Raw genomic sequence first — 107337 nt, 5'->3', positions numbered from 1 at the left:
TTTTGAAAATATGTCATTGGGTATAGTTTTAACTACTTATTTTCTCTAACTCGTGAAAAAATGGGCGAACCGGGAGTAATAAGGCAAACTGGACTTCAAAAAACGCAACAATAATTAATCCACATAGCAATGTTCTAAAGCCAATTGTGCGGCGGTGGTTATGGCGTTGCTTCTGAATGCTGCACTCAAAAAAATCCAACTCAAAAGAATTTAGCCAACTGGGATCTGATTTAACTAATTGCTTTAATAATGGTAAGCGAGGGTCATCATCCCAAAGAAAACCCATAGCTTGTTTATCTGCCTTAGAAATTGCCCATTTATGAGCATCAGGTGTAAGCTCACGTTGCAGTAACACAGATTTTAATTCTCGATCTTTCCAATTGCGCAGCCTTTGCCATCCCCGCACCAAAACATCATGAGCAGGTTCTACATAAGAATTACCCTCTGTATCTTGTCCTTGCACCAGTAAATGTGCGGAGGCAAAACTTTCAATCACCAAATTCACCCGTGTATTTTCTGGTTCTGGATACTCCAATTCCTTCAGAAATACCCGCCTGCGTGCCAACTCACCACCACCTACTGCTATCATCCGTAACATAACGTGTTTAATAGTTTGAGCATAAGCTGGGTCACGCTTAACTAACTCTTCATATTCATGGTCTGCTCTCTGGGTTAAACTACGAGTTACTCCTCCCAATTCATCATAATCTTGTTGGGTAATTGCGCGATTGTTTCTTAAACCCTGTTTTGCACTTTTAATGTATTTCAAGTACAGTTCGCTGAGGGTAAAAGATAGCATTGGCAAACCACCAGGCATGTCGATGACTTCATCAATCAATTGATCTACCAAAGCAGGTGTTTCAAAATACATTACCTTGGCACTAGCTGGTTCTACAATTACCGAGCGTAATTCTTCTCTTGTCATCTCTGGCACAAGAAATCGTGCCTTAATCCAGTATTCTTCTAAAGCAGTGTTCCGAAATTGTGGCTCAAAATCAGAACGTAAATTTACCACTATCCGTAACTGCCCCGCAAAAGCCTCAATTAGTCTTGCCAACGCTGATAAAAACTTGGACCGGTGTTCGGTATTATGGCAGAGGGTGAATAATTCTTGAAATTGATCGATGACAAGCAGCAGTTTTTGGGAGTGAAGCTGACTCCAAGTTTTAATGCTCTCTACCAGAGTCTGCAATTCTTGCTCAAAAGCCTCGCTTGGATTGGCGAAAACTGGAAAGTTCTCCTTGACTAATGTATCATTCAAAGCAGTGAAAGGAGACTCACCCGGACGTATGGGAGTTAGTATACGCCACTGCTCACCACTATTTCTCAACTTCGGAATCAACCCTGCTTTCACCAAGCTAGATTTGCCCGTACCGGAAGCACCCAGCACTACTGTAAACTCATGAGTAGTGACGAATTTTTGCAGTGAGTCAATTAACTTTGTTCTCCCAAAAAACAGCTTGGTGTGTTCTTCTTCAAATGACTCCAATCCACGATAAGGATTTTTACTTTCATCAAGTTCAGGTGCTGGTTTCAAGTTATTAGAGTCAAATTCAGGCACAGCAAAGATATACTCGCCTTTGTCGTGGTGTTTGAGTTGACAAAATTCTGGAGTTTGTTTTGTAGTTTTATCATATAATTCATCACGTAAATATACGTATAATTCAGTAGCGGTAATTATATTGTTTTTACATAAATCTGCCTCTCCTGCTAGTCCTTGGAACAGCAATTCAGCAAAGGGAGAGTGTTCGGTATTCTCGCTTCTGTGTCCAAATTTATACAAGTAATCTGCGGCGAGTTCGTCATCGGCTGTAGAAGTAATTACCTGCTGAGCGCAACCAGACATGAAGCTTTCATAGCGCTCCCGGTACATTTTTGGGCGACGCACTACTTCTCGGTGTCCTGCCCAACGAAAAGCGCCGGCAAAGCAGCAGTCTAGGATAACTAATAAATGACGGCATGGTAGTTTGAGCAGGGCATCGTGCAGTCGCGTCATCGGCATTAAGCTGTTATTATTATCTATTTGCGCGTCTTGGGGAACTAAGTAACCAGCCGGACCATCACTATTATCAAGCGCATCTACGGCAATGCCATGTCCAGCAAAGTAAAAAAGAATACGGTCATCTGGGTGAAGTTGGATAGTACTGCCATCAGAACAAGGCAAACCCTGCTTTTCCAGGCAGGTGAATAGATGAGTGAGTTTTGCGTAAGTTGCCGCATTGTCCAACCACAGAAGGACTTGGTATTCGTATTTAGTCTTTAAGATTTCAGCTAGTTTGATGGCATCGTTAACAGCAGTTTTGAGAGTTGGGATGCCATTTTCGTATTGATTGATACCAGTAATTACTGCCAGATTGCGTTGAATATCTGCCATAAATCTAATACCATATATAAAGTTAAAAACTTAGGTAAATAAGAAGATTTACTCAGAACACTGTGGGAGTGCTTTTTGTGTTCAAGCTATATCGTCTATATAGCGATCGCGCCACCCAACTTATGCAAAGGTTAACAAAAGTGGAACACTGTGACGTAGATTATAAGTGATACACCATCTCAAGGAGGATTTATTGATGGCGTCTGTGAAGGTGGAAAAAAAAGTCCTCAGCAACCAGGAAGTTGAAAAGCTGTGGGAAGCGTTCAAGGTGTTTGATTCGGACGGCAGTGGTGTCATTTCTGCCGAAGAATTGGGGCGGGTGATGCATTCATTAGGACAGAGTCCCAATGAATCAGATCTGCGTGATATGATCAAAGAAGTGGACGTTGACTTATCCGGCAGTATCGATTTTGAAGAATTTAAAGCGCTGATGGTGGCACAGCAAGGCGATCGCGACAGTCGTCTGAAGCTAGCATTCAGTCTTTTTGATGAGAATGGCAGTGGTGAGATTACCACCGATGAACTGCACGGTGTCATGAGCCAGTTTGGGTTGACAGACCAAGAGTTGGACGATATCCTCAAAGAGGTAGATCATGATGGCGATGGCTCTATTGACTTCGAGGAGTTCTGCAAACTAGTACCAGAAGAGGCAGAAATAAAAACTGGCTATAAAGACTCGCCTGTTTCTCCCATCACTTCTACTATCTCAAATCAGACATCGGCGGCGATCGCTTCTACAGCCACTGCCGTCGAAAAGGCAGCCAGCCTCTCAACAATAGAGCAAGCACCCACTGATAGCAATCCGGAAATAGCGCGGCTCAGAGAACTACTAGCCAAACATCCACAAAACGAACAGAAACGCGGTACATCACGCTTGCAGATGCAGATTGGTTTGTTTCGTCTCATCCAAGGAGCAGCTTATCGGTGCTTCCGCGAGAGTTTTTCCGCCAACCACGAAACTCATCTGCGCGTGAGAAACTTGCCGTATAGAATAACTGATTTCGTGCAATTTGTCCAGACGGCGATCGAACTATACAAACAATTGGGAGTAGTAGAACAAGCATGCAACCCCCTACTAGATGCAGTAGTTGAATCCATCTCCAACGAATATGCTCGACTAGAAGAGCGTATTCAGAATTGGAAAACAGTAGAAAAGACACCAGAAATGTTGGCAGAAGAGAAAGCCATGTTGATGGCGCGTGGAAAGTCTGCTACTGTCAAAGAGAAGTTTGCAGCGGGAGTTGAGTTTGCGATTACCGTCAAAAAGAAGAGTCTCAACTTGCGCGATATCGCTGAGGGTGTACTTGCTATCAACGAACTCAACCGACTGCGGAAGATGGAACTGAGCGAAGAGATGGCACCGCCACCAGCTCCATCAGAAGGCGATCCCAAAGAATATCTGAAGAAGTGGAACCGAGTTATTCTCTCAGATGCATCCGAGGAAGTAGATGGTGCGATGATGCCAGTGGCATATTGGTATGAAGACTTCATGCCCAAGCTACTAGCAGCATTCAGTGTCAGCACTGCATCTGATATTGAGAGCAACACGATTCCTAACGAAGCAGCTTTGAACGAGTGGTACGAAACAACCAAAGCGTCAGGGGAGTTTAGTCGCTATGGGGCTGATGTTGCCCAAGGGTTTCCCAACTGCAATCCGCAACAGAAACTGATGCTCAAACAGGCATGGCGCTTGACGCACAACTACCTCAATGGGGTACAGAAACGACGCGAACGTCTGGAGTTTGGGCGCGAGTCTGGCGAACTGTCCCAGTATGTGTCATTCATCGACGTGTATATAGGGCGCAGTGAAGTAAAGAATGCGCAAATGCGCGTCAGCTTTCCCTATTATATCGGACCTGCGGTGTGGCGCTTCTTCCATACCACTGCTGAGATTGTCTGTACTAAGACACCTGAGCAACAGAAAGTGTTAGTGGCAGTGTTTAAGGATTTCTTCAAGTTGTTTGCAACTATGTATCCCTGTCCTTACTGCCGCCACCACCTCAACGCTTACGTCGTCCAGAATAAGGAGGTGGAAATGTACCCCGTGGAGTATCTAGTGTTAGGGCGTGATCCTCGTCTCAGTAACTTTGAGGTATCACTAGATGCTAAGCTGTCTACTGTGGTAGATGGACATTCCTTGCGCTTATTCTTCTGGAAACTGCACAATACTGTTTCCTCATCGATCGCTCGTTCTGAGGAGTGGTATCATAAGGATGAGAAAGCGTTCTACACTACCCGCTATTGGCCCAGTGTTGACTCTGAATTAGCCAGAGCCAAAGCCCTCAAACATATTAGCATTGCTACCGATCGCATGTACCGCCTTTATGGAATACTCAAACCTGCGGCACGGCTGACAGGGGTGAGAACAACATTGCAAAAGCTGTTGGACAAAGGTGATGAGGAAGGTATCAAGGAAGCATGCACGGTAGCACAAGATTACATCAAGGAATTGGAAGAGGCGATAGTCTCTGGAAAATTCCTACAAGAAACATACTACTTTGACCCTAACTTTGTGGATCAAACTCCAGTCTTCACCCCTGAGGAGGAAGAGTTTGCCCGCAGCGGTATGTTTGTAGAAACCGTTTAAATATTGGCGTTGCCTACCTTTGTAATCAATTGCGTCCCTCAGCAGATTTTTAATTTTCCCAAACCCCCGTAGAGACGCTCCGCCGGAGCTTCTCTACAAAATCGTGATTTTTTAAATTAATCCGCATGATTCAGCAACGTCTTAGATTGTGGGGACTTTGTTAATGTTCTAAAGTTTCTCGAATGTGATTCAAAGAGCCATTTTTCGTATTCTTCAAGTTCAGCCGCTTCCTTAATTAATTTTTGTCGGCGTTCTTTAATTTCTGCTAATTGTTTAACTTTTTGACTTTTGACTTTTGACTTTTGACTTTTGACTTCCCGCAGGGCGGTCAGAGCTAGCAACTGCCCATCCTCTAACTCAATAAAATAAACTTAAGGTTACAATAGTTACCATAATATTTTCTCAAACGCCAACCAGAAATAACTCACCATGACCAATGATGAAGAAAAAGCTGAACAATCTGAAGTTTCTGGTTCGCGGCGCTATATCTTTCGTGGTGACGATCAATACAAAGACGGTTCTTTAGGATTTGAAATAGGCGGAAAAGAAGCTGAAAAAGCAGATATTCAAACCCCTTGGGAGCACGTGAGTGAGAAAGAAAGTTATCAGACTAGCCGATACGTATCCTTTTCAGAAAGAATAAAAATGTCAGGAAACCGTGGGGCTGCGTTTTTCACTAAAAAAAATAAGATTATCAAGGTTACTTGGGATGCGCTCAAACAGTTAGAAAGTGAAGGTATAATTAAAATATATACGCCAGAAACCGTTGAAAATCTAATGCTTCAACAAAAACGTAAGGTTAGTAAACGAGCAACTGGAATTAGAGAGGAGATGGAAAAAAATGGTGAAATTCTCATAGAAGGACAAATCCCAAAGGAGATAATATTTATAGTCAATAATTAATAATGTTAGCTTAGCCTTCTTGAAAAACTTATGTCAGAAGAGTTGTCAGCCATTGTACAGGAGTTAAAAAACTCAGATCCAGAGGTACGCGAGAATGCGCTGGACAAAATAGGTACAATCAAGCCAAGTAATGCCCTAGATATTATTCTTCCTTTTTTATCAGATGTAGATCCTGAGGTACGTGGCACTGCAGCAAGTAACTTAGGAGAAATTCGTGATAGCCGTGCTGTACCATACCTTATTAATGTAGCAAGAGTTGATTCCCAAGAAAAAGTTCGTGCAGATGCTTTATTAGCGCTGGCTGAGTATCGCAGTTCTGAAATACTTGATTGTTTAGTCGATGAAGTGTATCGCGAAAAACGTTCGAGACGACCTAGACAAGAAGTTGCAAGGCAACTGAGGTACTACAATACCGAGTCATCGGTGAATGCATTAATAGTCTTACTTCAAGATGAGGACGTTTACGTGAGAATTCCTGCGGTAGATTCGCTTAAAGAACTGAATCGTCCTAGATTGCGCGAGGTTTGGGAAAAGGCAATGGATGATGAAAGTTATTATGTGACGGAGATAGCTAGAGAGGCGCTTGCTAATTTAGATTTGTTTGTTTCAACAAAGCCTATATAAAGTATACTGTAAACGGCTAATAGCTGAACAACTTCTAGCTTCCATCTGACAGTTCTCTACGTCGGCAGGCTGCTGCCTCTTTCTAAAGAAGCAAAGGCAATAGACCTTGAATACCGTCAATTAATAACTGTACCCTAAGCAGAGCAAGCAGCTCGTGAAGCAAACAATCGTCATTTAGCGATGGAGAAATTTGCGCTAAAAACCAGCATTATTTTATCGTCTCTTCAACTACAACTTCCTCCTTAAATTCCAGACACTGTAGTGAGCGCTAACCAACCGCACAAAGCTCTTATTCAATCTCAAGCAGAGCGGTTGCTAGCAACCCAACGCTTAACCGAAAGGATCGCAATTGAGGTCAAAAGCTTCACTCGTGTTTCAGATATGAAAGACCACCGCTCTATTGGAAAACTTATGTCAAGCGCAGTGCGTTCATCTTAATCTGTTTACCACGGATTCCTTGCTTGCTCAGGAATCTAACGCCACAGCTTTCCGCAATAAAGTATCTTGTCCCCATGTTCAGCAATCAGGGAAAATGTCCGTATTCCTAGAACTGCACGAATAAGAATATTCGCATCAAGAACAATAATTTTCGCTTTTTTGGTCATTAATTGCTCTGTTTTCTCAACTCCTGAAAATCAGTTACAATATCATCCTCAGTGAGTCCTTTTTCAGCCAGCATATTGCTGAGTTTGGTGACAGCTTGCCGTAAAGACTCTATATCTTTTTTCTGAGGTTGAGGTTGAGCGGGAATATAATCACCAATCGTCTCCCCATGATTCGTCAAAGCAATGGGTTCTTGATTTTCCCTCGTGTACTTATACAGATGTTCTCTAAACTCACGGATTCCGACTGATTCAATCTCGGACATAAATTTTACGTTTTTGTGTACACATAAGTACATAATAGCAAAATGAAGTAGATGTTTGTGCATTATGTCATAGTTTCCATGATGCTCTAACCCTACGTACTATCTACTATTTCTTCTATTTTACAAATAATCAGCGAAAATATCTATGTCCGGCACTGGCGGCAATTTCCAATGCTCATCAGTGGTTTATCAAAGCCTGCCTGTGCAGGCTTTGTTTATATAGCTCTAGATTTCTAGTCTATGGCGATCGCTGACAGTATCTGATATTAATATTTTGGGGCTTCTTCCATCTCTTTCGCTGCACGGATTTCTTTGAGTTCTTGTTCAGCAAGAGCTTTCTTATCTGTATCAGTTGCAAGTTCCGACGCTTTAAGGTAATTTACTTCAGACAGGTCGTATTGTCCCTCCAGACTGTAGAAATAACCCAAAAGTAGGTAATCATCGCCAGTTGCTTGTCCTGAAGTTTTTAATGCTTCAAGTTTTTCGATTGCAACAGTACTTGTAACATTAATAAGTTCAGGACGAGTAATTTCAATGGGAGGGCGATGAGATGGTGGAGTACAGCCTTTGGGAGGGCAAGGTGGACATTTCTTTGGATTAGGGCATCGACGCTCTAAGGGTTCTGGGTTTCCTAGTTCAGATTCGTTGATTATAGATGCTGCACCAACGCCCGTTTGCGCTGCGTCAGCAACATTTATAGTAATTGCGACAAATGCAGATGCCAGTGTTAATGCAAATGCTGTGATTTGTGAGCCTTTAAGCATCGTTAATTCCACCTGGTTTCAATTTTTACAAAAGTTTATTCAATACTTAAAACTCATATTCCGGAGATTAGGTCAATAATTTGAGTATTTTCTGGGATGTCAGAGCTAAAATTGTCCAATTGTTAAAGTAAAAATTACGTATAAAGGAAGATGTCGCATCTGAAAAAATCATACTTTTTAAGTATATTTCGTGAGGTAAATGGCATCAATTAGCTACATTTGGTTGGACGCGCTTTTGTGCATCTTTAATCCAATTACGCTCATCGGGGTGTTCAGGATCTCCAAATTCAACGCATTTACGCCATTGTCCAAGGGATTCTGACTTTACAGCTTTACCTTCAAGGACTTGAGCCAACAAACAATGTGGGGAACCATACTCGTATTTTAAAGTTAAAGCGATCGCTTGACGTAGCGGAACTTCTGCTTGCTCATAGGTAGCTTTTCCCTGTCGCGCTAGCTCCAATCGCGCCCAACCCAAATTTTTCAACATGGTATACTTTTGTCGATCTGTAAGAGGTAGTTTTAAACCATCTGAAAGTATGGCAACAGCTCGGGAATATTTTTTATCAAGAATGTACAGGCGAGCTAATTCACTGTATGCTTGAGGAAACTTTTGGTCTTTGGCATTTTCGTAATTATTGTAGGCGCTATTAAAATCTTGCAGGTCTTCGTAAATTCTTCCTTGGGTATAAAGAGCTTCTGGATAGCCAGGTTTAATTAAGAGTGCTAAGTCATAAAGCTTTTCGGCAGTTTGTAAATTACCAGCATAGTAAATTTCTAAGGCAAAGTTGTTTAACAAAATTGCTAGAGATTCCGAAGTGAAAATAATTGGGATGGCACCGATCATCAAGCCTGCAATTATTGAAGCAAAGCCAAGACGTGCGCTTCGTTTGACTTTTCGTTGCGCCTTAACCAAATTCTGCTGCGCTCCTTTCTCTTGCAGCAGAGCGATTTCTGTTCTCTGCTGCGCCTGTATTAATTCCATTTCTTGGCTAGCAACTAAAAATTGATAATCTTTATCACTCAAACTTCTCCCATTCGCCCACGCCTTGGCGAAGCCTAAATCATCCCCACACAATAAATGTGCAGCATCGCGTCCCGAAGCTTCCCAAGCAGCAAACGCTTCCGCATATGGTCTCATATTTTGTAGTTCCTTTTCAACCCAATTGCGATCAAAAACTAACTGGTAAATGCTGTTGTAAACTTTAAGAGTGCCTTGCTGCTTGGTGACTAAACCCGATAACCGCAATTTCATGATTTCTAAACTGTCATCAACGGTTAATTCACCCTCAAATAAAATTTTTTCATACATCCCTAATGCCCAACACGCGAGTTGCTCGTTGTTCAAGATGTGATCGCGTATGGTTTGTAAGTGTTGTTGTTTGTCTTGTGCCAACCAATTTTCGAGAATACGCGATCGCACGATTGCTGCAACGCAGTCAGCCTCAGTTCCGGGAGCAATGGGTGATGAGGAGGATACAAGCTACAAACCCATTGGGTAAGAAACGGCTGTCCACCCGTCCACCCTAAAATAGAAGCAAGCACCGCATCAGGATTACTGGTAATACCAACTAATCCTGACGACAGTGGTGTTGCTTCCTCCAGTTGAAAACCAGTTAATTCAATCGCTTGGCTTTCAATATTAAATGGAGTATGTTCTTTGTCTGCAATTAAGTCCGCAGGGGTAGCAACTCCCAGCAGTGCAAAAGTGAGGCGGTTAAATTTTGATTTGTCGGCTCGTTTGTTATAGCACGCACGCACAAATGCAAAAAAATCGTCTTTGAATTCTAAATTTAAAACGCTATCAATTTCATCAACAAAGATAACGATATTTTGCGTAATTTGTTCAAGTAATATCTCTTCGATAAACTTAGTCAATCGTTGTACTGGATGAATCAAATTGTAGTTGTACCACCAGCCTTCAAGGTCGATATCTAAATTAAATTCGCTGACTAAATTGGTAGCAAAACCACCGTAGAATTCATCTTCCGTTACTTCGTAGAGGCATAGTTCGCGCATTTCAGATGCAACACAGGCAAATCCTTCTTTTTTCAGGCGTGCCATTGTCTGTACAGTCATATCTTGGCGTGCTACTACCTGTATAGCTGTGGCTGTAAGATAGGGGTGTCCTCCTACCATTGCCATTAGTTGTTCAAGTTGTGTATTTCCCCAGTTTAATTTATACTGAATAGCCAAATCTTGCACTTGCTCGGCACTAAAGTCTGTTAATTTAATTTCAGTGCCTGCATTAAAGGGTGACTGATTGATATTTAGCTGGGTGTAAACTTCCGTATGCAACACTAATAACCGAAGTTGTCGCCAGAGTGGTTTAGTCTTGGCGTCTTCATGCCAAGTTCGTAACATTCCCAAAAACTCTCCCGCAATTTCCCCATGCACAAAAAGTTTGTCAACCTCATCTAAAGCGCAAGCAACAGGAGTGTCTCCTGGCAAGAGATACTTTTCAAAGTAGGTTCTGCATTTGATCTTGCAGTTACCAAGACTTTTGCGCCAGTGTTCTTCCACAGGTTGCGTCAACGAGAGTGTCTCGGCAATGCTGGTAATAAACCACTGCAAGAATTTATCCAAGTTGGTGAAATCTTCTGCGATCGCGTCTCGCAAGTTCAAAACTATTGTACGGTATCCTTGTTCTGCCGCGTGGTGCATTACCCGCGACATCAACTCAGTTTTACCAAACTGCAACGGCGCTTTAACTCGCAACAACGCACCTGGTTTGCATATCTCCTCATAACAGCGAGACTCTATGGGGGGACGTTCAATATAAAGTTCCCCGGATTCTGGTGTTTTTGGCAATGGGGTATGTTCGGGAGTTACTATGCCGCTCTGTTCGTCAGGAGTCAGTTCGCTTTTCTTGCCTTGTTTGTACCATTCCCGTTGCAACGCTTGCCGAAAATTCGTCTTTTTAACTTCTTCTCCCAGCACTTCAGATAAGTTGTTCCATAATTTACCACCAACTTCGCCTACGTACTTAAGAGTCAGATGGCATTCTGCGGCGATCGCGTCATAAGTTTTACCATCCCAAGCCCCGCGCAGCACCGTTATTTCAGCATCGCCTAGATGTTTTTTAGTCACTTGAAAAACCAAAGCATCTGCCAAGTTTTGCGCCTGCATCTAGGTCAATTCTAATTCTGATTTCATAAATTTTAGTAACCCCAAAATATTTTTCTTTCTTGCTGCAACCCAATATCATAGGATATTTTCACTACTTACTCCCATCATATTCCGCTAATTATTTTTTAAATGTAATCTGCTTATTTAAATATTATTGATAAATTATCATAATTTTTTGCTTCCGTCACCACAACTGTACAAATACCCGGAAAAAACCGGATTTTTTCCGTAACTTTATTTATTGCCCAAATTTTCCGGTTTTATAAGGATGAATTGTTTATTTAATTACAAATAAACAACCCGCTTTTTTCCTGCTGACTATTAAAAAATAATCAGTGATTATAGAGACATACAAGAGGCGAACAAATCAAACGCCCAATGTTTGTTCAGTTGTACAAAAAGGAGTTTTTATGAATTACAGAATCTTTGTTGAAAGTATTAAAGTTGAGAAGGATCAACGCACAAAACTGGTAAATTTCGAGGGTTTTCTGGAGTTAAGAGGGCAGTTTACTGCTTCAGGTGTAGCATCAATATACCCTCAGAATGGTAATTCCGATCCTCGTGCGAACATAAAAGCAGAACAAGGTGACACGATACCTGTTAATCTGGGAATAACTAATGTCGCCTTTAGCGGAACGAGTACCATAGTACCAATCAAAGCTGAATTGTGGGAACTAGAATTTGGAAGTCAGGGTAATGACGATTACGGTGTTAGAGAAGACAGTATGATACTGGATGGTTCTAGTCGTGTGACAAAAACAATTCCTGTTGACATATCTGCAGACAATTCAAAAGAGAGAGGGGGTCGTGTCCTTGTTACTTTCGTAGCAGAAATGCAATAGTTAAGCAACAAAACCTCTAGATCTCTAGACATAGCAGTAGAGACGTTTCATGGAACGTCTCTACAAAGATTGCAGACAAGGCACAATTAAATTCGGTCGATGTCTAATGACAAATGACTGTTTGGACTTTTCAAGTGTGCAAGGGATAAAAGGGAGTTGTAATGTCAACTTTAAAACAGGGTTTCTTTGAATGTAATTTTACGATGGCAATGGAAGCGGAAAAACTGGCACAATCTTGGCGATCGCGATTGGCAGCAGAGTGTCCAGAACAAAGTTTTGCTAACAGGGAAAGTATAATTAACTGGCTTCTCTTAAGTAACCTAAAGCAGGATGAGATACTCAACCCAAAGGAACAAGAAATCATCCAGCAGGAGATGGAGTACCGCTACCAGATTTTACGCCAGCGTTACTTGGGGATTGCCAAAGAACGTGCTTATCGCAACCTGATAACTCGGTTGGCAATGGTGACATTACGTCATAAGATTCAGGCTTGGGTAGCCTTGAGCCAAGATCGCCAGCGGATGGTGCTGGATATGTTGCAAGAAATTATCCAAGAATTACTGCAAAGTGATAACTACATCCAACAGCAAATGGCTTGCATTACAGAATTGACAACAGATGATAAGTTAAAGAACGCCCTGCTGTTTACCAGTATAGAAGAGTATTGTTTGCGCTCAGTACACAATCAACCGCTACTCGTTTATCACCTGATCAATTATTTGAAAAAAAGCAAAAAAGATGAGCTTTCATCTGACACTTACTGGATGGCTGACAACCGCCCCGTATAAATATCCTTTTTCATTAAAGGGAACATCCAATGGCTGTGTATTTCCTCGATCGTCCGTCGCCCTAGCCCGCAAATTATAGTTGCCAGGGTGAGCTTCCCAATCTATATCCCAGCGAACCCACGCTTGTTGAAGGTTTGGCTTGCGTAACCGTGCTTGTTGCCAAGTTTCCCCACCGTCTAAACTTACCTCAACAGAGGCAATTTTTCCAAAAGCAGACCATGAGCGCCCACGCAGTAAATATTGTCCTGCGGAAAGCTCGGCATCCCACGCCAACTCGAAAGCACTCTTAACGACTTGTGTGGTAATAATTGTTCCCAAAGCCGGAGGTTCAGGTGGGTAGTCAGATCCAATTAACACATAATCTTCTGTGTTCCAGAGCGAGTAGAGAGGCTCCTCGGAAACTTCAATGCGCCCAACCCATTTGATACTAGCAGCACCAAGCCAGCCAGGAACCAAAACCCGAACAGGAAATCCGTGGTCTGGTGGTAGAATTTGACCATTCATGGCATATACCAGAAGTGTATCATCATCCAGTGCCTTGGCGATCGGCATTGGTCGGCGTCCCTTAGATGGATCTAAGCCCTCTGGCATCACATCTTGGGCAGTGGGTTTTAGCCCAGAACGCTCCAATACCTCCCGCAGCGGAACACCCGTCCACTCAGCTACACCAATTGCTCCCAGCTTCCACTGTGTTCCGGCAGCCCTTCTTCCCTGTACAGTATCGAAAAAACTCCGCCCGTTACCCGCGCACTCGATCGCTCGGATCACCGAAACTGAGGGTAGAGAAAGGAGTTCATTGTAAGTAAACTCCCTCGGATGTGAAACACCGGAACCTTCTATTTGTAATCTCCAGGTATTTTGGTCTATATGTGGGGTGCTACTATTGTTGCGAACAAAAAACAACTCGTTGGGAACCAAGTAACCACGGTTGTACATTGCTTCCCAGCGCATTTCTTTGTTAGAGCCGTAGTCATAAAATAAGTCCGGTGGAGTCGGCTTGACTACGACTTCATTTGCCATAGCAGGCTTGGTGTGAAGTAGGCGCGGCAACCCACTAATTGCTGCTCCTGCACCCACCATGAGTTGAAGGAATCGCTTGCGTGAAATCCCATTAGCTTTAGCTTGCTGCCAAACAAATTCATCTGCCCTAGCTTGTTTGTAAGCTTGCTCATTGAGTAGATCTTTTTCCCGCATATCCCTCCTAGTAGCAAATTGCCTTCACGGTAATTTCAGATAGAGATATTATTTCATCTACTGGGAAGAATGTTAATCAGTCTAATGGCTCCCCATCACATACTGAAGTAATTAAAAACAATGGCATTGTTCTAACTCCACTGTTACAAAAATCAAGTAAAAATACCTTACCTAAAGATTTCCTTTGCAGCGTTATGTTATGCGTGTTCTTGAGCATCGCTTTGTGTAAACCTCTGCAAGAAATCTTCTGGCTTCAATATGCAAACCTCACCAAAGGGGTTGAGTACAAGCAAATCTTCATCACCACTAACGATAAAATTTGCCTTTCCACTTAAAGCCAGTTCGATGAACTTATCATCTTTGCCATCTCGACACACCTGAACTTCTTCAGTTGGCTCAACTAAAATTGCCCTTTCTACCAATGCCTCTAAAAACTCTTCTTTTTCCTCACTCGTCACGTAACGATCAAACTTAGGACGACTAAGTACTTCGTTCAATTCTTCAAGCGTCTGTTTTGACAGTAAAATATCTCCTCTTTTCACAGCAAGCCGAAGAGCTTGCCCTGGCTTTGAATTCCTAAACAAGAGCGCACTGATTAGAACATTTGTATCAAAGACAAAGCGTGCTTTACTGCTCATTCAAAATTGATTCTAATATTTCTGGAGTCAAACCTCGTGCTTGCGCTTTGTCGCTGATGTCGTTCATTATTTCCTCAAGTGTTCGCCTCTGTCGAGTCACTTCTCGCAATTTGAGATTGAGGATAGCATCCAACTTCCGTTGTCGAGCAGTTGATGCCGACTCATAGGCTTGAGCCACCTCGGCATCAACGCTGATTGTAATTGTCCTAGTTTCCATGATGCTCCAACCCTAAGTACTGTCTACTATTTCTTCGATTTTACAAATAATCAGCAAAAATATCTATGTCCGGCATAAACGGCAGTTCCCAATGCTTATTAGTAGTTGATTAAAGCCTGCGCAGGCAGGCTTTGTTTGTATAGCCTTAGGCTTCTAGCCTAAGAGCCATAACCAATGCCTCCAATCCCGCCTTAGTTGTAAAATAGGTGAGGTGATCGCAGGCAGTATCTGGTAGCAATATCTTGGGTTGAGGATCTCGCCTTGCGCTCACATTTTTAATACTATCAAGAGAAACAGCAATATCGTTAGGTTGCGCAAAAAACGCCAAATCAACTACTTTGTCCACAGCTTTACCATACACCTTACTGAGTAATCGCTGAAGTGGACTAGTTTGCTGTTTATCTGGTTGAATTTCCAAAGCACCTTTAGCAATTGAGCGATCGCCTGCCACAATCGTATAAGGAACACCAGGATCTGGATTTTTAGCAAGTTCTTTCAGAATATCAGAACCTGGTTTCATTTGCTCTAGGGAGTAGTCATTTGCTTCCAAAAACTGTAGTAACAAAGCTACCACTTTCGTCGGCCAAACAATTGCCGAAAGTTGATTTAACCCAATACAAAGAAGAGTGAAAACCCAATCTTGTACTTTAGGCCAAGGTGAACCAGCATTGGGTGTACCCAGCATTACCAAGTGTTGCACAACTTGATTACCACCTTCCCGCTCGATAAACCAGCGTGAAACCAACCCACCCATTGAGTGCGCAATAATATGCAATTGTTTACCATGATTTGGTCCCAAACCTACTTCAAGCAACCTTTGCCCTAATAGCGCTGCATTTTCCTGAATCGTAGTTTTGATATTCTCATAATCAAATGCCAAAACTAAATCGTACATTTCTCTAAGAGGACGCTGTTGCCCGTTGACTTCTACTATTGCATTTTCGATACTGGGAATCATACTTTCAGTATCCCCAATAATACCATGAATGTAGAGGACAATTTTTTCAGCTTTGGCGACTAATTCTTTAACTTTCTCTTTATCTTTTTCGTAAATTACTTTGTCCTGTTCTACATTTGCTACCGCTAATATTGGGTAAGAAAAAGTTGATATCCCCAGTGTTTCACTAGCTACTTTCTCAAAGAAAATTTTGATTGAATTCTGCAAGCTGCGGCTATTAGGTGATAACGTCATTGGTTCTGTTAGCCGTTCTATAGTAATCTCAGTCTTGCCATTTTCTGTCCTCAATCCTTGTCCCAAGGGTAAGAAAAATTCTCCATCATAAGCTAAGGCTAGAAGATGTTCATTATCTGCTAGTGGTTTATCAACTAGTAATTTGAGTGGGCTTTCTTTAGTGACAACTTGATAATTGTGAACGTTACTTAACTCTAATGCACTTAATCCAGGATCGCTACCTCGGCTGTTAGTAAATTGGAAGGATTCTGTCACATAAGGTTGTTGCCGCAAAATAGCAGGTAAAATCAAGTTACCTAAATCTCTACTTGCTTGTGGTACGGTAGTTAGGTTCACTTGCGCTTGCAATTCTGGATGACTTTGCACCTCGACTACACCAGTTTGTAAAATAGTGCTACGATCGCTTTGAATTGGTTGGGCATCAGGCGAGCGCACAATAGTGATCGTAACTTCCTTAGTCATCCAATCATCAAAACTTCCTCTTGCTCTCACCGGTTCACGAGAATTAACCCCAGCCATCAATTGATCGAGCGTACCTTCGTAGTTACCAACATCTCGTCTAGTTTCAGGTGGATTTAAACCATCTTGTTCTAGTAAATCAGCATGAAATTCTGTAGTGCTGACAATTAGCTTAAATACCTCTTTATATTCAGTTATTCCCTGTTCTAAATAAGCATCGGGAATGATGAATGTAAGATCGTCATAGCTAGAAACAGTACCTGTAGGCGCAAGTCTTACGCTACTTTTCTCCTCAAAAAATGGTACCGCCACAGCATAACTTTCTGACAAATCTAGTACATTGCAGAAGAGAGTTTTGTTGCTATGATTCGTTAATTTTACTTGAAGATTTGGTGGTATCCACTCACCATTTTCATAAGTGTATTCTACACGCATTTCTGAACCAGACAAAGATTCAAGCCTTCCCGAAAGCGGGACAATCTCTATCTGTAAGTCATCCGCTTTAATCCTACTTGTTGCTGGGGTACTAAGTTCCAGAATATTATGCCAACGGGCAATATGTTCTAAGCGGAAAATTGCTTGTGTTGCAGTATCATCGCTAAAACTTGCTTGATGTACATCTTCGGGAATAGGAGCAACTACAGGACGGTTATCTTCAGGTTGTGTAATCCAATACTGTCCATTCTCGGTTAACAGGTGGTAATCAGCATCTTTCGGTTCAGTTACTTGACGCACGTACAATGAAGGTTTACCGCCAATTGTAACAGTTTGTAGTGCTTGCTGTGCCAATTCTAAACCAGCAGCATCACCTTTAAAGTAAACTTTTAGGGGTGACAAGGGTAGGCTAGTAACTACAGCGTAATAGTTGGAGTTTTGAGATATTTTGTCACTACCACTAATAATTTCTACTTTGCTTTTATTTGGCAGCACTTGCGTCACTTTCACTTCTGCTATAGCATGTGATAGTTGGCGCAACTGTTCTGCTTGACTCCCAATAGGAAAGATTGCGAACAAGATATCGCTACCATTAGCTGGTTTAGGCATCCCAGTGAGAGCGCCACCATCAATTACCCAACTATTATCTCTTGTGCTGTAGGTCAAATTGAAGTATTGTGGGCGTTCAGGAATTGCACCACCTAAAAAAGCTTTTTCTAACTCAGTGCGATCGGTTGCACCAACTTGCGGCGATTGTTCTTTAACTTTACCGCTAATCAAAGCGTTAATATTTCTGGCTAAATCTTGATAGGTGATGTTACCATTAGTGCGTTGGAGTGTTTGTAGTAAGAAGTAAGAAAATACTCCTCGCCGTTGACCATCTTCTCCTTTATATTCTTTCGCTAGTTCATAATCTCGACAAGCAGAAAATACAACATGTCTTCCTTTAGGTAGTACAATACTTGTTCTTTTCTCCTCTAAACTGCGAGTGGAATTTAAGATTTCATCTAATGCGGCTCGATCTTGAGCAAAGATGAAACTGCTTAAAGGGCGTTCCCGTGAGTCAACAGGCGATCGCCGCACCTTGATTTCCGGCGATACATCTCTAGTTCCCGAGCCAGAGTGACAGCAGTCGAGAATAATTAGTACATGAGGGTTCTTCTGTGCTATCTTAGAGATTAAGTAAGATAGTTCTTTATCTGCTAAATCGCGACTAGTTTCAGTACGGCTATCATAACAAACTAAAGTTTCATTTAAACGGTCTGACTCAATAGACCAAAACTCGTTTGGCGCATTTTCTTGCGCACCATGACCAGCATAGTAGAATAATACAACATCATCACTGCCAGCGTTGCATAAGTGTTGCTCAAAACCTTTGATGATTGCCGCACGAGTAGCTTGTTCATTTTTAAGTACCAATGGTTGCAGTGTCCATTCGCTATTATTTTGAGCAACTCGTTCTTGAAGATAAGTTTCTACTGCTGTGATATCATTTACACAACCATCTAATGGAGGTACAGCAGGAATTGATGCAGGATCGTATTTGTCAATTCCAACTAATAGTGCATATATTTTCTTACTCATGGTAGTTGTACCTTTTTGAATTGGTTCACTTTGCAGATTATCAGACATGAGGTATCTTATTCCCTGGGATTCAAATCCCAGGCTAATAGCTTAAGTCCTCTTTTAGAGGACTTAATACCAAAATCTCTGCTATTGTTACTAGATGAAAGATAAGTTGACTTATGCAGCTTACAGCTATTTCCTACAGTTGACAGTTAACCGTTGACGCTGAGCTAAAGTGCATAAGTGGATTTTACTTAAACCTATTTAGGGCTATGGCTATGAGGATTGATGTTCTCTAGCTGGAAAACCCTGACAAAGTTGAGGCAATACCATGAAATTATCTAAACAGATTGTGGCATTGAGTTTAATGGCTGTCTGTGCGTCACTAGGTGTGATTAATTTTGCTCCCAAAGCTGAAGCAGGTCTTTGCCAAAGTATTTCTATTCCTGCCTATTTTTATCCAGGAACTTATTGGACTCAGGCATCTGCTGCAGCATCTAGAGTTGGCGTGATGGTAATGAATCCTAATAGTGGTCCTGGCACAGCAATCAACTCCGACTATGTTAATGCTGTAAAGAATGCACAGGCAGCAGGTATAAAAGTTATTGGTTATGTACCTACAAACTATGGAAACCGTAATGCGATCACTGTTAAAGCAGAAATAGATCAATATAAAACTTGGTATGCAGTGGATGGTATCTTTTTGGATGAAGTAGCTACGAGTAGCAATGAGCTTACTTACTACACAGATATAACCAATTACATTCGTAGTAGAGAAGGCACCTTAGTCATGCTCAACCCTGGTACTGTTCCAGTAGAGAATTACATAAAACTGGCGGACATTACCATAATATTTGAAGATACTTATAGTAATTACCAAAACTGGCAAGCACCAGCTTGGCTATTTAATTACCCCGCCAATAAATTTGCACATCTTGTACATAGCACATCTGACACTACCCAGATGAATAATGCCATTGAATTAGCTGTTAAGCGAAATGCAGGCACTATTTATGTAACTGATGATGTTTTGCCGAATCCTTGGGATACTCTTCCTACATATTGGACTAATAAATTAACTGCTATAACAACGAAATGCAGTGCCTAAGTATATTATGGATAGTCGTACTAAGACAGCCAAGCATCTTTGTTCGTGTCAATCAAGTAGATGCCAATTATGTGCAAGTACTGCGCGAAAATAGATTGTGGGTGCGGCTTGCTGCTTCCAGCTATTTCATTCTATCCACGCTCACCCAGCAATCAATTCCTGGGCTAATAGCCGAAGTCCGTTTTAACGGACTGAAAAACATCGCTAAGGTTAAAATTGTTGTTCAAGGTTTATCGATCACTGAACTGAGTATTCCTAAGATCATATCAGCTTGCTTAATAGAGTACTCTGCTAGGTCTATTTTTACCACATTGTTTTCTAACATCATAAATATCCAAACAGTACCTGTTGTTATTGTTCCTAGTATCGGACGCAGTGGGTCACCGTTAAATATCTGTGCTGCCACCATTGTGGCTAAACACTGACCTAATCCTTCACCAAGGTCACTTTTTTTAGCTTCTACCACTACAATTACAGGCGACCTAATAGCTAAAAATTCTGGCGATTTGGTGATGAGAAAGTCACAACGCCCATTCAAACCACGACTTTGGTCTACCGTAAAATCAGACCCTGAGAAAATATTTAATTGAGTTGGTGCAGACCTAACTAGTTCAGCAAGTAACGGAAATACTAGCGCTTCCGATCTGAGCTTTTCGCTGCTAGATAAACCTACAAATTTTATGTACTCAACTAGCGTTTGTTTATATAAGGAGCTTGGCTCTTTAGGTTTGATATTACTAAAAATACCTTCGCTTTCTTCAGTGGTCAAGTTGAAAGTATCTAGAACTTCACTGAAACTAAAATCTCCGTAACTCATAATCGTAAAAATTGATTTACCTTGAGCTTATCTATTTCCAGTTTAATACTTTCTTTAGTTGCCATTATTTTTTTGCTTTGTTGCAGTTTAGGATCATCTGGATATTTTTTATTTTACATTGTGAGTATCGCACTCATTGCTTCAGGAACGATGAAAAGATAGTTTCCTAAAGGTTTGGTTGGCGATCGCATTCTTGTTTCTCTCGAGGAATGCTATTATTTACTAGCCTCAATCAAGTTCCGCTTCAAACGCCCACTCCAACCGTTGCTTTAAGTCATTCCAATGACTAGACGGTAAAACTCCATCATGCTGAAGTCTCCCAACTAAAATCCCCGGTGCAATGCCAATTTCAGTCGCAAACTGCAAAATACCTGCTTTACTCTGTTGTTGTCCTGATACCAGGAAACGCTTTAACTCAGTAGGGGGGATGAGAATATCCGCAGCGAACTTATCTGCGCCTTTCTCCTTGTCGTCTTTCTCAACACCTGGAACGCCTTTATCCTCAAGGAAAACATCACGCTTGCCATGCAACAAAATATGACCTGCCTCATGGAAAAAGGCAAACCACAAATGGTCATCAGTCTTGTAGCGAAGGCTAAGTTGAATCAGTGCTTTGTTAGGATTCAACCAACGAGTTGCTCCACAAGTTCGTGTTTTAGGAAGTTGCGGCACAAAAACTACAGCTACACCAGCTTCAGCACATAATCTTACCACTTCTGGCTGGAAAATCTCTGGTGGTTTTACTGTCAGAGTGCGAATTTGTTGCAGTGCCTCTCTAAATTTATTGGCGTCGTAAATGGCACACTTAATCTCAGCTGCTTCAATTTCTCCCCGGCGCAGCCAAGCGATGACATGACCAAAGTCACTTTGGAATACTTGAGATTTGCGAAAGTACACATGAGTGCTGCTCCATACTTCCTCCCACTGTTCAACGGAGGCGACGGCGAAAAAATTTAGCACGAACCGTAGTTGCTCAACTTTGTCTTGACAGCGTTGAATCCAGCCAAACTTAACCATAGCTTGAACAGGAATTTGTTTAAGCCACGCTAGTTGCTTTTGCAAGCGCTCTTGTTCTTCTGCCCGAACTTTTGCCTCTTGGTATCGCCGTTCACGGTTATTCCAAAAACTAGCAGGAATACTTAATACTCGCTCTAACTGCAATGCCGTTTCTGGGGTAATTGCTGCTTTAGCGTTAATAATTTCATTAATCGTTTTTTTTGGTCTACCCATCCGTTCCGCCAGTTCTGCTTGCGACATCCCACGCTCTTCAAGGACTTCTTGAAGAGTTTCCCCTGGAGGAGAAACATAATCTGGTTTGTACTGATTTTGGATCGTGTTACTCATGGGTATCCTCTATGCCGAGTATTCTAACAGCAGTTACTTTATTCCAATCAATGCCACCATCTGGTTTGGTAGGGATCGGTTCATCTGCTGGCTCAAATATAAGCCGATACGGATGATCCAAATCCAAAGATAACTGACCTGCGCGGTCATGAAGCAATTCGTGGCAACGTCCGGGAAGATTTCGCATCTCCTCAAGTACGTTGACATCTTCCAAATCATCAAGCCTTCGCCGAATACGTTTTGCTCGATCTGCACCGTGGTTTTTCTCTAGCAGCCTCTGGTTATTACACTCTTTTTCAAGTTTTTTGTTTTTAAACACTATATCCATCTTAGCAAATGTTTCACAAAAGTGATTAACCCTAAAGGTTAACAGACTTTTTGGTTAGCTTTACAAGCTAAAATTGGATACATTGCAGAAACATTGAAAAATTTTGTACGCATAAATTTAACCAAACGGTATTAAAGGCGATCGCACTCGTTGCCCCAACGATGCCGATTAACTAGTTTTCTACCGATTTGGTAGGCGATCGCACATATTGCTAATTTCAGCATCGGCATCGTTGGGGTTAGTTTTGAAATACTCACGGATGAACGCACACCCTTCCTTGCGTAAATAATCAAAATTCCATTTCCACAGTCTCACCGTGTTGTCATAACTAGCCGTTGCCAGCATTTTCCCATCCGGGCTGAAGCTGACGCCCCTAACAACTTTTGCGTGTTCTCCCAAGGTGTTCGGTGCTGCGACATTGTGAACTGTATGCAGTAATGCCAGTTCTACCTGTGTGCGTGTATCAGCATCTACCCAAGGTGTATGTTGCATTTGCACAACAGCTTTTAAACTTGATTTGAGAGATTTTCGCCCATCTAAGTTCAAAAGCGCATCTGAAGTATTAGTAAGAGAATTAATTTCACTTATGGCGGCACTCCACCACCCAAAACTAGCTACCCCAGCTAAAATTAGAGTTACCGCAGAGAAGCTACCTAGTGCGATAATTGTCAGTTGCCTTCTGTGATCGCGTTCTTGTTTCTCCCGTTCCCGTTGACTTGCGCTAGCCTGAATAAAGTCTTGCTCCTCCTGCGTCATTTCCAAAGCGCGTTTGTACAACCAATCTTATGCTACAGCCAAAGGAACACCTCGCAATAAAGCCCCAGAGTCATGGTTGCTATTTTTCCACTCCAGCATTGTCACTTTTAACCGTTCTTGCCAAACGCGAAATTGACGATTAGCATTCATCCAGTTGCGCAAAGTTATCCATTCCCGAATCAGCGCTTCATGAACAACCTCCACCGTATCTTCTCCTGACTTATCATCGCGTCCCGTGACAACTAAACGGGCTTGATATCCTGCTAGATAACTTACCAATCCCCAATTCTCTTCCCCAACTTCTTTGCGAGTAGCTAGCCGCCTGGTGTCCTCAGTTCCTTCCCCCGGACGCACTAATTGTACAAAAACTCCCTGTGCCTGCTTTTGCTCTGTTTGGCTAAGTTGATTATAAACCTGCTGGGCATGATTAGCTAATGCCTTTTTCACACCGCCAATCTCATTATATGCCTGGTGAGTTAACATCCGGTTTTGCTGCTTTGACCACAATCGGGTAAGCGCAAATTCCAACAGTGGTAAATTCCCCGGTTCAAGTCCGACATCATCCAGAATTCGCTCTTGTAGTTGTGCTTCAAATTGAACTTCTAGCTTTTGTGCTGGTAGAGTGATCGCCGCTTGTAGTTCCTCCCGACTCATAGAACTTACTAATTGGGGTGTAAACTCCTGCAAGGCATCACGAAATGGACGGTAGGAGAGAACATAGCCGTAGAAGTCAGCGCGTAAAGTGAAAACCAGTGTTATAATCTTCTGATGAATAGCTTCTAACAACATGTCAGCAAAGCGTTCTTGTTCTTCCTTTTGGCAAAGAGTGTAGAGTTCTTCAAATTGATCTACAAACAATAGAAAACGTTTATCTAGGTTACGTTCTTTAATACGAGATACCACCTGCTGCAAAGTCACTTTACCCTGCTGTATATCTGCTGCTAGTCCTGCCGCTGAGCGCAATTTTTCAGTTTCACTAATTTCTGGTTCTAATTGACGCACTAATGCAGAAGCAAGGTGATAAAATGGTTGATTACTAGGACGTATTGATTCAATTAGCCAGTTTCCGTCACTTCGCAATTGTGGAATCAGTCCGGCAAACACCACAGAAGATTTACCACTGCCAGAAGGACCAATCACAGCTACCAAAGGTTGAGAGTGAGTTGTTTGCACTAAGCCATTCACAAACGTCTCTCGTCCAAAAAAGAATGCTGCATCCTCTTCCCCAAATGCCGACAATCCTTGGTAGGGGTTGGGAGGAATGACTTCTGTTTGGGGTGCTGTGGGAATAATTAACTGTTTTTTTCTCAGTACCGGAGTTTGCTGCTCCAAAAAACCGATCATTTGAGAACAGCCAAGCTCATAGGCAAATTCTACCTCTTCCCCGGCTGCGATCGCATCGTAAAAAGCTACAGCAAAGGCAACAGCTGCTTTATCTCCTACTGTCGAATTCATGCCAATCACATAGTTGACATGTTGGCTAATTGCTTCTGCTTGCACTTGAGAGTAACAAGCGTTCAAAAATACACAATTAACTCCTTTAGTGGCAAACAGCTTAAACATACTCCCTAGTGCTTCTGCGGAGATTAATGCTGGCTGTCCTGTCTCATCATCTAAAACGATACCATCTTCTCCAGCACCGTGTCTGCAAAAGTGAACAATTTGGGGCTGATAATCTAACATAGCGCGGTAGAAGTCACGCGATCGTACTGCCCATTTTTGCTCTAACTTAAATTCCTCTCGTTTGTTGGCACGTCGTAATCCTTCATCAATTTCCCGTACCTCTTCATCGAGTCGTAGCCTTGAGGTACTTGTGGGATTTGCTGCCAGAATTAAAATAGTTTTGATATGGTTGTTATTCACAAAGAGTTTGAAATAATTTTGATAATTTACTTGACTTGTCGCAAAATATTTGATCAAATAATTTTTAACCAAAGATAAACACAGATGAACACCCAGTACAGTTCGGTTAAGCATTTTCATCGTCGGGGAGATCCCCCCCTGCCCCCCTTAAAAAGGGGGGTTTTGTGTCCCCCTTTCATCAGGGGGGGTTGGGGGGATCAAGTCTTATCAGAACCGTATTGGATGAACACTGATAATAATCTGTGTTTATCTGTGTTTATCTGTGGTTTTATCTCAAATTGTTTACTCCTTCACAACAAGTTTCAACTGTTCTGTTGTCCATTTTTCACTGGGATAAGCGGCAGCACTCACCTCTCTATTTGGAGGTTGTTCACTGGCAACGGCTGCTAATAATTCTTCGAGTGGATTATTTGCTCTAAATACTTGTGCTCCTTTCAGAGGTTTGTCTAATGCTGGTAATTCAAGACACCGGAAGTTTGTTGCTCCAACTGTGGCAAAAACTTTGAGAATGTCGGCACTTTCTGTGTATCCTTCAGGAAGGCTTGTATGGATGCGAACTAGTTTCTCTCTGTTGGGATCTAATGGTTCAAAGGCTGATGCTCCTTCTGGGTGGATCTGGGAAATACTCCAATCTGGTTGAATTGCTAGTACTGTAATATTGAGGACTTGGGTTGATTCGTTGCGGATACGCAGTATTGCGTATTCATCATCTTCAATGGTGGGGACGTTACCTGGAGCGTTGATTGGTAATAATTCACCTCTATTTTCTCCCGTTCGGCAGATGTCTACTTTTAGTTTTCCTACTAAGGATGATGTTGGGTCGTTGTTGTCTAGCTGTAAGGTGGCTTGATATTTGGATAGATGTACTAGACGTTTGACGATGTTAGCGGCAGCATTCGGTTCGCCTACTTTGAGTGGAGGGCGCAGATTAATTAATTCTCCACCTGCATCAAGAATTTCATATTCTCCTTCAGTGTTGACGGATACTTGATAGGTAACAGGTTCATCGCTTTGCTCGTCACTAGATAAGAATTCTACCCAACCGTTGCCTTCTATGTTTTCTTTCCGAGTGACTGCTGCTAATGCTTCTTGATAATCTATTCCTTTTGGTAGTTGCTGATTTTCTAAAGGCTGTAACAGGCGTACTTTCCGCACCAGTTTGATACTAGGAGATAGTAGTAGAGCAGAAGCACCATCTTCAATGGTTCCTTCACTGAGGGTTGGTGGAGTCTGAGCAGCTTGGGCAGGAGGAATATAAAGACGTAGGTTGTTGCCTGGTTTTTCTTGAAGCAGGATTTTGGTAATTTCCGCAACAGATTCTTCTGCACGCACTTTGATAACTTTAGCGAGTGCGACTCGTTTTTCGGTTTGAGAAAAGTCGGTTGTACCTAATTGATAGATGGCAAATTCTGCTCCTTTGCGCACACCTTGTGCTTCGCCTATTTGCAGGATTACCTGATTTTTGGCTACATCTACTTTCTTGACAAGAATGGCAGATTGTGGTTTTGTTGATTTACCACCAAAGATTAAGCGATCGCTCTCTCCTTGCAGCATCGGTGTTTGTTGTTGAAATTGACTGTTTACTTTTGCGAGGATGCGATCGTGTAGTACCTTTAAGCTAGAATCAGTTCCCAATTTTTCTAATGAGTCTAATAACCAGTAGGTCAAAGCACCATTGCTTTCTCTACCATTGAATGGGTACTCACGGGCTAACTCATTGTCTCGACAAGCTGCCAATAAAACATATCCTTTGGGTTCAGGCAACCAACCACTAGCCGCTGTAACATTACGAGTGTTTTGTTGCCCTTGTGTTAACTTTTGCCAGTTTTGAATTAATTCTTCAGTAGATGCTACTAAACTATCTGTTGGTCGCGGTGTTGTGTCTATAATGTTGTTGGCAAGACCACGAATATTAGAATCATTGACTCTTTCTCGCGTTGCACCTCCAGAATGGCAGCTATCCAGCACCAGTGTTACCACTAACCCTTTATCTACCATATTTTGTAGAAGTTTCGCCAATTCTAAGTCACGCAGATAGCGAGCTTCTGAATTGCCAATATCGGTAGGAACTAGTGATTCATCCACACCATAACTTCCTTTCAACTCTGGATAACTTGTTACTGAACGTCCACCATGTCCAGAGTAGTGGATGTATACTTCGTCTTGGGGTTGTGCTAAATCAGTAAGTTGCTTAAATTTAGCTACAATATTATCATAAGTTGGTAGTTGCTCTGGTGGCTCTAGTGGCATGATGCCGTCGGTATGAGAAGCTGTTAGTTTGAGGATATGTGCTTGGGGTACTTGCAGTTTCGTTCTCAAGAAAGATTCTACATGGTTAATGTCACGCACGCATCCACCAAGACTTTTGTAAGAAGAACCATCAGGTAATGTATTTGGTAAATAACAATCAATACCTATTAATAAAGCAAATAACTTAGCATTATTTGTATCAAGTTGAGTTAGCTCACGCTGCATATGATCAGACATTGCGGAATTATCTCCTAACAAGGTCAATAAAAATTACTTTACTACAACTCTTACTAGGTGAAAAATTAGTAAACTTATGCAGTACAGACGCTCCGGCGGAGCGTCTCTACGACTGACGACTGTACAGACGCTCCGGCGGAGCGTCTCTACGACTATCGGATAACCGTCAACAGAATTAGCCAATAGCAGTTTAAAATAGAACCCTGAAAGAAGATAAACTAAAATTAGAGATTTTATGACTTCTACTGCACCAGTAAAAACTGAGTACGAAGCGGTTATTGGTCTAGAAACCCATTGTCAACTCAGTACCAACACTAAGATTTTCTCTACTAGCTCAACGGCATTTGGTGGTGACCCTAATACTAACATCGATCCGGTGTGTATGGGTTTGCCTGGTGTATTGCCTGTACTTAATGAGAAAGTACTAGAATACGCTGTTAAAGCTGGTTTAGCTTTGAATTGCCAAATTGCTAAATATAGCAAATTTGACCGGAAGCAGTATTTTTACCCTGATTTACCGAAAAATTATCAAATTTCTCAGTATGACTTACCCATTGCTGAGCATGGATGGTTAGAAATTGAGTTAGTTGATGCTGACGGCAACCCAATGCGGAAAAAAATTGGCATCACTCGCTTGCACATGGAGGAAGATGCCGGAAAATTGGTACACGCAGGTAGCGATCGCCTTTCCGGTTCGACCTATTCTTTAGTAGACTACAATCGGGCAGGTGTACCCCTGGTAGAAATTGTCTCAGAACCAGATATGCGCTCTGGAGAGGAAGCTGCTGCATATGCTGAAGAACTGCGTCGAATTATGCGCTACCTTGGTGTTAGTGATGGCAACATGCAAGAAGGTTCTCTACGTTGCGATGTCAATATTTCTGTACGTCCAGTTGGACAAGCAAAATTCGGCACAAAAGTAGAAATTAAAAATATGAACTCGTTCAACGCCATTCAACGGGCGATTGAATACGAAATTGAACGACAAATTGCGGCGATAGAAGCAGGCGATCGCATTGTACAAGAAACTCGCCTCTGGGAAGAAGGCTCCCAACGTACAATTAGTATGCGCGTTAAAGAAGGTTCCAGCGATTACCGCTACTTCCCCGAACCAGATTTAGCACCAATTGAAGTATCAGAAGAACAATTACAGGAGTGGCGCAGTCAATTACCGGAGCTACCAGCACAAAAACGTCATCGTTATGAAAGCGAGTTAGAGCTTTCCGCTTACGATACACGAGTTTTGACAGAGGATCGCTCAGTTTCTGAGTATTTTGAAGCCACAATTGCCGCCGGCGCTAATGCCAAACAAGCTGCTAACTGGATTACTCAAGATATTGCCGCTTACCTAAACAAGCAAAAACTCTCCATTACAGATCTCGCGCTTACACCGATAAATCTGGCGAAGACTATTACTTTAATTGAAAAAGGCACGATCAGCAATAAGCAAGCCAAAGACAAGCTTCCAGATTTACTCAATGGTCGTTCTCCTGATGAAGTTTTCAAAGGAGAAGAGAAAATCTCTGATGCCACTATACTCGAACCAATTGTCGATCAAGTCATCGCCGCAAATCCTAAAGAACTGGAAAAATACAAGAGTGGTAAAACCAGTCTCAAAGGCTTCTTTGTTGGACAGGTTCTCAAGCAGACTGGGGGACGTGCCGATCCTAAATTGACTAACGAATTGGTGGAAACGAAGCTCAATGGCTAATTGTTCATGGCTAATGGTTAATTGTTCATTGCTATTAACCATTAGCTATTAGCCCTTAGCTCTGTGCTACGCCCCATGCTCCATTCCTTCTTAGTGTTTTCCCTGATATTCTTCACAATAACTTCACATAAAAATCTAAAAAGAGGGGTGACACCCCCCATGCCATTAGTGATATACTCTGGTATGTAGATGCACCCTGATGATCTGGAGAGCTGACCAAGTGGCTCTCCTTTTTTTTTGCCCAGTATTGATTTGCCAATGTAGAGACGTTCCGATGGAACGTCTCCACCCACCATGAAACGTCTCCACGCCAGAATTTCTAGTGGAAATATTAAAAAAACCTAAAAAGGGGTTTGACCCCTCACCCCCTCGGTGCTATACTTTGTTATGTAGATGCACCCTGATGATCTGGAGAGCTGCCCAAGTGGCTCTCTTTTTTCTATTTAGTCATTGGTCATTGGTCACAAAGGACAAGGGACAAAGGACAAAAGACTTTGAAAAAATGACACCGGACGAATGACTTGGGACAAAAGCTTGATATAATCTCTCCTCATGCAACTAGTAGTTGTGGGGGATGAATCATGACAGACTGGCAAGAAATTAGTGGTGGTGTGACAGCACCGAAAGGATATCAAGCAGCAGGAATCACGGCAGGATTGAAACCTTCAGGATTGCCAGATTTAGCTTTAATATATTCACCAAGTGAGGCAATTGCGGCTGGTGTTTTTACCACTAGTCAAGTAAAAGCAGCTTGCGTAGATTATTGTCGTCAACGGTTGCATGCTAAGCACAGTGCGCGTGCTATTCTGTGTAACGCTGGACAAGCAAACGCAGCCACTGGTAGTCAGGGGTGGTTTGATGCCCTAGAAAGTGCCATGAGCTTAGGGCAAGCGCTAAATATTCCTTCGGAATCTATACTACTAGCTTCTACAGGGGTAATTGGGCGGCGAATTCCAATGGATATATTAAAGGCAGGAATTCCCAAACTAGTAGCAGCGCTATCAGAAACAGGATCGGATGCAGCAGCGAGTGCGATTGTAACCACTGATTTAGTAACGAAATCTATTGCACTAGAGACAACTATAGGCGATCGCCCGGTACGAGTTGGCGGTATTGCCAAAGGTTCGGGGATGATTCATCCTAACATGGCAACATTGTTGGCGTTTGTAACCTGTGATGCAGCAGTATCTCCTTCTTTATGGCAGCAAATGTTGAGTCGTGCCGCGCAAAGAAGTTTTAATTCCATCACTGTTGATGGGGATACTAGTACAAATGATAGTTTGATCGCTTTGGCGAATGGACAATCTCGTACCCCAGCGATTACCGAAATGGGTGCAGAAGCAGAAAGATTAGAGGCAATGTTAACAGCAGTATGCCAGCATTTAGCAAAGGCGATCGCTCGTGATGGTGAAGGTGCAACTTGTTTGGTTGAAGTGCAAGTTAGTGGCGCACCTGATGAACAATCTGCCCGTCAAATTGCTAAAACCATTGCGGGATCTTCTTTAGTTAAGTCTGCCATTTTTGGACGCGATCCGAACTGGGGACGGATTGCGGCAGCGGCAGGGCGTGCTGGTGTGCCTTTTGAGCAAGAAAATCTCAAAATTCAGTTGGGGAATTTCTTGCTGATGGAAAATGGTCAACCTTTACCATTTGATCGTACAGCTGCAAGTGGATATTTGAAGCAGGCGGCGGCTGATTCTTCTCTACCAAAGGATGTGGTGGCGACGAATATGAGCAATGATTTGTCAGGGGAACGTCGCTTTCCTACGCAAAGGTTGGATAATCCGGTGATTATTGCGGTTAGTGTTGGTAATGGTTCTGGTTCTGGTAAGGCTTGGGGTTGTGATTTGAGTTATGATTACGTGAAGATTAATGCGGAGTATACGACTTAAGAGTATATAACCGCCAAGACGCCAAGGACGCCAAGAGAGATTAATTTCTTGTAGGGTGCGCTCTTGCGCTTTTTAGGCGCGTGTTTTTACTAATTACTCGTCTAGCGCCGTAACGCACCATTCTATGATAAGTAAATTAAGTCTCACGCAAAGGCACAAAGGCACAAAGAATAAGGAAATATGGCGAAAGCAGCAGATATCGGTGGGAAACGTTTGATTAGTCTGGCTCCTGATGCTTGGGTAAAATGGGTAACGCAATCCCCCGATGTCTTAGCACAAGAAATTCTTGCTTGTGAGTTTCAATGGATTAGTCGGGAAAGTGATGTAGTTGTAAAAGCTTACCATCCGCTTGGCATTTTTTTAGTATTGAATGAGTTGCAATTACGCTATAATACTCGTCTACCTCTAAGAATGCGTGCTTATGCAGCACTCGCACAAGAAAAGTACAACCTACCAGTTTATCCAGTATTAATTAACATTCTGCCACCGCCCGACACAGTGCAAATTGTCAGTAGCTTTGAATCGCAGGTTTTGGGATTGCAAGCACGCCAAGATTATAAAGTGATTAATCTCTGGGAAGTAAATGTAGATATAGTCTATTCGCAAGCAGATGGAACAAAGTTTGCAGGCTGCTCAAGATAATTTAGAAACTGCATTGTGTTTGGTCGCGCTCGCCTCCGAATCTATTGTTCTACCCAAGAGCGATAGGCGTGTACTGCTTCGCGTCCCAATTAATCTCATAATGAGAATTAGATTTGTAAATATTTTGTATACTTTTTGTAAAATTTATATTAAGTTGAGCCAAATCTAGTGCTATTTTACTTTTTCCTACATTATATTATGTACATAGTAAAAAAGTTATGTAAAAGTAGTTGCAAAGTAGTGAAATTGTCTAAAAGCTAGCGCTACTCTGAACTAGAGCCGCTGAGGTTACTCATATGTTCATGCTAGATTTTATTTTATCAACCTTCCAAACTCACATTAAGCAACCACTTTTAAAGGGTAAACTTTTTGTTGAATATAAACTTGTAATACAGAAAGTTGCTGCTGTAAGAATTCCAGGTGGTTTGACTCCACCTTAGATAGATGGATTTGAATTTCTTTCCTGGTAGAGCATAAAGGCATAGACCCAATGTTATCTAGCCTTTACGGAGAGAATTTCGATATAGTAGGTATTTTTGTTTATTGCTAATAAAATTCAGAAGTCTTCACTATACATTTTTATAGTGGACGCATTACCTAAGTTTTTAAATTAGCTTTAAGAACTTGGTTAATTTGTAATGACAATAACTGTAAAAATAGCCAATTTTCCTACTTTGTGAAGAGCTTAGATCTTCAAAGCTTTGCCCTGAATAGTTTTAGGTGAAATATCTGGGATTTAGCTTCCAGCTTTTTAATAAATTTAACTGAAGAGTGAACACTTCAGTCAAAATCAACGTGATGTCGTGACGTTACACAAAATTATCAGAAAGGAAATACACATGACTTCAAGAGATTTTTCTTCAAAATGGGTGCGTCTACAAGAGCTTTTAGTAATCACCTTAGTAGGAGAGTTACCAACAATTTTGTTAGGACCAAAATTGCGAAATTTATTGTATCGTAATATTTTTCACCATATAGGTAGCTCAGTTTATATTCAAGAAGGCGTTGAATTTATCGGTACTTCTTCTGTGGAAATTGGCAATGGAGTTCATATTTTCAAAGGAGTTCGTATAGATAGCAGAGGACACCAAAACAATAGAATTTGTCTAGAAGATGGAGTCGCTATTGAGCGTAATACTAATATTGGTTGTTTGAACAACTCTTATATAGAAATAGGTGAAGAAACTTTCATCGGTCCTGACGTGTGTATTGCTGGTCCTGGAGACATTAAAATTGGCAAGCGGTGTCTAATCGCAGCACATACAGGAATATTTGCCAATAATCATAATTTTTCCGACCCTAGAGAACCAATTAAATACCAAGGTATTTCTCGTCAAGGAATTGTGATTGAAGATGACTGCTGGCTGGGGCACAAGGTAACTGTACTAGATGGAGTGACTATTGGTGAGGGTAGTGTCATTGGTGCAGGAGCAGTTGTTACTAAAGATGTTCCCCCTTACTCCGTCGCAATGGGTATACCTGCAAGAGTAGTCAAAAGCCGAATTGACAAGCAACTGGTGAATAATTCCATTGACTAAGAAATAGAAGCAACTTTCAAGCAAAAGCGTAGTAGTACTTTTCGCTTTTTCAACCTGTCGAACTCATATTAAAATAGAGAAGAACCTATGACTCAATTACTTACTATTGCGATTCCGACTTACAACCGTGCAAATTTACTTGATCAACAACTGGCGTGGTTAGCTAGGTCAATCAAAGGTTTTGAATCTGTGTGTGAAATTTTGATTTCTGATAATTGTTCAACCGATGATACGCCCAAGATTGTAGAAAAATGGCAATCAGTTTTTCACCAAACAACATTTGAATACAACAGGAATCAAGAAAACATCGGCGCGGTGAGAAATATCGCTTCTTGTATTCAATCTGCTAAAAGTAAATTTGTTTGGACAATTAGTGATGATGACAAAATTTTTGATAATTCCATATCATATATAGTTAAGACTTTAACAGAAGATCCAGATCTAGGATTAATTATTTTAAACTTCTCCAAAAGTGATGCAAAAACAGGTCAAGTTTTTGAACAACGTTGCTTTAATGTAGAAAAGGATTTAATGAGTTCGGATGGTAAAGAGGTATTTGAAGTTTGTGTAGAACAAAGTACGGGAGGAGTAGGGCTAACAACAGCTTTAGTATACAAAACAGATTTGGCAAAATCTGCTATAGCAAGTTGGACTTCTGGTTTAAATAACTTGGTAGTTCAAATATATTGGACTGCTTTTTGCGCTTCCAAAGCTGGTGCTTTAGTCACTAAAGATAATTATTTAGAATGTGTTGCAGGCACTCATTATTTTATGCAAAAGCCCAAACTTCTAGTCACATTAGAATATGCAGACATACCTGAAGTGATGCTCAAACTTAGGGAAATAGGATTTTCTCATAGTTTTAGTCGGAAAATGGTTCTCATGTGCTTTGCCAAGTTTAATTGGAGAGTCTTTGTGGGAGCCTTAAGAAGATGGCCTGTTGTCGCTATTCAAGCAATGACACGTTACCTAAGTTATGTGTACTTATCTACCTTAAAATCTTCGTCAAATTCTTTATCGATTGCTCCTAGTATTCAGGTTAAGTAAGTAGGTGAAATTAAACATAAAATACATGCTTTGTTTGTAGTGAGTGCTTCAGCGCTCAAGGTAAAGGTTTTCAGCGCAAACAGCGCTCACTACAAACTTCTATGTGCAAAATCGGGCATCAAGCAGTTAGGATTAAGAGATAGATTTCTAAATCCTTAGTCTTAAACTGTAAGTTGTTGCTTAGAAGTTAAACACATGGCGACACCCTTCTCATAGTAAGCAGCTTCGTTGATAAAAATTGGATAAACTGTTGATGTGCCTTCGTAAATAATCTCTTTACCATCAAAAGTTAGGAATATAGGATCGCCTGGATTGAGGGGTTGATAATCTTTAAATTGAAGTTGAGGGTGAATCATGGCTTGAATTTCCCCAAACTCATTTCTAGGGTAATCGATCGCACCCACGTACTCAAAGAATTCTACTGTATGATTGGTATCTATAACTATACCTTGGTTGAACTTGGAGAAATAGTCTATAATTGTATAAATAAGCTGCTCAGTTTTTTGAAACAATTCTGCATCCAAAACACCCTGCGCCACAGCACCCACTTCAATCACAAAACCCAATTCGCATAGAGAACGAAGATAACCTCTATTTCCGGGTGGTGTAGAGCAGACTTTTACTAAAGGATTTATATCACTGAGATATGCAGCTAACTTAAGTAAAAAAGGATGCTTGCTCCCCAGAATTATACTCAGCCCCATCTTTGCCGTTGTACTGTGCAAATCAACAATCACATCTACTGGTGGTAAGTCTTGCGGAATAAGCATTTGGTAAATAGCTTTTGCCCGAATATCTTCATAACTAGTAAGCGTCGAATCTTGCAAATCTTGACTGATAAAACTACGATTCAAATCCTTGTCTACGTACCGCCTCCCTTCCGCAAAAGCTTTTGGATTACCCAACAATACTAAAGTTTCAAAGCTATCCCTACTTATCAACTGTGGATACTGCTCAAACTTTTTAATTAAATATACTCCGGTTAACTCATTCCCATGAATTCCACCGACAATCGCCACTCGCTTAATTGTATTCATACGTAATAATTTCACCATGCCAAGCTTGATAAAAATCTAAATAAGTCATCTTTTCAGCACAGTACCAGAGAAGTTTATAGCAGTGACAGAATTTTTCCATCTCAATTTCGCTAACTATATCAGAAAAGCAATCCTTGAGGGATTTAATCAATGCTGGCATCTGTTCATCAAGCATAACTTTTTTCAAATTATCTGCTGTACATTTGCGCACTGATTCACTTTTCGCTGACTTCACCAAATACAATAAAGTACTGAACGCCACTGGATTTCCGGGATATATTGTAGCTAACTTACAAGCCCTACGTCTTTTAGTATCCTCGTCTGAACTTAGTGCAATCCCTTCAATTAAAGCTGTGACTACTCTAGCATTGTTACCTGTATTTTTAATACTTTTTTTCCTAACTGCTTTAGGAAAATACTCTCGTTTAGGTGTCACGAACGAAAAGGCGCTCGCCAAATATGGAGCAATGGTACGTAAGTTTTCTGCTGCTTGTGCTCGCAAAGCATCATTAGTTGTTGATGAAATAATTCTTGACAGTGTAGAAATAGCAATGTCATTTCCCGGAGCAATCTTACCCAAACTATAGGCAGCCTTACGGCGTAAAGCATCCTTCTTCGTTGACTCAATAATCTCGATTAATGCAGCAATTGCTTGTGAGTTACCTCTATCAATCTTACCCAAACTATCTGCAACTTGCCAACGTAAATTTTCATGACGAATACTAGTAACTAGTTCTGCTAATTTAGAAATAGCAAGTTGATTTCCTGGGTCAAATATTTTGCCTAAGCTGTATGCTGCATTCCAGGTATCAAAGTCATTTTGGCTAGTTTTGATAAACTCTTCCAAAGCAGCAATAGCAAATTTGCGCTCAGATTTGAGCAAAGCCACCCGCGCACCCTCGACAATTGGGGGCGGAAATCTCCACCACCTTTGTTGTGCAGAATGGAAATAGCCAAAGCGCCATTTAATCAGTTGTGCTAAGATTTCACTAGTACTAGAACAATCAGCAAACTCAGGAATAGCGATCGCAGCCAGAAAATAAGCTTGATAGCGATAAAATCCACCACAGCCGTCTGAAAAATTAATTAATGCTTGAATAAACTCTTCCTTTTGCGTCTGTGGTATATCTTCCCTTCCCAACCACAACAAAATAACTTCCCGCCATGCAAAGTCAAAAATGCGATGCACCCCATACTCAGAGTTAAGAAAAAAGTGCCAATCGTTAATTGCTAATGCGGCAAAATACTCTTGAAAAGTGGAATGATAAAAAGCATAAACTTTTTCTCCCTCAGTTTCTGATATCCCTACTTGATTTAACCAACCAAGCTGGAGTGCGAGTTGAAATAAACCTTCATCAGGCGCACCTAATACTTGACAAATAAAGCGATGTTTGAGGCGGAACTTAGTTTTTTCTTGAGCAAATGCCTGCAAAGCTAATTCCCCCAGTGCCTGATTAAGCTGCTGTCTCTGGGCATAAGTTGTGGGAAAGTATTCTTGCTTCCACTGGTAAATAACTTCCACAAATTGTTCATATAGCATCGCCTTGGTTTTCGGCAATCCTCGCTCCACACCCCAAGTGCGACATAACAGTGCCAAACGTAATGGATTTCTTACCGCATCCTTAATTCGTCCCCGCCCTGGTTGCTCTAACTCAGCCCGCAAACTCACAGCCAACTCAGGATGCGCCTTAAACCAATGGCGAATGAATAACCCTACTTGATCTGGCGTTTGAGTATCTCCGTAAGTAAAATGTAGATTGCGGTAAGTCTCGAAAGCTTCCAAAGCATTTTTGCCCGCATCCCAGACATTTAGCCGACAAGTCAGCACTACTGTCGCATCTGCTATCCAACCAGTAAGAAAACTAGCAATCTTTGTCAAAGCGTGAGTTGATTCCATCGCCATTTCATCTACAGCATCAAGCAGCAACCAAACTCGTCCTTGATTAAATTGTGTACAAAAATCTTCTGCCACCTCAGGTGTCACATGTAACTTGCGTGTTGCTGCCCTCAACCAATCTTCAATTAAATACTGCTCCAAAGTCTTACCTTGTAAGTCTGCCAGAGAAATCCAAATCGGCAAATCCTGAGTATTATTCAGTAGCCATGCAGTAATTTTTTGTAACAGTGTAGTTTTGCCGGCACCTGGTTCTCCGACAATAGCAATACGTTTACAGTTCCTTTGCCGCAGCACAATTTCTAAAAACTCATCAGGAGAAATTTGAGTCACTTCGGTATCAACTGCATATAAACGCGAACCTTCAACCGGGGAAACATCATCATTCAAGCGCTCGCGCTGCTTACGCTCCACCAACCCCAAAGGCACATAAACCTCATCAAACTCAAATGCACATCCATCCACACTTGTCAAGGGATTAGTAGTTAATCGGCGCTGATTTTGCATCTCCAAAGTGGTACGACAAACTTCTCGCCAATCTAGAAGTGGAGGTAGGGGAGTAGTCGCCCCCACTCCTAGTGCAACCTGCTTAGATTTCTCTGGGCGACGACTTTCCCATTCCAAATCAAACTGTTGTAAATTAGCTTGTGTATTGTGGCGATCGCACCAAAGATGAAGCGTAAAATGCCAAGTTTCCGAACCACCGCGAGTAGGGCGATTATCCTCTAAAATAGCCAGAAAATCTGTAAACCGTTTGAGAGCTTCTTTAACTTGCTCTGCACTCAAAGGACTTTCACCAGACTGCAAACCAGTCAAAACCTGCAAAAACCTCACCTTCGTCTTCACAATCAACCGACGAGGAAATTGCCAACGAGTTTGTATCCCAGAGCGCAGACTCTCCAAAGCCGCTTCATCACAACATTCTAGCTCATCATTAGCATAAGCCAGCAGAGAAGCCAACAACCGCCCTGCTCGCCTTTTTGCTTCTGGTCCGTAACTTGGTCTTGCCATACACAATCTTAGGGGAATCCCCTAGTGAAAGCAACCTCCCCTAAGTTTATAACCTAGATTTGACAAGGTTGGACACTATGAACCATAATGCCTTGCCTGGGGGAAGTTCATCACAATACTCTGTAGACATGAAAGTTGTTCGCGGGACTATGGTGCGACTTCCGAACCACTCTGTTACAGTGCCTAACGCAGTCGCGCCGCCATTCCCCGAACAGCTTTCTCCTCAAAATTGTGGTAAATTAATATGTTAAAACTCACTTACATAGAAAACAACTTTAAACTAGAGTATCTCAATGAATCTTTAGAAACTTGGGTAAACACAAGAGTAATCTTAGCATTGCAAACTGCTCAACATATTCATCTTATATCCGGCACAGCTTCTTTTCTCATCACATCCAATCCCTACTTGATGAAGTTAGAAAAAGCCGATCATAGAATTGAAATCTGCCCATGTGATGCTGAGTTTGTAGAAGTAACTCTTAAAGGTTTATGGTTGACATCAAATGCGGGAAGTGAGACAGGAGTTTTCGTAACAGTGTTGAGTGAGTCTGTTGAGTTTTTGTTGCATGAATTGTCTCAAAGTCAGCAATTTTGTCAGGTTTGAGTGTTTGGATAGGAAAGAGATGAAAATAAACCGCGAAGGCACGAAGAACACGAAGGAAGAAAAAAGAGAGTAAATTCTTGGTTTTTCTTCGCTTCGCGCTCTTCGCGTCTTCGCGGTTCATTAAAAGGAAATTTTATGACTACTAACTTAAATAATCGTGTTGAGCAGGTGGCACGAGAAGATTTGGTAATGTTTATTAATGCTGGTCTTGCTTGCACTGGGCAGAAAGAGTTTTATGATGATGCTTATGGGCAGCGAGTATCGATTGATTTTTTACACGATTATATTCTGGGTAATTATCGGTTGTTATATGCGCGGACTTTGGCGGCTGGGATCAATCATTTTAATCAAGCACAGATTATTTTGAAGTTGTTAGCAACGGGAAAGGATTGTGTTGAACATCGTCAAGAAGAGGGGGCGTTGATTGCTGCTGCTTTGAGACAGTTACCACCACAACGTGCTTGGAAGGTTTTGGAGCAGTGTAAGAGATTGCGGATTAATAATCGTCGCAGTCGTGCCATTGCTCGTGACTATCTTGAGCAACGTCAAAATCTCAGTTTTGATGCGGTGAAGTATCGGGGGAAGGTGAGGGCAATTGCTTGTCATGCTCATCTTAAACTTCAAGGGGAACTTGGTACTTTTTTGTTTGAATCTTGGAAGCAACGGTGTTTTTCTACTCCGTTGTTTGAGCAGTTTCGTCAAGCTCACTATAGTGCTGATGCTGTTTATAGTTTACCTTTTACTATTGCCGAGGGTTTGGCGGCAAAACACAATATTCCTCGCGATGTGTTTTTGTCGCGTATTCAGGAAAAGATGACTTTGACTGAGAAGTTGCGTTTTCAAGGAGCTGCGGCTACTGAGAAGGTAGACATTGATTTGGATTTAAGTCGTCTTTCTCTGACTCGTCTAGCATTGTATATCCTTTCTTTATCTGTGGAAACCCGACAAAAAGATTGGCATGTTTTGAACCAGGCGTTGGAGAAATCATCGCGATCAGCGTTAAAAAAAGCACCTTTAAAACTGGGACGGGTAGCGGCTGTGTTGGATTGCAGTTATTCTAGTTCTGGCTCTACTGAAAAGCGTCGTCGTCCTTTAGCTGTAGCTTTTGCTACTCACTATTTGTTGAAAGCCGCAAGTAAAGATTACCGTGCTTTTTGGACGGTTCCGGTTGAGGATACTTTACTAGTACGTCCTTATGGACAAACTAACCTTGCTACACCCTTGCTTGCAGCCTTGGCATCTGATCCAGAACTGGTTGTAATTGTATCAGATGGTTGTGACAATGACCCACCCAACGGTTCAGCAGAAATCCTGCGGGTATTTCGCTCTAAGTTAGATCCCAATCGACGTACTTCTATTGTCCACTGTAATCCTGTATTCAATTCTGAGGATTTTTCCTTGCGTCCCCTCAGTCCCTATGTTCCCACTGTTGGGCTGCGCGATGCAGAAGATTTACCCACTATGCTTGGTTTTGCCCGTTTTGCTGATGGTTCTGCACCTTTGGCTGAATTAGAAGCTTATCTGGCGGAGCGTGTGCAACTAATGTTGGGGGATATGATAAATGGCACAAAAAACTAATTTATTATCTGATATATCATTGAAAGGATTGGTAATTGCTCCATCGCAAGTATGGGGTGCAGTCCGTATTGTACCGCTACTGCGTCGAAATGTGCGTGGTGACTTGCGCCTACTACGTCGTTCTTATAACGCAGATATGACTGTTGTCTCTTTATCCGGGGAGATGAATTACATTTCTTATGTTCCTCACGGGTTAGTCATGTCTTGGACTCATGATGGTAATCCAGTGGCTGCTTTTGGGGGACAAATGATGAAGTCTGATGGTAAGCATCTTGGCTGTGGTTGTGTGCAGTTATTGCATCGTATGGTAAAGCGAGAGTCAAGTAATCAATTGCGGTTTTTACCTTTGCATTTGGCGATGGAAGGTTTCCTCTCTCTGTTTTTCTCTGGTCCTACTATTGCTTGGAGTGAGTATTCTCAGTATGCTATTTCTCATGGGCTAGGTTGCCGTTATGAAACTTCTGTTAGTGGTCGTTATATTGCTGGATTAGAAGAGGCTTTGCGGGTTTTTGAGATTCATCCAACACAGGTTGGTGTGTTGGTATTTGTTGGGGAAGCACTTGCATCGGCTTTTGTGGTTCCTACTCCTGAGGATTATCGACTTTTACATACTAGTTTGATTGAAGATTTTTACGGTGAGTTATTGTATCAGTACGGGTTGCTTTACGATACTACTTTGCCTATGGATGTATCTGTGGATGAGTCAAAGGTTCATGATTTGGCTTCTTTAAGAAGAGAAGTAGGTAAAATGCGTTCTGATTGGGCTTGTTTTCAAGGTTTTATGGCGAATGGACTTTTAGGACGCTCTTTGCAATCTAAGATAGTTTACTCGGCTGAACCTTTCTATTTGCAACGGTTTATCACGAATTTGCAACTCAAAGATGAAAATCATATTGGGGAGGCGATCGCACGAGATAATGGAGAGTTGGAGTATCTCAAAACTTACCGTTTATCTGCTGCACAGACTAGGCGTGTTTACTTACTGAGTAAGTTAGCAGAACATCATTGGAATTTAGATGCTACTGCTAAGGCACTGGGTAACACTAGTGAAGAGTTTGTCTACCGAATGGAAAATGCTGGGTTCGGCTATTTACTTAATCAACGAGTACGTGACGCAGCACGGAAGAAGGCACGCAAGCGTTGAAAGGGAAAGGGAATTTATTGCATTGCTAATATTTTTTCATTTGCCTCATTCAATACAGATAAAATATATTGGTTTAGGCTAACTCCTTCCCTGTCCGCTACTTCCACTAAAGACTTGCGTAGAGATTTAGGTATTTGTAGTAGCAACTCAAAAGTGTCATCATTTTCTATACTTGGTAGAGGAATTTTGCCTCCTGTTTCATAAACAGTTTCAATCCAAAGTTCGCGTGCTTCAGCTATATTATCTATAGTCTCTTCTAAGGTTTCGCCTTAAGTCAGACATCCTGGCAAATCTTTTATCTCAGCAACGTACCCCCCTTCTTCAGTATCAGGGTAAAGAGTAATTGGATAGTTTAAATTGAGGTAATAATCTAACGTACGTTCAGCTACCATTTTCTCTGTTTTCCTGTTCCTTATATCATTGATTTGCAACTCAAAGATGAGAATCATCTTGAGGAAGCGATGTTAAGCTAAATTTATCGCACTATAAAACTTGCTGTTATGTCGGTTGCCCAAGATTTAGAAACCTCAAAAGATGTTATCTTTCCACCTAGTAATTTATACAGTAATGAACCGCCATTTGATAGCGACTTACATATGTGGCAGATGATTGTGCTGATGCAGAGCTTGGAATGGTTGTGGCATGACCGCAATGACTTTTATGCTATTGGCAATCTCACAATCTACTACAGCCTACATCAGCCTACATCAAGAGACTTTCGCGGACCAGATTTTTTTGTCGTACTGGGAACCCAGCGTAAAATTCGTAACAGTTGGGTGGTATGGCATGAAGGAGGCAAGTACCCGAATGTAATTGTGGAAATTCTCTCAGATAGTACCGCTAAAACTGATAAGGGATTAAAAAAGGAAATATATCAAGATACTTTCCGTACACCAAATTACTTCTGGTACGATCCAAAAACTTTGGAATTTGCCGGATTTATTTTAATTGGTGGTAGTTATCAACCGATAGAACCTAATCAGCAAGGTTGGTTGTGGAGTCAGCAGCTTGATTTATATCTGGGAATACATGAAACTAAGTTACGTTTTTTTACGAGCGATGGACAACTAGTTCCCACACTTCAAGAAGTTGCTCAAATAGAGACACAACGTGCTGAACAAGAAAAGCAACGTGCTGAACAAGAAAAGCAACGTGCTGAACAAGAGAAGCAACGTGCCGATCGCTTAGCTGAAAAACTGCGAGAATTAAATATTGACCTTGATACTTTTTAGAGTCACGCTTCTATATTATCCGTAGTAAGCGCTTCAGCGCTGAAGCGCTTACTACAAGCCTTTAATTTTTTCGCCGACTTACTTACGGCAGTAAATTCTGTACAGGTAAGCGATCGCTTATGCGAGCGCGAACCCCATCACTTGCACTCCAGTCACCATCAATTGGTGTGATGGTGGTAAAACCTGATACAAATTGTTCTCCTTCCGATCTTGGATTAGGAGTTCTATCGGATGGAAGACTCACAGGTAAAATCTGCAAGCCAACTCCTCCACCGGGTAATTCTCCAAAGGTGAAATCTAGTGGAGTGAATTGCTCTAGTCTAGTAAAGGCAATTCCTTTGCTCCCATTTACGGGAACGTTGATACTCAAACCTACACCGTTAGGTAAAAGCTTTGCGTTCTTTTTCTTAGTTGCTTCTAGTTGTGCAATCACTCTGACGATAAAATCAGAAGTAGGTTTGTATGCAGCGATCGTACTAGGGAAGCCAGTGGAACTTTCTGCTAAGTTAACTCCCAAACTCACAGCGATTGCCGGAACACCCCGATTGATAGCTGCCACTGCTGCACTAACTGTACCAGAAGAAACTGCCGTCCGTCCAATGTTTTCCCCTGGGTTAATCCCAGAAATTACCAAGTCAGGGGGATTGTCCCGCAGGATGTAATTCAATCCTGCTACTACTGTCACAGTTGGCGTACCATCTACGTACCATTTATTAGTATCATAGTTTACTACTTCCAATGGTTGATTAATCCGATCTGTATTGATAGAGGTTCCTCTACCACTTTGATCGGTTTTAGGCGCAACAATCGTCACATCATGTCCCGCTTCTTTGAGGGTATCAAACAAAACAGGAAGTCCGCCTCGATCATACCCATCATCATTAACCAGCATGATTTTGAGCGCAAGTGCGCTATTATGAAAGACCAGCACTAAGCAGGCTGTCACCAAAGTTCTGAAAATTTGTTTGAAATAAAAAGTATTCAGCAACGGTAGATCCTCTGAAGGTGAAGTTTGAGAGTCAAACACTATACATTCATCACTTCACCTTACAATTTATTGATTAAATGGTTTTTAAGAACCTGTTAAATCAGAAACTACCAAATCCTCTGCTTTAATTAAAGAAATTGCTAAGTCATCCATTTGCTCAAGACAATTTGCGATTCTGTTTGCCTGTTTTTCAATTGTTAATTCAAACATAGTCCGAGCAAATCGCCCATTCCCAAAATTTTTATCCCGATGAGCATAAGCATTTTCAAAAATTCTTTGCACAGCTATCCGTGCAGAAATATCCAAAGTATATCCATAGTCATAACAGAATTTTCCAAAAATTAAAACTAGTTCATTTGGTGTATAGTCATCAAAGTAAAACAATCGACTAAAGCGAGATTGTAAACCCGGATTTGAAGTCATGAAATATTCCATTTCCTCAGGATAGCCTGCGACAATCACAGCTAATTGATCGCGGTGATCCTCCATACGTTTGAGTAAAGCTTGTACTGCTTCATGACCAAAATCGCTAGAAGAGCCATCTTTTGGTACAAGGGCATAAGCTTCATCGATAAACAGTACACCCTCTAAGGATTGCTTGACTGCATCAGCTACACGCAAAGCTGTTTGTCCGATATAACCACCAACAATGCCAGCGCGATCGGTTTCCACCACATGTCCATGCTGGAGGCGACCAAGTTGTTTGTACAAGCGACCTACTAATCGCGCTATAGTAGTCTTACCTGTACCTGGTGGACCAGACAAAACGAGGTGTAGTGATGTATCTACTGTTTTGAGTCCTCGCGTCTTGCGTTCAGTTTGTACTTTCAAGAAATTTGCCAAAGAGAACAATTGCTGCTTAGTCTGTTCAAGTCCAACCAAAGATTTTAAATCAGCAAATACTTTTTCTAAGGTATCATCAACAGGCGGCTCATGTTGAACAAAAGATGATTTTGTGGCATCATCACTATTACCTAGACGGGTGCTTTCCACACTAGAACCACTAATAACCAAACTGTGTACTTTAATTTTTGTGTTGTCGTAGATAATAAAGCCAAACTTTTGACCAGATACTTGTGTCATAGTATCGGCACAAAGTTTTTCGACAAGAAAACTATTAATGTAAAACTCTATATTCTTCCCATCGCGGCGAATTTCCAGCACATTCATAGTGTTGGTGCGGCGAATTTCATAACAGCGTTTCCAGGCAATATGCTCTTTGAAACTACCATTTTCATGTTGCGCAATTTGGTAGTATCCGCTGTCAGTAATCACAAATTCAAAGAAGTTTTTGTTATCGGCTAGTCCCCAGATAAAACCATATCCATGATTTAATACACCAGTAACTTTCTCTAAGACAACATGAATATGAAATTCAGGTTTGTCATAGAAGAAATCGGCAGATTGCCACGTTAGCCACGAACCGTTACCGGGGCGTTTGTGTTCAAATATATAGTAATTAGCCTCCAGGCAGAGGCTGCATTCATTACTATCTTTTGTTAGCCAGTTGTGGCGATTGTCTTGAAAATATTCTTCAAAAATTAACATAGTTTAATAATAATAAAAAATTTGAACCACAGATGGACACAGATAAACACAGATAAAATATCGGTGTGCATCTGTGTTTATCTGTGGTTAATTACCTACCAACTTCTTGACATCTACACCAGTAGTTTGATGTAACTGCTCAAAGAATGAAGCCATTTTTGTGACGTTGTTGCCATTGGTAGCATCAATCACAGTTAAGTTTTCTACTTCAACAGTAGGTACTCCTGCTGCCATAATTTCTAAAAGTGGTTCTAGTTTCTGGAAAATGAAGATTTCTCTTGCTGAAGCACCCGCAGCTTTCCATGACTCAGCTAAGCGCTGTGTACCTGCGGCTTGTGCTTTGCCGTCTTCTACAATTTTAGCAGCATCTCCCTTGGCAAGTGCGATCGCTTTTTGGCATTCTGCTTCTGCTGGTGCTACCACATCTGCCTGTAACTGCTGTTCCACTTGCTTAATCCGCTCAGTTTGCACTGCCACCTCAGCTTGTACTCGCGCTACTTCTGCTCCCACCACTGCTTCTACTTCAGCTATCATCGCTGTTCTCTTAGTTAATGCATCTCTAACTCTGCGTTCGGCTTCTGCTTTAGCAACTTCCAAATCTCGCGCTATTCTTCTGAGTTCTGTAATCCGCTGATTTTCTGATGCCTTGATTGTCGCCTCAGCTTGGGCGTGGGCTTCTGCTGAACGGGCATCGCGCAACAATTCCGCCTGCTGTTTGCGTCCAATTGAATTTAGGTAACGAACCTCATCAGAGATATTCTTAATTTGTAAGGTATCGAGTACTAATCCCAATTTTTCCAAGTCGTCTTCAGCTTCTTCCAGCAAAGTTTTAGCGAAGGCAATTTTATCTTCGTTCACCTGTTCTGGTGTCAAACTAGCTAGTACCCCCCGCAGATTTCCCTCTAAAGTTTCTTTTGCCAATTGTTCGATGTCCTTACGACTTTTACCTAAAAGACGTTCGATCGCATTATGAATTGTCGGTTCTTCTCCTGCAATCTTAATATTAGCCACGCCTTCCACTGTCAAGGGAATCCCGCCTTTAGAGTATGCATTTGATACCCGTAATTCAATAATCATGTTAGTCAGTTCCATGCGGAAGGTACGCTCTAAAAGAGGAACCTGTATACTGCTACCACCTTTAACCAAGCGGTATCCTACAGCACGTCCATCAGCAAGTGGGGTACGATTACCGGCAAAGATTAACACCTCACTGGGTTGACATATGTAGTATAAATTACGAATAACCCAAAATGCAGCCCCAGTACCAGCACCAAAAATTCCTAATAGTAATGCAATGATTTCCATAAATTTTATCCTTTTAAAAGAGATAGGAATCGTAGAGACGCCCCGGTGGGGCGTCTTTACAGGTTATGAAGAAACCGGGTTTCGAGAACTAAGAGTCCCAGCAACATTAATACCAAGAGTGCGATTGACATTTTCCAGGAACTGAATCATTATTTCTGGATAGACGTTAACTAAACTTGCCAAAGATTGACCATCGCCGTTGTCAATCACGTTCACTTTATCAAGTTGAATTCGTTTGGGAATTTGCACAGCTTGTTGGAGTACCATTTCAATTTGCTGAATTAAGAACAATTCAGAAGCATCAGATCCTGTTTGTTGCCACACTTGAGAAAGGATGTCATTGACTAATGCAGCGGCTTTGGCTGTTTCTTCGAGTTGAGCCGCTTGCCCTCTGGCGCGAAGTTCTTGTGCTTGTTGTTGAGCCTGTGCTGGTAGTACTTCATCTGCTTCTAGGCGCAAGCGTTCTAACTCGGAGCGCAGTGTTTGTAGTAGTTGTTCAGCTTTTGCTTTCTTTTCTTTGGCGGCTGCTTTAGTAATTTCTTCTTCGGAACGCGCTTTTTGTTCTAGCTTTGCCTTGATTTTGCGCAGTTCGTTTTCTTGTTCGAGTACGATAATTCGATCTTGGGTTTTGGCAACAGAAGCTTGTTCTTCACATTGAGCTTCTATTTGTTCTGCTATGGCTAGAGCATTACTTTCGGCAATTTCTGCGTCGCGAATAATTACGGCAATTTGCTTGCGTCCTAAGGATTTGAGATAGTCTACATCGTCAGAAACACTTTGGATTTTCAGGGTGTCTAGTTGTAGTCCTAGTTTGGTAAGATCGCGGCTGACATCAGAAGCAATGCGTTCGGCAAAGCTGAGGCGATCTTCATTGAGTTCTTCAGGTGTGAGGGTGGCAACAACACCCCGGAGGTAACCTTCTAAGGTTTCGCGGGCGACACGAGCAAGTTCTGAGCGATCGCTATTCAGAAATCTTTCAATCGCATTTCCCACAACGTTTGGATCGGTAGAAATTTTGACATTGGCGATCGCCTGAATATTCAAGGGCGTTCCTCCTTTCGCATAGGCGTTGCGCACTTCCACACGTACTGGCATTGTTGTAACATCCATGCGCATGACTGTCTCAACGATGGGAATACGAATGGCTCTCCCTCCTGCTAACACTCGGTAGCCTACTTCTTGCCCATCTTGGGTGCGTCGTTTGCGCCCTGAGATAATCAGGAGTTCGTTAGGTGAGCAAACGCACAGAAAGGATTTGAGAAACCACACGAATAAGAAAACACCAAATATCGACAGGGCAATGGGAATGCTAGTAAAAAGTAGCCCTTCAATGTTGTTTTTCTCGTTAGTGTTGGGCAAAATTGGCGAGGTTTGAGCTAGTTGTACTACGACAACATCATGTTCAAAGAAAGATTTAAATTGCGGTTGAGTCATACTTGTTTGTTAGTTACACAGTAATTTAATGCCTTTCTTGTTAAGGTATTTCACAGGTTTCAGATACAACCCATACCTTATTTCCCTTCATGTCTATAATTAATACGCGATCGCCTGTCCTAAATTCTCTGTTGTCGTCGGTAAAAGCGACGAAATCAATCAAAGAACCTTTAATATGAACGCGCACCTTTCCTTGACTGCTGCGATCAAAAGGAATTTCCACAGTGCCAAAACGACCGACTACATGATTGGTGCGTACTAAACTATCTACAACTTGATTTCGCCGTTGGATGTAAATTAACCACACCACCAACACACCACAAAAAAGACCAACGGTAATGGATATACCAGCAATTATCAAGATTGAATTGTTCACCGCCTCCCCTCTTGTTACTAATACTCCTCAATCTAGGTTTACCGCAATCAAACCCCCCGGCTTACGCCGTCCCCCTTGCGAAGGGGGGACTACAGGGGGGTTTTAACAATGTGTATCTTCATAAAGAATTGGTATAGGGCTTAATTGTCTATCTATTTGTTCTTCAGTTTTTATGTAAGAATTTACCAATAACGTTACAAATCTTTACATTAAGAACGTTCCCACACCTCAAGAAGTTGCCCAAAAAGGAAAGCAAAGTGGCGATCGCTTAGCAGAGAAGCTGCGAGAATTAAATATTGACCCTGATACTTTGTAGAGTCTACGCTTACTTATCAATAGGTCTTTTTAATACCAGTGCTACTGCTCCGTAGTAAAAGCCCCTCAATCCATCAAGTTCATGTTCTATGTCCTCAAGGTTGCCCAGCTTACTAGTCCATCTGCCATTCGGTAACTGCCTAGCTACGTGAGTCTGTAACCATTTAGTTCCCCTAAAGGCTTGGTATATATTGCAACTTTTTGAAATCCCGGCTCCAATTCAACACTGTCGCAAAGCATATACCCAAGAGTTTGATATACCTGAATAAAAGCATTTAATGTTAATTCCCTCGGTACTTCAGAGGGCCAATACGTATCTGGATCTGTAGGGTCCCACCAGCTGTCGTCTGACTCTGCACTCCATGCAATGCAGTTGTAATCCGGTGTTGCAGAACTAGTGATTTGATAAGAACTAGGAGATAAGTTTGGGCAATAAGTTGCAATCCAAGAATCTATTCTCGACACTTCATTTTACCATTTATACCCGCGTTCTTTCCCCCACTGGAGCCAAGCTGCTGCCATTTGTTTGATTTTTCCACGCTGTTCTGGTAGTACAGGATTTTCACCCGTAATAGCTCTTAGTGCTGCAAACCAATGATTTGGTCTAGTCTCCAGTTCTTTCAATATCAAAGGTATGGCTGCATGTCCCATTTCTATAATCTGCTGATATGCACTATGACTTGTTTTTTCACCAACAAACGATGAACCATTCACTTCTAATTCCCACATAGCAGCTAATTCCTCAAATTTCTGAGCTATATCTGTTTTTAGCATAGTTATCTTAACGCAGTGCTTTTAAAGTCTATTTTAAAACAACTACCGCCGATGCAATCTTGTTCCAGCCAGTGAGGCGTTTTTTCAACATTTAGTTACAAAATTTTACATTTATTTACCAATAAGTAGTTTTAATACCCGTGCTACTGGTCTGTAGTAGAGCGCATTCTGATAAAATTTTATTGAGAAAGAGCGATCGCACTGCTTCTAAGCAGGTAGCATAGTAATGCAAAGGAAAATATTGGGTGGACGCTATCAGTTATGACTTCCGACAGCGTTATCAATCAGCGGATGAAGCGTTAAAAAACCTCAAGTCTAAGGCGTTAGGAACCTTTACAGCGATTAGCCAAAGCTACATCAGCAGTAGAATAGCGGTGATCGAAGGTGATATTACTGAACAAAAGGTGGATGCGATCGTCAACCCCACCGATGAATGGTTTTCGGGTGCGGGTTATGTAGATCGTGCCATTCATCGGGCGGCTGGTTCTCAGCTAACAGAAGTATGTGATAAGTTAAAAAAAGGCTGGAGCAATGGTCAAGCCCAAATTACCAATGGCTATAATCTTCCAACACGATGGGTACATATTTAATACTAAAGCCAACGACCCGCAAAGGAGTATTAGACCGAGTATATAAAGGGTTTTAGTGGTGTGCTTAGCCCGATCCCAAATTTGCTGATAGGAAAGTTGATGATTCTGGATGAGAAAGAATGCAGGAGGATGAAATATGAATGGCAGTAACCGACTCAGTACAAGTCGCATCAAAAAGTTCGCATACCACAGCAATTTGCCAAGAGAGTTTTGATTATACTGCCAGGGATAAGCAGTTTGGGCAAGGTAGACCAAGGCTTTTGTATCAGGTAACCGCAAAGATTCGTATAAAGGTAAAGCACGCCAGAACTCGTCGTTAGTTTGAGAAAGTGCCTCATTTAAAATGCATACATCCTCCAATGCTGAATTTACCCCTTGTCCGATATCTGGAGGAAAACAATGAATAGTATCTCCTAAAAGTACAATTCCAGGTGCTGAAGATAATGGTGTCTCAAGACATGTTTGTTCTTGGCTTAACAAGAAGTGCAATCCAGAACAGTACTGGGGAATGGGGAAGTAACCGCCTTCACTTTTAGCAAATCTTTCAGCTTCTTCAAACGATACTATTTGACGTACAGGCAATTGTGGGAACGCTTTCTCAAAAAAATTGTACAGTTCCTCAGTGTTTTTCAATTCCCATATCTGGTGGTCTGAGTATTTAATAATATTTGCAGAACGGGGTTCTTCTGGGTTTTTAATTGGTAATATACCAAGAGAAACAGAACGCTTGCGACCTTGCAAACTCCCACGAATTGCGTATGCCATAGTACTCAGGGCATGTTCTTTGCCACTATGATCCAAAGGAAACTTTGGTGGCAGAGTTAACACTTTATATCTTAGACACGAACTAGGCGAGGGAAAAAGCTTCATCTCAAATTTGTCTGATGTAGATTTATGCCAATCTTTTAAAGTGTTGCGGACGATGGAGTTAAGACCATCACAACCAATCAAAAGATTGGGTTCAAATGTGATAACACTTTCGTTCTCTGTACGGACAATAACTTCTAACTTTTCCTGCTTGAGATTATTTATACCTTTTTTGTTAATTTGCATACACTTTGCATTGAACAAGACGTTGATGCAGTCTTGCCAATTTTGTTCAATTTCTTGGTATAACAAAAGTACAAATGCTCTGCGTGGCAGCCAATAAGCAGTCTTCCGGTTGGGATTTACAGTAGGCAATTTAGATGTTTTGCGACTGCCAGTTGGTTTAATTTGCGTTAAGTAAAATTCCGTACTTGGAACGCTAATTTTTGATAACCGCTCCGTAAGCCCAATAAAGTCCGTAAATTTTTGACCTCGACCATCAATTTGATAACTGAAGGACTTGTCAGGTTCATAGTAATCAGCAGTGGCACGTTGTTCTAAAACTGTAATATTTGTCCAACCACGTTTAACCAACATTAATGCGGTGGCAAGTCCAGCAGGTCCCCCGCCAACAATCAATACATTTTGGCGAAAATTATTATTTTCCTTTTGTGCTAACGATTCTTGATCTACCATAATGCAATACGGATTGGCTAGAAGTGTGATGAATAATGCGAAAGTTATCTACAATCCTTGTATGAACGATGAGGGAACGTCTCTACATTGTTTATTGAATGTGTCTATCAGGTAATTGCCAAGTTATCGCGATGAACTACAGTTTCTGCACCTTCATAACCTAAAATTTGGGTAATTTCGCGGGAATGGCGTCCGCTAATTTTTTGCAGTTCGGTGCTGTTGTAGTTAACAAGTCCTCTGCCAATTTCATTACCGGTGTTGTCACATAATTGTACGGCGGTTTGGTTGTCAAATTCTCCTTCTACTTTAATAATACCTGCGGCTAACAAAGATTTACCAGCTTGAGAAATTGCTACCACGGCTCCTTCATCTAGATACAATTTCCCAGCGGGAATCAAACCGTAAGCTATCCATCGTTTACGGGCAGAAGTTGGTTCTGGGTGAGGTTCAAAGTGAGTACCAATTAGTTCACCTTGGATAATTTTTAATATATTGCCAGGATATTTTCCTTCTGTAATTACTGTACGCACTCCAGCAGCGATCGCAATCCTTGCCGCAGAGATTTTCGTAGCCATGCCCCCAGTACCCCATTGAGAACCGGACGAACCTGTTTGCACTTGTAGTTGAGTTAATTCCTTAATGCTACTAACTAAAGCAATCGGCTGGGCATTAGGAAAAGAGCGGGGATCGGCAGAGTACAACCGATCTACATCAGTAAGTAAAAACAACCAATTTGCTTGCACCAAACTAGCTACCAAAGCAGAAAGAGTATCATTGTCGCCAAACTTCAATTCTTCCACAGCGACTGTATCATTTTCATTCACTACCGGAATTACTCCTAATTCCAGTAACTCTTTAAAAGTGTTGTACACATTAAGGTAGCGACTGCGCTCCACCAAATCGGTACGAGTAAGTAAAACTTGGGCTATTGGTTGTTGTAGAGTAGTAAACAAATCGTCATAAACCCGCATTAACCTACCTTGCCCGACTGCGGCAACTGCTTGTTTAAGAGCGATCGCTTTAGGACGCTCTGTTAAACCCAAACGCGCACAACCCACACCCACAGCGCCAGAAGAAACCAAAATTACCCGATTTCCCCCTTGCCGTAAATACGACAGTGTTTCTACCAAAGTAGCAATAGTAGAAAGTGCTAACTGACCAGTTTGTGGTTGAGTCAGACTAGACGTACCAATTTTAACAACAATTGTTTGAGGCATCTTGGGATTAATTGTAAAGCGCCAGTTCTTCTATAAGTGAGGAACCGACGCTTTACTAATTTATAGTTACTTGCTATTGTTTAGGTCTTTATTTGGCTGACCCGTTATTTATACTTATATAATCTCAGATGTCGGTTTGAAACAAAGATTTTTTAATTATTTCTTTATCTTTACTTTCCTGACTATTTGTCAAGATTTGTTAATCTTTGTTTTTTTGGCGCAATAGAAGCGCCGAGTATTTCCGATACCCAGACTTCAAAATTGCGCACTGGATGGGAACGGAGTGCAGCATCGGGATGAACAATTGGTTCAACTAAGATAGTAAACATATCTAAGCGATTACCTGCCAAGACATCAGTAAACAAGCGATCGCCTACCATTGCAACTTGGTGTACTGGTAAATTCATCGCCGTTAGTGCTGCCTTAATTTTACGGCGTGAGGGTTTGGCTGCACCCAGAAAGTAAGGTACATTGAGAGAACGAGCGATCCCACCGATGCGGGTTTCGTTGAGATTGTTACTTACTAACCATAGTGCTACATGAGGGCGAATTTGTTCTACCCACTGTCGTAGTTCTGTTGAAGCTGACGCCACTTTAATTGGCACTAAAGTTTCGTCTACATCCAACACAAGCCCTTTCAACCCGTATTCAGTGATAATTTCTGGTGTAATATTCAACACCGAACCGGATATAATTAAATCAGGTTGTAAGAGCTCATTCCAACGCATAAGTTAATGTTACTCAACTTCATTAAACAGATGTTCTTCTAACAAAGGTTTAACTTTGCGAAACTCCTCAGGAGATAGCAACTCAGGCTTACCTGTGTTCGTAATTCTGGCAAAAAACAGTAGGGGATCGAGAGGAGTATAAATTGCATACTCTTGATCTTTAAAGTAAAAACTAGCTAATAGCTGTAATTGTTCTGGTTCTAAATCCGCTTCATCATCTTCAATTTCTAGAGTGAAGAGTTCTGAGTCTTCAACTGGTGGTAATTCGCCTGCCACTGTTAAAGCATATGCTGTATTGTTAAGAATCAAGTTTTGCTCAGCCAAAACAGCTTGAGCTGTGGTAAAGATTTGGTCAAGGGTAGCATCGTCTTCGACCAAAACTGCTTCTTCTTCTTCGCCATCACCTTGCCAAGCGAAAATTTCTACAGGCGAATCTACCGGCAGAAGTAAAACATACTCTTGCCCATCTACATCAAGGGAATGCTCTATGTAACATTCAAGCGCTCGCCCTTTATCGTCGGTTAATGTGAGGGAACCGACGTTTTGGTTATCATTTTCTTCGGGGAATTTGGAGGGATACATAGCCGAGATATATAACTATAATGTCAAATATGCTGATCTTAATCAAATAACAGTAAATCTGACTAATCTGTTTTAGAATATCACGATTGGGCGCTAACGCTACTGGGCAGATATGGTGTGTAATTTGAGCTTGCTCTTCTGGTGTCTAACCACTGTTGCAAGATCAATGCTGCTGCCTTACGATCTATTAAATCTTTATGCCGTGATGGCGATCGCCCTTCGGCAATGAGCATCTGCTCTGCTTGAAAAGAGGTTAACCGTTCATCCACATATTCCAATGGTAGCCCCAACGCCTTAGCTAACTTATTGGCAAACTTTTGTACCTCACGTGCTTGAAATCCCAAAGAACCATCCATTGAGTATGGTAAACCGACGACGAGAACTTGCACTTCCCGTTCTGTGACTATTTGCAGAATTTTTTCTACATCTATATTAAATGATGTACGTTCAACAGTCGTGATCCCAGTGGCGATTAAAAGAGTACGATCGCATCCGGCAACACCAATACGTTTTCTGCCCACATCTAATCCCAAAGCCGATTTTAATTGTGGTAGTTTTTCCGACTCTGACTGGGGCGAACGCTCCTGGTTTGGCACTGTTATCTACTCCTGACTTGCTTCTGTGGACTCAGTGGAAGAGGATGCTTCTGAGTGGTTATTGTAAGAAAATGTCACAGTTTCCGGTGGTGAAGTTGGTTTCTGGGTTTTTTCTTTTGACGTAGCTTGTCTTGGTTGCGCCCATGACATACCTCCTGGGATTGGTTTACGCACTCCTTGCAGCCCTTGGAGTACTTCCGGCAACTGAATACCTTCTAAAGAGACAAATTTCGACTCTCTTACCTTATGCCACACAGAGCGGGACATAATTAAAGTATGTTCTATGCGAGTTGCGCCTATTTGCTCTAGATACTCTTCGCCTTCTGGCTGATAGTCTGCTGAAGCCAATTGCAAAGTAGCTTGCGGAAAATCCACAGCTATACGAGCTAGTTGAGATAACAACTCTGGATACAGCCAAGTGTATGCTGGGTGTACCGTTAGGGTTGCTACGTGTGGTTCATTACCTTTACGTAAGAGTGTAATTTGAAAATAGCCGATCGCTGCTTTGCGTTGTGGTTCAAATACATAACCACTGACTACTTCTGTCTTGGTTACCCAAAGCTTGATTGCTTCCGTCAAAGCGCCGAACAAACTACTTTTAAAGTCTTGAGTTTGACGATCAAAAACTTGCCTTACTAATGGTGGCATTGATGCCGTGTCCAGTTGATATAGTAACTGAGCATCAGCATTACTCACTGGTAGCAAGTTAGGTAAATCTGGTTCGGCTACTGCCAACTCAGCCAGTAACTCTGGTTTAATTTCCCAGTATGTCATTTCTGCTAGGCGCTGAAATCCATTTTGGCGATACAGTGCTAGCGCCTCTGTGTTATTAATATTTACTTCTAATATCCAAGTACGCGCTTCCAAAATTGACTCAAAGCAAGAGCGTAAAAGTTGGGAGCCGATTAAGAGCTTTTCTGCACCGCGCTCTACTAAGACGCGATCAACGCGCCAAGTGCTGCGTGTGCGGTTAAATGGTGATACTTGGATCATCCCTAATAGTGTTCGCCCTTGCTCGGCGACATAAGCGCAAAAGCGATACTGTAGTGGATTGGGGAACCAACTCAAACACCTCAGCAACCCATACCAGTGGCGCAGCGATTGCATCTGCCACTTAGCAACACTAGCTCCCTTGGGAGTTTGGGCTGTTGATGACTCTTTTGTTAGACGTTCAATTCCCTCCATGTCCCGGTATTGGACTGGTCTAATTACAACGCTTTCGTTTCGCTTTAGCAATGAAGTCATTTTCATTCGAGCCTTCAATTCAGCCTTAAACTACTGGTTCAAAGGAACTGCTGCAATCATCTTAACGGCTTTCCGCTACTAGAAGATTGTTCCTCATAGTGATTTTCATCACTGACACCCACGCCATAGAAGGCGTTTCTCTACATAAAAAGCAGACTTGTTGATGATAGTTGTCTTCATTTCAACAAGGTCTGCCTCTATTTTATTTGATTTTACCTTAATATTTTGTAAAAATTACAAACCTTGACGAGATACTAGCTTTTCAAAATTTGCCTGAGTTTGATGGAGTAACTGCTCCCGACTATTTTCTCCCTGTTGGGGTTGCTTGAAGGATGGAACCAGATTACGAGCTTGTAGAGTCATGTGCAGCTGTAAGTGGGCTACGTATTCACTAAATTCTTCACGTACATCGACGCCCATGAGTAAGTTTGATTCCATTGCCACTGTGTTTCTCCTGCCGATCGCTCTATTGATTTACATTATCAAAACTTATCATATTGTTTTACTTCTGTTGTTCTTCGCAATGAAGTTTAACGTTAAGAGGCCATGAGGCATACTGCGGGGTGCAGAAGATAACTCCACGCATCAATTGTGATCTGGATCACTATTACTCAGTAATATTTATGTCAAACATATATCATTTTGCTACAAATGTTTAGATAATTAATATGCTATATTGAGCAGTTGATATATTCTAGTAATAATACTGAGGTGTATAAAGCAAAATCGCTACAATTATCAAATCCAGTCATTATTAAAACTTGGAAAAACGAGTATCCGACTTTAGAAGAAATTACTTTATTGAAACATGAATATCAAATAGCCAAAAATTTAGATATAGAAGGAATAGTCAAACCATATAGTTTAGAAAACTATCAAAACGGATTAGCTCTAGTGTTAGAAGATTTTAACGCAGAGTCACTGCAACATTTACTGACAAGGAAAAAAATAGAATTAATTGAATTTTTACAAATAGCTATTCAACTAGCACAAACTTTAACCGAATTACAGAAATATCAAATAATTCATAAAGACATTAAAAGCTCCAATATACTTATTAATATCAAAACAGGGCAAGTGAAGATCACAGACTTTGCGATCGCCTCACGCCTGAGCAAAGAAAACCAGATTACTATTAATCCTAATATATTAGATGTCACCAGAGCAAACTGGGAGAATGAATCGCTCTATTGATTACCGTACTGACTATTATTCATTAGGCGTGACATTTTATGAAATGCTGACTCGTCAGTTACCTTTCCCATCTAATGATCCGATGGAATTAGTTCATTGTCATATCGCAAAAATTCCTACCCCACCTCATTTGGTAAATCCAGAAATTCCCCAGGTAGTTTCAGAAATTGTGATGAAATTATTAGCAAAAAATGCTGAAGATCGATATCAAAGTGCTTTAGGGTTAAAATATGATTTAGAATTGTGCCTAACTCAATTACTTTCAACAGCTACTCCCAACTTTATTGTAGGAGCGCAGGATTTATCTGGTCAACTTCTCATACCCCAAAAACTCTACGGAAGGGAACAAGAAGTAGAAAGTCTGTTAGCAGCATTTGAGCGAGTAGCCACACCCCCCCTTGAGATTGTGCTAGTTTCCGGTTACTCTGGTATTGGTAAATCCTCATTGGTTAATGAAATCAATAAACCTATAGTTGAGCGACGTGGGTATTTCATTAAGGGTAAATTCATCAGTTTAAGCGCAACATTCCTTATACTGCGCTAATTCAAGCATTTCAAGAATTAATTCAGCAATTACTTACAGAAAGTAACGCGAATATTACTAAATGGAAAGAAAAAATTTTAGGAGCTATTGGTACTAATGGACAAGTTATCATTGATGTCATTCCCGAATTTGAATTGATTATTGGTACTCAGCCACCTGTACCTCAGCTAGGAGCAACTGAATCGCAAAATCGCTTTCATCGGCTGTTGAAATTTATTTATATTTTTACAAAAAAAGAACATCCTCTCGTCTTGTTCCTAGATGATTTACAATGGGCGGATTCAGCTTCTCTCAACTTAATTCAAGTTTTATGTACTGACGATGAATACCAATATTTACTATTAATAGGAGCTTATAGAGATAATGAAGTTAACGTAGGGCATCCTTTGATGCAGACGTTAGACAAAATTCAACAAGAAGGAGTAAAGGTAGCTGCGAATCAGAGCAAGATGAAAAAGTGGGCGTATCATGCCTCAATCAATTACCAGCACAAGTACAATTTAGTTGAGGCAGTACGGTGTGGGTTGTTGGGTAAATCTGTCAGAGCAATAGAATATTATGACTATGCTATAAAAGGAGCAAAAGAACAAGGATATCTTCATGAAGAAGCTCTAGCGAATGAACTTGCTGCTCAGTTTTATCTGTCTCGCGGTAAAGAGAAGATAGCTCAAACGTATATGATTGAGGCTTACTATGGCTATATTCGCTCTTTGTGCAGTAGCAAAAGTAAGAGACTTAGAAGCAAAATATCCTCAGTTTATCTCCCGAATCAATACTAAAGAAAGCGCAATTACCGTTGCTCAAAATACTAAATCAACATTAACAACAGCAAATTTAGCCGCGCTAGATTTATCAACTGTATTGAAGGTATCTCAAGCAATTTCTGAAGAAATTGTTTTGGAGAAGTTACTGGAGAAGTTGATGCAATTTGTTTTGGAAAATGCTGGGGCGCAAGCAGGTTGGCTATTTTTACACAAATCAGACAAATTAATTTTAGCTGCTCATGGTTACACTGAGCCAGAAGTAGTTGTGCAACATTTCCAGGCTGGGGAAGAAAGTCTTGATTTACCCACGTCTTTAATTAATTATGTGGCAAGAACTAAAGATGTGTTAGTATTAAATGATGCAACTCAAGAGGGATTGTTTACTAATGACCCTTATATAGTCAAGTACCAGCCAAAATCTGTCTTAGTTTTGCCAATTATTTATCAAGGTAAGCTCACAGGAATTCTCTATTTAGAAAATCGTACAACTAAAAGTGCTTTTGAAAATGCTAGCCTTTACAAAGATTTGCAAAGTTACTCGCAAGAACTAGAACAGAAAAATCAAGCTTTGCAACAATCGGAGGCGCGAGAAAGAGAAAAAGCCTCGGAGTTAGCAGCAGCATTGCACTCACTGCAAAATACCCAGCTACAACTCATTCAAAGCGAAAAATTGTCTAGTTTGGGACAAATGGTAGCAGGGATAGCTCACGAAATTAATAATCCGGTGAATTTCATTAATGTCAATCTTGCCCACGCTAGTAATTACACCCAAGACTTGCTCAACCTCGTTAACCTCTACCAACAACACTATCCTCAGCCAGTCAAAGACATTGAAGATGAGATAGAAGCGATTGACTTGGAGTTTCTTCAGGAAGATATGCCGAAAATGTTGGGCAGTTTGAAACTGGGATGCGATCGCATCATGGAAATTATACGCAGCTTGCGTAACTTCTCGCGTCAAGATGCCCAAGACTTGACATTACACGATATTCACGAAGGTATAGATACTACCTTAATGATATTACAACATCGATTGAAAGCACAACCACATAGACCTGCCATTGAGATTATTAAAGAATATGGCGACTTGCCGATGGTGTCTTGCTACGCTGGTTTACTCAACCAAGTGTTTATGAATCTCCTTGCAAATGCAATTGATGCGATTGAAGAGTCATTAGTCACTCGTTCTTTAGTAAAGGACAAAGGACTAATTCAAATTCGCACTTTCTTAAATTTAGACAAGACAAGCGTGGTGATTTTGATTCGAGATAATGGCATGGGAATGTCACCTGAAGTTCAGCAAAAAGTGTTCGATTATTTATACACAACAAAATCAGTAGGCAAAGGTACGGGAATCGGATTGTCAATCAGCCGTCAAATTGTGGTGGAGAAACATCATGGGCAATTAAGCTGTAACTCAGCACCAGGTGAAGGTGCAGAGTTTGCGATCGCACTTCCTGTTTTATAAGGGAAATGCCGAAAACCCGCAGATGTTGTGGCTCGAAGCACGGCGTAGAGATACATCCGTGCTGTCTTACAAGGGATGAAGGCTAACCGAGCCGCGACGGCTACCAGAGATGTTAACTATTCTCGCTGTTGTGCGATATACCGCTTCACTGTCTCAGTACAGATATTGCCAGCCGTAGACACAAAGTAACTAGGAGTCCAAAGAGTTGGCAGTTTCAAGAGTTCTGGAAACTCCTTTCGTAAAAAATGAGATGCCCTACCTTTAATACGGTTCATGATGGTTGATGGGCAATCCGTAGGTTTAGCATTAACGAACAGATGCACATGGTCTGGCATAATCTCCATAGCCACAATTTTCCATCTGTTCTCATTACATACATCGCAGATAACTTCTTGTAGTCTTTCAGCAATCTTGCCTACCAAAACTTTCTTTCTTCGCTTTGGAATGAAGACAAAGTGATAGTTTAGCAATGAGACAGCATTCCCCTCATGCCTGTATTCGTCAGGAGAAAATTTAGCCATATTTCTGTAATTTTAGGTTGTCATGTTGTATATTGATATTGTAGAATCAAACAGGTTAATCAACAACGGGGGTGATACAACTTGTTAACCAATTATGTGTACAAGCTACGTCCTAATGTTACGCAGTCCGACAAAATGGACAACTGGCTAGATATGTTAAGGTCTAGTTACAACTGGAGTTTAGCAGATAGAATTGCTCAGTATAATCAGCAATTCATTCAAGGCGACTACTGCGATATTAGAACTAAGGCGGAAGCTTGTCCACTAACTTGTTTTGTTAGCAAGAATGGTGCAACTGGGGAACCCTGGAAAGACTCTAAATTCGATAAGGAGGGTAAGCTTAAGAACCCAAGACGTAGTGCTGGGGATATTCAAATTACCGCTTTACCCGAATTAAAGAAAGCTAGATCATGGTTTGCTGACATTGACTCCACAGTACTACAGCAAAACATTAGACGTTTGGATATAGCTTACAAAAACTTCTTTGAGGGTAGAGGGTTTCCAACATTCAAAAATCGCTCCTTATTTACGTCTTTTACTTTTACTGTTGGCGTCAAAATTGATGGTAACAAGATATACTTACCTAAAATAGGTTGGATGCGGTTTCACAACTCCAGACCTATTCCCGACGGTTTTACTATTAAGGCTGTCACAGTTAGAAAGCGTCAAGATGGTTGGTATATATCGGTAAGAATTGAGGACAAAACCGTACCGGACTATATTTCTAGACCGTTAAGTGAAGTCCAATCAGCAATTGGTATTGACTTGGGTTTAACTAAACTTGTTCATGTTTCTAATGGACAACAAATTAGTAATCCACGTTTCAGCACTAACAAAAAGACAAAGCGTACTTTAAAAATTAGGCAGCGTAGAGTTAATCGTAAGAAAAAAGGCAGCAAGAACCGTAAAAAAGCGGCTAAGCAAGTAGGTAGATTACATAAAAAAATATCTGATAAACGTCAAGCATATCAATGGTATGTAGCCAATAAAATAGTATCTAAAAATGCAGATGCTATCGGATTGGAAGATTTAAACGTTGCTGGAATGCTAAGACGTTGTAAGGTAAAAGTTGATGAAAAAACTGGAAGATTATTAAAAAACGGACAAAGTAGAAAAAAGGCTTTAAACCGTTCTATTTCTGACGCTGCATGGTCGGAATTAACTTTAAAAATTGAGTATCTTGCTGCGAAGCAGTACAAAGTAGTAATTAAAGTTAATCCTAAATTCTCTTCTCAAGAGTGTCGAAAATGTGGTCACATAGACAAACTGAATCGTGATAAAGAACGCTTCATTTGTACAAATTGTGGACACATGGAACACGCTGATTTGGGGGCAGCAAAAACAATCAGAGATAGAGCATTAAGTATGGTACGCGAGGACTTCGCGAAACCGGAACCACGAGGTTCTAAACGCCCAAAACAATGTACGGAGATATCAGCACGCCCTATGGGCAAACGTGTTGAGCCGGGGAACCCTAGCAGTAGGGATATTAAGGCAGCGATGTCTTAAGAATCCCCTCGCATGACGGCAGGGGAGTGTCAAGACAAGAAACACCAGCATCTATGTAGAGACTTTACATGTAACGTCTCTACAGGAATTGTGGGTTTATGGTGCGAATTTAGTATTTCAAACTAATTTTCAAAACATCGTTCATAGTAGGGCAGTAATTTGGTAAACCAAAGCTGGCTGGATTGATGACATTTTTGTAAGTAAAATGTCGGTAGTTCATGCAGAATCTATCCCATTCAGCCATTTGAATGCGAAACAAAAAGATAATTAAATTGGCTAACGATAAAGATAATGGGATACGGAAGTAAATCTTTTTGCCCAAGTAAGCGCACATTTCTTCAATTACTTCGTTTGCAGTTAATTGCGCCTGCCCTAACACAAATAAACGCGGTTCGCCTTCTTTGGGACAATTATCTATTAAATATCTTACTACAGTAGCGATGTCTTGCCCGTGGATGAAGTGTAAACTACCCTCTGCCTTTAAAAAGCGAATCAAATCTACATATTTTGTAACTTCTGAAATACCAGTTGTGACATGAGAGTAGGGTTTGTGGCGATCGCCTCCCAATACTAAAGTAGGAAAGACAGTGGTAATTTTGGGAGCTATTGACAATTTTGTTAATTTATGCAAGCAATCGTACTTAGAACGGATATAATCTGTACCGATTTCTCCTGCTTCTTTGAGTGGTTGATTATTGCGCCCTAAAACACTAGCTGTCGAGAAATATATTACTTGTTCGCATTTTTGTGGATCTAATAAATTCAATAATTCTAAAGTTCTAGATACATTAATATCAAATGTTTCCTCGCCACCCCAAGCAGTCGCCGTAAGTACAGCAGTATCAATCGTTTTCAACAAATCAGCAAAACGCCCAATTTCTTGCATATCACCTTGCAAAACGGTAACATTAGGACGTGCTTGCGTATCAACTTGTAGTTTACTTGGGTTTCTGACTAGTAAATACAGCTCGTGATGAGTTTCTTGAATTAAAATTTCACTTATGTAGTGACCGATACAACCACTTGCACCAGTCACTAAAATCCGTTTCTGACTCATAGAAAAAAGTTGAGAGTTAGGAGTTATGAGTTAGGAATAAAGTTAAAAGTTCCGAAAATAAAATGTACCTTTCCTGTAGAGACGCGATATATCGCGTCTCTACGACTCCTGTACAGCCGGAAAATCTGTACAGACGTTTGCGGAGAATGTTTCTACCGACACGATTGTACAGACGTTCCGGCGGAACGTCTCTACGATACTGCTGCAACACTCAACTGCTTTGCCGTTTCAAAGAAGAAAGCCACATTTTCCTCAGGAGTTTCTGGTAAAACACCGTGCCCAAGATTAAGAATATGTCCTTTGTTACCAGCTTTGCGAACAGTATCTAGGATGCGTGAACGGATAAACTCATGAGAGCCAAATAGTACACCAGGATCGAGATTTCCTTGCACTTTGACATGATGACCTAATCTTGTGCGTGCATCTGCCATATCTACAGACCAGTCTACAGTAATGACATCTGCACCAGCTACAGCCATGCGCTCTAGCAAACCTGCACTACCGCTAACTAGTAGAATTAGGGGTGTATCTGGGTGAGTTTGTTTGACTTGTTGGAAAACTTGCTGTTGATAGGGAAGCGCAAAAGTTTCATAATCTTGAGGACTAAGTTGTCCTGCCCATGAATCAAACATTTGCACAACTTGAGCGCCACAGTCAATTTGATAGCGGACATAAGTGGCGATCGCTTCAGCAAATTTGCTTAGTAGTTGATGTAGAATGGCTGGGTCAGAGAATGCCATATTTTTAATCACGGAGTAGGTTTTAGAACCTTTTCCCTCTACTGCATAAGCAGCTAAAGTCCAAGGCGCTCCCACAAAACCCAGTACAGTGGATTTATTGCCTACTTCTTGTCGCAACGCCTGCAAAATTGTTTTAATAAATGGCAGCGACTCTTCTGGTTGTAGTGGATGCAGGTTATCAATTTGTGCTTGAGTGCGAATGGGCGAGTGAATAATTGGTCCTTTACCTTCCGCAATATCCATATCTATGCCTAAACCAGGTAAAGGAGTGACGATATCAGAAAACAGAATCACTCCGTCTGGTTGAAAAGCCCTCCACGGCTGTAAGGATACTTCAATCGCTACATCTGGAATTTCCGAGCGATCGCGAAAAGAAGGGTATTTCTCCCGTAAATCCCGATAAGCTTTCATATAACGCCCTGCTTGTCGCATCATCCAGACAGGAGGACGATCTAAAACTTCACCACGAGCTACTCTAAGCAAAAGTGGATCGTTGGAGTAAATACCCATTTAACAATTCATCCTATATTCTTTTTTTGTCATTGTTTAGCTTATCATTGCTCGGATTGCCGTTTGCCTTGATTATGCTTGCCAAAAATATTACAAAAGTTTAAGCAAAAAAATCTCCTTGTTCATTGACTTTTGAATGCGTGACTTTTGAATGCGTGACTTCCCCGAAGGGGCTGGCTGGCGTATTTACCATCAACTTTGTTACAAAGGTACGAGGTAATACGGAACTTAGGCGTGAGCAGGAGATAATTGAAACAGTGGGCCAGGAGAATGTAAGATCCAGAGTTGGAAAACCGCAAGATAGCCAATTTCAGCTTAACAATCCCAACCGATTAGGGGTTAAAACTGAAGACTCTCTTCATCATGCGCAAAGATTCCTCATCCCACGGAACCAGCGTCGGGGGTTTTTGCTCAAATTTACCTTGATGACTATTTTGGGATGGGTTGTGGGTGGAATTGTCAGTATTGCTTTGGAAAAAACTATTTTAGAGAGCTTGCCGACCGATGGGCAGCAGCAAACATGGTATAGTTTAGGAAGATATTTCAGTAGTGTTTTGTTTGCTCTAGTTTTTGCCGCAGATCAGGCACTAGTAATACGTAAATATATATCTGGTAAATTGTGGATGCTAGCTACCGCCTTCGGATGGCTAATTTCTAACAGCGTTTCCACAGCTTGGATTAATTATATTTCATATATCGCCTTATCTCTACACAAAAGTTTATCTTCTTATGAAATAATTGGTCTAGGACTTTTGTCAACCATGTCATATGTCTTGTCGGGAGTTTGGCTGGGTATTTGCCAATGGTTGGTACTGCGGCGGTATGTGGCGCGTGTGTGGTGGTGGAATTTTCTCCCCCCGATTTCATTCCTACTGATTAGTATCTTAATTTGGCTAGTTTCTCAAGTGCAGCAGTTTATTCCACTCAGCAATCGTGTTCAAATAGTATATCTGACTGGACAAGGACTTACAGCACTGATTTTAGGAGTGATTCCTGCCATAGGTTTGTGTACATTGAAAAAAAAGCTTTCGTGAATAAATCAGGTGAACTATGAATCAAGATGATATACAAACGAAAGTCACTCCACCTGTTGCAGAAAAACAGCCTTGTGTTTTGGAGTCTGGGGGCGAGTGCCGAATTGACAACTATTTTTGGATGCGCGATCGCGACAACCCGAAAGTCCGAGCGTACCTGGGAGCCGAAAACGCTTATACTCAAATAATGATGCAGCATACCGAAACGCTACAAAAGCAGCTCTACGAGGAAATGCTTGCTCGCATCAAAGAAACTGATCTTTCCGTACCATATCGTAAAGATGACTATTACTATTATTCACGCACCGAAGAAGGAAAAGCTTACCCAATTTACTGCCGTAAAAAAGGTAGTCTTGATGCTCCCGAACAAGTGCTGCTAAATCAAAATGAACTTGCTCAAGGGCATGAATTTCTCAGTAATGGTGTATTTCAAGTTAGCCCCAATCATCAAATATTAGCTTATTCAATTGATACTGTTGGCTCCGAAAAATACAAGCTTTTCTTTCTCGATCTTAACACTTTTCAGTTCTACCCCGAAAGCATAAGTGAAACTCATTACTCTTTAGCTTGGGCTAACGATAACCAAACAGTATTTTACACCAAAATTGATGCAGCAAACCGTCCATTCCAAGTATTTCGGCATACTTTAGGCACTACAGTGGATGAGGATGTTCTCATTTATCAAGAACAGGATGAAGCTTACCATTTATATGTTGGTAAAACCCGGAGTCAAGCCTACATCTTAATGAGTTCTGGTAGCAGCGTTACATCAGAAACTTACTATTTAGATGCTAACAATTCCACCGCGTCTTTTCAATTAATTCACCCACGGACTACGGGTGTACTATACGAAATAGATCATCACAGTGATTACTTTTACATCGTTACTAATGAAGAGGCAGTCAACTTTAAACTCATGAAAACCCTGGTAGCCTCGCCAGCAAAAGAGAATTGGCAGACTGTAATTCCCCATCGCGAAGATGTGTTACTTTCACGCATTAGCCTTTTTGCTAATCACTTAGTAATTTATGAAAGAAAGGGCGGATTGCCCATTGGGCGAGTGCAAAACTTATCTACAAATGAGGAACATCTCATTACTTTCCCAGAACCAACATACAATTTTTATGAAGAGAATAACCGAGAATTTAACACTACTATTCTCCGGTACAAATACACCTCTTTAATCACTCCGCCATCTGTCTTTGACTACGACATGGAAACAAATCAGCAGGAGTTGAAAAAAGAAACAGAAGTTCTCGGTGGCTATGACAAAAGTCAGTACAAGAGTGAGTGGCTAATAGCTACAGCTAAAGACGGTACGCAAATTCCCATATCCATAGTTTACAAACAAGGAATCAAAAAAGATGGGAATCCTTTGTTCCTAACAGGATACGGTGCTTATGGTGTATCTTACCCGATATCGTTTTCATCCAATCGACTTTCACTGCTCAATCGTGGGGTAGTGTTTGCCATTGCTCATATTCGCGGTGGGCAAGAAATGGGGCGTAAGTGGTATGAAGATGGCAAATTGTTATACAAAAAAAATACCTTCACCGATTTTATTGCCTGTGCTGAGTATTTAATTGCCGAAAAATGGACATCTCCCAATCACCTAGCTATTTCTGGCGGTAGTGCGGGTGGTTTATTAATGGGAGCAGTGATTAATATGCGTCCCGATCTTTTTAAAGTAGTAGTTGCCAATGTGCCGTTTGTAGATGTAGTTACTACTATATTAGATACCTCGTTGCCGCTTTCCGCAATGGAACGCGATGAGTGGGGCGATCCCAATGACAAAGTTTATTATAATTATATGAAGTCTTACTCACCTTACGATAACGTTGAGGCGAAAGATTACCCAGATATTTTAATTACTGCTGGTTTGAATGATTCTCGCGTCAAATACTGGGAACCTGCCAAATGGACGGCAAAACTACGAGAACTGAAGACAGACAACAACGTTCTCTTGCTTAAAACTAACATGGAAGCAGGACACGGTGGCGCATCTGGACGCTATGAAAGTTTGAAAGAATTGGCAAGTAAGTATGCTTTTGTTCTGACTCAGTTAGATAATTACAGCAATTAGGGTAATTACCCCGTAAATTTTCGTAGGGGCAAGGCTAGCCTTTGCCCCTACAATCGTGGTTTATTTACTTTGTGAAGATTTGTAAGTTATACGTTTCTTAAGGTAAAATGAAAGTAATACCCGTGTTTAGTCATGACTGATGCCGTCGCCGTTTCCAGGAATGAACCCCTACCTAGAGCAATCTCTTTTTTGGTCAGAGTTTCATAACCGTTTAATTGTAGAACTTTCAAATACTCTCGTTCCTCTGTTGCGTCCAAAGTACTACATTGGAGTTGAAACGCGCACCTACACTGATGAGGGGGAAGAATTACTCGTTGGCATTCCAGATGCGCTGATACTATCATCACCAGAAAATCATTTAACTGAACCATCTCAACAATCTTCTGATGTTGCAGTTCAAAGCCCAATTAAAATCCGGCTGCCGATGCCTGCTGAAGTTAGAGAGCGTTATCTAGAAGTTCGAGAAGTTGGAATCAATACAGTTGTGACGGTAATTGAAATATTGTCACCGAAAAATAAACGCAAAGGGAAAGGTAGAACAGCTTATGAAAACAAGCGGTACAGAGTGTTGGGAAGTTTGTCACACTTGGTTGAAATTGATTTGTTACGAGGTAATTTGCCCATGCCAATGACGGGGGAAGCAGAGAAAATTGATTACCGAATTGTAGTAAGTCGTGCATTCAGTCGTCCTGTGGCAGATTTATATGGGTTTAGTTTGCGAGAAGCAATTCCTGATTTTCCGCTGCCGCTTAAGCCAGAGGATGAGGAATTAGTTGTCAACCTGCAAGATGCGATCGCACGAGTATACGATTTTGGTAGTTATGATGTTCGGATCGATTACCGTCAACCAGTTCCTCCACCAGCATTGTCTAACTTAAATCAACAGTGGGTAGACGAGTTATTAGCACCTTTACGAAGAGCTTAACAATTAAAAGCTCAAAACTCCATGATCAGCATCCAACTGAACTGGTACTCCTACTGGTAAAGCAGCATTAGGTGGTTCATGCCCAAAGGGTAAGTTTGAGACAATCGGAATACCCAAATCACCTAAGCGATCGCGCAACACTTCTTCTACACTAAAGCTAGGAATGTTTGGTGGTGCTTCACAACGAAAGAAGCTACCCAACGCAATCCCGTTGACTTTTTTGAGTACACCACTCATTCTCCACTGTGTCAGCATTCTGTCTATACGGTAGGGTAGTTCAGTCACATCCTCCAATGCTAAAATTACACCATCCAAATCTGGTAGTAGTGGTGTACCTACTAGATGAGTTGCCACTGTGAGATTTGCTGGTAGTAAAATACCACTTGCAACACCACCACCCCAACCATAACCTTTAAGGGGTGCAAGAGAACGACCTTCCACCCAATCAAATAAACTTTGAATTGACCAATCTGGTTCCGATGCTAAAGTTGTTAGTACTGGAGCATGTACGCCTGAAATTCCTTCTTGATAAAGACTCCACAAAAGGGCGGTGATGTCAGAAAAACCTATTAACCATTTTATCGTAGAGACGCGATATATCGCGTCTCTACATTCCCACGTCCAATTCTCCAACACGCGGGTACTGCCGAAACCACCTCTGGCGCAGAGGATACCGCGACACTCTGGATCGTTCCATGCTGTTACTAACTGATGACGACGAGCTTCATCTGAACCAGCTAAATAACCCCATTTGTCATCTATCTCTGGAGGTATTTCTACTCGATAGCCACGCGATCGCCATATCTCTACACCTGCTTGCAACGCCTCAAATTCTCGCAAAGCACCACTAGGCGCAATCACTCGTAATAAATCATTAGGCTTTAAAGGCGGTGGGACAGTTATTCTAAAATTTCTCTGAACCATTTTTCAACCCGATTACCCAATGCTTGTAGAGAAAATTCCGTTTCAGCTAGTGTACGGCAAGTTCGACGATTGATTTGATTTAAGCGCTGCGTAGCATCTACCAAAAGATTAACATTATCAGGTTCTACTAAAAACCCAGTTTTGCCATCAATGATAATTTCTTCCGGACCACCGCGACGATAAGAAATCACCGGCACTCCACATGCGAGGGATTCAATTGCCACATTTCCGAAGGCTTCTACCCAACGATGTGTCATCAACAATGCCCGACATTCGCGTAACACCTGCTGCATTTCATGAGTTGATAAAAATCCCAAATATTCAAACATGTCATTGGGGTAATTTTGGCAAATCTGCTGCCAGTATAATTCATCTTGAATTTTACCCATAATTTTGAGGGGAATCTGGGTAATTTCTGCTGCTGCTATAGCATCTTCTAAACCTTTTTCTGGTGAAATTCTCCCAATCCAAGCTAACTGTTGCTTTGGGTGAGTGCAAAATTGATACAGAGATAAATCAATGCCATTACTTAAATAATGTAAGGGTTGAGTTAAAGCGGGAAAAGTTGCTGCTTGAGATTTGGTATGAAAGCCTATTGTACCGGGAAACTGCTGTGATACTTTTGCAATAACTTGGTCGAGGGCATTGGAGAGTGAACCCATACTGACTAAGTGAGCAACGGGACGATGAAAAAATGGTGTGAGGTAAAAAGGCAACCAATCGTAAGCAAAATTTACAATCAAGTCGTAGTCATCTTGTTGACGAGCATAGTCCCACATATTCGCCAACACTGAATTATCTGGCATAGTAATCGGGGCTGTGCGTTCCTGACTTTGAGCAATGATTTGTAGATTACCGGGAATTTGTACTACTGGTAAATCATCCCATGTAGAACCTGCTGGGGCAACTATTTGCAGTTGATGCCCTCGTCTGAGCATTTCTTGGGCAATGTTACGTACAGTTAATTCTACCCCGCCACCGAGTCCAGTACCAAGTGGTCCTACGGAAGTGGAGACAAATAGTAAATTTTTGGTATCAGATGTCATCAGTGGCATTATAAAGAAAACAATAACTTGTTTTGCCTTTTTTTGAAAGAGCAAAAAACTTATGAAAGCGAAATCGAAAGGCTCGCGCCTCAAAGTTTGGCGTCCTCAACAAGTTGGACTTGAGTTAATGCGGGGCGTTTCTGCCTCTTACTCAACTCCTCGTCATTTTCATCAGGAACTGGAAATTGCCGTTGTGCAAAAAGGTAGTCCTTGGGAATTTCACTATCGAGGTGCCAAGCACATTGTATCTCCTGGCTGTTTCACCTTAACCCAACCAGGAGAAGCACATACAGCTCATGTAGCTGGTGAGATCAGCTGTACTTATTATGGACTGCGTGTTGACTCAGCTTTAATCGAAAATGCTGCTACAGAAGTGATTGGAAAACAAAAGGGGCTGCCGTTTTTTGTACCTGCGGTTGTCACAAACAAACACCTGAACAAGCTTGTTCTAGATCTTCATATAGCGTTAGAAAAAGCATCAGCTTCTTTACTCGAACAACAGTCTCTTGTTCTGGGCACATTAGCGCAGCTCATCCTTCAGTGTGCAGAGAATAGCCCCGTGCTACAACCTGTAGGAGCAGAAAACCAATCCGTAAAGCGACTTCGGGATTACTTAGAAGACAACTACGCAGAAAATATTTCCCTTGAGCAACTCGCACAGATTGCTAACTTGAGTCCCTTCCATCTCAATCGTGCATTTTCTAAAGAAGTTGGGCTTCCCCCCCATGCCTACCAAACTCAAGTGCGCATTGCTCGTGCGAGAACTATGTTAACCAATGGTTGGTCAATTGGGCAAGTAGCAGTAGAAACTGGCTTTACCAGCCAAAGCCACTTCGGGTGGCACTTCAAGCGACTGATTGGTGTCACCCCAGGACAATATCTAAAAGACAGCAAGAACTTGATAGACCGAGATGGTTAAACCAACTAGCTTTAACTATTAATTAGAACTTACACAAATCTCCTATTTCTTGGCGTTCTTGGCGCCTTGGGGGTTCATAAAAGGAAAAACATGATAAACGCAAAAGCTGCAGAAACAGTCAAAATATTTGACTCTAGTGACGTTACCGTAACACTACACGTCAACGGTGTAGCTCATGTGGTTGCCATCGAACCGCGTGTCACACTGCTTGATGCACTGCGGGAGCGAATTGGTTTAACAGGAACGAAGAAAGGTTGCGATCACGGTCAGTGCGGCTGCTGTACTGTGTTGATAAACGGCATTCGCGTGGACTCATGCCTAACCCTCGCCATCATGCACACGAATGACGAAATTACAACTATCGAAGGTCTGGTGCAAGACGGCAAACTACATCCCATGCAAGAGGCATTTGTCAACCACGATGGTTACCAGTGCGGCTATTGTACCTCCGGTCAAATCATGTCCGCTATCGGTCTGTTGGCAGAAGGTCATACCCACTCAGACGAAGAAATTCGCACTTTTATGACTGGCAACCTCTGCCGTTGTAGCGCCTACCCAAATATTGTCGCCGCAATTCGCGAAGTTGTCGAAGGTTCATGAAAATAAAACCACAGATAAACACAGATGCACACAGATAGCTTATCTGTGTTTATCTGTGTACATCTGTGGTTCCAAATACTTATTTCCCGGTGCTTAATACAAAAGCTAGTCATCAACAAACTACCTGAGAGAAGAGACAATGCACCCCTTTAGCTTCGTGCAAACACCAGACGTGAACGTAGCGATCAATGCGGCAACCAACAATCCTATGGCTACCTTCATTGGTGGTGGAACCGCGCTGCTCGATATGATGAAAGACTATGTTGAGAGACATGAATGTCTGATTGATATCAACCGCTTGCCGTTCTCAACGATTGAATTGACTGAAAACGGGGTAAGGATTGGGGCGCTTGTGCGCAACAGTCAACTGGCGGCAGATGCGATTATACAGGAGCGTTACCCAGCGCTGTCGGAAACAATTCTCTACGCCGCGTTGCCACAAATTCGCAATATGGCAACGGTTGGTGGCAATTTGATGCAGCGTACTAGATGCAGCTACTTTCGTGACACAGCCTTTGGCTGTAACAAGCGCGTTCCTGGCTCAGGTTGTCCCGCCATTGATGGGATCAATCGTGGACATGCCTTATTGGGAACGAGTGAACATTGTATCGCTTCACATGCTTCGAGTATGGCGATCGCTCTAGTTGCTTTTGATGCTGTCTTAAACACGCAAAGCAATACAGGAACACGTCGCATTCCACTTACAGATTTTTACCTTCTACCAGGCGACACACCGCACTTGGAAACTGTACTCCAGCATGGTGAGATGATTACCTCAGTGGATTTACCTACGAAGGCGTACTTTGCCCACTCGACTCATGCTAAGGTACGCGATCGACAGTTGTACTCCAATGTCACAGTTGTTACCGCCCTAGATATCAAAGACAACGTTATACAGGAAGCTCGCATTGCGCTTGGCGGCGTCGCATCAATACCGTGGCGTGCTTACCAAGCAGAAGCAGTTCTTGTTGGTACAAATGCCAATGAAGACGCTTTGAGAGCAGCGGCGGATGCTGCAGTTGATGGTATGTGTGTAACAGAACACAACCAATTCAAAGTGGAATTGACCAAGCGTCTTGTAGTACGTTCTTTACGTCAGTCAAAAGGAGAACACAGAGCATGAGTACAATCAACCAAAATCACATTGGCAAACCGATTAGTCGTGTTGATGGACCGCTTAAAGTATCTGGCGCAGCACGTTACTCCGCTGAGTTCTCGATGGAACATTTGGCTTATGGTGTACTAGTTAAGAGTACGATCGCCAAAGGACGCATCAAAAATATCGACACTTCTGCTGCTGAAGCTGCTCCGGGCTTTCTCGGTATCTTAACTCATTTGAATACACCAAAGTTCGGTGAATTGCCAGAATACATTCAGCCGCTCGATCCGACGTTTGCCGCGCAAAGCCATTTGCCGATGCAGGATGACCGGATTGATCATCAAGGTCAACACATTGCGGTGGTGATTGCTGATACCTTCGAGCGTGCCACCCACGCTGCCGCACTCGTGCAAGTAGAGTATGAAGAAGAACCAGCAATTACCACCTTTGAAGCAGCTTTGGCGCAGGATGAAGGGACTACGCCACACCCCCTGTCTTCATGTCTACCTAAAGCATTTCGACCATTAAGCGATAAGTTTGCACCTCATGATATCATAGGCGAAGGACCAGATTACAGTCGCGGTGATGTGTCCAAAGGTTTCTCAGAAGCTGATGTGGTACTTGATCTTACCTACACGTCGCCAGTGCATCACCACAACTGCATGGAATTGCATTCTACCACCGCAGCTTGGGAAGGCGATCGCCTACTCGTTCACGATTCTTCCAATGCTGTCTTTGGCTGCCAAAACGTTCTAGCAACTACGCTGAAGATACCAATATCGAATGTACGTGTAATTGCACCATTCGTTGGTGGAAGCTTTGGTTGCAAAGGTCGTGTGTGGCCACATGTTATTTTAGCTGCTGTTGCTGCCAAACATGTCCGCCGACCAGTAAAATTAACACTCACACGTCAGCAAACTTTCTTTTCTAACGGTCATCGCCCAGCGATGGTGCAACAATTTAAGATCGGCGCAAAGCGTGATGGAAAATTGACGGCGATTCAGCATGATACTGTGGAAGAGACATGGCAACATGAAAACTACGCGGAACCAACAGGCGCAATGTCGCGCATGATGTATGCCTGCCCGAACTTCTCGATGCAGCATCGTGTCGTCAAGATTAATGCTCCGAAAGCGAACATGATGCATGTTCCAGGAGAAGGGATTGGCAGTTTCGCCACTGAATCAGGGATGGATGAGTTGGCATACGAATTAGGACTTGATCCTATAGAACTTCGTCTGCGTAATTACACTGAAGTTGATCCAACTGATGGGCGTCCTTTTACCAGTAAGCACCTTAAGGAATGTTACCAAGCCGGAGCAGAGGCATTCGGATGGCATCAGCGTAACCCCCAAATCGGTTCAATGCGCGACAAAGATGGATTACTAATCGGTTACGGGATGGCGTCTGCTGAATACCCGTGCTTCTACCGCCAACCAGCTTCAGCAAAAGCCCAAATCTTCGCTGACGGTTCAGCATTAGTTCAAAGTGGCATTGCTGATGTTGGTACGGGAACTTATACAGTAATGACTCAAGTTGCTGCTGAAGAACTAGGTTTACCGTTGGAAAGAGTGCGCTTTGAACTAGGCGATACAGACTTGCCGCACGCGCCGCAACAAGTCGCATCGTTGGGTGTGAATAGTGTTGCACCTGCTGTGAAGGCTGCCTGCACAGCACTACGCAGTAAGCTAATTGGCATGGCAACGAGTCATGAACAATCGCCTCTTTATGGCAGAAAGGAAGAAGAAATAATTGCCCGTGATGGATTATACTTAAAGGATGACCCGTCGGTAGGTCAGACTTACAAGGAAATTCTCGCGCAAGGCGGTTCAGAGTTTGCACGTCTAGCAGTAGTGGAGGCACGGGCTGCGGCTGCACCTGGAGAGAACGTCATGAAGTACTCAATGTACTCCTTTGGCGCGATGTTTGCTGAGGTGAAAGTTGACGAGGAACTAGGTGAATTTCGGGTTTCGCGCTTTGTTAGTGCTGTAGCTTGTGGTCGCATCCTCAACCCGAAAACAGCACGCAATCAAATGTATGGTGGTATCATTTGGGGTATCGGTCACACTTTGTCTGAAGGAACGTTCACCGATCCACAAACGGGTCGCTACATTAATACTAATCTTTTAGAATACCAGATCGCTGACCACTATGATATACCCGATATTAAAGTAATTTTCATCGACGAGGACGATTCGCTGGTTAATGAAACAGGTACTAAGAGCGTGGGGGAGATAGCTAAGGTAGGAGTTACGGGGGCGATCGCCAACGCCATTTATCATGCTACTGGTAAGCGCATCCGCAGTTTGCCCATCACCTTGGATAAGTTGATGTAAGCTCCCCACAGCTATTCAGAACTGTGTGCGGTGGAAACACCACACACTATATCATCATGGATAATAATTGATTTTAATGCCATTTGGATTTCCCCTATGCAACCCATTCAACAGCAAGTCATTGAAACACTCCAAACACTCTCTGTTGCTGAACAACAAGAAGTTCTGGACTTTGCAGAGTTTCTCAAAAGCAAGCGGCAAAGACTATCATCCATGAACCAGGAACCAGCTCAATCCTTCTTGGAAACAGCCCAAGCTTATATCGGTGCAGGCATAGGTCCTGGAGACCTCTCTACTAATCCTAAGTACATGGAAGGATATGGTGCTTGATGCGTCAGCAAATCCTCCTTGATACTGGTCCCCTTGTCGCCCTCATTGATCGGCGCGATCGCTATCACTCTTGGATAATGACAGAACTTGCCACAATCCAACCTCCATTACTTTCTTGTGAAGCAGTTCTTTCAGAAGCATGGTTTTTATTGCAGCGTGTGAGCAATGGACGAGAAACTCTAGTTGGATTACTCAAAAGCCAGCAAATTTTGGTTGCCTTTCAGCTTACTGAGGAAGTTGAGTCAATTACTGAGCTATTAACCCGATATCTCTCCGTTCCTATTTCCTTAGCCGATGCAAGTCTGGTACGAATGGCAGAACTTTATCTTGGCAGCGAAGTCTTGACTCTAGACAGTGACTTCCTCATCTATCGAAAGCACAAGAATCAACCTATTCCAGTGATCATACCGGTGTCGGGTACATGAACTACCTTTAGTTACTTCGTACTTCGTCAACCAGGGGTTTCTACATCTCCTAGCCTCACCAAGGATTTCTGACGTTTCATTGGGAATTAACCTTGAATCAAATTTGGTTGGATGAAAAACAACGTGCTGAATTAGCTCAACAAGCAGAAACTTGGTCACAATAAGTATTAAATATGTCTGGTTTGTTATCAGAGCAGGACTCCATTGCTCTGCGCGAACCTTCGCCTTAAAGGTGGATGGCATTACAGTGGGCTGCAACACAAGGAATGCAATACAATCATGCTACAAACAGCTAACGTATGACGAATCCTTCAAATTTCAATCAATTCAGCTATGTCATAGAAGCAAATGTTGATGTCAAAAATGAATTGATTAGCTGGGTTATCAAATCACAGGAGTATATCAACCAATATTTTGATGGAGATAGAAGCAGGATTAGTAAAACAACTTTTGGAGATTGTGTTGCTAAGGTAGAAGCTTTAGTTGATTTCGTCATTGATGATAGTTATGCATCTTCTTTTCGAGGAGTCAGAGACGTAAACGATCGCTTACAAGCAGGAGCAATAATCTCTAGACAAATAGGATTCATTTTCCCTTATACTGAAGAAAGAATGTATCTATCCATTGATCCATTTACAACGCCTCCTTGGAATTGCTTAAACTTAGAAGGCGTAGAGTTACCGGAAAAGATGAAGGGGGCAGCAAGATGGTTAATGTCAGAAATAATTCAAGAAACAATAGATACAGAAATAGAAGGAATTACTAAAGTCCTAGCCATTGATAGAGCTAAAGATTTTTATTTAAATATTGGATTTCAAGAGAATCCTGAGTATCCACGAGAATTAATTCTCACAAAAGAAGCAGCATTAACCTTTCTACAAGACCAATTATATCGCAGAGGAGAAAGATGATGACAAGTGAGAAACATCAACCAACAACAGCAGACTTGAAACGATGGGAAGAATTGGATGAACTTGGGATGACCGCAATGTGTGGTAAGCCTATGTCAGACGAAGAATATGAACAACGACTTCAATCTGTGATTGATGGTAGTTGTTTTGCGAAGTATCTCAACAAAGTACTCAAGCAAAAACTTCAACTCCAAAACCAGTTGGCAGCACTGTCACAAACAGAACAAATGCTATTAACAAGAATTGCAGAAATTCAAAGCAAAAAAACGAGTTGACGCGCACACACGAGGTAATATATTTGTGTCAATAATGTTGCGCTTTATGAGAGAGTGTTGAAAACTTATGTCACGCAAACCACGAGAACTAAAACCCAACCGCCCCTTTGGGGAAGTCAAAAGTCAAAAGTCAAAAGTCAAAAGTCAAAAATAGGTATTTTCAGACTCAATCCATGCTAAAATATTAGCATTAGCTTTGATTTTAAGGATGAGTAATTACATACCAATTTCTGAGAGAACTTTTGAGTTTGCTGTTATAATAACAAAGCTTTGCTCTTACTTAGATAAACAACAAGGAACACCAAGATTGCTAGCAAATTAGTTAATTAGATCCAGTACATCAATCGGTTGACTTTTGACTTCCCCGCAGGGATCGCCAGGTATCGGATTTGCGAAATGCTGATTCTATCATGGAAAAAGAGGCAGTAATAAATAATTACAAATTTCAGAAAGCCTTAAATGTTACACTTTACAAGTCGCAACGCGAGAAAAGAAGTCCTCTGTGTATCCATGATTTGTCCGCCTCGTCCGAAATATACCACGCTCATAGGCAGGCTGCCCCTTACGTAAAAAGGGTTATTATTTATACGATCAAACAGTTTTTCTCTACTCAAAAACGGTTCTTCTTGACTCACGCTATTCCCTGAACCTCCCGTTTCAATTTTGTCATCATACCATCCAACTGCTGTAGCAAAGCGAAGATAATTTTCATAATCTTTCTGAGTTGAGTCTTTTACTTCTATACCTAGCCTATTCCCTGTATTAATCCATATTTCTTTTTGTACACTGAAGCCAAAACGTTTGTCTGAATTAACCCACAATCTGTTTATTTTTTGCAGGTCATAGCAAGAAAAATTATTAATAGAGTAGGTAGTTAAATAGTTTTCTCTTTCAGCAATATTATAGTTTTTTCTTTTAGCAATATTGAGCATGAGTTGGAATGTTTGTGTATCAGCTGCTTTCCAATTTTTCGCTTTCAAATAATATTCAAGTTGAGTATATAAATGTTGGGTAAGAGATTTTTCTACCTGTTCTCTTAATTCTGATTCTGTATTATTTTTGGAGATTAGCTTAATTAAAGCTTGATGAACAGATTCAATATCTTTAGCTGTGAGCAATTGGTTACTTTTTGTAAAAGGGCTAGTTTGTTCTGGGTAATTCTTAATAATTTTAAATGCTAATTTATAAGATTCTATAGCCAGATTTGTTTCTTTTTTTTCTGTAAGGAAGTTACCTTGAGCTTTATTGGTTAAAACTTGAATTTGTAATCCTTCATTATTAGTGATAATATTTTTATCTATTTGTGATAAAGTATCCTTACTTTTTTTAATTTCTTGTTCTGCTTCATTCCACTTTTTCAGATGTTGATATGCTTGTGAAATAGTAGCAAGTAATAGAGCCCGTTTAAGTTTATAATCTTTGACATTGAATGATAAACCTGCTAGCCTCAATGCCTCCTCTGACTCAGATGTAAGATTTACATTTCGTAAGTTTCCAGCTAATTCAGATAGTTTTTGAACAGTTTCAACTACTGTCCTAATTTCTTTATTTTTGAGTTCGTTTATTGAGTATTCAGATTTTATACTTTGAAGTTTTATTTTGATTTCTTTTTCGTTATTTTGGGCGGAAATTAGCTGTTCATTAGTTCTAGATATTTCCCTATTTTTATCTTCTAAATTTCTTTGTACTGTAGCTAATTTTTGTTCTATTTTTTGAGCATCTTGTTTTAATTTCAAAGCACTTTCTTGAATTCGTTTTTCATTGTTCTTAGCGATTTCTTCTTGCCGCTTTGCTTGTTCAGCAGTTTTATTAGCATTTTTTATTCTTTGCTGTGCTAATTTTTCATTGTTCTTAGCGATTTCTTCTTGCTGCTTTGCTTGTTTAGCACTTTTTTTAGCTTGAAGTTCACTTTGCTGCGCTATTGTTGCTTGTTTCTGTGCTTCGTCAACCTGTCTATTAGCCTTCTGCACTTGCTCTATACCTAGTATCACTGAAGCTATCGCTCCCAGCAATGTCACAAGCAAAATTATACTTCCAATACTAATTCGTCGTTGAGCTTTCTTATGAGCCTCACTTAATGCCTGATTTATTTTCTCTACTGCTGCCCGATCTTTTCTCTCTCTCTCCAAAGCAGCTTCTTGTTCTTTCGCAACGATTTCCTCTTGAATTTCTTTCTCTTTACTAGCTGCTAAATACTGTTTATCCTGAAAACTTAAGTTCTTTTCACTTGCCCATTCTTCAGCTTCTTGTAATGCCTTCCCTCTCAACAATCTTGACTCATCGGTTCCTCCAGAATCTACCCAAACCCTAAAATTTTCAGAGTAAGGACGCAGATTTTTTAATTGGTTTTCAATCCAGTGGGCGTCAAAAATTTCTTTATAAATGGGATTGTAAACTCTTAACTTGTTGTACTGCTTAACAACTAATCCTGAAAGTTGTAGCTCACTTTGTTCTAAAGTATTATCTGCTTGTAGCTCACTTTGTTCTTCAACCTGCCGAATTTGCTGATATAATTCCAGCAGATAAATAGCTCGTTGCTCATTTGAGAGAATGCGATCGCGTATCGTTCGTAAATGCTCTGGGTTATCCTGAGATTCCCAGTTTTCAATAATCCTTGCTCTTACTACTTCCCCAACAGAATGAGGATTATCCTTCTCGGACTCCTCAACCATAAACTTACACAACTTTTGAGTGAGAAACGGTTGTCCACCTGTCCACTCTAAGATTTCCTCCATTACTTGTTGGGGATTTGATACCTTACCCTTCAATCCATTAATCAGCGGTTGGACTTCTGAAAGACGAAAACCATGCAGTTCAATTCCTTCTCCAATATTAAAAGGGGTTTGGGTTTTATCAGTAATCAAATCGCTGGGAGTCGCCACCCCCAACAAAGCAAACGTCAGCCGCTCAAATACAGGATTATCAACTCGTTGATTTTGAAAAAACCGAATCAGAGCAAAAAAATCATCCAGAGAAAAATCCTGACTCAGTACCCTGTCAATTTCATCCACAAAAATGACTATCGGTTGCTGAAATTTTTCCAGTAATACTTGTTCGATAAACAATCTCAAACACATGACTGGATCTAGTATCTCTTGTTTTTTCTGCCACCATGTCTGCCAATCAAAATCAAATTTGTCTTCTAACTGACAACTTTCTACCAAAGCGTAAACAATCCCTCCATACCACTGTGATAGAGTTACCTTGTGCTTACCAATCCCTGTCAAGTCAATCGCCGCACAGATAATCCCATCAAGTTGTAACCGTTGCATAGTCTGCACCCGCAAGCTAGACTTACCCATCTGCCGCGAATTCAGCACATAACAAAATTTCCCTGAGCGCAATTTTTGGTAAAATTCCTCGTCCGCTTGTCGCTGCACATAGCTGGGAGCATCAACCGGGAGACTTGCACCAAGCTGATAGAAGTTGGAACTACTAGCTACCACTTTTCAAAACTCCTTATAAGACGCGGCGGAAATACTCACGGTAAAGTTGGCAACGGGGTATAACATGATTATTGTGTTTTTGTACTAGCCCCAAACTGTGCAATTTGTAAATTTGCATAGGATCTAATTCCACCCCTACATTTGAATCAACTACCCGTTTCAAACATGTTCGCAGTTCAGGGGAAGTTTGCAAAACTCCTAATAGAGAGCGTAAGTGATTATTATAAATCCCTGCTTCTGTTGTTGCCGACTGTAATAAATTTTTGAGAGTTACTTTCCCCATTGCAATCTCATACATCGCCAATCGCAACAGATAGGGGTGTCCTCCTACCATTGTCCTTAATTCTTCTAAAAGAGCATCCGCATCTTGTATTCCATGTTTTTTCACCAATTCTCTGGTTTGCTGCTGATTAAATTCCTCTAGTTCTACAGGTAATCCAGCATTAAAGGGAGATTGATGGACATCCAAAGGGATGTACACTTCTGTGGAATGTGCTAGTACTAAACGCAGTTTTTTCCAAACATCAGATATTTTCCCTTTTTCATGCCAAGAACGTAACATTCCCAAGAAATCTTCCACCACTTCACTATAAGTAAATAATCGGTCTACTTCATCTAAACCTAAAACCAGAGGATGATTAATTTTGGATAAAATATACTTCTTAAAGTAAGCTGTACAATTATCGTTGCTACCTAAAATATTCGTATTCCATGCCTCTGACACTTTATTCTCCAGGTTAAGCTCATCACTAACCCTTCCACAGAACCAACGTAAAAATTTATCAAGATTTGTTAATATTGCTTTGTCTATACCACCTAAATCTAAATAAACTGACTGATAATTCTGTTTTTCCGCGTAATCCAGAAGCCTATTCAATAAAGAAGTTTTCCCCATCAGTTTTGGTGCTTTAATCCGAATTAATGAACCAGGCTTCAAGAGTGTTTCGTAAACAGATTCAATGCCATCTTGTTCTATATAAAAAGGTGAATTAACTGGCACATATCCATCCGGGTATTCTAATTCCATTGTCCAAGAGTTATGTATATTATTTCCGGCATCTTGTTCAATATATATGTTTGTCTCTGGTTCTGGTGCAGAATTCTCAATCCCCAAAAGTTTTTTTTCCAAAACTGGTATTTGCCCTTGTGAAATGTCTTCCATTTTAATGGCAACCAATCCTTCATCAAAAGCCCTTTGAATAATATCTTGATTATCTAGATTTTCATACCCTAGTCCATCGTAAAATCCTTGAGCAAATACAATCGCGGCTTTGTCACCAATCGGCTGATTCATCCCAATTACATAATGAACATGTTGGCTAATTGCTTTTGCTGGTAGGGCTGAATAACAAGCGTTAAGTAATACGCATTTAACATAACTGGCGTGTAGCTTAAATAATGCTGCTAAACTTTCTGGTGATACAGGTTTGTGATTTCCGCCATCGTCTTCTAATACTAAACTGCCATCCTCCATACCATGTCCACAAAAATGTACAATTTGAGGACGTTCTTCTGCAATTGCTCTGCGAATATCTTGAGAACGTACAGCGGTTCTAATCTTAATTTCAAACAAATCCCGTTTTACTGCCCGTTTAATAGCTTCTTCTATTTCCCGAATTTCTTTATCTAAACGTAATCTATCCGGAAGTGCTGACAGAATTAATACTTTCTTCTTAGACATTACCTCAGCTCCCTCATCAAGAGCCAACCCCTGATCGCACAAGCTGCATGAAACCGTTTGTTAATGTTGTCTATAATACTAACATACATAGGTTTTAAAGATAATAGGCTGCTTAGAAACAGTATCCAAACAAGTCTACAAATCTACAAAACACTATTCCAGATAGATATTATCAATTTCAGTCTATTTTTGGTAGTTTGGTAAAATTGGAGCGATCGCCCTTTAGCGTATAGCCACTTTCCGACGCTGTTTACACATACATAATCCAACCCCAATTGCACTTATGCCAATCAGCGCCGCAGTATTGGTTGGTTCCGGAACCCTTTGAGTTGAGGAGACTTGAATTATACCACTCACTCTTACAGTACCTCTAATAGTACTTCTTGGATCTACTAAAAGATTACCGACTTGATTAACTTCAGAACTAGTAAGCGTACCAGTAGCACCAGAGAATAAACCTTCACCACCTATGATAGTAGCAGTGTTAGAAGCAGTGGTAGTTAGAGTATTAAAATCAATAAATCCAATACCATCTTCAATACTGTAAAATAACTTATTATTCTCAACTCCAAATAATGTTACTCCACCAAGTGGCAAACCTTCTAAGTCAAATGTCGCTGGATTACTACTAAAGCGATAAGAACCACTAGTTAAATCATTTTGGATGTAAAATAAGCCACTAGCTCTAGTCAAACCAAAAGGTGCATCATTACTTTCCCCTGAAACAGTATTTGCTGTGATGTTTTCAGAAATAAAGCTACTAACTCTAGAAGCTGCATCATAAGTGGCGTCAAAAGTGTAAGTCGTTTGGGCTACCGCGCTTTGTACATTTAACCCAAACCCTGTAAGCGTGAGAGCTACACCAAATAGCCTAGCTGTGAATGAGCGCAACATAGTTCACCTAAATTAAAGAGGGAAAATACTGAAACCTTTTCCCGTAAAATACACTATTATGCAGTTTTTGACTATAGCGGTTCTCATTTGAGTCCAATACAAACTTTTTATTGTGGCAATGGGCTGCTAAGCGCCTGCCCAGATTCAAAGGGCGTCTCACGGTACTACGAACTCGCAATGGATAATTATAGTACGATCTGTAACTTCTGAGTAATGTTAGATCCTTGGGTAGCAAAATTAAGTTCACCTCAAGCTACCTGAAATACATTCTGACGATGGTTCATTTTGGAATGGTGCTGATTTTAATTCTTCTTCCATGAAAGATGGAATCTCCCAAAGCTTGTTGTAGAGCAAATCTATAGCGTTTTTAATAATAAACTGCCGTGGCTGTTTAGTTGCCGAATGGATTGCTTCTATTTTCATCCCAGTGTCAGCATCCAGTTCCGGCGGTACATAAACTCTCGGTATCCCCTGCCCTACATATTTCCAATGAGAGCTTTTTGGGGTATCTTCAACAGGGGTGCTAACTTCAATTGTTGTTTGTTCTAAGTTTGAGTCCACAATCTGGTCGTCCTCATGATGGACTGGAAACTGAGCCTCATCAAGTACATTTTTCTCAGTAAACTCTTGTAGCAATGGAAACCCTTCAATTTTTTGGTTACGGGTATCCCTATTAGGGACTACTGGCTCAGACAGCCACTCCTCTACTGGTTTAAACCTATACTCGTTACTGTTGCCTGGGCGTTTGTTCTCTTCAAGAATATTCTGTTCGACAGCTTGATTTAATCCCTTCAGAATCGTTTTGCGATCGTGTCCTGTTCTTTTTGCAGTTGACTCTGCCGATTCTGTAAAAGTACCACCCGAAATTGTACGATACAAGACTTGGTTAAGAGTGAATGATTCCGCCAGTGTCGGCTTTGCCTCGACAATTTTGCAAAACTTGAACAACGCTACGTCTTTAAGTTCTGGTGGTAGGCTTTGTATCCACTCTAAGCTTACTTGTTGCGTATGAACAAAATCAAGTTCAGTTTGACTAGATGTAAGTTCTTCCCACTGGGAATCTACTCCTATGCAAGATGCAGGAGAATCTGATATAATTTGAGTCATAAAGTTCTAATTTATTTTTGTTACTAACTCCTACTGGCGAGCCTGTCAAACTAGCTGTAGGGGTTTTGCTTATGTGGCTATTTAAAAACTAGCATTAATCTAGCCAAAAAGCAATATAATATTCTAAATAAACGTATATTTTTTAAAAACCTCACCCCGTAGAGATTTACAGGAGGTGAGGTGAAAGCATGTTTTCTGGCTGTCTGTTCAATTGCTTGTTTTTTGTGGCTAGCTCACTTTCAATTTTCCCATCTGTCTCTTCAGTTCCTCCACATCTTGAGCAAGCTGAAAAATATTAACCACGTTTGTGCCTAAACTATCTTTACCAAGCCGATTTTTGATATAGTTTTCTATATCCTCAGTCATGGTAGTGTCCTCTTTCCTTAGCAATTCTTTGTATTCTTCATAAAGCTGGCTATCTAGCCTGATGCTCAGTTGGGCGTCTCGCGTCCGCACAATAGACTTCTTAGAGTCAGACATTTTTCCTTTTCTCTAGTAACTAATAACAATATAAATCAGAGTCCAGACAGTAGCTATAAAGATGCTGCTCTTCTTTATGGGGTACTGTTAGCTACCCCCGCAGTTTCCAAGTGAGAGCGAAGTAACTGTGCTGCGGTTTCACCATCTCCCTGTACTAAAGCATCAACAATTGCTTGATGTTGCTGGTTAAATGACTGGAGATTAACCATCTTCTGTTTCACCAGTACCAGATTGATTAGGGTTAAAGCTTCAAAGGTTAATGAATCCCATACACGCAACAGAATACTATTACCGGATGTTTCTACAATCAATCGATGGAATGCTGTATTGCACTGTGTAAACTGCTCAATGTCTTCTTTTGCCGCAGCCACCTTAAGTGCTGCTAAAGCTTCCTGAATTGATTCTGGATGAGCAGAAAACTTAGGAGCCGCCAATCTTGCTGCCAAAGCTTCCAACTCAGAGCGAACTTGGTATGACTCTTGCAACTCCCTCTGACTTACTTCCCTGACGCGGGTGCCTCGGTAAGTTTGGCACTCAACCAAGCGCATCACCTCTAGTTCTCGCAGTGCTTCTCTAACTGGTGCTTGACTAGTATCTAATTCGCGAGCAAGTTGCAACTCTACTAGTCTGTCTCCTGGTTTATAAATACCTTTGAGGATGCGCCTTACCAAGATTTGCTTGACGCGATCGCTCATTGATTCACGTAAACTCATTAACTACGTCCATATCTCTGCTCCCTTGACAATAGATTATCGATATTATATTGTCAAATTATCGATAAAATGTAATTAATATAACATTTGAGAAACATAAACGTAAATTGAGGAGGGCAAGTATGGCGGGGAGTAGAGAGATTTGGGTGCGACACCGAGACGCAGTTCTTGCCTACACATTTTTACGATTGGTGTTTGGCGTAAATTTCTTCAATCATGGATTGACTCGAATTGGTAATATACCAAAGTTTGTGGAGTCGATGGTGGGAATGTACAAAGACACATTTGTTCCGGCAATATTGGTGAGAGTACCAGCCTACGTTATACCACCACTGGAGTTGGCGATCGGATTATTACTTATACTAGGATTGGCAACAAGAGGAGCGCTCATAGCAGGTTTTTGCTTGATGATTGTACTGATGTCTGGAGTAACTTTGCTGCAACAATGGGATACTGCCACCAGTCAATTGATTTACTGCCTGGTGTTTTTTGTGCTGCTAGCCCTTAACAGCCTTAATACTGTTTCAGTAGATCATTTTCGTCAGCGACGTAACCGGAATGGTTACGACAACAAAACATGAATGAGGACAGGTAGTAATTATAGTGCATAAACGCCCTCAAGTTGTAGTCGTTGGAGCTGGTTTTGGTGGACTGTGGACAGTTCGCGCCTTAGCTGGTTCCCCTGTGGATGTGTTGCTTGTTGACCGCAACAACTATCATACCTTTAGTCCCATGCTTTACCAAGTAGCAGCAGCTCAAGTGGGACCTGAACAGATTACTTATCCAGTCAGAAGTATCTTGCGGAAAATACGTAATGCTGACTTTTTGATGGCAGAAGTGAAACACGTAGACTTTACCAATCGGGTGGTGGAAACCGACGGTTCTGAAATTCCCTACAATTTCTTAGTACTGTCAACTGGAAGTATTACTCAGTTTCTGAATATACCAGGTTCCGCTGAATATGCCTTTCCATTGGATAATCTAGAGCAAGCATTGGCTTTACGCAACCAAATCTTCAATTGTTTTGAACAAGCAGCATACGAAACCGATCCAAAGCGTCGCCAACAGCTGCTAACCTTTGTAATTGTAGGTGGTGGACCAACAGGAGTGGAAATGGCTGGGGCGCTGTTAGAATTGATTCGCGCACTACGTCAAGATTATCCGACAATTGATACACGACTTGCACGAGTTCTGCTGTTACACTCAGGAAACAACCTGCTCCCTGGCATGGTGCCACCGCATCTACAGCGCTACACTCTCAAAAGATTACAAAAAATGGGGGTTGAGGTTCATCTTGAGGCAAAAGCAGGTGCGATCGCACCAGACGCCGTGTATCTGCAAGATGGTAAGATTATCCCAACAGCAACAGCCATTTGGGCAGTAGGAGTACAAGCCGATCCTATAGTCGAGCAATGGGGGCTGCCAACTACAGCGAAAAGCAAAGTAACCGTCCGAACCACCTTACAATTGTCTGAGTATCCAGAGGTATATGTAATTGGAGACTTAGCTGCTGTACAAAAAGATGGTACTCCAATACCAATGGTTGCCCCTGCCGCAATTCAACAAGGAACAGTGGCAGGACGAAATATTCAACGGCAGTTGGTGGGGAAGAATCCTGTTACCTTCAACTACTGGAACAAAGGTACTATTGCCATGATTGGACGTAATGCAGCAGCAGCACAGGTAGGCAAACTCACTTTCACAGGTTTCCTAGCTTGGATTTCGTGGCTAGGCGTACATCTTTTCTACTTGCCTGGTTTTCGCAACCGCTTAATAGTGTTCTTTGACTGGGTGCGAGACTATTTCTTTCATGTGCGCTCTGTGCGTCTAATTTTACGCACCCCTCCCTAACCGAAAGTAAGCAATTATTAGCAAATAGTTAAACAGTTACTAACCCTCCCCTTACTAAGGGGAGGGCTGGGTGGGGTTTTCCTCGTCTTCTGTTTCCCCTTCAGGCAAAGCACGGATACTATTCATTTTAGAAAGGGCATACTTTGCTGTCGCCTGCACCTCAGCATCAGGATCTTGCATCGCGTGTGACAACATTTGGCTCATTTGCTGCATCATATCATATACACGAGTTAGATCGCGAATAGCGTTTTGTCTCACGTTAGGACTTTCATCTTGCAAAGAAATTGCCAAAGCACGATTCATTGGTTTAAGGGTGCGAGTACCAATTTCTGCTAAAGCGGCTAAAATCAAGCTGCGTTGTTGAGAGTCTGCATCAATCATTAAATCTACTAATGGTTGAATTGCTCGTGAATCTCCCTTTTGACCTAAATCCCAAATCGCTTTCCGCCTTTGTGTTAAATCTGAACTGCGTAAATCGTTAATCAATTCATCAACGATGTTAACTTTAGCCAATCTGGAAGTTGTTTCCGGTGGCAGGAGAGTGCTTTCTTGCTGGTGATTGGAGTTGTCTTGCTGTATGGGTGATATTACTGATGTGTCTTTCTGAGAAATTACAGTATTGGAAATTGGTGGATGGGATGTTTGAACTTTTCCCATTTTTTGGATTACGTATAACAGCGCCCCAACAATTCCTAGTGTGCCAATGCCAACTAGTAACCACCAAACAAAGCCTAGTCCAACATCAGGCTTTGCCGTTGGTTTGGGCGTAGAAGTGGTAACAGGGGTAGGATTTTTTTGTTGATTCTGCTTAACTTCTGCCTGTAGAGTATTCCAAGTCTTACTACCAACTATACCGTCTGCGGCTATTCCTTTTGCTTGTTGAAATTGAGAAACAGCAAGGCGTGTCACACTGCCATAATTTCCATCGACAACACCTTTGTAGTATCCTAACTGTTTCAGCAGTGTTTGTAGCCCTTTTACTTCCTCACCTGTACTTCCTGGTTCCAGAATAGATTTAATGGCAGTATTTGTGGTGACACCAAGTTCAAAGACTAGGGGCTGTTGTTCATAAGTGGCTGCACTTGCTGGTAAGAAGTCAAATCCCAAGCAAGTGAGGCAGGTAAAGATAAGGATGGAGGAACGGCTTAGCCTCATATGAAAAGTCTCAGCCAGAATGTGCGTTGGCACTAAATTTATATGATATAAAATTTTTTACTGACAACCATATCACTCTCACACACCCTGACTACTAGTAAAATTCAAGCACATCATGAGCGTAAAAGAGCAGAAGAAGTTAAAAATGTTTCTTTAGGTAGAGGACAATGTGTTGCCTTGACTACTCCTTGCTTGATCAAGGTGAAATTTCCGATTTTGATTCTCTCACAGAGATACTGACAGGATTTAGCTTTGTAGCGGCTTTTAAAGCAGGTTGTGGTGTTGTGCCTTGTTCAACAGAGGTAAGATCACCAGAGGCTAGGGTGTCGCGTTGATTGATCAGGTAGATACTGATTAATGTTAAGCTGACTCCTACCCACTGCAACGGATTCAAGACTTCCCCCAGCAACAAGTTGCCAAATAGCAAGGCAAATACGGGTGTGAGGAAGGTGAGGGAACTTAAGCTGGTGAGACTACCACAGATAGCAAAATAGAAAAACAGTCCGTAGGCGATCGCACTGCCAAATACTGTAGCATATGCCATTGCCAACCAATCAGATGAAAGTATATTCTCCCACTGCTCAGACTCGACAACTGATGAAAGTCCCCACAAAGGCAATCCACCTAAAATCATATGCCATCCTGTAGCAGTTACAGGATCAGCATAGCGACAAACAAACCGAATCAGTACCGTTCCCACCGCCATACTCAACGCCGCTAACAGCATTAACCATTCACCACTAGCAAACAAATTTTGCCAACTAGCGCTGATTGCATCAGTTCCCCCGCCCAGAAAATGGAACCATTCACTGGGCAAGCCAATTAAACTAATACCACCAACTCCCAATGCTAGTCCCAGCCATCCCCACAAACCGATATGTTCCTTAAATAGCCACAGCGACAGTAATGCCACAGCCAAGGGTTGAGAGTCAATCATTACAGATCCCAATCCTGCACCTGTTCTGACTAATCCTTCTGCCAAAAAGCCTTGAAATAGCGTTCCATCTACTACGCCAAATAAGGTAATCCACAGCCATGCCTTCCAACCTTGGGGCTGAGTTCTACCCATTAATGCTGCGACTATGAGAATTAGTACCCCTGCTGGTACTATTCGCACACCAGCCATAAATAGTGGGGTGGTGTGTGGTATTACGCCTTTCATTGCTACCATTGCTGTACCCCAGAGGAAAAAGGGCGCAATCAGAAGTAGCAAGGCAAACGGGAGTTTAGATGCACTGGCTTTCAGTTGCATGGGATTACTGACGCTTCGATTCAATAAACATGAAAATTGCTTTACTTAATTTTACCTAATTATGTTTTTTTGTAAAGGCTTAGAGACGTTCCGCCGGAACGTCTCAAAAATACGGTTATTTGAAAAACTAACCAGAAGAGTGAACACTTTATGCAAAAGTTGCTGTAGCTTAAGAAGTGTAAATAAATTATAAAATTGGTTCCCATTCAGTCGAAGCATGAGCCAATCCGAAGACATTTCTGCCCAAATTGCGCATCTGGCTAACTATCAATACAAACCGATTCACACTCCTGGTTCAATCCAGCCTCATGGTGTATTGTTAGCACTCTCGCTACCTGAATTGAATATCCGGCAATTAAGTAAAAATACTCAAAAATATTTGGGCAAACAGCCAAAAGATTTATTAAGTCAACCCCTTAGTTCTCTATTTGACGCTTCACAAGTTGAAGCTATCAAAAAATATTTAATGGAAGATGGAAGTATAAATTATTTCAAGCTTTCCCGAATTACTATGTCTGGGGAGCAACACTTTGATGGCATTGTTCATCGTACACAGGGGGTTGTGATTCTGGAGATAGAACCAACAATTAATACCAATGGTAGAGACGTTACATGGAACGTCTCTACACAGATAAGAGGAGCGATCGCTAGAATACGAAGTTCATCGCATTTGACAGAATTGTTGAATTCCGTCGCTGTTGAAGTACGTAAAATAACTGATTTTGATCGGGTACTAATTTATCAATTTGACCACGTAGGAGCAGGTGCGGTTGTTGCTGAAGCCAAACGAGAAGATTTATCCTCTTATCTTGGACTTCATTATCCTGCTACAGATATTCCTGCCCCAGCTAGAGAGTTATACAAACGCGGTTTACTCCGAGTCATTCCCAATTTAAACGCTCAACCAATCGAGCTACTTCCAATTGAAAACCCGCTCATACATCAACCTTTAGATTTGAGTTTATCAGTACTAAGAAGTGTTGATCCATGCTGTATTGAATATCATCAAAACATGGGTTGTTCTGCACTTATGGTGATTTCAATTATTGAAAATAATCAGCTTTGGGGATTAATTTCTTGCCATCACCAAACGCCAAAGTACGTTCCTTACGAAATACGGATGATGAGCGAATTCATGGCACAAATTGTGTCTTCAGAATTGGCAAGTAGAATCAGTCATGAAGAATTGGAATATCGAGGTAAACTCAAATCCTTACAATCAGAAATTATCCAGTCCATTTCTCAGGCAGAAAATTTTGTCGATGCGCTGATCGAACCCGATCCATCCCTGCTAGATTTGCTTAATGCTGAAGGAGTAGTGGTTTGTTTAGATAGTAAGATTACACTAGTTGGGAAAACACCAAATGTTAGTGAGATTCGTGCCTTGATTGAATGGGCAGATACTCAAGTCAAAGATAACCTGTTTTGTACTGATTCTTTACCAAAACTCTATCCACCAGCACAAGCATTTAAAGATACTGCCAGTGGTTTATTGCTATTAAGAATTTCTCAAGTCAAACGTTATTATGTCCTTTGGTTCCGTCCGGAAGTAATTCAAATAGTGAATTGGGCAGGTGAACCTAACGAAGCTATTCAGGTGATGGCAGATGGTAGTCTGAATCTTTCACCCCGAAGATCCTTTGCCCAATGGAAAGAAACCGTTCGTTTTACTTCCTTACCTTGGCAACAAACCCAAATTAATAGTGCGATCGATTTCCGCAATGCTATTGTTGGGACTGTGCTTAATAAGGCAGAAGAGTTAGCAAGAATTAATCAGGAGTTATCACGCAGCAACCAGGAACTAGCTTCGTTTGCCTATGCTGCTTCTCATGATTTGAAGGAACCGTTGCGAGGGATTCATAATTACTCAGTTTTTATGTTAGAAGACTATGCTGAGGTACTTGATGACGCTGGGATCGATCGCCTCAATACCTTAGTGCGCTTAAGTCAACGGATGGAGACTCTAATTGATGTTTTGCTGCGGTTTTCACAGCTTGGACAAACACAACTACATTTAACTGATACAAATCTCAACCAATTAATCAAGCGAGTGATGGAAATGTTTCGTGCGAGTCGTCTTGAAACTCCAGTTGATATTCGGATTCCCAGAACTTTGCCCAAGGTTCAGTGCGATCCGGTTCTTATTAACGAAGTTTTTAGTAACATCATTATTAATGCATTCAAATATAACGATAAGGCAGAAAAATGGATTGAGATTGGCTACCTAGATCCCAATGAACAAATATCCCAGGGGCTAGCTCAACCGAGCCAAACACCTGTCTTTTATGTACGAGATAACGGTATTGGTATACGAGAGCAGCATCGGGAAACCATCTTTCGACTCTTCAAGCGGCTTCACTCTCAGAAAAAGTATGGCGGAGGGACAGGTGCGGGACTTGCCATTGCTAAAAAGATTGTAGAGCGTCACGGAGGTCGGATCTGGGTAGAGTCTACCTATGGGGAAGGCTCTACTTTTTACTTTTCCTTAGGATAGATTAATAATTGTAACTAAATATTAATATTATAGTAGTTTTTCAGCGGAGCTTTTTCAGAACAACTAATGACGACAAAAGTTTACGAACCGTTACTAGTTGCTGAGGACAGTGATGAAGATTTTGCCACACTGCAACGTATTATGCAGCGTATGACTGTCCGCAACCCCATCTACCGTTGTGTTGACGGGGATGAGGTTTTAGATTTCTTGCATCAAGAAGGGGAATATGATGACGCAAATTTAGCACCGCGTCCCTCAGTGATATTGCTGGATCTCAATTTACCAGGTACTGATGGTCGTGATGTCCTACAACAGCTTAAGCAAGACAAAAAATTGAAAGAAATTCCTATAGTAGTTTTTAGCACATCTTCTAACCCCAGAGATATTGAATTTTGCTACCAAAAAGGTGCGAATGGCTATTTGATTAAGCCGATGGATAACAGGGAACTGCACAAAACTGTTCAAGCTTTTGTAGATTACTGGCTAGATGTAAATGCTTCTCCATTGTCGCGTTAGCTAACACGTCTAAATTTCACTCACCCCAGCTTCTTTGGGCCCAGTACCAGTACCAACATCTAGGACTAAACCTTGTTCTTTTGATCCGATGGCGATCGCCTCTTGAGCAAAAGCGGTATTTACCTCCATGAAGTCCATTGCGTCATATTCAATGGCATCTTCCTCAGTATCCATCACTTCAGGTTCTAGCACTCTTTCTAATTTCATCGTTATTCAACCATAGGAATTTTCACAGAAGCCAGGTAATTTTTCTGCAACGCCGTTTCTACTACCAGCTTTTTCGATTATATTAAGCTTCTAAAGCTTTATCCCACTCTAACTGATGAGCTAAACCATACTTGATAAAATCTTCTACTTTAGCTTTATCACTTTTACCAAAAACACCTAAGCTATAAGGATTATCTTGCATACGTTGTGTGACTTGCTCTTTTTCAAATCGGAGCAATTCCTCTCTAGGCTGATCCGTTTTAAAAAAGTCTACAACCAAGACAGTTCTGTCATAATTGGTGTAATTATGCGGACAGTGTGGATAGCTGTGATCTAAAATCAAGAATTTTCCTTCATGCCAATAAAGCTGCTCATGGCATATTTTCATAGCCACATCTCCCTCTGGTACGATCAATCCTAGATAGCCACGATTCATATGCGGGTTATAGTTCACATGCAGCTTGACATCCAAGCCTGGATGGAATGTACCAAAATACACATTTCTAATCATATTATCATCGCCATTCACTTGAGCGATCGCCTGAGCCAAATTTGGGAAATATTTCTCTCTTAATCCTCGTGCTTTTTCTGATGCATCATTTGTTTTATAATCAGGGTATTGTATTTGATAAAATTGAATATATTCTTCAATAAACATACCTTGAAATAAAATTCCAAAAGCACTGTATTTCGCAGTTCCTTTAGTTTTAATCGTTTTACTTTTAGGTCCTAAAACATCATAACTAAAAGTTAACTCCTCATTAGATGCATGTTTAATAAAGTGTGTAAACTCATCTCTAATCACTTGCCAATTATCTTGAAAGCTATTGAGAAAAGGAAATTGCTTTGGGTCTAGATGATACTCATTAAAACTTTCCATTATCTTTTCTCCTCAGGATTTTTGAGTAAAATTGGTTACTATACTCATTTTAATGTGAGGTCTACCGTGTCTGACACTCCCCTATTAGATAAAATTATCAAAAATGTCCAGGTAGTTCGTCCCCATCATGATACTGTCGAACTACTTGATTTAGGAATTAAGGATGGAAAATTTGCGACTATTGCTCCCAATATTAGCCAAGACTTAGGGCTAGAGGTATTGGATGGGAAAAACCTGCTGGGTTTTCCTGGAGTCGTAGATGCCCACATGCACATAGGTATCTATCAACGCCTCAATCTGGATGCAGTGACTGAAACCAAAGCTGCCGCAATGGGGGGAGTAACAACCACTCTCAATTACATCCGTACAGGACAATATTATCTCAACAAAGGCGGTTCCTACCGCGATTTTTTTCCAGAAGTATTGGCGTTATCAGCCGGGAATTTTTTTGTTGATTATAGGTATCACGTCGCACCTATAACTAGCCAGCATATTGACGAAATACCTCTACTGTTTGAAGAACATGGTGTAACTTCGTTTAAAATCTTCATGTTTTATGGCGGCTATGGGTTGCATGGTTTGTCAGACAAGCAAAACCTCTTTTTGATGATTAATAAAGAGGAAAGGTACGACTTCGCCCATTTTGAATTTATTATGCGCCGTCTAAGTTGCTTAATGGAAGATTATCCAGAAGCAAAAGAAACGATTAGCTTAAGTTTGCACTGCGAAGTTGCAGAAATTCTCAACGCATATACTAAAATAATTGAAAATGACTCCAGCCTGAGCGGACTACACGCTTACAGTGCAGCACGTCCCCCTCATTCTGAAGGATTAGCAATTTGCATTGCTTCCTATTTAGCACATGAGACTAATTGTGCAAACATCAATTTGCTGCATCTAAGTTCGCGTAAGGCAATGGAAGCAGCTTTGACTATGCAAACTGCTTTTCCCCATATCAATTTTCGACGAGAAGTTACCATTGGACATTTGCTTTTAGATGTTGATACCCCTGCGGCTACTTGGGCAAAAGTAAACCCCCCGATTCGTCCCCGTGCCGATGTGGAATATTTATGGCAAGCAGTACTCAATCATCAGGTAGATTGGATAGTTAGTGACCATGCTTGTTGTTCTGCCGAACAAAAAAGAAGTGCTTTAGAGCCAAATAATATTTGGTTGGCGAAGTCTGGTTTTGGTGGTACAGAATATTTACTTTCTGGTGTATTGAGTGAAGGTAGTAAGCGGGGAATGTCGTACAACCACATGGCTGAATTACTATCTTGGAACCCGTCGCGGCGCTTTGGTTTGTTACAAAAAGGGGATATTGCCATTGGCTATGATGCTGATTTAGTATTGGTAGACCCAAATGAAACCTTTGTGGTACGTGCTGCTGAATCAGAGTCACAACAAGGTTACACACCTTTTGAAGGGGTGGAGTTAACGGGACGGGTGAAAAGTACCTTTTTACGTGGAAATCTGATTTACAACAACGGAATTGTTCTCGGTTCACCTACAGGACGTTATGTGACTATCACGCCAAAAAAGAACCGAGAAGTCCTTAGCTAGGAACGAGACACTATTCATTCAACATTGCTGAATTCTGACAACTAAGTTCTTTGTGTTTAAATAGTTGTTTTCACCCAAGGAGTGGGAATACTAAATGCATATCAGATTTAACAGGGATTGGTCGATGTGGAAAGGCGGAAGTAATCAAAGTTCAAAAAATACAGTTCCCCTGCAACCACCTGCAGCATACCTGACAGCAAGGAAGCTTGGCACAATTACTCATGAATTGGGTCATTCACAAGCAGAAATGCTTGTTTCTCAAAATCAGGAATATCAAGACGACCACTCGTCAGAGGCATCTAAACTGCTGCAGCAAGGATGGAAACAGCAGCAAGCTGGGGATTTACCTACTGCCATCAAGTCGTTTCAAGAATCTCTAGCGCTATTTCAAGCAATTGGAGATTCTCAAAGACAGGCGCAAACGCTTTCTTGTTTGGCATTAACAGTTTACACTTTAGGGGATTATAAAAGTGCAATTTCCTACTCTTTGCAGTGTCTATCTTTGGCACAAGGTACTGCCGACTTACGAGTGCAGATGCAAGCGCTTTCCCATTTGGGTAATGCTTATCGTCATATGGGCAATTATGATTCGGCAACTGAGTCTCTGCAACAAAGTTTGAAGATTGCCCAGCAATTAATAGACAAAAGGAGTCAGGTAGCGGCACTCAATAATTTAGGCTTGGTTTATAAAGCTTTGGGCGATATTGCCAGAGCGATTGAACTCAAACAGCAAAGTTTGGAGCTTGTGCGGGAACTCCAAGACAATTGGGGTGAAGAACAGGTGCTGAAAAATCTGGGCAATGCTTGCTATGCTTTGGGGGATTACGCTAAGGCGATCGCCTACTACGAGCAGTGTGTAGTATTATCACGCTCCCTCAATAACCGTCGCAGTGCTATTCAGGTGCTCAAGAATCTGGGCAATGCTTGCTATGCCTTGGGTGATTATGCCAAAGCGATTATTTATTATGATGAACGTTTACAATTAGCAAAACTTATCAATGACAAACGTAGTGAAGAACAGTCCTTGGGCAGTTTAGGAGTTGCTTGTGAAGCTTTAGGTGATTATGCGAAAGCAATTACGTACTATGAAGAACGTTTAGAGTTAGCAAGAGTTCTTAAGGATAGCCGTAGTGAAGAACAAGCCCTCGCTAGTTTGAAAGTTGCTTGCTACGCTTTGGGGGATTACGCCAAGGCGATGCAATACCAACAGCCAACATAGACAACGAATTAGGATAAATGAGATCGCGGCGATCGCCACTGATTTTCGATCATTGGTGGACTGATACGTTACGATGGTATGTGTTTGTAGAGACGCGATATATCGCGTCTCTACTGCTAATTAAATATCTAATTAAAAGTCAAAAATTTAACAAAACACAGCGAGCGCTTACGCCTAAATCCAAATTATCATGAGCAGCGAAAACCAACTTAGCCTCTTCGAGGACTCAAATCTATTAAATGACCAGAAAGAGCTAATTCCCACAGACGCTAAAATTCCCATTCCTGCTGGAACTTATACCAGTATGACTGAAGTGGCACAGCATTGCAATCAGTGTCATCGCTGTGAGTTGGGAAACACTCGTACTCATGCCGTAGTTGGACGTGGCAATCTTCAAGCACTAATTATGATTGTGGGCGAAGCACCAGGACAAAATGAAGATGAAACTGGGTTGCCCTTTGTTGGACGAGCCGGACAATTGCTAGAAAAAATCTTAGCGTCTGTTAATTTTGATACAGAAAAAGATGTATACATAGGTAATATTAACAAATGCCGCCCACCTCAGAATCGACCGCCTACCACTGAAGAAATTGCTGCTTGCAGACCTTATTTATTAGAACAAATACGCCTAGTTGACCCAAAAATCATTTTACTGACAGGTGCAACTGCGGTCAAAGGTTTAACTGGTGATAAACGAGCCATTACTAAAATTCGCGGACAGTGGATTGAGTGGGAAGGACGTTTGTGTATGCCCATTTTCCATCCATCTTATTTGCTACGTAACCAATCTCGCGAACCAGGTAGTCCCAAATGGTTGATGTGGCAAGATATACAAGCTGTGCGTGCTAAATTTGATGAAATCCGTAACGCGAGAGAGCTAATGAGCGATTAAGGCGTATTTCCGGAAACTTATTCAGTTTGATGGGAATATAGTATGTAGTACAAATAACGAATTATCATTAATGTCGGCAACTTGCTTTGTCAAGATGTTGACAAGCATACTTCATTACAAATAGAGTAAAATGGAAGAGGGAGCATGTGAGTTTTGCAATACGTCCACCCACACTAAGCGAAGGGTGGGTTTAAGTAATTTTTATTGCATCTTTATCTAAGATTAGATAAATATGAGTTATGCTACCAAAAACTTTAGCCGTTTAATGACATAGTAGAAAATATTGCAGTAACTTGGATTATTTTTTGCTATGGGTGAGCCATTGCGATTAGCACCACTAGTTGAGGCTCTATGTGAGTTCAGATTCACGCCTTCCGTAAACACTTCGGGCTGGGATATGACTTTGCCAGGTCGTCTTTATGAGCGTATTCGCCAGGAGTTTCCAAATCGTTCACAAGTTAGCGAAGTTGGCATTCAGTTTCAGTCTCAACCTAACTCTAATACTTTGTCCCAAGTTTTTCAGGGAGTAGAACGACTGCAACTCAAACGCTCTGACGAATCCGCAATGGTTCAAATTGGGCAAAATACTCTCATTGTTAATCAATTAAAATATCACACATGGGATGATTTTTGTAAATTAATAAATAGGATTTTATCAGAATATGTAAATTTGTTAGATAATCAATTTATTCTTAATAAAATTGGACTTCGTTATATAAATCATATTCCTGCACCTAGTAACAAACCTTTTGAAATCAGTGATTTTCTCAGTGTTGTACCAAACCTAACAGGCGAACTAAATCGTCCTTTGTCTTCTTTCTATCAACAATATGGACTTGAATATACTAAAGAAAAATCTGTTTTAAATCTTCAAGCTTTAATAGCAGAAAAACCAAATTCAGAATTAGTTATCATCCTCGATTTAGATTTTTCATCAGAACATGTAGGAGGCTTCTCTAATATTCATGAAGTTACAAAATGGTTAGAACAAGCACACGAGAATATTGAACTTGCATTTATATCATCTTTGAATCCAAAATATTATGAATCGATCCAATGAGGTGAAAAGCAATGCCGCAAATAAAATTTGATTCTTCACCTAAGTCAGCATTAAATAATGCAGAACAGGTTACTTATATCGAAAACTATTCTCCATCTTTAGCTTATCGATCTGTTAAATTGGTTCAAGTTAACCCAAATCAAGGAATATCTACTGCTTACTATTCTGTTACACCAATCCGTACTCAATCTCAATCCAATAATAATTTTCCTGTATTCGCTGGTTCTTCCCAAAAAGAATTTGATTGGATTAATATCAAGAATGCTTTTCAAAGAATTATTCATTTAAGAGACTTGGAGGAAAATTGGGATGGTTACGGAGCGCCAAAATTTTCTGAGTCTCACATTCGGAGGGTGTTAGATATTTACTCAATGCTGTCTAACTATTTCTCAAGTAAAGCTTTGAGTCTTGAATTCGTGAATATTTTTGTAGCTCCATCCTCTGATGGATCTGTACTTTTAGAATTTTATGGTAGATTATTTGAATCAAGAGAATTAGAAATTTACGTTCCATCCTCTTTACAGCAACCTTTGAGCTTTCTAAAAGTTGATGAAGATTCTAATTTTGAGGATGAAGATGAAATTCCTGATTCTAAAGTAGCAGAACTTTTAGACTGGCTTATTGGTAATAACCGATAAATATTTAGATGACACATGAACAAGTTCAGCCATCTGAAACTCTTTACAGATGGCTGCATCCAAGTCAATATAAGTGGGACGAAGGCAGACCAAGCTCTGCCGCTTTTAATGATAATTACATGTCAGTTGATATATCAAAGTTAACAACTTTGAAGGAAAGTTATAAGCGAGCAAAGAAGTATGGCAAAAAGGCCGTAGTTTCTTTTGAAGCTCAAGTAGTTATTGAGAAAGGACAAGAGGTAGTTCACTGTCCCACCAACGTGACTGAGGATACGCAAACTATTGTTTGTAAAGTCAGAAATGACTGCACTGCTTACTCTGAAAATATTTCTTCAGACTGTCTTGTTTGTATTAATCACGCTTATGGTTGTGTGATTGGCAAGAAAAGTAAATCTTTTGCCAAGGCTTTAGCAAAAGCTTGTAAGGTAGAAATTTGTCCTCCTTTCCCACATGAGTCATCTATTGAAACAAGTAAAGAGAATCTTGATGGCTAAATGTGTCTCTTGGTTTTAGTTTTATGAGAAAAATTACATTACCTCAACTAGAGCGTCACTTGTTTGCTGCGGCTGATATTTTGCGTGGCAAAATGGATGCATCTGAGTATAAGGAATATATTTTTGGAATGCTTTTTTTGAAACGTTGTTCTGATGTATTTGAAGAGCGACGAGAGCAAATTATTAAGGAAAATTTAGTAAAAGGACGCACTTTGGCAGAGGCAGAGCAACGTGCTGAGTCACCTGCTTACTACGCCGAGACTTTTTTTGTGCCAGATCGAGGGCGTTGGTCGTATATTGAGAAAGAATTACATAGTGATATTGGCAATGGGTTGAATAAAGCCTTGGGTGCGCTGGAAACTGAAAACCCGATTCTCGAAGGAGTTGTCAGCCACATTGACTTTAACAAGACGGTGGGTAAAACTAGAGTTCCCGATCAGAAGTTGCGGGATTTAATTCGGCACTTCAGTAAGTATCGCCTCCGGAATGAGGATTTTGAGTTTCCTGACTTGCTCGGTGCAGCTTACGAGTATCTAATTGGACATTTCGCTGATTCGGCGGGAAAGAAGGGTGGCGAATTTTATACACCCCGCGATGTAGCGCGATTGATGGTAAGATTGCTTAAACCACAAGAAGGAATGCGGGTTTACGATCCCTGTGTGGGATCGGGTGGGATGCTGATTCTGTCAAAGGAGTATGTGGAGGAGCATCGAGGTAATCCCAAAAATCTGCGACTTTATGGGCAGGAGGCTAATGGTGGCGTTTGGGCAATTTGCAAGATGAACATGATTTTGCACGGAATTGCTGATGCTGATATTGAGAATGATGACACACTTGCTAACCCACTGCACAAAGAAGGTGGGGAATTGATGCGTTTCGATCACGTAATTAGTAATCCACCGTTTAGCCAAAACTATTCGAGAAAGGGACTGAAGTTTGAAGAGCGTTTCCGTTTTGGTTTTTGCCCGGAAAGTGGCAAGAAAGCAGATTTGATGTTTGTCCAGCATATGTTAGCGGTGTTGCGAGCGCACGGTATGATGGCGACTGTAATGCCTCACGGGGTTTTGTTCCGGGGTGGGGTAGAAAAGGAAATTCGTCAGAAATTTATTGAAGATGACTTGCTAGAAGCAGTGATTGGTTTACCGCCTGGTTTGTTCTACAACACTGGCATCCCAGCTTGTATTCTAGTGATGCGCGGCGCAAGCGTTGCAAAACCAGAGCAACGTCGCGGTAAGGTACTATTTATTAACGCCGATGCAGAATATCAAGCAGGGCGGGCGCAGAATTTCCTCAAACCCGAGCATATTCAAAAAATTGTTTCTACATTTGCCGCCTTTGTGGATGTACCTCGTTACGCGGCAGTGGTGACTAAGGATGAATTAGCTGCCAACGATTACAACTGCAATATTCGCCGCTATGCTGACAATGCTCCACCCCCAGAACCTCATGATGTCAGAGCGCATCTTTTAGGAGGAATCCCCAAAACTGAGGTGGAAGCCAAGCAAGAACCTTTTATAGCTCATGGCTTCGATCCCAGTGCTATCTTTGTAGAGCGGAATCAAGATTATTTTGATTTTGTGTCTACATTTTCTGAACGCAGTCAAATTAAAGAGTTTTTGGAATCCCACCCAGGCATCATTGAGCAAGAAAAAAGGCTGCGAGAGACTTTTCTCAAATGGTGGGAAACTCACGAAATCCGCCTGAAGCAGTTGCCAGAAACAAAAGATGTGATGGAAATTCGAGCAGATTTTCTCACATCTTTTACCAAAGCATTGCGTCCAATCAAAATTTTAGAGCCTTACCAAGTAGCAGGAACCATGAACGAATGGTTAGACAAACACGAAGATGATTTTGCAACTGCTGCCACACAAAACTTTAAGGGACTAGTAGAAAATCAATTAGAAGCTAAAGCTGAAACTATCAGGAAAGAAATAATTCAAGAACAAATGCTGCTGTTTTTGGATGAATTTCAGGTGAATGGGGTAATTGCTAGCTGGTGGAATGAGATACAGAACGACCTCAAAACAATTGCTGCTCAAAATTTTGATGGATTGATAGAAGGCTGGGTTGAGACAATTCGAGCATATTTGGATAGTACAGAAGAGAAAAACGGTAATAAATCTGACCCCTTAAGTCATAAGTTAGTAGTCAGGTTATTGCCAAAGTATTTACAGGAATTGGCAGACGTTGAGGCGAAGAAAGCAGACTTAGAAAGCCAATTAGCAGCTACTAAAAAAAGTGATGAGGACGAAGAAGCTGAATTAGAAGAAGAGGAGCAACTAAGTGAGGCTGAGATTAAGAAAATTAGACAAGAATTAGCACAGGTAAAGAAGACACTCACCAAGCTTAAAGATGATTTAATCAAGCGGTTGGACACTGCCCGTTCTCAATTGCTCATGGAACAATGTCAGCGGTTAGTATTAGATATTGCCAAAGATGATTTAGAAGCTCAATTGAACCGTTACGTTACAGCCCATCGTCAGCAGGTAATTGCTGCAATTGAGAATTGGTGGGATAAGTATCGAGTAACCTTGCGTGATATCGAAGCAAAAAGGGATGCAGCGGCGCAGCGGTTAGATGAGTTTTTAAAGGGGTTGGGGTATGTGTAAACATAGAAGTTAAATATCCAGTTAGGAGCAAATATATGTCTAGTCAAATGACTGAAACTATGATAATACTCCCCACCGATTTGCTAGAAGCAACTGAAAAAGCGGTGCAAGAAGGAAAAGCCAAGAATCGGAACGAATTGATTGCCAAGGCGCTACGTCGAGAACTGGCTGCACAAAAACGGGCAGAAATTGATGCAGCTTTGGCAGAAATGGTTAAAGATCCTGAGTATCAGGCAGAAGTATTACAAATTGAGGCTGAGTTTGCTGTTGCTCAGTGGGAAGCGTTTCAAGTGGCGGAATCAGAAGAATGAGAAGAGGTGAAGTTTATGATGCTCGTTTAGAACCGACAGAAGGTTCTGAACAAGGGGGAATTCGTCCAGTAGTTATTGTCAGTCGTGATGTTATTAATGCTAATAGTCCAGTAGTATTAGCAGTTCCCTGTACAACTTATCGAGCTACAAAGCGCATCTATTCAACTCAGGTATTAATTCAAGCACCAGATGGAGGACTAGATAGGGATTCGCTCGCAATGGCAGATCAAGTGAGGGTACTTTCAAAAACTCGCTTTTTGCGTTTGCGGGGGATGCTTTCAGATTCCGCACTAACACAACTAAATCAAGCGTTACTAGTTGCTTTAGACTTACCTGGACAATTTGATGATGATAGTGAAGACTTGGGGGAATAATTACTAAATGACTTTACAACATATTGAAGCAAAAGTGAATGCAGCAGCAAGGTGGTTAGATGAGTTTTTGAAGGAATTGGGGTATGAGTAGAAAAATGATCTGCGCCCTTGGACAGTTTAAAGATTCTCCACTGCAAAAAATTCCAAAAGATTGGGACATTGTTTGTCTAAAGGATGAAATTAATGTACTTCACGGCTACGCTTTTGTGGGCGATTATTTTACTGATAGCCCACCTGGAGAAGTGCTTTTAGTACCAGGTAATTTTCATAGAGAGGGTGGTATTTACTTTAATGATAACAATACGAAGTATTATCAAGGGTTAATACCCGATGGCACTCTATTGAACAATGGCGATCTTCTTATTGTTATGACTGACCTTTCACCCAGAACGCTCATTCTAGGGCGAGTTGTTCAACTTCAATTGCCGTTTCGGGTATTACACAACCAACGGATTGGGAAAATTGTCCCAAAGTTACCCGATACATGGGATAAGCGCTTTTTGATGCTCGTAATAAATAGCGACAGGGTTCGGAGCAACATCATCAGCAATGCAACGGGTACAACAGTGCGACATACTTCGCCCGATCGTATTACAGCGAATGTAGTTCCCAAGCCCAGTGTCCGAGAACAGAGCAAAATTGCTGATATCATTGACACTATTGATGCAGCAATCGCCCACACTGAAGCCCTAATTCACAAGCTCAAACAAATCAAAGCTGGACTGCTTCACGACTTGCTGACTTGTGGACTTGATGAAAATGGGGAATTGAGGGATGCGATCGCGCACCCTGAACAGTTCAAAGATTCTCCTTTTGGGAGAATTCCGAAAGATTGGGACTTATGCCCCCTATATTATTTTGCACAAAGAAAAAAAAATAGTTTTGTTAATGGTCCATTTGGAAGCGATTTACTTGCAAGAGAGTTAATAGATGAGGGGGTTCCTGTAATCTATGTTAGAGATGTCAAGTCTGGGGAATATGAGCGAGTATCTACTGTTCATGTTTCTAATAAAAAAGCAAAAGAACTGAGTTTCTGTGACGTTCAATATGGTGATGTTCTAATTGCAAAAGTGGGAGATCCACCTTGTGATGCTGCACCTTATTTTTCATATGAAACAGCAATTATTACTCAAGATGTAATTAGAATCAGACCTTCTGATGATACAGATACATTTTTTTTAGTTAATCTTATTAACTCACAAATTACTAAAAAATCTGTTGAAACAATAACCATTGCAGGAACTAGAAAACGAGTCTCTTTGACGGAGTTTAAAAACATAGAAATACCCAAACCTTCACTTGAAGAACAACGTAAAATTAGTTCTATTCTTAGAGAACAAGATAGAAAAATTCACTCTGAGGAAGCCTACCTTAAAAAACTCAAACTCCAGAAAAAAGGACTGATGCACGACTTATTAACTGGAAAAATGCGAGTCAACGAGATCAAACAATAGGAGTAAACAAATCATCTAGCCATCCTTCCAACAGCATGACCTAATGCCTACCCCTATCTACCACATTACTCATATCAATAACTTACCTTCCATCCTACAATCAGGCGGATTGATGGCAAATAGTAGGTTACGACAACAACAAATTAACTATCTTGATATTGCCCATGAACACATACAAGATAAGCGAGCTAGAAAGTCGGTTACATGTGGTAGTGGTGGATTTTTGCATGATTATGTACCCTTTTATTTTGCCCCTCGCTCTCCCATGCTGTATGCAATTCACAAGGGCAAAGTGAAAAGCTATGCTCAAGGACAAAATCCAGTGATTCACCTCGTTTCTGAAGCAGAAACGATAGAGGATCTTAGTTTGGCTTTTGCTTTTACTGATGGTCATGCAGTCATGGCATATGCGGACTTTTATGACGATTTTGCAGCTTTAGAATTTGTGATTGACTGGGAACTTATGAAATCAAGGTATTGGTTTGATACCCCAGAAGACCCTAATCGTAAATACCGACGACAAGCTGAATTCTTATTACATCAATTCTGTCCTTGATCACTGATAACAGAAATAGGAGTAATAAATAATACAATTCAGGCGCAAGTTCAGCAAATATTACAAAAGTTTAATGATAAAACCCCGGTTAAGGTTTACTCTAATTGGTATTACCTTTAAAAGGATAACATATATAATATAGTACAATAGTACCAAAGCAGCTAAGGGAGATGATTGAGTTTAAGCAAGGCAATCTGTTGGAAGAAAATGCCGAAGCCCTTGTAAACACCGTTAATTGTGTCGGTGTCATGGGCAAAGGTATAGCCTTGCAATTCAAGCAAGCTTATCCGGAAAACTTCCGTGAATACGAAAAAGCCTGTAAAGCAGGTGTTGTGCAACCAGGGCGGATGTTTACGGTAGCCACAGGTAGTCTATTTAACCCCAGGTACATCATTAACTTCCCTACCAAGCGCCATTGGAAAGGCAAGTCAAAAATCGAAGACATTAAAAGTGGGCTAGTGGCTCTAGTGCAACAAGTGCAAAGTCTAGGTATTACTTCCATTGCCATCCCACCTTTAGGTTGCGGCAACGGCGGCTTAAACTGGGCGGAGATTAAACCTCTTATACTATCAGCATTTGCCCAACTGCCAGACGTGCGGTTAATTATCTTTGAACCATCGGGCGCACCAGCAGCTGAAAAAATGAAGGTGGCTACCCAAAAGCCTAAAATGACCCGCGCCCGTGCCATATTGATTAATTTGCTGGAAGCTTACGGAATACCTGGTTATGAGTTAACCAAGCTGGAAATCCAAAAACTCGCCTATTTCCAACAAGAAGCTGGTGAACCATTAAGGCTGGTGTATGTAAAACACTTATACGGTCCCTACGCCGACAATCTCAATCACGTCTTGAAACATATTGAAGGGCATTACATTCGTGGCTATGGGGATGGTACTGGCAGAGGAGAAATTTATGTTTTGCCAGAAGGCACAGAAGCAGCACAAGCTTTTTTGCAAAGCGAACCAGATGCCCAAGCACGTTTAGAGCAAGTTAGCAACCTCATATCTGGCTTTGAAACACCTTATGGTATGGAACTGTTGGCAACAGTTCACTGGGTTGCCAATGAAGATCCTCAAGCTGCAGCTGATGATGAGCAGGCAATTGTGAGAGTTCATGAATGGAGCGATCGCAAGCGCAAACTCTTCAAACCCGAACATATTCGCAAAGCTTGGCAGCACCTTCATGAGCAAAACTGGTTAGTACAGGGTTAATCTTGCTTATACCCGTTTGATCGTAACCATTCACTCCCCCCCCCATGCGCGTGGCATGAAAATTAGCAAGTTTGCACGCAGGTAAAGAATATTGGCTCAAAAGATGGTAAAGTAAGACTTGATCGGCACTAGGGACTTCATGAATCGACGCTCGTAAAGATGACCGATCACAAATGAACCAGGAGTACTTCCAATCTCTGGACAAGGAGAGGTTGGTGGTAGTGGCAGGTAATCTACACGCCCTAGCAGTTGAACAATTAGAGCGATTAGAGCAGAATTCAACCAATAGTTCAAAACCCCCATCATTAGATAATCCCTTTGTTCAGGAAGCAGTGGAGTTTGACGGTGGAAAAACACAGACAGCTAAGAACGAGAAAAATCTAACTTCCGCTGAAGAGGTTGAAACAGCTTTGGTTGAAGATAACGCGCAAAGGAAGCCAAAAGCTCAAGGGTTTGGGAAGCGCTCGCAGGGATTGCAACTAGGAGCTAAGGGGATGTGGCGGACAACGCCCGCGCGTTCCAAAAATTACTATCCCTCACTATCCAGAGAATTGCGCCGCTTGTAATGCTCCTGTCGCTTTTGGATCTGATAGTAGGCCCTATATGGGGTACTACGTTCTCGAGCTAGAAAAACACGAATCTGGTGTTCAGGTAATTTGCCAACTGCACCATTACTATGAAGCAACTTGTGAGTGTGGACACCATACCAAAGCAATTCCTGGTTTTGGGTATGTGTCTGTGGTCGAAGGAAGGTGCAAAGATTTGCAGTTGCAGGAGTATGGACTAGTCGGACCGATGCTGGCTACCTTCATCGCCAGCCTTGCGGTACGCTACCGGATGTCCCGACCAAAGATTCAAGAATTCTTAGAAGACTGGGTGGGTGTGGAACTCAGTATTGGAACCATAGACAAGTGCATTCGAGAAGTAGGTATTGCCTGCGTTCCGGTGGTTGAGAAGTTAATTGAAGAACTGCAAGCGGCAGAGGTGATTCATCTTGATGAAACTCCTTGGTACGAGAAAGGAAAACTCTGTTGGTTATGGGTGGCAATTACCAACACGATTGCAGTGTATCATATCGGCAGTCGCAAAAAAGAAGAACTGCTGCACTTAATTACTGAGGCTTTCATTGGTTGGTTAGTCACCGATGGTTATGAGCGATTAAGCAGTTATGAGAAACGTCAACACTGTCTAGCACACTTGATTCGTAAAGCTATTGCCCTCACCCAAGTTGTGAACAAACAAGCTTCTGACT

At 41.4% G+C, this 107337-nt stretch carries 93 protein-coding genes and 5 pseudogenes; 49 read left to right on the top strand and 49 right to left on the bottom strand.

From position 1 onward, the window contains the following. Positions 1-28: 28 nt before the first annotated feature. Positions 29-2374 carry a caspase family protein gene (locus ICL16_RS20570; protein ID WP_190831360.1) on the bottom strand — a complete coding sequence of 782 codons (2346 nt, stop codon included), beginning with the start codon at positions 2372-2374 and terminating at the stop codon, positions 29-31. Positions 2375-2570: 196 nt separating this feature from the next. Here ICL16_RS20570 and ICL16_RS20565 point away from each other — a divergent pair, with 196 nt between their 5' ends. After that, positions 2571-4961, top strand: coding sequence for an EF-hand domain-containing protein (locus ICL16_RS20565; RefSeq protein WP_190831358.1), 2391 nt, complete (start codon positions 2571-2573; stop codon positions 4959-4961). A gap of 116 nt (positions 4962-5077) precedes the next feature. Here the strand turns inward: ICL16_RS20565 and ICL16_RS20560 are convergent, their stop codons facing one another. After that, a complete protein-coding gene (locus ICL16_RS20560) occupies positions 5078-5302 on the bottom strand; it encodes a hypothetical protein (RefSeq protein WP_190831349.1) in 225 nt (74 codons plus the stop codon). Positions 5303-5390: 88 nt separating this feature from the next. Here ICL16_RS20560 and ICL16_RS20555 point away from each other — a divergent pair, with 88 nt between their 5' ends. From ICL16_RS20555 to ICL16_RS20545, 3 genes are all read left to right on the top strand, one after another. Continuing rightward, positions 5391-5864, top strand: a complete 474-nt coding sequence (locus tag ICL16_RS20555) for a hypothetical protein (protein WP_190831347.1) — start codon at positions 5391-5393, stop codon at positions 5862-5864. A 30-nt stretch (positions 5865-5894) separates the two neighbouring features. Beyond that, entirely contained in the window at positions 5895-6488 is a 594-nt protein-coding gene (locus ICL16_RS20550; RefSeq protein WP_238360872.1) for a HEAT repeat domain-containing protein, read from the top strand. 261 nt (positions 6489-6749) lie between these two features. After that, positions 6750-6926, top strand: a complete 177-nt coding sequence (locus tag ICL16_RS20545) for an element excision factor XisH family protein (protein ID WP_337907095.1) — start codon at positions 6750-6752, stop codon at positions 6924-6926. A gap of 166 nt (positions 6927-7092) precedes the next feature. Here the strand turns inward: ICL16_RS20545 and ICL16_RS20540 are convergent, their stop codons facing one another. The 4 genes from ICL16_RS20540 to ICL16_RS20525 form a co-directional block, all read right to left on the bottom strand. Continuing rightward, positions 7093-7356: a prevent-host-death family protein gene (locus tag ICL16_RS20540; RefSeq protein WP_190831345.1), complete on the bottom strand. Its 264-nt coding sequence runs from the start codon at positions 7354-7356 to the stop codon at positions 7093-7095. 266 nt (positions 7357-7622) lie between these two features. Continuing rightward, positions 7623-8120 carry a hypothetical protein gene (locus tag ICL16_RS20535; protein WP_190831343.1) on the bottom strand — a complete coding sequence of 166 codons (498 nt, stop codon included), beginning with the start codon at positions 8118-8120 and terminating at the stop codon, positions 7623-7625. A 205-nt stretch (positions 8121-8325) separates the two neighbouring features. Beyond that, positions 8326-9543, bottom strand: coding sequence for a tetratricopeptide repeat protein (locus ICL16_RS20530; protein WP_190831341.1), 1218 nt, complete (start codon positions 9541-9543; stop codon positions 8326-8328). Beyond that, a complete protein-coding gene (locus tag ICL16_RS20525; protein ID WP_190831339.1) occupies positions 9465-11249 on the bottom strand; it encodes an AAA-like domain-containing protein in 1785 nt (594 codons plus the stop codon). Before ICL16_RS20525 ends, ICL16_RS20530 begins: the two co-directional genes overlap by 79 nt. Positions 11250-11659: 410 nt before the next feature. Here ICL16_RS20525 and ICL16_RS20520 point away from each other — a divergent pair, with 410 nt between their 5' ends. Together ICL16_RS20520 and ICL16_RS20515 are read left to right on the top strand one after the other, a co-directional pair. Further along, a complete protein-coding gene (locus ICL16_RS20520; RefSeq protein ID WP_190831337.1) occupies positions 11660-12091 on the top strand; it encodes a hypothetical protein in 432 nt (143 codons plus the stop codon). A 161-nt stretch (positions 12092-12252) separates the two neighbouring features. After that, a pseudogene (locus ICL16_RS20515) lies at positions 12253-12840 on the top strand (HetZ-related protein 2); the annotation flags it as partial. Here the strand turns inward: ICL16_RS20515 and ICL16_RS20510 are convergent. The 4 genes from ICL16_RS20510 to ICL16_RS20495 form a co-directional block, all read right to left on the bottom strand. Continuing rightward, entirely contained in the window at positions 12838-14073 is a 1236-nt protein-coding gene (locus ICL16_RS20510; protein ID WP_190831333.1) for a sulfite oxidase, read from the bottom strand. The pseudogene ICL16_RS20515 and the gene ICL16_RS20510 overlap by 3 nt on opposite strands. Positions 14074-14270: 197 nt before the next feature. Then, the gene (locus ICL16_RS20505; RefSeq protein ID WP_190831331.1) at positions 14271-14711 is read right to left on the bottom strand and encodes a putative toxin-antitoxin system toxin component, PIN family; all 441 of its coding nucleotides are present in this window, start codon (positions 14709-14711) and stop codon (positions 14271-14273) included. After that, a complete protein-coding gene (locus ICL16_RS20500) occupies positions 14701-14928 on the bottom strand; it encodes a hypothetical protein (RefSeq protein WP_190831329.1) in 228 nt (75 codons plus the stop codon). Before ICL16_RS20500 ends, ICL16_RS20505 begins: the two co-directional genes overlap by 11 nt. 145 nt (positions 14929-15073) lie before the next feature. Continuing rightward, positions 15074-18598, bottom strand: coding sequence for a caspase family protein (locus ICL16_RS20495; RefSeq protein ID WP_190831378.1), 3525 nt, complete (start codon positions 18596-18598; stop codon positions 15074-15076). 313 nt (positions 18599-18911) lie between these two features. Between ICL16_RS20495 and ICL16_RS20490 the strand changes: the two genes are divergently transcribed. Then, complete coding sequence (locus tag ICL16_RS20490; protein ID WP_190831327.1) at positions 18912-19688, top strand: spherulation-specific family 4 protein; 777 nt, start codon at positions 18912-18914, stop codon at positions 19686-19688. Positions 19689-19911: 223 nt separating this feature from the next. Here the strand turns inward: ICL16_RS20490 and ICL16_RS20485 are convergent, their stop codons facing one another. From ICL16_RS20485 to ICL16_RS20465, 6 genes are all read right to left on the bottom strand, one after another. Further along, positions 19912-20505, bottom strand: a complete 594-nt coding sequence (locus ICL16_RS20485) for a hypothetical protein (protein ID WP_190831325.1) — start codon at positions 20503-20505, stop codon at positions 19912-19914. Positions 20506-20733: 228 nt separating this feature from the next. Beyond that, positions 20734-21849, bottom strand: coding sequence for a HigA family addiction module antitoxin (locus ICL16_RS20480; protein ID WP_190831323.1), 1116 nt, complete (start codon positions 21847-21849; stop codon positions 20734-20736). After that, positions 21842-22177, bottom strand: a complete 336-nt coding sequence (locus ICL16_RS20475) for a type II toxin-antitoxin system RelE/ParE family toxin (RefSeq protein WP_190831314.1) — start codon at positions 22175-22177, stop codon at positions 21842-21844. Before ICL16_RS20475 ends, ICL16_RS20480 begins: the two co-directional genes overlap by 8 nt. Before the next feature lie 180 nt (positions 22178-22357). After that, the gene (locus tag ICL16_RS45840) at positions 22358-22933 is read right to left on the bottom strand and encodes a WD40 repeat domain-containing protein (protein WP_238360871.1); all 576 of its coding nucleotides are present in this window, start codon (positions 22931-22933) and stop codon (positions 22358-22360) included. A gap of 27 nt (positions 22934-22960) precedes the next feature. Next, positions 22961-24796 (bottom strand): ATP-binding protein, encoded by a 1836-nt coding sequence (locus ICL16_RS20470; protein ID WP_337907093.1) that lies wholly within the window; start codon positions 24794-24796, stop codon positions 22961-22963. Positions 24797-25078: 282 nt separating this feature from the next. After that, positions 25079-27283, bottom strand: a complete 2205-nt coding sequence (locus ICL16_RS20465; RefSeq protein ID WP_238360870.1) for a caspase family protein — start codon at positions 27281-27283, stop codon at positions 25079-25081. Between the two features lie 235 nt (positions 27284-27518). On the opposite strand from ICL16_RS20465, the gene gatB reads away from it, so the two are divergent. The 5 genes and pseudogenes from gatB (at position 27519) to ICL16_RS20440 (ending at position 34113) form a co-directional block, all read left to right on the top strand. Further along, entirely contained in the window at positions 27519-28994 is a 1476-nt protein-coding gene (gene gatB, locus ICL16_RS20460; RefSeq protein WP_190831312.1) for an Asp-tRNA(Asn)/Glu-tRNA(Gln) amidotransferase subunit GatB, read from the top strand. Between the two features lie 581 nt (positions 28995-29575). Next, entirely contained in the window at positions 29576-30886 is a 1311-nt protein-coding gene (argJ, locus tag ICL16_RS20455) for a bifunctional ornithine acetyltransferase/N-acetylglutamate synthase (protein WP_190831303.1), read from the top strand. Positions 30887-31066: 180 nt separating this feature from the next. Then, a pseudogene (locus ICL16_RS20450) lies at positions 31067-31492 on the top strand (RpnC/YadD family protein); the annotation flags it as partial. 875 nt (positions 31493-32367) lie between these two features. After that, positions 32368-33066, top strand: coding sequence for an acyltransferase (locus ICL16_RS20445; RefSeq protein ID WP_190831294.1), 699 nt, complete (start codon positions 32368-32370; stop codon positions 33064-33066). Positions 33067-33153: 87 nt separating this feature from the next. Beyond that, positions 33154-34113, top strand: coding sequence for a glycosyltransferase family 2 protein (locus ICL16_RS20440; protein WP_190831292.1), 960 nt, complete (start codon positions 33154-33156; stop codon positions 34111-34113). A 161-nt stretch (positions 34114-34274) separates the two neighbouring features. Here ICL16_RS20440 and ICL16_RS20435 read toward each other — a convergent pair whose 3' ends face one another. Both ICL16_RS20435 and ICL16_RS20430 read right to left on the bottom strand, forming a co-directional pair. Next, positions 34275-35150, bottom strand: a complete 876-nt coding sequence (locus tag ICL16_RS20435) for an aspartoacylase (protein ID WP_190831288.1) — start codon at positions 35148-35150, stop codon at positions 34275-34277. After that, entirely contained in the window at positions 35137-38055 is a 2919-nt protein-coding gene (locus tag ICL16_RS20430; RefSeq protein WP_190831286.1) for a HEAT repeat domain-containing protein, read from the bottom strand. The genes ICL16_RS20435 and ICL16_RS20430 overlap by 14 nt, the downstream gene beginning before the upstream one ends. A 244-nt stretch (positions 38056-38299) precedes the next feature. On the opposite strand from ICL16_RS20430, the gene ICL16_RS20425 reads away from it, so the two are divergent. From ICL16_RS20425 to ICL16_RS20415, 3 genes are all read left to right on the top strand, one after another. Continuing rightward, positions 38300-38659, top strand: coding sequence for an alr0857 family protein (locus ICL16_RS20425; RefSeq protein ID WP_190831276.1), 360 nt, complete (start codon positions 38300-38302; stop codon positions 38657-38659). Between the two features lie 135 nt (positions 38660-38794). Next, complete coding sequence (locus tag ICL16_RS20420; RefSeq protein WP_190831271.1) at positions 38795-40237, top strand: hypothetical protein; 1443 nt, start codon at positions 38795-38797, stop codon at positions 40235-40237. Next, positions 40221-41381 (top strand): ARPP-2 domain-containing protein, encoded by a 1161-nt coding sequence (locus ICL16_RS20415; RefSeq protein ID WP_190831268.1) that lies wholly within the window; start codon positions 40221-40223, stop codon positions 41379-41381. Before ICL16_RS20420 ends, ICL16_RS20415 begins: the two co-directional genes overlap by 17 nt. 269 nt (positions 41382-41650) lie before the next feature. Here the strand turns inward: ICL16_RS20415 and ICL16_RS46865 are convergent, their stop codons facing one another. Beyond that, a complete protein-coding gene (locus ICL16_RS46865; RefSeq protein WP_273039079.1) occupies positions 41651-41773 on the bottom strand; it encodes a type II toxin-antitoxin system HicB family antitoxin in 123 nt (40 codons plus the stop codon). Between the two features lie 108 nt (positions 41774-41881). On the opposite strand from ICL16_RS46865, the gene ICL16_RS20405 reads away from it, so the two are divergent. Next, the gene (locus ICL16_RS20405; protein WP_190831264.1) at positions 41882-42613 is read left to right on the top strand and encodes a Uma2 family endonuclease; all 732 of its coding nucleotides are present in this window, start codon (positions 41882-41884) and stop codon (positions 42611-42613) included. A gap of 82 nt (positions 42614-42695) precedes the next feature. Here the strand turns inward: ICL16_RS20405 and surE are convergent, their stop codons facing one another. From surE to ICL16_RS20370, 8 genes are all read right to left on the bottom strand, one after another. Then, positions 42696-43640 (bottom strand): 5'/3'-nucleotidase SurE, encoded by a 945-nt coding sequence (gene surE / locus ICL16_RS20400; RefSeq protein ID WP_190831262.1) that lies wholly within the window; start codon positions 43638-43640, stop codon positions 42696-42698. A 45-nt stretch (positions 43641-43685) separates the two neighbouring features. Beyond that, the gene (locus ICL16_RS20395) at positions 43686-45149 is read right to left on the bottom strand and encodes an AAA family ATPase (protein WP_190831260.1); all 1464 of its coding nucleotides are present in this window, start codon (positions 45147-45149) and stop codon (positions 43686-43688) included. 87 nt (positions 45150-45236) lie between these two features. Then, entirely contained in the window at positions 45237-46454 is a 1218-nt protein-coding gene (locus tag ICL16_RS20390; RefSeq protein ID WP_190831258.1) for a flotillin family protein, read from the bottom strand. Positions 46455-46517: 63 nt separating this feature from the next. Continuing rightward, on the bottom strand, positions 46518-47888 hold the full coding sequence (locus ICL16_RS20385; RefSeq protein WP_190831256.1) for a flotillin family protein: 1371 nt from the start codon (positions 47886-47888) through the stop codon (positions 46518-46520). A gap of 40 nt (positions 47889-47928) precedes the next feature. Continuing rightward, the gene (locus ICL16_RS20380; protein WP_190831254.1) at positions 47929-48264 is read right to left on the bottom strand and encodes an NfeD family protein; all 336 of its coding nucleotides are present in this window, start codon (positions 48262-48264) and stop codon (positions 47929-47931) included. Positions 48265-48589: 325 nt separating this feature from the next. Then, the gene (locus ICL16_RS47760; RefSeq protein ID WP_420485289.1) at positions 48590-48688 is read right to left on the bottom strand and encodes a hypothetical protein; all 99 of its coding nucleotides are present in this window, start codon (positions 48686-48688) and stop codon (positions 48590-48592) included. A gap of 35 nt (positions 48689-48723) precedes the next feature. Next, positions 48724-49044 carry a DUF7689 domain-containing protein gene (locus ICL16_RS20375; protein WP_202895634.1) on the bottom strand — a complete coding sequence of 107 codons (321 nt, stop codon included), beginning with the start codon at positions 49042-49044 and terminating at the stop codon, positions 48724-48726. A 6-nt stretch (positions 49045-49050) separates the two neighbouring features. Next, positions 49051-49353, bottom strand: coding sequence for a hypothetical protein (locus ICL16_RS20370; protein WP_190831252.1), 303 nt, complete (start codon positions 49351-49353; stop codon positions 49051-49053). Positions 49354-49598: 245 nt separating this feature from the next. Here ICL16_RS20370 and ICL16_RS47330 point away from each other — a divergent pair, with 245 nt between their 5' ends. Next, positions 49599-49943 carry a macro domain-containing protein gene (locus ICL16_RS47330; protein ID WP_202895633.1) on the top strand — a complete coding sequence of 115 codons (345 nt, stop codon included), beginning with the start codon at positions 49599-49601 and terminating at the stop codon, positions 49941-49943. Here ICL16_RS47330 and ICL16_RS20360 read toward each other — a convergent pair. From ICL16_RS20360 to ICL16_RS20330, 7 genes are all read right to left on the bottom strand, one after another. Continuing rightward, a complete protein-coding gene (locus ICL16_RS20360; protein WP_190831250.1) occupies positions 49866-51446 on the bottom strand; it encodes an FAD-dependent oxidoreductase in 1581 nt (526 codons plus the stop codon). The genes ICL16_RS47330 and ICL16_RS20360 overlap by 78 nt on opposite strands. Positions 51447-51553: 107 nt before the next feature. Then, positions 51554-52663: a glutamate 5-kinase gene (gene proB / locus ICL16_RS20355; RefSeq protein WP_190831248.1), complete on the bottom strand. Its 1110-nt coding sequence runs from the start codon at positions 52661-52663 to the stop codon at positions 51554-51556. Positions 52664-52845: 182 nt separating this feature from the next. Further along, positions 52846-53391, bottom strand: a complete 546-nt coding sequence (locus tag ICL16_RS20350; protein ID WP_190831246.1) for a YqeG family HAD IIIA-type phosphatase — start codon at positions 53389-53391, stop codon at positions 52846-52848. 9 nt (positions 53392-53400) lie between these two features. Next, on the bottom strand, positions 53401-53973 hold the full coding sequence (locus tag ICL16_RS20345; protein WP_190831244.1) for a DUF3727 domain-containing protein: 573 nt from the start codon (positions 53971-53973) through the stop codon (positions 53401-53403). A gap of 80 nt (positions 53974-54053) precedes the next feature. After that, positions 54054-54569: a Holliday junction resolvase RuvX gene (gene ruvX, locus ICL16_RS20340; RefSeq protein ID WP_190831242.1), complete on the bottom strand. Its 516-nt coding sequence runs from the start codon at positions 54567-54569 to the stop codon at positions 54054-54056. A gap of 6 nt (positions 54570-54575) precedes the next feature. Further along, positions 54576-55832, bottom strand: a complete 1257-nt coding sequence (locus tag ICL16_RS20335; RefSeq protein WP_190831240.1) for a GNAT family N-acetyltransferase — start codon at positions 55830-55832, stop codon at positions 54576-54578. 216 nt (positions 55833-56048) lie between these two features. Then, complete coding sequence (locus ICL16_RS20330) at positions 56049-56252, bottom strand: hypothetical protein (RefSeq protein WP_190831367.1); 204 nt, start codon at positions 56250-56252, stop codon at positions 56049-56051. Positions 56253-56480: 228 nt separating this feature from the next. On the opposite strand from ICL16_RS20330, the pseudogene ICL16_RS47755 reads away from it, so the two are divergent. Beyond that, positions 56481-57983 (top strand): annotated as a pseudogene (locus ICL16_RS47755) (ATP-binding protein); the annotation flags it as partial. Between the two features lie 262 nt (positions 57984-58245). Further along, the gene (locus ICL16_RS47310; RefSeq protein ID WP_337907090.1) at positions 58246-59784 is read left to right on the top strand and encodes an ATP-binding protein; all 1539 of its coding nucleotides are present in this window, start codon (positions 58246-58248) and stop codon (positions 59782-59784) included. Positions 59785-59900: 116 nt separating this feature from the next. Here the strand turns inward: ICL16_RS47310 and tnpA are convergent, their stop codons facing one another. Further along, positions 59901-60305 (bottom strand): IS200/IS605 family transposase, encoded by a 405-nt coding sequence (tnpA, locus tag ICL16_RS20320; RefSeq protein ID WP_190831238.1) that lies wholly within the window; start codon positions 60303-60305, stop codon positions 59901-59903. A 96-nt stretch (positions 60306-60401) separates the two neighbouring features. Here tnpA and ICL16_RS20315 point away from each other — a divergent pair, with 96 nt between their 5' ends. Then, entirely contained in the window at positions 60402-61814 is a 1413-nt protein-coding gene (locus ICL16_RS20315) for an RNA-guided endonuclease InsQ/TnpB family protein (RefSeq protein ID WP_202895632.1), read from the top strand. 109 nt (positions 61815-61923) lie between these two features. Here the strand turns inward: ICL16_RS20315 and ICL16_RS20310 are convergent, their stop codons facing one another. Next, positions 61924-62871 carry an NAD-dependent epimerase/dehydratase family protein gene (locus ICL16_RS20310; RefSeq protein ID WP_190831233.1) on the bottom strand — a complete coding sequence of 316 codons (948 nt, stop codon included), beginning with the start codon at positions 62869-62871 and terminating at the stop codon, positions 61924-61926. A 191-nt stretch (positions 62872-63062) separates the two neighbouring features. After that, positions 63063-64121, bottom strand: a complete 1059-nt coding sequence (hemE, locus tag ICL16_RS20305) for a uroporphyrinogen decarboxylase (protein ID WP_190831231.1) — start codon at positions 64119-64121, stop codon at positions 63063-63065. A 155-nt stretch (positions 64122-64276) separates the two neighbouring features. Between hemE and ICL16_RS20300 the strand changes: the two genes are divergently transcribed. The 3 genes from ICL16_RS20300 to ICL16_RS20290 all read left to right on the top strand — a co-directional run bounded on the left by ICL16_RS20300 (position 64277) and on the right by ICL16_RS20290 (position 68163). Beyond that, positions 64277-65155: a hypothetical protein gene (locus tag ICL16_RS20300; protein ID WP_337907089.1), complete on the top strand. Its 879-nt coding sequence runs from the start codon at positions 64277-64279 to the stop codon at positions 65153-65155. Between the two features lie 16 nt (positions 65156-65171). Next, complete coding sequence (locus ICL16_RS20295) at positions 65172-67238, top strand: S9 family peptidase (RefSeq protein WP_190831228.1); 2067 nt, start codon at positions 65172-65174, stop codon at positions 67236-67238. A 139-nt stretch (positions 67239-67377) separates the two neighbouring features. Beyond that, positions 67378-68163 carry a DUF4058 family protein gene (locus tag ICL16_RS20290; RefSeq protein ID WP_190831226.1) on the top strand — a complete coding sequence of 262 codons (786 nt, stop codon included), beginning with the start codon at positions 67378-67380 and terminating at the stop codon, positions 68161-68163. Between the two features lie 3 nt (positions 68164-68166). Here ICL16_RS20290 and ICL16_RS20285 read toward each other — a convergent pair whose 3' ends face one another. Beyond that, positions 68167-69087, bottom strand: coding sequence for a S66 peptidase family protein (locus ICL16_RS20285; protein WP_190831224.1), 921 nt, complete (start codon positions 69085-69087; stop codon positions 68167-68169). Continuing rightward, positions 69063-70133: a glycosyltransferase family 4 protein gene (locus tag ICL16_RS20280; protein WP_190831222.1), complete on the bottom strand. Its 1071-nt coding sequence runs from the start codon at positions 70131-70133 to the stop codon at positions 69063-69065. The genes ICL16_RS20285 and ICL16_RS20280 overlap by 25 nt, the downstream gene beginning before the upstream one ends. A gap of 61 nt (positions 70134-70194) precedes the next feature. On the opposite strand from ICL16_RS20280, the gene ICL16_RS20275 reads away from it, so the two are divergent. From ICL16_RS20275 to ICL16_RS20240, 8 genes are all read left to right on the top strand, one after another. Beyond that, the gene (locus ICL16_RS20275; RefSeq protein ID WP_190831219.1) at positions 70195-71052 is read left to right on the top strand and encodes an AraC family transcriptional regulator; all 858 of its coding nucleotides are present in this window, start codon (positions 70195-70197) and stop codon (positions 71050-71052) included. Between the two features lie 90 nt (positions 71053-71142). Next, on the top strand, positions 71143-71652 hold the full coding sequence (locus tag ICL16_RS20270; RefSeq protein WP_190831217.1) for a (2Fe-2S)-binding protein: 510 nt from the start codon (positions 71143-71145) through the stop codon (positions 71650-71652). Between the two features lie 139 nt (positions 71653-71791). Next, positions 71792-72775, top strand: a complete 984-nt coding sequence (locus ICL16_RS20265; protein WP_190831214.1) for an FAD binding domain-containing protein — start codon at positions 71792-71794, stop codon at positions 72773-72775. Continuing rightward, a complete protein-coding gene (locus ICL16_RS20260) occupies positions 72772-75087 on the top strand; it encodes a xanthine dehydrogenase family protein molybdopterin-binding subunit (protein WP_190831213.1) in 2316 nt (771 codons plus the stop codon). Before ICL16_RS20265 ends, ICL16_RS20260 begins: the two co-directional genes overlap by 4 nt. A gap of 96 nt (positions 75088-75183) precedes the next feature. Beyond that, complete coding sequence (locus ICL16_RS20255) at positions 75184-75417, top strand: DUF2281 domain-containing protein (RefSeq protein ID WP_190831210.1); 234 nt, start codon at positions 75184-75186, stop codon at positions 75415-75417. Beyond that, positions 75417-75842 (top strand): type II toxin-antitoxin system VapC family toxin, encoded by a 426-nt coding sequence (locus tag ICL16_RS20250; RefSeq protein WP_190831209.1) that lies wholly within the window; start codon positions 75417-75419, stop codon positions 75840-75842. Before ICL16_RS20255 ends, ICL16_RS20250 begins: the two co-directional genes overlap by 1 nt. A gap of 299 nt (positions 75843-76141) precedes the next feature. Continuing rightward, positions 76142-76753 (top strand): hypothetical protein, encoded by a 612-nt coding sequence (locus tag ICL16_RS20245; protein ID WP_190831207.1) that lies wholly within the window; start codon positions 76142-76144, stop codon positions 76751-76753. After that, entirely contained in the window at positions 76750-77028 is a 279-nt protein-coding gene (locus ICL16_RS20240) for a hypothetical protein (RefSeq protein WP_238360867.1), read from the top strand. Before ICL16_RS20245 ends, ICL16_RS20240 begins: the two co-directional genes overlap by 4 nt. Positions 77029-77483: 455 nt before the next feature. On the opposite strand, the gene ICL16_RS47305 is transcribed toward ICL16_RS20240, so the two are convergent. From ICL16_RS47305 to ICL16_RS20210, 6 genes are all read right to left on the bottom strand, one after another. Then, a complete protein-coding gene (locus tag ICL16_RS47305) occupies positions 77484-80474 on the bottom strand; it encodes an AAA-like domain-containing protein (protein ID WP_190831205.1) in 2991 nt (996 codons plus the stop codon). 13 nt (positions 80475-80487) lie between these two features. Continuing rightward, the gene (locus tag ICL16_RS20230) at positions 80488-82155 is read right to left on the bottom strand and encodes an AAA-like domain-containing protein (protein ID WP_190831203.1); all 1668 of its coding nucleotides are present in this window, start codon (positions 82153-82155) and stop codon (positions 80488-80490) included. A 222-nt stretch (positions 82156-82377) separates the two neighbouring features. Next, positions 82378-83049 carry a hypothetical protein gene (locus ICL16_RS20225; RefSeq protein WP_190831201.1) on the bottom strand — a complete coding sequence of 224 codons (672 nt, stop codon included), beginning with the start codon at positions 83047-83049 and terminating at the stop codon, positions 82378-82380. A 243-nt stretch (positions 83050-83292) separates the two neighbouring features. Continuing rightward, a complete protein-coding gene (locus tag ICL16_RS20220; RefSeq protein WP_190831199.1) occupies positions 83293-84156 on the bottom strand; it encodes a hypothetical protein in 864 nt (287 codons plus the stop codon). A 228-nt stretch (positions 84157-84384) separates the two neighbouring features. After that, complete coding sequence (locus ICL16_RS20215; protein ID WP_190831197.1) at positions 84385-84636, bottom strand: hypothetical protein; 252 nt, start codon at positions 84634-84636, stop codon at positions 84385-84387. 74 nt (positions 84637-84710) lie between these two features. Further along, positions 84711-85349 carry a GntR family transcriptional regulator gene (locus ICL16_RS20210; protein WP_190831195.1) on the bottom strand — a complete coding sequence of 213 codons (639 nt, stop codon included), beginning with the start codon at positions 85347-85349 and terminating at the stop codon, positions 84711-84713. Positions 85350-85471: 122 nt separating this feature from the next. Here ICL16_RS20210 and ICL16_RS20205 point away from each other — a divergent pair, with 122 nt between their 5' ends. Both ICL16_RS20205 and ICL16_RS20200 read left to right on the top strand, forming a co-directional pair. Beyond that, a complete protein-coding gene (locus tag ICL16_RS20205) occupies positions 85472-85930 on the top strand; it encodes a DoxX family membrane protein (protein ID WP_190831193.1) in 459 nt (152 codons plus the stop codon). 22 nt (positions 85931-85952) lie between these two features. Beyond that, positions 85953-87200: an FAD-dependent oxidoreductase gene (locus tag ICL16_RS20200; protein WP_190831191.1), complete on the top strand. Its 1248-nt coding sequence runs from the start codon at positions 85953-85955 to the stop codon at positions 87198-87200. A 54-nt stretch (positions 87201-87254) separates the two neighbouring features. On the opposite strand, the gene ICL16_RS20195 is transcribed toward ICL16_RS20200, so the two are convergent. Both ICL16_RS20195 and ICL16_RS20190 read right to left on the bottom strand, forming a co-directional pair. Beyond that, positions 87255-88355, bottom strand: coding sequence for a peptidoglycan-binding protein (locus tag ICL16_RS20195; protein WP_190831189.1), 1101 nt, complete (start codon positions 88353-88355; stop codon positions 87255-87257). A 196-nt stretch (positions 88356-88551) separates the two neighbouring features. Continuing rightward, positions 88552-89607 carry a DMT family transporter gene (locus ICL16_RS20190; protein ID WP_190831187.1) on the bottom strand — a complete coding sequence of 352 codons (1056 nt, stop codon included), beginning with the start codon at positions 89605-89607 and terminating at the stop codon, positions 88552-88554. A 217-nt stretch (positions 89608-89824) separates the two neighbouring features. Between ICL16_RS20190 and ICL16_RS20185 the strand changes: the two genes are divergently transcribed. Beyond that, on the top strand, positions 89825-92101 hold the full coding sequence (locus ICL16_RS20185; RefSeq protein WP_190831184.1) for an ATP-binding protein: 2277 nt from the start codon (positions 89825-89827) through the stop codon (positions 92099-92101). Positions 92102-92167: 66 nt separating this feature from the next. Next, on the top strand, positions 92168-92617 hold the full coding sequence (locus ICL16_RS20180) for a response regulator (protein ID WP_190831181.1): 450 nt from the start codon (positions 92168-92170) through the stop codon (positions 92615-92617). 39 nt (positions 92618-92656) lie between these two features. On the opposite strand, the pseudogene ICL16_RS20175 reads toward ICL16_RS20180, so the two are convergent. Both ICL16_RS20175 and ICL16_RS20170 read right to left on the bottom strand, forming a co-directional pair. Then, positions 92657-92824: pseudogene (locus tag ICL16_RS20175) on the bottom strand (SAM-dependent methyltransferase); the annotation flags it as partial. An 82-nt stretch (positions 92825-92906) separates the two neighbouring features. Continuing rightward, positions 92907-93704, bottom strand: coding sequence for an aspartyl/asparaginyl beta-hydroxylase domain-containing protein (locus tag ICL16_RS20170; protein ID WP_190831179.1), 798 nt, complete (start codon positions 93702-93704; stop codon positions 92907-92909). 66 nt (positions 93705-93770) lie between these two features. Here ICL16_RS20170 and ICL16_RS20165 point away from each other — a divergent pair, with 66 nt between their 5' ends. The 14 genes and pseudogenes from ICL16_RS20165 to ICL16_RS20100 all read left to right on the top strand — a co-directional run. Continuing rightward, entirely contained in the window at positions 93771-95267 is a 1497-nt protein-coding gene (locus ICL16_RS20165; protein ID WP_190831176.1) for an amidohydrolase family protein, read from the top strand. Between the two features lie 124 nt (positions 95268-95391). Further along, complete coding sequence (locus tag ICL16_RS20160) at positions 95392-96486, top strand: tetratricopeptide repeat protein (RefSeq protein ID WP_190831362.1); 1095 nt, start codon at positions 95392-95394, stop codon at positions 96484-96486. Positions 96487-96676: 190 nt separating this feature from the next. Further along, a complete protein-coding gene (locus tag ICL16_RS20155; RefSeq protein WP_190831174.1) occupies positions 96677-97378 on the top strand; it encodes a uracil-DNA glycosylase in 702 nt (233 codons plus the stop codon). A 310-nt stretch (positions 97379-97688) separates the two neighbouring features. Beyond that, on the top strand, positions 97689-98438 hold the full coding sequence (locus ICL16_RS20150; protein WP_190831172.1) for a TIGR04255 family protein: 750 nt from the start codon (positions 97689-97691) through the stop codon (positions 98436-98438). Positions 98439-98449: 11 nt separating this feature from the next. Beyond that, on the top strand, positions 98450-99076 hold the full coding sequence (locus ICL16_RS20145) for a hypothetical protein (RefSeq protein WP_190831170.1): 627 nt from the start codon (positions 98450-98452) through the stop codon (positions 99074-99076). Between the two features lie 8 nt (positions 99077-99084). Beyond that, positions 99085-99570, top strand: a complete 486-nt coding sequence (locus ICL16_RS20140) for a hypothetical protein (RefSeq protein WP_190831168.1) — start codon at positions 99085-99087, stop codon at positions 99568-99570. Between the two features lie 23 nt (positions 99571-99593). After that, the gene (locus ICL16_RS45810; protein ID WP_190831166.1) at positions 99594-102179 is read left to right on the top strand and encodes a type I restriction-modification system subunit M; all 2586 of its coding nucleotides are present in this window, start codon (positions 99594-99596) and stop codon (positions 102177-102179) included. 35 nt (positions 102180-102214) lie between these two features. After that, positions 102215-102490 carry a CopG family transcriptional regulator gene (locus ICL16_RS20130; protein WP_190831164.1) on the top strand — a complete coding sequence of 92 codons (276 nt, stop codon included), beginning with the start codon at positions 102215-102217 and terminating at the stop codon, positions 102488-102490. Next, on the top strand, positions 102487-102864 hold the full coding sequence (locus ICL16_RS20125; protein WP_190831162.1) for a type II toxin-antitoxin system PemK/MazF family toxin: 378 nt from the start codon (positions 102487-102489) through the stop codon (positions 102862-102864). The genes ICL16_RS20130 and ICL16_RS20125 overlap by 4 nt, the downstream gene beginning before the upstream one ends. 83 nt (positions 102865-102947) lie before the next feature. Then, positions 102948-104318, top strand: coding sequence for a restriction endonuclease subunit S (locus tag ICL16_RS20120; RefSeq protein WP_190831159.1), 1371 nt, complete (start codon positions 102948-102950; stop codon positions 104316-104318). Between the two features lie 43 nt (positions 104319-104361). Further along, positions 104362-104994, top strand: a pseudogene (gene darT / locus ICL16_RS20115) (type II toxin-antitoxin system toxin DNA ADP-ribosyl transferase DarT). Between the two features lie 50 nt (positions 104995-105044). Next, on the top strand, positions 105045-106085 hold the full coding sequence (gene darG / locus ICL16_RS20110) for a type II toxin-antitoxin system antitoxin DNA ADP-ribosyl glycohydrolase DarG (RefSeq protein ID WP_190831157.1): 1041 nt from the start codon (positions 105045-105047) through the stop codon (positions 106083-106085). A gap of 173 nt (positions 106086-106258) precedes the next feature. Continuing rightward, entirely contained in the window at positions 106259-106651 is a 393-nt protein-coding gene (locus tag ICL16_RS20105; protein WP_190831383.1) for a hypothetical protein, read from the top strand. Positions 106652-106688: 37 nt separating this feature from the next. Further along, the coding region (locus tag ICL16_RS20100; RefSeq protein WP_190831154.1) for an IS66 family transposase at positions 106689-107337 on the top strand (649 nt) is incomplete at its 3' end.

Origin of the sequence: Iningainema tapete BLCC-T55, assembly GCF_014698965.1 — a bacterium.
In the GTDB taxonomy this organism is placed as follows: Bacteria; Cyanobacteriota; Cyanobacteriia; order Cyanobacteriales; family Nostocaceae; genus Iningainema; species Iningainema tapete.
The sequence above is the reverse complement of the archived record's forward strand: the minus strand, read 5'-3'. Positions and strand labels throughout refer to the sequence as shown.

What these genes read in the sequence shown, in the direction of transcription:
- ICL16_RS20570 (WP_190831360.1), bottom strand. Translation starts at nt 2,374, where the DNA reads ATGGCAGATATTCAACGCAATCTGGCAGTAATTACTGGTATCAATCAA.
- ICL16_RS20565 (WP_190831358.1), top strand. Translation starts at nt 2,571, where the DNA reads ATGGCGTCTGTGAAGGTGGAAAAAAAAGTCCTCAGCAACCAGGAAGTT.
- ICL16_RS20555 (WP_190831347.1), top strand. Translation starts at nt 5,391, where the DNA reads ATGACCAATGATGAAGAAAAAGCTGAACAATCTGAAGTTTCTGGTTCG.
- ICL16_RS20550 (WP_238360872.1), top strand. Translation starts at nt 5,895, where the DNA reads ATGTCAGAAGAGTTGTCAGCCATTGTACAGGAGTTAAAAAACTCAGAT.
- ICL16_RS20540 (WP_190831345.1), bottom strand. Translation starts at nt 7,356, where the DNA reads ATGTCCGAGATTGAATCAGTCGGAATCCGTGAGTTTAGAGAACATCTG.
- ICL16_RS20535 (WP_190831343.1), bottom strand. Translation starts at nt 8,120, where the DNA reads ATGCTTAAAGGCTCACAAATCACAGCATTTGCATTAACACTGGCATCT.
- ICL16_RS20525 (WP_190831339.1), bottom strand. Translation starts at nt 11,249, where the DNA reads ATGCAGGCGCAAAACTTGGCAGATGCTTTGGTTTTTCAAGTGACTAAA.
- ICL16_RS20520 (WP_190831337.1), top strand. Translation starts at nt 11,660, where the DNA reads ATGAATTACAGAATCTTTGTTGAAAGTATTAAAGTTGAGAAGGATCAA.
- ICL16_RS20510 (WP_190831333.1), bottom strand. Translation starts at nt 14,073, where the DNA reads ATGCGGGAAAAAGATCTACTCAATGAGCAAGCTTACAAACAAGCTAGG.
- ICL16_RS20505 (WP_190831331.1), bottom strand. Translation starts at nt 14,711, where the DNA reads ATGAGCAGTAAAGCACGCTTTGTCTTTGATACAAATGTTCTAATCAGT.
- ICL16_RS20500 (WP_190831329.1), bottom strand. Translation starts at nt 14,928, where the DNA reads ATGGAAACTAGGACAATTACAATCAGCGTTGATGCCGAGGTGGCTCAA.
- ICL16_RS20495 (WP_190831378.1), bottom strand. Translation starts at nt 18,598, where the DNA reads ATGAGTAAGAAAATATATGCACTATTAGTTGGAATTGACAAATACGAT.
- ICL16_RS20490 (WP_190831327.1), top strand. Translation starts at nt 18,912, where the DNA reads ATGAAATTATCTAAACAGATTGTGGCATTGAGTTTAATGGCTGTCTGT.
- ICL16_RS20485 (WP_190831325.1), bottom strand. Translation starts at nt 20,505, where the DNA reads ATGAGTTACGGAGATTTTAGTTTCAGTGAAGTTCTAGATACTTTCAAC.
- ICL16_RS20480 (WP_190831323.1), bottom strand. Translation starts at nt 21,849, where the DNA reads ATGAGTAACACGATCCAAAATCAGTACAAACCAGATTATGTTTCTCCT.
- ICL16_RS20475 (WP_190831314.1), bottom strand. Translation starts at nt 22,177, where the DNA reads ATGGATATAGTGTTTAAAAACAAAAAACTTGAAAAAGAGTGTAATAAC.
- ICL16_RS45840 (WP_238360871.1), bottom strand. Translation starts at nt 22,933, where the DNA reads ATGACGCAGGAGGAGCAAGACTTTATTCAGGCTAGCGCAAGTCAACGG.
- ICL16_RS20465 (WP_238360870.1), bottom strand. Translation starts at nt 27,283, where the DNA reads ATGTCTGATCATATGCAGCGTGAGCTAACTCAACTTGATACAAATAAT.
- gatB (WP_190831312.1), top strand. Translation starts at nt 27,519, where the DNA reads ATGACTTCTACTGCACCAGTAAAAACTGAGTACGAAGCGGTTATTGGT.
- argJ (WP_190831303.1), top strand. Translation starts at nt 29,576, where the DNA reads ATGACAGACTGGCAAGAAATTAGTGGTGGTGTGACAGCACCGAAAGGA.
- ICL16_RS20445 (WP_190831294.1), top strand. Translation starts at nt 32,368, where the DNA reads ATGACTTCAAGAGATTTTTCTTCAAAATGGGTGCGTCTACAAGAGCTT.
- ICL16_RS20440 (WP_190831292.1), top strand. Translation starts at nt 33,154, where the DNA reads ATGACTCAATTACTTACTATTGCGATTCCGACTTACAACCGTGCAAAT.
- ICL16_RS20435 (WP_190831288.1), bottom strand. Translation starts at nt 35,150, where the DNA reads ATGAATACAATTAAGCGAGTGGCGATTGTCGGTGGAATTCATGGGAAT.
- ICL16_RS20430 (WP_190831286.1), bottom strand. Translation starts at nt 38,055, where the DNA reads ATGGCAAGACCAAGTTACGGACCAGAAGCAAAAAGGCGAGCAGGGCGG.
- ICL16_RS20425 (WP_190831276.1), top strand. Translation starts at nt 38,300, where the DNA reads ATGTTAAAACTCACTTACATAGAAAACAACTTTAAACTAGAGTATCTC.
- ICL16_RS20420 (WP_190831271.1), top strand. Translation starts at nt 38,795, where the DNA reads ATGACTACTAACTTAAATAATCGTGTTGAGCAGGTGGCACGAGAAGAT.
- ICL16_RS20415 (WP_190831268.1), top strand. Translation starts at nt 40,221, where the DNA reads ATGGCACAAAAAACTAATTTATTATCTGATATATCATTGAAAGGATTG.
- ICL16_RS46865 (WP_273039079.1), bottom strand. Translation starts at nt 41,773, where the DNA reads ATGGTAGCTGAACGTACGTTAGATTATTACCTCAATTTAAACTATCCA.
- ICL16_RS20405 (WP_190831264.1), top strand. Translation starts at nt 41,882, where the DNA reads ATGTCGGTTGCCCAAGATTTAGAAACCTCAAAAGATGTTATCTTTCCA.
- ICL16_RS20395 (WP_190831260.1), bottom strand. Translation starts at nt 45,149, where the DNA reads ATGTTAATTTTTGAAGAATATTTTCAAGACAATCGCCACAACTGGCTA.
- ICL16_RS20390 (WP_190831258.1), bottom strand. Translation starts at nt 46,454, where the DNA reads ATGGAAATCATTGCATTACTATTAGGAATTTTTGGTGCTGGTACTGGG.
- ICL16_RS20385 (WP_190831256.1), bottom strand. Translation starts at nt 47,888, where the DNA reads ATGACTCAACCGCAATTTAAATCTTTCTTTGAACATGATGTTGTCGTA.
- ICL16_RS20370 (WP_190831252.1), bottom strand. Translation starts at nt 49,353, where the DNA reads ATGCTAAAAACAGATATAGCTCAGAAATTTGAGGAATTAGCTGCTATG.
- ICL16_RS20360 (WP_190831250.1), bottom strand. Translation starts at nt 51,446, where the DNA reads ATGGTAGATCAAGAATCGTTAGCACAAAAGGAAAATAATAATTTTCGC.
- proB (WP_190831248.1), bottom strand. Translation starts at nt 52,663, where the DNA reads ATGCCTCAAACAATTGTTGTTAAAATTGGTACGTCTAGTCTGACTCAA.
- ICL16_RS20350 (WP_190831246.1), bottom strand. Translation starts at nt 53,391, where the DNA reads ATGCGTTGGAATGAGCTCTTACAACCTGATTTAATTATATCCGGTTCG.
- ICL16_RS20345 (WP_190831244.1), bottom strand. Translation starts at nt 53,973, where the DNA reads ATGTATCCCTCCAAATTCCCCGAAGAAAATGATAACCAAAACGTCGGT.
- ICL16_RS20330 (WP_190831367.1), bottom strand. Translation starts at nt 56,252, where the DNA reads ATGGAATCAAACTTACTCATGGGCGTCGATGTACGTGAAGAATTTAGT.
- ICL16_RS47310 (WP_337907090.1), top strand. Translation starts at nt 58,246, where the DNA reads ATGGCTATATTCGCTCTTTGTGCAGTAGCAAAAGTAAGAGACTTAGAA.
- tnpA (WP_190831238.1), bottom strand. Translation starts at nt 60,305, where the DNA reads ATGGCTAAATTTTCTCCTGACGAATACAGGCATGAGGGGAATGCTGTC.
- ICL16_RS20310 (WP_190831233.1), bottom strand. Translation starts at nt 62,871, where the DNA reads ATGAGTCAGAAACGGATTTTAGTGACTGGTGCAAGTGGTTGTATCGGT.
- hemE (WP_190831231.1), bottom strand. Translation starts at nt 64,121, where the DNA reads ATGGGTATTTACTCCAACGATCCACTTTTGCTTAGAGTAGCTCGTGGT.
- ICL16_RS20295 (WP_190831228.1), top strand. Translation starts at nt 65,172, where the DNA reads ATGAATCAAGATGATATACAAACGAAAGTCACTCCACCTGTTGCAGAA.
- ICL16_RS20290 (WP_190831226.1), top strand. Translation starts at nt 67,378, where the DNA reads ATGCCGTCGCCGTTTCCAGGAATGAACCCCTACCTAGAGCAATCTCTT.
- ICL16_RS20285 (WP_190831224.1), bottom strand. Translation starts at nt 69,087, where the DNA reads ATGGTTCAGAGAAATTTTAGAATAACTGTCCCACCGCCTTTAAAGCCT.
- ICL16_RS20280 (WP_190831222.1), bottom strand. Translation starts at nt 70,133, where the DNA reads ATGACATCTGATACCAAAAATTTACTATTTGTCTCCACTTCCGTAGGA.
- ICL16_RS20275 (WP_190831219.1), top strand. Translation starts at nt 70,195, where the DNA reads ATGAAAGCGAAATCGAAAGGCTCGCGCCTCAAAGTTTGGCGTCCTCAA.
- ICL16_RS20270 (WP_190831217.1), top strand. Translation starts at nt 71,143, where the DNA reads ATGATAAACGCAAAAGCTGCAGAAACAGTCAAAATATTTGACTCTAGT.
- ICL16_RS20265 (WP_190831214.1), top strand. Translation starts at nt 71,792, where the DNA reads ATGCACCCCTTTAGCTTCGTGCAAACACCAGACGTGAACGTAGCGATC.
- ICL16_RS20260 (WP_190831213.1), top strand. Translation starts at nt 72,772, where the DNA reads ATGAGTACAATCAACCAAAATCACATTGGCAAACCGATTAGTCGTGTT.
- ICL16_RS20255 (WP_190831210.1), top strand. Translation starts at nt 75,184, where the DNA reads ATGCAACCCATTCAACAGCAAGTCATTGAAACACTCCAAACACTCTCT.
- ICL16_RS20250 (WP_190831209.1), top strand. Translation starts at nt 75,417, where the DNA reads ATGCGTCAGCAAATCCTCCTTGATACTGGTCCCCTTGTCGCCCTCATT.
- ICL16_RS20245 (WP_190831207.1), top strand. Translation starts at nt 76,142, where the DNA reads ATGACGAATCCTTCAAATTTCAATCAATTCAGCTATGTCATAGAAGCA.
- ICL16_RS20240 (WP_238360867.1), top strand. Translation starts at nt 76,750, where the DNA reads ATGATGACAAGTGAGAAACATCAACCAACAACAGCAGACTTGAAACGA.
- ICL16_RS20230 (WP_190831203.1), bottom strand. Translation starts at nt 82,155, where the DNA reads ATGTCTAAGAAGAAAGTATTAATTCTGTCAGCACTTCCGGATAGATTA.
- ICL16_RS20225 (WP_190831201.1), bottom strand. Translation starts at nt 83,049, where the DNA reads ATGTTGCGCTCATTCACAGCTAGGCTATTTGGTGTAGCTCTCACGCTT.
- ICL16_RS20220 (WP_190831199.1), bottom strand. Translation starts at nt 84,156, where the DNA reads ATGACTCAAATTATATCAGATTCTCCTGCATCTTGCATAGGAGTAGAT.
- ICL16_RS20215 (WP_190831197.1), bottom strand. Translation starts at nt 84,636, where the DNA reads ATGTCTGACTCTAAGAAGTCTATTGTGCGGACGCGAGACGCCCAACTG.
- ICL16_RS20210 (WP_190831195.1), bottom strand. Translation starts at nt 85,349, where the DNA reads ATGAGTTTACGTGAATCAATGAGCGATCGCGTCAAGCAAATCTTGGTA.
- ICL16_RS20205 (WP_190831193.1), top strand. Translation starts at nt 85,472, where the DNA reads ATGGCGGGGAGTAGAGAGATTTGGGTGCGACACCGAGACGCAGTTCTT.
- ICL16_RS20195 (WP_190831189.1), bottom strand. Translation starts at nt 88,355, where the DNA reads ATGAGGCTAAGCCGTTCCTCCATCCTTATCTTTACCTGCCTCACTTGC.
- ICL16_RS20190 (WP_190831187.1), bottom strand. Translation starts at nt 89,607, where the DNA reads ATGCAACTGAAAGCCAGTGCATCTAAACTCCCGTTTGCCTTGCTACTT.
- ICL16_RS20185 (WP_190831184.1), top strand. Translation starts at nt 89,825, where the DNA reads ATGAGCCAATCCGAAGACATTTCTGCCCAAATTGCGCATCTGGCTAAC.
- ICL16_RS20180 (WP_190831181.1), top strand. Translation starts at nt 92,168, where the DNA reads ATGACGACAAAAGTTTACGAACCGTTACTAGTTGCTGAGGACAGTGAT.
- ICL16_RS20170 (WP_190831179.1), bottom strand. Translation starts at nt 93,704, where the DNA reads ATGGAAAGTTTTAATGAGTATCATCTAGACCCAAAGCAATTTCCTTTT.
- ICL16_RS20160 (WP_190831362.1), top strand. Translation starts at nt 95,392, where the DNA reads ATGTGGAAAGGCGGAAGTAATCAAAGTTCAAAAAATACAGTTCCCCTG.
- ICL16_RS20155 (WP_190831174.1), top strand. Translation starts at nt 96,677, where the DNA reads ATGAGCAGCGAAAACCAACTTAGCCTCTTCGAGGACTCAAATCTATTA.
- ICL16_RS20150 (WP_190831172.1), top strand. Translation starts at nt 97,689, where the DNA reads ATGGGTGAGCCATTGCGATTAGCACCACTAGTTGAGGCTCTATGTGAG.
- ICL16_RS20145 (WP_190831170.1), top strand. Translation starts at nt 98,450, where the DNA reads ATGCCGCAAATAAAATTTGATTCTTCACCTAAGTCAGCATTAAATAAT.
- ICL16_RS20140 (WP_190831168.1), top strand. Translation starts at nt 99,085, where the DNA reads ATGACACATGAACAAGTTCAGCCATCTGAAACTCTTTACAGATGGCTG.
- ICL16_RS45810 (WP_190831166.1), top strand. Translation starts at nt 99,594, where the DNA reads ATGAGAAAAATTACATTACCTCAACTAGAGCGTCACTTGTTTGCTGCG.
- ICL16_RS20130 (WP_190831164.1), top strand. Translation starts at nt 102,215, where the DNA reads ATGTCTAGTCAAATGACTGAAACTATGATAATACTCCCCACCGATTTG.
- ICL16_RS20125 (WP_190831162.1), top strand. Translation starts at nt 102,487, where the DNA reads ATGAGAAGAGGTGAAGTTTATGATGCTCGTTTAGAACCGACAGAAGGT.
- ICL16_RS20120 (WP_190831159.1), top strand. Translation starts at nt 102,948, where the DNA reads ATGAGTAGAAAAATGATCTGCGCCCTTGGACAGTTTAAAGATTCTCCA.
- darG (WP_190831157.1), top strand. Translation starts at nt 105,045, where the DNA reads ATGATTGAGTTTAAGCAAGGCAATCTGTTGGAAGAAAATGCCGAAGCC.
- ICL16_RS20105 (WP_190831383.1), top strand. Translation starts at nt 106,259, where the DNA reads ATGAACCAGGAGTACTTCCAATCTCTGGACAAGGAGAGGTTGGTGGTA.